The organism is Ketobacter alkanivorans (assembly GCF_002863865.1).
GTDB lineage: Bacteria > Pseudomonadota > Gammaproteobacteria > Pseudomonadales > Ketobacteraceae > Ketobacter > Ketobacter alkanivorans.
Window position 1 is genome coordinate 3478329 of record NZ_CP022684.1, and the last position, 115343, is coordinate 3593671.

General features: G+C 52.5%; 90 protein-coding genes, 1 tRNA gene and 1 pseudogene (2 of these 92 cut by a window edge). 60 read left to right on the forward strand and 32 right to left on the reverse strand.

Annotated features, from left to right (window positions below; genetic code table 11):
- A protein-coding gene (locus Kalk_RS14875; protein WP_101894997.1) for a hypothetical protein crosses the window boundary here: on the forward strand, nucleotides 1-512 show its end. The gene continues 562 nt to the left of window position 1, outside the view; the window shows 512 of its 1074 coding nt (coding positions 563-1074); the start codon falls outside the window, past its left edge; the stop codon is at nucleotides 510-512.
- 79 nt (nucleotides 513-591) lie between these two features.
- On the forward strand, nucleotides 592-903 hold the full coding sequence (locus Kalk_RS14880) for a hypothetical protein (protein ID WP_101894998.1): 312 nt from the start codon (nucleotides 592-594) through the stop codon (nucleotides 901-903).
- A 22-nt stretch (nucleotides 904-925) separates the two neighbouring features.
- Here the strand turns inward: Kalk_RS14880 and asd are convergent, their stop codons facing one another.
- The 3 genes and pseudogenes from asd to Kalk_RS14895 form a co-directional block, all read right to left on the reverse strand.
- Nucleotides 926-1786, reverse strand: coding sequence for an archaetidylserine decarboxylase (gene asd / locus Kalk_RS14885; RefSeq protein WP_101894999.1), 861 nt, complete (start codon nucleotides 1784-1786; stop codon nucleotides 926-928).
- A 48-nt stretch (nucleotides 1787-1834) separates the two neighbouring features.
- Nucleotides 1835-2670, reverse strand: a pseudogene (locus Kalk_RS14890) (sulfurtransferase).
- A gap of 64 nt (nucleotides 2671-2734) precedes the next feature.
- The gene (locus tag Kalk_RS14895; RefSeq protein ID WP_101895000.1) at nucleotides 2735-4486 is read right to left on the reverse strand and encodes an HDOD domain-containing protein; all 1752 of its coding nucleotides are present in this window, start codon (nucleotides 4484-4486) and stop codon (nucleotides 2735-2737) included.
- 86 nt (nucleotides 4487-4572) lie between these two features.
- Here Kalk_RS14895 and motA point away from each other — a divergent pair, with 86 nt between their 5' ends.
- Both motA and motB read left to right on the forward strand, forming a co-directional pair.
- Nucleotides 4573-5424 (forward strand): flagellar motor stator protein MotA, encoded by an 852-nt coding sequence (motA, locus tag Kalk_RS14900; RefSeq protein ID WP_101895001.1) that lies wholly within the window; start codon nucleotides 4573-4575, stop codon nucleotides 5422-5424.
- Complete coding sequence (gene motB, locus Kalk_RS14905; RefSeq protein ID WP_101895002.1) at nucleotides 5424-6461, forward strand: flagellar motor protein MotB; 1038 nt, start codon at nucleotides 5424-5426, stop codon at nucleotides 6459-6461. Before motA ends, motB begins: the two co-directional genes overlap by 1 nt.
- A 79-nt stretch (nucleotides 6462-6540) precedes the next feature.
- On the opposite strand, the gene Kalk_RS14910 is transcribed toward motB, so the two are convergent.
- On the reverse strand, nucleotides 6541-7137 hold the full coding sequence (locus Kalk_RS14910; protein ID WP_101895003.1) for a PEP-CTERM sorting domain-containing protein: 597 nt from the start codon (nucleotides 7135-7137) through the stop codon (nucleotides 6541-6543).
- Between the two features lie 114 nt (nucleotides 7138-7251).
- Nucleotides 7252-8265 (reverse strand): small ribosomal subunit biogenesis GTPase RsgA, encoded by a 1014-nt coding sequence (rsgA, locus tag Kalk_RS14915; protein WP_101895004.1) that lies wholly within the window; start codon nucleotides 8263-8265, stop codon nucleotides 7252-7254.
- Nucleotides 8266-8353: 88 nt separating this feature from the next.
- Here rsgA and orn point away from each other — a divergent pair, with 88 nt between their 5' ends.
- Nucleotides 8354-8902 (forward strand): oligoribonuclease, encoded by a 549-nt coding sequence (gene orn, locus Kalk_RS14920; protein ID WP_101895005.1) that lies wholly within the window; start codon nucleotides 8354-8356, stop codon nucleotides 8900-8902.
- On the opposite strand, the gene queG is transcribed toward orn, so the two are convergent.
- Nucleotides 8889-9947, reverse strand: a complete 1059-nt coding sequence (gene queG / locus Kalk_RS14925) for a tRNA epoxyqueuosine(34) reductase QueG (RefSeq protein WP_233716659.1) — start codon at nucleotides 9945-9947, stop codon at nucleotides 8889-8891. The genes orn and queG overlap by 14 nt on opposite strands.
- 88 nt (nucleotides 9948-10035) lie before the next feature.
- On the opposite strand from queG, the gene Kalk_RS14930 reads away from it, so the two are divergent.
- The 11 genes from Kalk_RS14930 to Kalk_RS14980 all read left to right on the forward strand — a co-directional run bounded on the left by Kalk_RS14930 (nucleotide 10036) and on the right by Kalk_RS14980 (nucleotide 23024).
- A complete protein-coding gene (locus Kalk_RS14930; RefSeq protein WP_101895007.1) occupies nucleotides 10036-11625 on the forward strand; it encodes an NAD(P)H-hydrate dehydratase in 1590 nt (529 codons plus the stop codon).
- Between the two features lie 31 nt (nucleotides 11626-11656).
- Complete coding sequence (gene tsaE / locus Kalk_RS14935) at nucleotides 11657-12118, forward strand: tRNA (adenosine(37)-N6)-threonylcarbamoyltransferase complex ATPase subunit type 1 TsaE (RefSeq protein ID WP_101895008.1); 462 nt, start codon at nucleotides 11657-11659, stop codon at nucleotides 12116-12118.
- Between the two features lie 52 nt (nucleotides 12119-12170).
- Nucleotides 12171-13568 carry an N-acetylmuramoyl-L-alanine amidase gene (locus Kalk_RS14940; RefSeq protein WP_101895009.1) on the forward strand — a complete coding sequence of 466 codons (1398 nt, stop codon included), beginning with the start codon at nucleotides 12171-12173 and terminating at the stop codon, nucleotides 13566-13568.
- Between the two features lie 69 nt (nucleotides 13569-13637).
- A complete protein-coding gene (gene mutL / locus Kalk_RS14945) occupies nucleotides 13638-15500 on the forward strand; it encodes a DNA mismatch repair endonuclease MutL (protein ID WP_101895010.1) in 1863 nt (620 codons plus the stop codon).
- Nucleotides 15501-16478 (forward strand): tRNA (adenosine(37)-N6)-dimethylallyltransferase MiaA, encoded by a 978-nt coding sequence (gene miaA, locus Kalk_RS14950; protein WP_101895011.1) that lies wholly within the window; start codon nucleotides 15501-15503, stop codon nucleotides 16476-16478.
- An 81-nt stretch (nucleotides 16479-16559) separates the two neighbouring features.
- Nucleotides 16560-16823, forward strand: a complete 264-nt coding sequence (gene hfq / locus Kalk_RS14955) for an RNA chaperone Hfq (protein WP_101895012.1) — start codon at nucleotides 16560-16562, stop codon at nucleotides 16821-16823.
- Nucleotides 16824-16927: 104 nt separating this feature from the next.
- Nucleotides 16928-18256 (forward strand): ribosome rescue GTPase HflX, encoded by a 1329-nt coding sequence (gene hflX / locus Kalk_RS14960; RefSeq protein ID WP_101895013.1) that lies wholly within the window; start codon nucleotides 16928-16930, stop codon nucleotides 18254-18256.
- A 68-nt stretch (nucleotides 18257-18324) separates the two neighbouring features.
- Nucleotides 18325-19473, forward strand: coding sequence for an FtsH protease activity modulator HflK (gene hflK / locus Kalk_RS14965; protein ID WP_101895014.1), 1149 nt, complete (start codon nucleotides 18325-18327; stop codon nucleotides 19471-19473).
- A complete protein-coding gene (hflC, locus tag Kalk_RS14970) occupies nucleotides 19473-20339 on the forward strand; it encodes a protease modulator HflC (protein ID WP_101895015.1) in 867 nt (288 codons plus the stop codon). Before hflK ends, hflC begins: the two co-directional genes overlap by 1 nt.
- A 163-nt stretch (nucleotides 20340-20502) precedes the next feature.
- Nucleotides 20503-21699: an ATP phosphoribosyltransferase regulatory subunit gene (locus Kalk_RS14975; RefSeq protein WP_101895016.1), complete on the forward strand. Its 1197-nt coding sequence runs from the start codon at nucleotides 20503-20505 to the stop codon at nucleotides 21697-21699.
- 26 nt (nucleotides 21700-21725) lie between these two features.
- Nucleotides 21726-23024 (forward strand): adenylosuccinate synthase, encoded by a 1299-nt coding sequence (locus Kalk_RS14980; protein WP_101895017.1) that lies wholly within the window; start codon nucleotides 21726-21728, stop codon nucleotides 23022-23024.
- A 43-nt stretch (nucleotides 23025-23067) separates the two neighbouring features.
- On the opposite strand, the gene Kalk_RS14985 is transcribed toward Kalk_RS14980, so the two are convergent.
- The gene (locus tag Kalk_RS14985) at nucleotides 23068-26739 is read right to left on the reverse strand and encodes a response regulator (RefSeq protein ID WP_158643515.1); all 3672 of its coding nucleotides are present in this window, start codon (nucleotides 26737-26739) and stop codon (nucleotides 23068-23070) included.
- A 183-nt stretch (nucleotides 26740-26922) separates the two neighbouring features.
- On the opposite strand from Kalk_RS14985, the gene Kalk_RS14990 reads away from it, so the two are divergent.
- A complete protein-coding gene (locus Kalk_RS14990) occupies nucleotides 26923-27903 on the forward strand; it encodes an oxygenase MpaB family protein (protein ID WP_101895019.1) in 981 nt (326 codons plus the stop codon).
- Between the two features lie 128 nt (nucleotides 27904-28031).
- Here the strand turns inward: Kalk_RS14990 and Kalk_RS14995 are convergent, their stop codons facing one another.
- Nucleotides 28032-28484, reverse strand: coding sequence for a beta-lactamase hydrolase domain-containing protein (locus Kalk_RS14995; protein WP_101895020.1), 453 nt, complete (start codon nucleotides 28482-28484; stop codon nucleotides 28032-28034).
- A gap of 9 nt (nucleotides 28485-28493) precedes the next feature.
- On the reverse strand, nucleotides 28494-28802 hold the full coding sequence (locus tag Kalk_RS15000) for an ArsR/SmtB family transcription factor (RefSeq protein ID WP_101895021.1): 309 nt from the start codon (nucleotides 28800-28802) through the stop codon (nucleotides 28494-28496).
- Nucleotides 28803-28886: 84 nt separating this feature from the next.
- On the opposite strand from Kalk_RS15000, the gene Kalk_RS15005 reads away from it, so the two are divergent.
- The gene (locus tag Kalk_RS15005; protein WP_101895022.1) at nucleotides 28887-29750 is read left to right on the forward strand and encodes an MBL fold metallo-hydrolase; all 864 of its coding nucleotides are present in this window, start codon (nucleotides 28887-28889) and stop codon (nucleotides 29748-29750) included.
- A 24-nt stretch (nucleotides 29751-29774) separates the two neighbouring features.
- Here Kalk_RS15005 and Kalk_RS15010 read toward each other — a convergent pair whose 3' ends face one another.
- The gene (locus Kalk_RS15010) at nucleotides 29775-31658 is read right to left on the reverse strand and encodes a PhoX family protein (RefSeq protein ID WP_101895023.1); all 1884 of its coding nucleotides are present in this window, start codon (nucleotides 31656-31658) and stop codon (nucleotides 29775-29777) included.
- A gap of 274 nt (nucleotides 31659-31932) precedes the next feature.
- Nucleotides 31933-32616 carry a hypothetical protein gene (locus tag Kalk_RS15015; protein WP_101895024.1) on the reverse strand — a complete coding sequence of 228 codons (684 nt, stop codon included), beginning with the start codon at nucleotides 32614-32616 and terminating at the stop codon, nucleotides 31933-31935.
- A 259-nt stretch (nucleotides 32617-32875) separates the two neighbouring features.
- Between Kalk_RS15015 and Kalk_RS15020 the strand changes: the two genes are divergently transcribed.
- Entirely contained in the window at nucleotides 32876-33286 is a 411-nt protein-coding gene (locus Kalk_RS15020; protein ID WP_158643516.1) for a winged helix-turn-helix domain-containing protein, read from the forward strand.
- 11 nt (nucleotides 33287-33297) lie between these two features.
- Here the strand turns inward: Kalk_RS15020 and Kalk_RS15025 are convergent, their stop codons facing one another.
- The 3 genes from Kalk_RS15025 to cysC all read right to left on the reverse strand — a co-directional run bounded on the left by Kalk_RS15025 (nucleotide 33298) and on the right by cysC (nucleotide 36790).
- On the reverse strand, nucleotides 33298-35052 hold the full coding sequence (locus tag Kalk_RS15025; protein ID WP_101895026.1) for a mechanosensitive ion channel family protein: 1755 nt from the start codon (nucleotides 35050-35052) through the stop codon (nucleotides 33298-33300).
- 76 nt (nucleotides 35053-35128) lie between these two features.
- Nucleotides 35129-35851: a YebC/PmpR family DNA-binding transcriptional regulator gene (locus tag Kalk_RS15030; protein WP_101895027.1), complete on the reverse strand. Its 723-nt coding sequence runs from the start codon at nucleotides 35849-35851 to the stop codon at nucleotides 35129-35131.
- A gap of 318 nt (nucleotides 35852-36169) precedes the next feature.
- Nucleotides 36170-36790: an adenylyl-sulfate kinase gene (gene cysC / locus Kalk_RS15035; protein WP_101895028.1), complete on the reverse strand. Its 621-nt coding sequence runs from the start codon at nucleotides 36788-36790 to the stop codon at nucleotides 36170-36172.
- Nucleotides 36791-36994: 204 nt separating this feature from the next.
- On the opposite strand from cysC, the gene Kalk_RS15040 reads away from it, so the two are divergent.
- The 3 genes from Kalk_RS15040 (at nucleotide 36995) to Kalk_RS15050 (ending at nucleotide 40897) form a co-directional block, all read left to right on the forward strand.
- Nucleotides 36995-37687 carry an SRPBCC family protein gene (locus Kalk_RS15040; protein ID WP_101895029.1) on the forward strand — a complete coding sequence of 231 codons (693 nt, stop codon included), beginning with the start codon at nucleotides 36995-36997 and terminating at the stop codon, nucleotides 37685-37687.
- 300 nt (nucleotides 37688-37987) lie between these two features.
- Nucleotides 37988-39148, forward strand: coding sequence for an acyltransferase family protein (locus Kalk_RS15045; protein ID WP_101895030.1), 1161 nt, complete (start codon nucleotides 37988-37990; stop codon nucleotides 39146-39148).
- Nucleotides 39149-39172: 24 nt separating this feature from the next.
- Nucleotides 39173-40897, forward strand: coding sequence for a hypothetical protein (locus Kalk_RS15050; protein WP_101895031.1), 1725 nt, complete (start codon nucleotides 39173-39175; stop codon nucleotides 40895-40897).
- A gap of 66 nt (nucleotides 40898-40963) precedes the next feature.
- Here the strand turns inward: Kalk_RS15050 and Kalk_RS15055 are convergent, their stop codons facing one another.
- Nucleotides 40964-41527, reverse strand: a complete 564-nt coding sequence (locus Kalk_RS15055; protein WP_101895032.1) for a porin family protein — start codon at nucleotides 41525-41527, stop codon at nucleotides 40964-40966.
- Nucleotides 41528-41688: 161 nt separating this feature from the next.
- Nucleotides 41689-41775, reverse strand: a tRNA-Leu gene (locus Kalk_RS15060).
- 154 nt (nucleotides 41776-41929) lie between these two features.
- Here Kalk_RS15060 and rnr point away from each other — a divergent pair.
- From rnr to radA, 11 genes are all read left to right on the forward strand, one after another.
- A complete protein-coding gene (gene rnr, locus Kalk_RS15065; RefSeq protein ID WP_101895033.1) occupies nucleotides 41930-44425 on the forward strand; it encodes a ribonuclease R in 2496 nt (831 codons plus the stop codon).
- 3 nt (nucleotides 44426-44428) lie between these two features.
- Complete coding sequence (rlmB, locus tag Kalk_RS15070) at nucleotides 44429-45178, forward strand: 23S rRNA (guanosine(2251)-2'-O)-methyltransferase RlmB (protein WP_101895034.1); 750 nt, start codon at nucleotides 44429-44431, stop codon at nucleotides 45176-45178.
- 160 nt (nucleotides 45179-45338) lie between these two features.
- Complete coding sequence (rpsF, locus tag Kalk_RS15075; protein ID WP_101895035.1) at nucleotides 45339-45782, forward strand: 30S ribosomal protein S6; 444 nt, start codon at nucleotides 45339-45341, stop codon at nucleotides 45780-45782.
- Nucleotides 45783-45804: 22 nt separating this feature from the next.
- Nucleotides 45805-46113: a primosomal replication protein N gene (gene priB / locus Kalk_RS15080; RefSeq protein WP_101895036.1), complete on the forward strand. Its 309-nt coding sequence runs from the start codon at nucleotides 45805-45807 to the stop codon at nucleotides 46111-46113.
- Between the two features lie 22 nt (nucleotides 46114-46135).
- The gene (rpsR, locus tag Kalk_RS15085) at nucleotides 46136-46363 is read left to right on the forward strand and encodes a 30S ribosomal protein S18 (protein ID WP_101895037.1); all 228 of its coding nucleotides are present in this window, start codon (nucleotides 46136-46138) and stop codon (nucleotides 46361-46363) included.
- 19 nt (nucleotides 46364-46382) lie between these two features.
- Nucleotides 46383-47252, forward strand: coding sequence for a hypothetical protein (locus tag Kalk_RS15090; RefSeq protein WP_158643517.1), 870 nt, complete (start codon nucleotides 46383-46385; stop codon nucleotides 47250-47252).
- Nucleotides 47252-47701: a 50S ribosomal protein L9 gene (gene rplI / locus Kalk_RS15095; protein ID WP_101895039.1), complete on the forward strand. Its 450-nt coding sequence runs from the start codon at nucleotides 47252-47254 to the stop codon at nucleotides 47699-47701. The genes Kalk_RS15090 and rplI overlap by 1 nt, the downstream gene beginning before the upstream one ends.
- A gap of 220 nt (nucleotides 47702-47921) precedes the next feature.
- A complete protein-coding gene (dnaB, locus tag Kalk_RS15100) occupies nucleotides 47922-49310 on the forward strand; it encodes a replicative DNA helicase (RefSeq protein WP_101895040.1) in 1389 nt (462 codons plus the stop codon).
- A 2-nt stretch (nucleotides 49311-49312) separates the two neighbouring features.
- Nucleotides 49313-50407 (forward strand): alanine racemase, encoded by a 1095-nt coding sequence (gene alr / locus Kalk_RS15105; RefSeq protein ID WP_199767927.1) that lies wholly within the window; start codon nucleotides 49313-49315, stop codon nucleotides 50405-50407.
- Nucleotides 50407-50790, forward strand: coding sequence for a hypothetical protein (locus Kalk_RS15110; protein WP_101895041.1), 384 nt, complete (start codon nucleotides 50407-50409; stop codon nucleotides 50788-50790). The genes alr and Kalk_RS15110 overlap by 1 nt, the downstream gene beginning before the upstream one ends.
- A complete protein-coding gene (radA, locus tag Kalk_RS15115) occupies nucleotides 50791-52155 on the forward strand; it encodes a DNA repair protein RadA (protein ID WP_101895042.1) in 1365 nt (454 codons plus the stop codon).
- A gap of 15 nt (nucleotides 52156-52170) precedes the next feature.
- Here radA and Kalk_RS15120 read toward each other — a convergent pair whose 3' ends face one another.
- Complete coding sequence (locus tag Kalk_RS15120) at nucleotides 52171-52539, reverse strand: PilZ domain-containing protein (RefSeq protein ID WP_101895043.1); 369 nt, start codon at nucleotides 52537-52539, stop codon at nucleotides 52171-52173.
- A gap of 334 nt (nucleotides 52540-52873) precedes the next feature.
- Here Kalk_RS15120 and Kalk_RS15125 point away from each other — a divergent pair, with 334 nt between their 5' ends.
- Complete coding sequence (locus Kalk_RS15125; protein WP_101895044.1) at nucleotides 52874-53089, forward strand: PA3496 family putative envelope integrity protein; 216 nt, start codon at nucleotides 52874-52876, stop codon at nucleotides 53087-53089.
- A gap of 79 nt (nucleotides 53090-53168) precedes the next feature.
- Here Kalk_RS15125 and ettA read toward each other — a convergent pair whose 3' ends face one another.
- Nucleotides 53169-54839 (reverse strand): energy-dependent translational throttle protein EttA, encoded by a 1671-nt coding sequence (gene ettA / locus Kalk_RS15130; protein WP_101896345.1) that lies wholly within the window; start codon nucleotides 54837-54839, stop codon nucleotides 53169-53171.
- 136 nt (nucleotides 54840-54975) lie between these two features.
- On the opposite strand from ettA, the gene Kalk_RS15135 reads away from it, so the two are divergent.
- From Kalk_RS15135 to Kalk_RS15145, 4 genes are all read left to right on the forward strand, one after another.
- Nucleotides 54976-58302, forward strand: coding sequence for a mechanosensitive ion channel domain-containing protein (locus Kalk_RS15135; RefSeq protein WP_101895045.1), 3327 nt, complete (start codon nucleotides 54976-54978; stop codon nucleotides 58300-58302).
- Between the two features lie 188 nt (nucleotides 58303-58490).
- Nucleotides 58491-59747 (forward strand): serine hydroxymethyltransferase, encoded by a 1257-nt coding sequence (gene glyA / locus Kalk_RS15140; protein WP_101895046.1) that lies wholly within the window; start codon nucleotides 58491-58493, stop codon nucleotides 59745-59747.
- A gap of 81 nt (nucleotides 59748-59828) precedes the next feature.
- On the forward strand, nucleotides 59829-59975 hold the full coding sequence (locus tag Kalk_RS21250; protein ID WP_158643518.1) for a hypothetical protein: 147 nt from the start codon (nucleotides 59829-59831) through the stop codon (nucleotides 59973-59975).
- Nucleotides 59976-60186: 211 nt separating this feature from the next.
- Nucleotides 60187-65838, forward strand: a complete 5652-nt coding sequence (locus tag Kalk_RS15145; RefSeq protein WP_101895047.1) for a thrombospondin type 3 repeat-containing protein — start codon at nucleotides 60187-60189, stop codon at nucleotides 65836-65838.
- Nucleotides 65839-65915: 77 nt separating this feature from the next.
- Here the strand turns inward: Kalk_RS15145 and leuA are convergent, their stop codons facing one another.
- Complete coding sequence (gene leuA / locus Kalk_RS15150) at nucleotides 65916-67580, reverse strand: 2-isopropylmalate synthase (RefSeq protein ID WP_101895048.1); 1665 nt, start codon at nucleotides 67578-67580, stop codon at nucleotides 65916-65918.
- A gap of 293 nt (nucleotides 67581-67873) precedes the next feature.
- On the opposite strand from leuA, the gene Kalk_RS15155 reads away from it, so the two are divergent.
- The 10 genes from Kalk_RS15155 (at nucleotide 67874) to Kalk_RS15200 (ending at nucleotide 75307) form a co-directional block, all read left to right on the forward strand.
- Nucleotides 67874-68329 (forward strand): Lrp/AsnC family transcriptional regulator, encoded by a 456-nt coding sequence (locus tag Kalk_RS15155; RefSeq protein ID WP_101895049.1) that lies wholly within the window; start codon nucleotides 67874-67876, stop codon nucleotides 68327-68329.
- 77 nt (nucleotides 68330-68406) lie between these two features.
- On the forward strand, nucleotides 68407-68880 hold the full coding sequence (nrdR, locus tag Kalk_RS15160; RefSeq protein WP_101895050.1) for a transcriptional regulator NrdR: 474 nt from the start codon (nucleotides 68407-68409) through the stop codon (nucleotides 68878-68880).
- A gap of 141 nt (nucleotides 68881-69021) precedes the next feature.
- Nucleotides 69022-70182: a bifunctional diaminohydroxyphosphoribosylaminopyrimidine deaminase/5-amino-6-(5-phosphoribosylamino)uracil reductase RibD gene (ribD, locus tag Kalk_RS15165; protein WP_101895051.1), complete on the forward strand. Its 1161-nt coding sequence runs from the start codon at nucleotides 69022-69024 to the stop codon at nucleotides 70180-70182.
- Between the two features lie 2 nt (nucleotides 70183-70184).
- Nucleotides 70185-70859, forward strand: coding sequence for a riboflavin synthase (locus Kalk_RS15170; RefSeq protein WP_101895052.1), 675 nt, complete (start codon nucleotides 70185-70187; stop codon nucleotides 70857-70859).
- Nucleotides 70860-70870: 11 nt separating this feature from the next.
- Complete coding sequence (ribBA, locus tag Kalk_RS15175) at nucleotides 70871-72001, forward strand: bifunctional 3,4-dihydroxy-2-butanone-4-phosphate synthase/GTP cyclohydrolase II (protein ID WP_101895053.1); 1131 nt, start codon at nucleotides 70871-70873, stop codon at nucleotides 71999-72001.
- 56 nt (nucleotides 72002-72057) lie between these two features.
- Nucleotides 72058-72528 (forward strand): 6,7-dimethyl-8-ribityllumazine synthase, encoded by a 471-nt coding sequence (gene ribH / locus Kalk_RS15180; RefSeq protein WP_101895054.1) that lies wholly within the window; start codon nucleotides 72058-72060, stop codon nucleotides 72526-72528.
- 19 nt (nucleotides 72529-72547) lie between these two features.
- Nucleotides 72548-73012 carry a transcription antitermination factor NusB gene (gene nusB, locus Kalk_RS15185; protein ID WP_101895055.1) on the forward strand — a complete coding sequence of 155 codons (465 nt, stop codon included), beginning with the start codon at nucleotides 72548-72550 and terminating at the stop codon, nucleotides 73010-73012.
- A 15-nt stretch (nucleotides 73013-73027) separates the two neighbouring features.
- On the forward strand, nucleotides 73028-73987 hold the full coding sequence (gene thiL, locus Kalk_RS15190; protein ID WP_199767928.1) for a thiamine-phosphate kinase: 960 nt from the start codon (nucleotides 73028-73030) through the stop codon (nucleotides 73985-73987).
- A gap of 18 nt (nucleotides 73988-74005) precedes the next feature.
- Nucleotides 74006-74479: a phosphatidylglycerophosphatase A family protein gene (locus Kalk_RS15195; protein ID WP_101895056.1), complete on the forward strand. Its 474-nt coding sequence runs from the start codon at nucleotides 74006-74008 to the stop codon at nucleotides 74477-74479.
- A gap of 129 nt (nucleotides 74480-74608) precedes the next feature.
- A complete protein-coding gene (locus Kalk_RS15200; RefSeq protein WP_101896347.1) occupies nucleotides 74609-75307 on the forward strand; it encodes a crotonase/enoyl-CoA hydratase family protein in 699 nt (232 codons plus the stop codon).
- Here Kalk_RS15200 and Kalk_RS15205 read toward each other — a convergent pair.
- A complete protein-coding gene (locus Kalk_RS15205) occupies nucleotides 75304-76194 on the reverse strand; it encodes an alpha/beta fold hydrolase (RefSeq protein ID WP_101895057.1) in 891 nt (296 codons plus the stop codon). The two genes, Kalk_RS15200 and Kalk_RS15205, sit on opposite strands and share 4 nt — an antisense overlap.
- An 88-nt stretch (nucleotides 76195-76282) precedes the next feature.
- Nucleotides 76283-77767 (reverse strand): RimK family protein, encoded by a 1485-nt coding sequence (locus Kalk_RS15210; RefSeq protein ID WP_101895058.1) that lies wholly within the window; start codon nucleotides 77765-77767, stop codon nucleotides 76283-76285.
- 201 nt (nucleotides 77768-77968) lie between these two features.
- On the opposite strand from Kalk_RS15210, the gene Kalk_RS15215 reads away from it, so the two are divergent.
- The 4 genes from Kalk_RS15215 to Kalk_RS15230 are packed head-to-tail and all read left to right on the forward strand — an operon-like array spanning nucleotide 77969 to nucleotide 82041.
- Nucleotides 77969-79114, forward strand: a complete 1146-nt coding sequence (locus Kalk_RS15215) for a DUF2817 domain-containing protein (RefSeq protein ID WP_101895059.1) — start codon at nucleotides 77969-77971, stop codon at nucleotides 79112-79114.
- A complete protein-coding gene (gene rimI / locus Kalk_RS15220) occupies nucleotides 79107-80243 on the forward strand; it encodes a ribosomal protein S18-alanine N-acetyltransferase (protein ID WP_101895060.1) in 1137 nt (378 codons plus the stop codon). Before Kalk_RS15215 ends, rimI begins: the two co-directional genes overlap by 8 nt.
- A 35-nt stretch (nucleotides 80244-80278) precedes the next feature.
- Complete coding sequence (locus Kalk_RS15225) at nucleotides 80279-81346, forward strand: amidohydrolase family protein (RefSeq protein ID WP_101895061.1); 1068 nt, start codon at nucleotides 80279-80281, stop codon at nucleotides 81344-81346.
- Nucleotides 81343-82041, forward strand: a complete 699-nt coding sequence (locus Kalk_RS15230; RefSeq protein WP_324772260.1) for a response regulator transcription factor — start codon at nucleotides 81343-81345, stop codon at nucleotides 82039-82041. The genes Kalk_RS15225 and Kalk_RS15230 overlap by 4 nt, the downstream gene beginning before the upstream one ends.
- Here Kalk_RS15230 and Kalk_RS15235 read toward each other — a convergent pair.
- Entirely contained in the window at nucleotides 82019-83338 is a 1320-nt protein-coding gene (locus Kalk_RS15235) for a sensor histidine kinase (RefSeq protein ID WP_101895062.1), read from the reverse strand. The two genes, Kalk_RS15230 and Kalk_RS15235, sit on opposite strands and share 23 nt — an antisense overlap.
- Before the next feature lie 160 nt (nucleotides 83339-83498).
- Here Kalk_RS15235 and Kalk_RS15240 point away from each other — a divergent pair, with 160 nt between their 5' ends.
- Together Kalk_RS15240 and Kalk_RS15245 are read left to right on the forward strand one after the other, a co-directional pair.
- Nucleotides 83499-84182, forward strand: coding sequence for a nitroreductase (locus Kalk_RS15240; protein ID WP_199767929.1), 684 nt, complete (start codon nucleotides 83499-83501; stop codon nucleotides 84180-84182).
- A 95-nt stretch (nucleotides 84183-84277) separates the two neighbouring features.
- Complete coding sequence (locus Kalk_RS15245) at nucleotides 84278-85279, forward strand: nucleoid-associated protein (protein ID WP_158643520.1); 1002 nt, start codon at nucleotides 84278-84280, stop codon at nucleotides 85277-85279.
- A gap of 46 nt (nucleotides 85280-85325) precedes the next feature.
- On the opposite strand, the gene Kalk_RS15250 is transcribed toward Kalk_RS15245, so the two are convergent.
- From Kalk_RS15250 to Kalk_RS15290, 9 genes are all read right to left on the reverse strand, one after another.
- Nucleotides 85326-86219: a sterol desaturase family protein gene (locus Kalk_RS15250; RefSeq protein ID WP_101895064.1), complete on the reverse strand. Its 894-nt coding sequence runs from the start codon at nucleotides 86217-86219 to the stop codon at nucleotides 85326-85328.
- Complete coding sequence (locus tag Kalk_RS15255) at nucleotides 86212-88554, reverse strand: efflux RND transporter permease subunit (protein ID WP_101895065.1); 2343 nt, start codon at nucleotides 88552-88554, stop codon at nucleotides 86212-86214. The genes Kalk_RS15250 and Kalk_RS15255 overlap by 8 nt, the downstream gene beginning before the upstream one ends.
- Before the next feature lie 8 nt (nucleotides 88555-88562).
- Complete coding sequence (locus tag Kalk_RS15260) at nucleotides 88563-89501, reverse strand: UbiA prenyltransferase family protein (protein ID WP_101895066.1); 939 nt, start codon at nucleotides 89499-89501, stop codon at nucleotides 88563-88565.
- Nucleotides 89498-92218 (reverse strand): PEP/pyruvate-binding domain-containing protein, encoded by a 2721-nt coding sequence (locus Kalk_RS15265; RefSeq protein WP_101895067.1) that lies wholly within the window; start codon nucleotides 92216-92218, stop codon nucleotides 89498-89500. Before Kalk_RS15265 ends, Kalk_RS15260 begins: the two co-directional genes overlap by 4 nt.
- Nucleotides 92209-93192, reverse strand: a complete 984-nt coding sequence (locus Kalk_RS15270; RefSeq protein ID WP_101895068.1) for an NAD-dependent epimerase/dehydratase family protein — start codon at nucleotides 93190-93192, stop codon at nucleotides 92209-92211. The genes Kalk_RS15265 and Kalk_RS15270 overlap by 10 nt, the downstream gene beginning before the upstream one ends.
- Nucleotides 93192-93839 (reverse strand): methyltransferase family protein, encoded by a 648-nt coding sequence (locus Kalk_RS15275; protein WP_101895069.1) that lies wholly within the window; start codon nucleotides 93837-93839, stop codon nucleotides 93192-93194. The genes Kalk_RS15270 and Kalk_RS15275 overlap by 1 nt, the downstream gene beginning before the upstream one ends.
- 17 nt (nucleotides 93840-93856) lie before the next feature.
- On the reverse strand, nucleotides 93857-101419 hold the full coding sequence (locus Kalk_RS15280; protein WP_101895070.1) for a type I polyketide synthase: 7563 nt from the start codon (nucleotides 101417-101419) through the stop codon (nucleotides 93857-93859).
- Nucleotides 101420-101451: 32 nt separating this feature from the next.
- Complete coding sequence (locus Kalk_RS15285) at nucleotides 101452-102786, reverse strand: cytochrome P450 (RefSeq protein ID WP_101895071.1); 1335 nt, start codon at nucleotides 102784-102786, stop codon at nucleotides 101452-101454.
- A 306-nt stretch (nucleotides 102787-103092) separates the two neighbouring features.
- Nucleotides 103093-104736: a methyl-accepting chemotaxis protein gene (locus tag Kalk_RS15290; protein WP_158643521.1), complete on the reverse strand. Its 1644-nt coding sequence runs from the start codon at nucleotides 104734-104736 to the stop codon at nucleotides 103093-103095.
- A 203-nt stretch (nucleotides 104737-104939) separates the two neighbouring features.
- Between Kalk_RS15290 and Kalk_RS15295 the strand changes: the two genes are divergently transcribed.
- Complete coding sequence (locus Kalk_RS15295) at nucleotides 104940-105590, forward strand: retropepsin-like aspartic protease family protein (protein WP_101896350.1); 651 nt, start codon at nucleotides 104940-104942, stop codon at nucleotides 105588-105590.
- 37 nt (nucleotides 105591-105627) lie between these two features.
- Nucleotides 105628-108918, forward strand: coding sequence for an acetyl-CoA carboxylase family protein (locus Kalk_RS15300; RefSeq protein ID WP_101895073.1), 3291 nt, complete (start codon nucleotides 105628-105630; stop codon nucleotides 108916-108918).
- A gap of 2 nt (nucleotides 108919-108920) precedes the next feature.
- On the opposite strand, the gene Kalk_RS15305 is transcribed toward Kalk_RS15300, so the two are convergent.
- Nucleotides 108921-109754, reverse strand: coding sequence for a DUF3014 domain-containing protein (locus tag Kalk_RS15305; protein WP_101895074.1), 834 nt, complete (start codon nucleotides 109752-109754; stop codon nucleotides 108921-108923).
- Nucleotides 109755-109939: 185 nt separating this feature from the next.
- Here Kalk_RS15305 and ahpC point away from each other — a divergent pair, with 185 nt between their 5' ends.
- From ahpC to Kalk_RS15325, 4 genes are all read left to right on the forward strand, one after another.
- Nucleotides 109940-110503, forward strand: coding sequence for an alkyl hydroperoxide reductase subunit C (gene ahpC / locus Kalk_RS15310; RefSeq protein ID WP_101895075.1), 564 nt, complete (start codon nucleotides 109940-109942; stop codon nucleotides 110501-110503).
- A gap of 99 nt (nucleotides 110504-110602) precedes the next feature.
- Nucleotides 110603-112165 carry an alkyl hydroperoxide reductase subunit F gene (ahpF, locus tag Kalk_RS15315; protein ID WP_101895076.1) on the forward strand — a complete coding sequence of 521 codons (1563 nt, stop codon included), beginning with the start codon at nucleotides 110603-110605 and terminating at the stop codon, nucleotides 112163-112165.
- Nucleotides 112166-112370: 205 nt separating this feature from the next.
- Nucleotides 112371-113327 (forward strand): diguanylate cyclase domain-containing protein, encoded by a 957-nt coding sequence (locus Kalk_RS15320; RefSeq protein ID WP_101895077.1) that lies wholly within the window; start codon nucleotides 112371-112373, stop codon nucleotides 113325-113327.
- A gap of 24 nt (nucleotides 113328-113351) precedes the next feature.
- A protein-coding gene (locus tag Kalk_RS15325) for a PAS domain S-box protein (RefSeq protein WP_158643522.1) crosses the window boundary here: on the forward strand, nucleotides 113352-115343 show its 5' portion. Its footprint extends 2283 nt past the window's final position; the window shows 1992 of its 4275 coding nt (coding positions 1-1992); the start codon lies at nucleotides 113352-113354; its stop codon lies beyond the right edge, outside the window.

Sequence of the window (115343 nt, forward strand, 5' to 3'; positions counted from 1 at the left end):
AAGAAACCGCAGATGTGGCCAACCAAATGGCATTGCTGATGGGAAAAATGAATCATTTGGTGGAAATTAGTGCACGTTTAGAGCCGTTGATGCGCATGGCGGTGGCCCTTAACAGCGCCATTGATCAATTGGTGCCTTCTATGGTGCTGCTGAAAAAACTCGGCAAGGCACTGGCTAACGTGCAAACCCGTTATGAACAGGAAGGCTCCCTGACCAGCAAAGTAGATGAAGCGCTGGCGGAGCTGGATCTGCCAATGGATGCATTGATCCAGCTTGAGTATCAGCTGCAGCAGGAAGTAGACAGCTATATTGATCCCATTCTTGAGCCTTTGCAGGAGCTGACTGCGCACATCAAGGGTACGATGCCGAATACCCACGAGTTAAACGGTCTTGAAAGTACCTTGTTGGCTCAGCACAACCGCTTTAATGTGGTGCTCAAGATGTCCCATGTGCTGTTCGATAACTTTGATCACCTGTTACAGGAATATCGCCTCATGTCTCACGTGGCTTAGTTCGAAGGTGGTTTGTGGGCTATGTTTGTAGACGTTGTGCGCTTACAATAGCCCCTCATTTCGAGCGCAGGGCCATCTCATGGAATTAACCGAACAACTTATTGGGGATTGTTCCCCTTATATCGGCAATCTGATTTACGACATCGACGTGCGGATGGTGTTTGTGGAGCTGATGGACGCGCCTGAAACCCAAAACCTGAAACGGCGTATCGTCTTCCCGGGGATTGTTTCGTACAACGAAACCAATCTGCTGAATGAGCCGGAAGACGATGATATTGATGATGTGGTCAGCATTCAGCGCATTGATGCCAAGCGAATCATACTGACCACCTACAAGAAAGAAATTCTGTTACATCTTTCAGAAGAGCCGTTTATAGAAGAAATCGAGTGATTGAGCGGGCGCTGGTATGGTGTTAGAGCAGAGTGCCTATCTGCTCACCCATGCACACCCGTGAACCGTTCTGCAGCGACTCATTCCATTTAACCTTGTCTTTACCAAACAGTACGATGGCGGTGGAGCCCAATTTGAAACGGCCCATTTCATCGCCTCGAGCCAGTTCCAGGCGCTTGTCCACCGGAGCGTAATCGAAGGTTTTCAATGTTCGTGTCGGGGGCGTCACCATGCCTTCCCACACGGTTTCTATACTGGCCACGATCATGGCACCCACCAACACCACAGCCATGGGGCCGATCTCAGTGTCAAAAAACGCCACCACCCGTTCGTTGCGGGCGAACAGCGCGGGCACCTGTCCGGCGGTGAGGTTGTTCACCGAAAACAGTTTTCCGGGTACGTACACCATTTCGGTCAGTTTGCCGCCAAAGGGCATGTGTACCCGGTGGTAATCACTGGGGGACAGGTAGACGGTGGCGAATTGACCGTTGCGGAAAGGCTCGGCGTGGCGGGCATCGCCCCCCAGTAGCTGACCCAACGTATAGTGATGCCCCTTGGCCTGGAAGATGCGGTCGTCATCAATGGGGCCGATCTGGCTGATGGCACCATCGGCGGGGCTGGCAATGCCTTCCCCGGTAATGGGGCGCACGCCGTCTTTCAGGGCGCGGGTAAAGAAATCGTTGAAGGTGGCGTAGGCCAGCGGGTTTTCTTCAGCCGCCAGGGTCATGTCGATGTTGTACTGACGTACAAAAAAATTGATGAAGCTGTTCTTGATCAGTGGCCAGCGGGTTTCTGCTAACAGGCCTGCGGCGCGGGACAGGAGGTGCTGCGGCACGCAATATTGGGGAAGCACTTTCAAGCGATTCAGTGCGGAATCAGTCATGTCATGGTTACCTGATTAAAAAATGGGGGCTGGTTCTGCCAGGCGCGATTATGAGCCGTTCGGGGCATCCGTTTCAACGGGTGTGTGCGGATCATTACCCCATTCGGACCAAGAGCCGGGGTAAGCCTGAATGTTTTCAAAGCCGAGGATCTTGCCCAGCAGGTAGGTAAAACCGGAGCGATGGTGGCTTTGACAGTGAGTGACAATATGTTTGTCTGCACGGATGCCCAGAGCGGCAAGTTCCTGGCGTACTTCGTTGAGGTCGCGGATGCGCAGGCCATTGTGGCGATCCATGGCGCGAATCCATTCATAGTTAACCGCGCCGGGGATGTGGCCATTCTTGGCTGCGCCCTGTCGTATACCCAGGTATTCCTCGGGGAGCGGGCATCCCAAATCACGAAGTTGGGCAGATCCAATCGTTGCAGGATCTCATCTTTGGTCAGGGTGGGGCGGGGATCGATGGATACGCTGTATTCGCTGGGAGAAGGCACGTTCACGCCTTCCTCCAGTGGCCGTTGCTCCCCGGCCCAGGCGTGCAGTCCGCCATTGAGGTAGGAGTAGTGCGTGTGGCCCAGCACATCCAGAGTCCAGATCAGGCGTCCGGCCCAACCGCCGCCTTCATCGTCGTAGGCGATAACATGGGTGTCCGGGGTGAGCCCCAAGGCAGAAAATACGCTGGCCAGAACGGAGGCGTCCGGCAGCTTGCCGGGGCCGGGGGTACGGCCGCTCATCAGTTGGTTAAAGGGCAGGTACACTGCGCCGGGAATGTGCGCGCTGGCGTATTGCTCAGGGCGGCACAAGTCCACGATCAGCAGGTTGGGGTGGTTCAATAACGGTTCCAGGTCTGCCGGTTCAATCAGCAGTGGTAGATTCAGAGGCGTCATACTGCGTCCTTCGCTCGGGTCTGCGCCATTGTAACACTTTTATGTCTGATCCCAAGGTTCGGGCTCAGCCGTTAGCGGGTTTGGCCGCCGCTCGTTTGCCGCGGGCAATCAGGTGTTTGCTGCAGGAGGTGCAGGCGACTTTGAACACTTTATATTCTGATTCAGACAGGCCGATGCGGTCGTTCAAGCCTCTGTCGGCGTAGAACAGGCCGTACGCCCCTTTGTGGTTGAAGACAGACATCACGAAAAAGGTGTCGCTTTGGGAGGCCTGTTTGAAGCTGCCTGGTACTAAGCCGGTGGCCGGTGCCGGGCGATCGGGGCTGAGCCACAGCGCAGCCGGTTGCTTCAGAAGCTTGCTGAACAGGTTGCTGGGCTGCAGGCCTACAGAGCATTTTCTGAGCAGTGGGTAGTCTTCGCAGCCGGTTGCATAATAGGCGTCCAGGCTGTGCTTGCCGCGATTGTAGATGGCCACCATGACCCGCTTCAGGGGGGTGGTTTCTGCCAGGATGTCCACCACATAGCGGATGGATTCGTATTCCGTCGAGAAGTAGTCGGGCTCCAGCAGCAGCTTCTGTAACCGGGCTTCGAATTCCTGCTTTTTCTCATAAGACACAAAGCCGGGATGCGGTGCCGCTACCGGTTGGCTGGCCAGAGGCCTGGGAGCATTGAGAATGGCGTCGCGATCCAGATCCGCAGGCAGATGTTCGCTGTGCATGCCGATAGGCTTCGCGGTCTGTTTTGCTGGCCTGGCTTTGTTTTCTGGTGTGGCTGGGTTGGCCTCCACCCCGTACAGTTTTGCTATGGTTGTAGGCAGTTCTGCGGGCTTTACTCGCCGTGGTTGTCTTGGTTGCAGTGGCCACAGCAGGCCATTGGCGGCGGCCTGAATGCCCGGTAGTCGCCAGCGGTGGGCCGTGCTTATGGCCACCTCTTTGGCCAGGGTTTCAATGTGCTCCAGGGGCTGTTCCAGATAGGCCGCGATGACATCCAGACAGCGGCGGCTTTGGGGTGAATACCAGTCCCGCGCCACTTCCAACGCCAGGTTGTTACTGAGGGCGATGGGCAGGGCGGGTGTGTTTACCAGGCGGCCATCGGCTGTGCGATTGGGGATGGTGTAATGGGGATCCTGTTGATGGCGGCGAGCACAGCGCAGCAAAAAACGGGAGGAGGGCAGGTTGGCGCTGGATAACGCCGCTGCGATGCCTTCCGGGATATGCCAGCGCTTGGCCAGCGTCGTGGCTATTTGCTCGCGCGTGCAGCCCAATACCGCCAGCTCTGCTTCTGCCAGCGGCACCTGTTCACGGCGGAACAGGGTATCAATGATGTTCATCTCCTTGTGGGCGAAACGCCACAGGCACCAGGTAGGCACCCCATACAGCAAGGCTCCGATAAACATGGCATCGGGGCTGGCCTGATTGCGGAACTGCGCCCAGCTGGCGGCTTGCTCTGCGGCGTGCAGGCTGGTGCTGATGGCTTGAAAGTAGTGGTAGTCTCGCGGGTCTTTGGCATCGCCTTTAGTGGCCTTGAACTGACGCACAAGGATGGTGAGCTTGTCCAGACCCAGCATCGAGACACAATGATGGGGGTTGGCCAGCGTGCCTGCTGCGCGGTCACCGAACTGGCGGTTGCACTCACGTACCACATGCACTCGCATCACCGGATCACTGGCAACCACATCACCAATGGCGTTGAGTGAAGTATCGGGATCTTTCAACAGACGCCCTATCTTGCGGGCGCTGGCGGGCAGCACCGGAAGCAGGTGGTCGTCCAGAATGGTGATCCAGTTTTCCAGCCCTTTGGGTTGAAATGCGCTCGACATAGCCCGTGAGGTATCCCGTCAGTTGTTAAATCCTGCAAGCTGTCCTTAACTTTAAACTATAGACGTTGAAATGCTCTGTAGGTCATATGATTAAACTAGTTGGATTTTTAATCGTCATTGGCAGCGTGCTGGGAGGCTATGTGCTGTCCCATGGCGAGCTGATGACATTGTGGCAGCCTTTTGAATTGCTGATTATTGCAGGGTCAGCATTTGGGGCGTTTATTGTGGCCAATCCACTGCATGTGGTGGTGGATGTGTTCAAAACCGTGTGGCGCTCACTGCTGGGACACCATTACGGCCAGGCTATGTACATGGATTTACTGTCGCTGCTGTATGAGCTGTTCAACAAGGCTCGTCGTAATGGCTTGATGTCCATAGAGGAGGACGTAGAAGAGCCTGATCAGAGCGACATATTCGAGCGCTACCCGCGCATCACCGAAGAGCACCTGTTGCTGGAATTCATTTGCGACTACCTACGCATTATATCCTCAGGCAACCTGTCGGCGTTTGAGTTGGAAACCCTGATGGATCAGGATATCGAAACCAGCCTGCTGGAAGCCGAGCATCCGGCCCATGCTTTGGGCAGGGTGTCGGATGCCTTGCCGGGCTTCGGTATTGTGGCAGCCGTTATGGGTATCGTTATTACCATGAAATCATTGGGTGGGCCGCCGGGCGAGCTGGGCCTGCACGTGGCTGCCGCACTGGTGGGTACTTTCCTGGGGGTGCTACTGGCTTATGGTTTTGTGGGCCCCCTCAGTAACGCGCTGGAGCATGAAGCCAAGGAGCGTATCCAGGCGCTGTCTTGTGTCAAAACTGCGATCCTGGCCATGGTCAACGGCATTCCCCCTCAATTGGCGGTGGAGTTCGGGCGTAAGACCATTTTTTCCAGCGATCGCCCCTCGTTCTCGGCGCTTGAGGATCACCTGCGGGGCCGCTGATGGAATTCGATAATGGTAACAAGCCCATCGTCGTCCGCCGTATACGCAAAGTTCAGGGTGGCCACCACGGTGGTGCCTGGAAAGTAGCCTTTGCCGATTTCGCCACGGCCATGATGGCCTTCTTTTTAGTGCTGTGGCTGATGGAGGCCACAACCGTAGAAGAAAAAGCCGCCATTTCCGGTTACTTTTCCGATCCCACCGCATTCAGCGAAGGCGGCTCTCCTTATGTTATTGATCTGGGCGGCGGCCTGAAAGACGACCAATACTCAGGCGAATCCAATGTAGAAACCCCGGACACTAAAATTCAGGACAAGGGCGTAGTGCTCACCGAAGAAACGGTGCAGGATCTGGCCGCGCAAATTGAAAGCCGTAAATTTCAGGAGCTGAAGAAAACCCTGGAAACCCGCATCCAGGAGGACGCAAACCTGCGCAAGTATCGGGATCAGATCATCATGGAAGTCACCAAAGATGGCCTGCAAATTCAGATCGTCGATGCCAAGTCCCGCCCCATGTTCGATAGCGGCAGCGATGAAATCAAACCCTACATGAATGAAATTCTGCAGGCCTTGGCGGGAACCATTGCCAATGTGCCCAATGGCCTCAGTATTACTGGCCACACCGACGCCCAGGCCTTTACCGACCGCAGCGATTATTCCAATTGGGAGCTGTCGGCGGATCGTGCCAACGCTGCACGGCGGGCGCTGCAGAAAAACGGTGTTGCAGAAAAGCAATTAACCCAGGTGGTGGGGCTGGCGTCCTCCATGCTGTACGACAAAACGGATCCGGAAAACCCCATTAACCGCCGCATCAGTTTACTGGTTATGAGCGAGCGTACCGAAGCAAAACTGAAAGCCCAGCAGCAGGGTAAGCCGTTGCCGGTGGATCAGGAGTTCCCATCACCCCAGCCGGAGGCAGCGGTGCCGGATGAGGCCACCGAATTTGAAGCCTTCGACCGCCTGCGCAAAACCATGTCCCGCAAATCGGCCCAAGGGGCAGAACCCGTTCGGGATGAACCGGTCCGTGATGAGTTGTTTTGAATAATAAAAAGCCCCTGCCGAGTATTGTGACCAACGGCAGAGGCTTTTTTAACCTACCGGCAATGAAACCATTAATCGTTTATTTGGCGCTACGCTTTCGTACCCATATACCGGCAATACCCAGCGCAGTCAAAAACACCGAAGCGGGTTCTGGTACAGGCACGCTTGCTGCCTCGATGCTGTCCAGTTGATAACGTATTTTTCGACCTATCCCGTCGGAGTTGGAAAACATGAATTCCATCAAATTGCTGCTGCCTGGCGCGCCCAAGGGGAGGTCGTCTTCTACAAACGAGTTGTAGCCATTAACAAACACAAAAGAGAACCCGGTGAGGCTCCAGTCGCCGATGGTCAGGCTGGATAAATTGGTAGCAGGGTTGCTGCCGGAGGAATAACCCAGCAATACATCCAGCAAAGCCGGCACGCCGGTGGGCGACACGTTGTTGCCAACCAAACCATAGCCGGAGTCGGCTGTTACGGAAGATCCGCCAACAACCATATCGATGTCAGAAAACGCGTCCTGGTAGGCAGTGAAAGATGCATTGTTGTAACCTGGCACTGGCACAGACCCTACTTCTGTCGCTTCGTTTTCGTAGGTGAAACTGCCACTCAGGGCCGTGCTGCCTGAAAAGATGGTTCCAGCGGAAACCCATGTGTTGTTATCGGTGTATTCCCCCAACCCGGCCCGTTACCGTGGCGAAGTCAGGCGGATAAACTCTACATTTTACTGCTGCCAAGATCAATATACGTACAGTAACGTAAGTAGCTCAGTCATGGCTTCTGCGCCAAACCATCATTGAGCGTTCAGCAAGGCTTCCCGAATGGCAAAATAGTTATTGAAGCGCTGTGGGTTAACGTCGCCCCGTTCCACCGCTGCCAGCAGGGCGCAGCCGGGTTCTTTTTGGTGTTTGCAATCACGGAACTTGCACTCAAAGCGCCAGGGCTCGAAATCCTGAAAGCCATCGATCACCTTGTCCGGGTCTAGGTGCCACAGGCCAAATTCACGGATGCCGGGGGAATCGATAAGATCGCCCCCCGTGGGGAAGTGAAACAGGCGGGCGTTGGTGGTGGTGTGTCGCCCCAGTTTGGAGTTTTCCGACAGTTCGCCCACTTTGGCGTTCACGCCGGGCATCAGGCCGTTTACCAGTGAGGATTTACCCACGCCGGACTGCCCCACGAACACCGAAGTGTGCTGATCCAGTTGTTCTTTCAGCTCCTCCAGTCCCTGCTCCGTTTTGGCCGAACACTCCCAAACGTCATAGCCAATGTCGCGGTAGACTTTGAGCAAATCGTCCAGCATGGCCTCGTTCATGTCGGTGATGAGGTCGGTTTTGTTGAGCAGTATTTTGATGTTGAGCTGTTGCAGTTCGGCAGCCACCAAATAGCGATCAATGAGGACGCCTGAGGGGGCTGGCTCGGGGGTGATGACCAGCACCATAAAATCGATGTTGGCCGCTACCGGTTTCAGGTTGCCGCGTGGGTCAGGGCGGGATAGCAGCGAACCGCGGGGGAGCACGGTTTCTATGACGCCATACCCGGATTTCCCCTGTCGCATGACAACCTTGTCGCCAGCCACGATAGCGCCGACATTGGCGCGGAAATGGCACTGGGCGGTTTGGTTAGGGCTGGAATGAGGCTCTACCTCCACGAAGGTGCCGAAGTGGCTTACCACCAGGCCTTCCTCCTCATCACCCAACTCGTCGGAATCGCCCACTTCGTTGACTTTTTTGGTCAAGCGGGCCGCTTTTTCTTCCTGCACTTTCTGGATGCGCCAGGATTGGCGACGGGTGAGTTTGCGTTTGCTCATTAGGGCCTTTGCGGTCAGAATTCGGTTCTTGCGCTATTCTACGTTAATACCCGTAGGGCACAACTTATTAGGTACTGAAGGATTATTCATGACCACTGATCGTAAAAACAATCTTATTTGGCTGGATCTCGAAATGACCGGGTTAGACCCCGATAGCGACGTCATCATCGAAATTGCCACCATTGTCACCGATGCTGACCTCAATATCCTGGCCGAGGGGCCGGTGTTTGCGGTGCACCAGAGTGATGGCACCCTGGCCAAAATGGATGAGTGGTGTACCAATCAGCATGGCAAGTCCGGTCTGACCGAGCGGGTGCGCGCCAGTGAGGTGAACGAGCAGCAGGCGGAGCAGGCCACCATCGAATTTCTGTCGCAATGGGTGGATGATCGTGCCTCCCCCATGTGTGGCAACAGCATCTGTCAGGATCGCCGCTTTTTGTACCGCTATATGCCCAAGCTGGAGGCGTTTTTCCACTATCGCAACCTGGATGTCAGTACCTTGAAAGAGCTGGCGCGGCGTTGGAAACCGGATGCGCTGGAGGGCTTCAAAAAGTCCGCCACCCATCTTGCGCTGGATGATATTCGAGAGTCCATCGCCGAACTGAAACATTACCGTCAGACGTTTATTCAGTCTTAGCCGCACCCGTGTGCTGGGTCAGTGCCCAGCACACATGCTCCCGCACCAGCTCCGATTCGTGATGGGCCCTTGCTTGCAGGGCCGCAATAACGTCCGGCGTGGAGGGTGCATTACCCAAACCCACCGCTAAATTGCGCAGCCAGCGTTGGTAGCCGATACGGCGAATCGCTGAACCTTCGGTATTGCGCAGATAAGTCTCCTCATCCCACATAAACAGCTCCACCAGCGTGCGATCCTGCAACTGATGGCGGGGTTTAAAGTCGTCTTCCTGGGTGAACTTGGCAAAGCGGTTCCAGGGGCATACCAATTGGCAGTCATCACAGCCGAATACCCGGTTGCCCATAGGCTTGCGCAGTGCTTCGGGGATGGGGCCATGCAGCTCAATGGTGAGATAGGATATGCATTTGCGGGAATCCAGCCGGTAAGGCGCGACAATGGCCTGGGTGGGGCAGATGTCGATGCAGGCGCTGCATTTTCCGCAATGGGCGGACACCGGTTCGTCCACCGGCAAGGGGATGTCCACGTAGATCTCCCCAAGAAAAAACCACGACCCGGCAGAGCGATCCAGTAGCAGTGTGTGTTTGCCGATCCAGCCCAGCCCGGCTTTTTCTGCCAAAGCCTTTTCCAGCACCGGGGCGCTGTCCACAAAGGCGCGATAGCCATAGTGGCCGATGGCGTCTTCCACCCGCTTGCCCAGCTGGGTCAAGCGCTTGCGAATCAGCTTGTGGTAGTCGCGGCCCAATGTGTAGCGGCTGATGAACGCCTTGGAGGCATCGTTCAGCACCTCAACTATTTGTGTATCCGGCGGCAAGTAATCCATGCGCGCACTGATCACACGCACCGTGCCCGGTTGCAGCTCGTCCGGGCGGCTGCGCTTGGTGCCGTGGCGGGCCATGTAATTCATCTCGCCGTGAAACCCGGCGGCCAACCAGTTTTGCAAGTGCTCTTCATGCTCATTCAGAGCGACATCGGCAATGGCAATCTGCTGGAACCCCAGTTCTTGTCCCCATTGCTTGATATTGTTGGCGAGTTCCTGGTAATTCAAATTACAGCCTGCGTCATAAGAAAGAGTGTGCGCTTGTGGTATAAGAAGGCTCTCAGACAGCACACAGAAATAATGCAGGGAGCCGCCCATGACCAGTGCAACATCGAAGCAGTATACCAGCGAATTGCCTTCTGCCCTGTATCGGGCGGATCAAGTGCGTGAATTGGATCGACTCGCCATTCAAGAGCACGGTATCCCCGGTTTTGATTTGATGAGTCGGGCCGGGCAGGCGGCGTTTGACTTGCTGCGGGATCGTTGGCCGCAGGCTCGTCGTGTGTGTATTTTTTGCGGCGTGGGCAATAACGGCGGCGATGGCTACGTGATCGCGGCGTTGGCAGAAAAGGCCGGCTTCGAGGCTCATGTGGTGCAGGTGGGTGATGTCACAAGAACCCAGGGCGATGCGCTGACCGCGCTGCAACGGGCAGAGGGCGAGGGTGCATCGTTTCAAGCCTTTGACCCGAATCTGTCGGATGGTGCGAATGGGGCCGATATCATTGTCGATGCTTTGTTGGGGACAGGTTTGAGTGGCGAGGTTCGGGGTGATTATGCCCAGGCCATCGACGTGATCAATAGGAGCGGTTGTCCGGTGCTGGCGGTGGATATCCCCTCCGGGCTTTGCTCTGATAGCGGAAGGGTGCTGGGGCATGCGGTAAAAGCGGATTGCAGCATCAGTTTTATCGGTCTTAAGCAGGGGTTGCTGACCGGGCAGGCGCCCGACTACGTGGGTGATTTATATTTTGCCGACTTGCAGGTGCCTGCTGCCGTGGTGGAGCCAATGCCCCCCAGCGCCATACTCATCAACAACGCCCGTATTCGAGAGTGGCTGCCGCCCCGTTCCCGTCTTTCCCACAAGGGAAATAATGGTCATGTATTGGTTATTGGCGGTGATCTGGGGATGGGGGGCGCTGCCGCCATGGCCGCCGAGGCGGCAGGGCGCTCCGGGGCTGGCTTGATTTCGGTGATCACGCGGCCGCAACACATTAGTGCAATCCTGTCACGTCGCCCCGAATGCATGGTGCTCGGGGTCGAAGTGGGGGAGGACATCAGCGCTCAGCTGAACAATGTCGACGTATTGGTGGTTGGCCCCGGTATAGGCCAGGGCGCCTGGGGTCAGTCTTTGTTGCGACAGGCACTGGCTACGGATCTGCCCATGGTGCTGGACGCGGATGCCCTTAACCTGCTGGCCAGCGGACAACCTTGTGATGACGCCACCGCCGCCAGGACAGGTCGTGGTAATTGGGTGCTAACCCCTCATCCGGGTGAAGCCGCTCGCCTGATGAGTGACACCATCGATGCGGTCCTGCGGGATCGGTACGCCGCTGTGCGGGGGCTGCAACAGCAATACGGTGGTGCGGTGGTACTTAAAGGCGCAGGCAGTCTGATTGCCAGCGATGCCGGGCGCACCTGGGTGTGTCGATCCGGGAACCCAGGCATGGCCACCGGGGGGATGGGGGATGTGCTCAGCGGCGTTATCGGTGGATTGTTGGCACAGGGCCTGAGTGTGGAGCAGGCGGCCGCTGCCGGGGTGCAGGTGCATGCCGCCGCTGGCGATCTTGCCACTGGTCAGACGGAGCACACTGACGAAGAATATTCGCAGGTTCACGCTCCTCTTGGGCAGCGGGGCTTGCTGGCCACCGACCTAATGCCCTATATTCGCCGCCTGGTGAATCCTTGCTGACTGGCACAGTCTTCTAACCACAGGCATGTTTATGGACACGACCTTCTCTCTATCTGACGAATCCGCCACCCTGAAACTGGGTCAACAGCTGGCCGTGCAGTTGCGGGCGGGTGGCGTGTTGTACTTGCAGGGGGATCTGGGCGCAGGCAAAACCACTCTCAGTCGAGGCATTATCCAATCTTTAGGGCATTCAGGCGCGGTTAAGAGTCCCACCTATACATTGGTTGAACCCTATGAATTGCCGGGGTTGCGGGTGTTTCACTTCGACCTGTATCGCCTGGCCGACCCGGAAGAGCTAGAATTTATCGGCATACGAGACTATTTCGACCCGGGCACAGTCTGCATCATTGAGTGGCCCGATCGCGGTGGGGACATGATTCCGCCACCGGACCTTGTTCTCAGGCTCGAAAAGCAAGGCAACGGGCGTCTGGCCAGCCTTGTTGCCAACTCAGCAGCAGGCCAAACAATGTTAGGTCGATTAACGAAAATTTGACCAAACGGCAAAAAAAGCCTAAAAAGTCAGATGGGGAAACTGTTTTGTGTTCATGAGGTTAGAGAAGGGTTTGAAAAAGTCATTGAAGAAACTGCTGCAAGCAACCGTAGTGCTTGGGATCATACTGGCGACACCCCTGTCGCTGGCAGCAGAGAAGATCAGCAGTGTGCGGGTGTGGAATGCCCCCGATAACACCCGGATCGTCTTCGATCTCACTGGGCCCGTCTCACATCACCTGTTTACTTTAGAGGCACCTAACCGGGTCGTCATTGATATTCCAAACGCCGATAAATCCAAAGCCCTGGATTTGGTGGATTTCAAGGGTGGGCCCCTGGTCAATGTGCGCAGTGCTGCCCAGTCCAATGGCGATCTGCGGGTGGTGCTGGATCTGGATCGCAAACTCAACCCCAAAAGTTTTTTGCTCAAGCCCAGTGAACAGTATGGTCACCGTCTGGTGATCGATCTGGAGAACACAGGTCCTGGCAATGCAGTGGCCGCGGTGTCCGCGCCAGCGGCGACCGCCAAGCCAGCCAGCGTGAGCCAGCCCAAATCCTACAGCAGCATCAAAGGCGGCCGCGATATCGTGGTGGCAATCGACGCCGGGCACGGTGGTGAAGATCCCGGTGCCATTGGTGCCAAAGGCACTCGTGAAAAAGACGTCGTACTGCAAATTGCCCGTCGTATCTATAACGTCTTACAGGTCGAAAAAGGCATCAAGCCAGTGTTGATTCGCACCGGTGATTATTTCATCCCGCTTGCAGCGCGCAGGGAAGCTGCCCGGCGCAAGCACAATGCCGATCTGTTTGTATCCATTCACGCCGATGCCTTTGATAACCGTAAAGCGCGTGGCGCTTCTGTGTTCGCATTGTCCCGTAGCGGTGCCACCAGTACCCTGGCGCGGGTGTTGGCGGAAAAAGAAAACCAGTCCGATGCCATAGGCGGTGTCAACATCAACAATGCCGACGAGATGGTGGCCTCGGTCATTTACGATTTGGCGATGGAAGGCAGTATGGAGCACAGCATCAAAGTGGGCTCCATCGTGTTGCGGGAGATGGGCGGGGTTACCCACCTGCACAAGAAACACCTGGAGCAGGCGGGGTTTGCGGTACTAAAGTCACCCGACATCCCTTCCATTCTGGTGGAAACCGGCTTCATCTCCAACCCAACGGAAGAGCGTAACCTGCGTTCCACCGATCATCAGGTCAAGCTGTCGCGGGCCATTGGTCGCGGCATCATCACTTACTTCGATCAGCACCCCCCGCCGGGCACCTACTTTGCTGCCCTTAAAGAGCAGCGCGATGCCCTGAAGCATCGCATTGCCAGTGGTGAGACACTGTCCGGTATTGCCCAACGTTACCGGGTGGATCTGGCGGCCCTGATGCAGCATAACCGCCTATCCAATACCGATGTGATCAGGGTAGGGCAGGTGTTGAGTATACCCAATACCTGAGCAGCTTTTTGCTGTACATTACGCAGCTACCGCTTTGTTCTATTTGTCTTATGATCTTAGGGTTTCTCATTGGCCAGAATTAATCGTCTCTCTACTCGGCTTTCCAACCAGATCGCTGCCGGTGAAGTGGTTGAGCGTCCTGCTTCCGTTGTAAAAGAGTTGTTGGAAAACAGTCTTGATGCGGGCTCCACCCGCCTGGATGTGGAGGTAGAGCAGGGCGGTGTAAAGCTCATCCGCGTGCGCGATAACGGAGTGGGGGTGGATAAGGACGATTTACCGCTCACCATTGCCCGTCATGCCACCAGTAAGATTCACGACCTTGATGACTTGGAGGGCGTTGCCACTTTAGGTTTTCGTGGCGAGGCCCTGGCCAGTATCAGCTCCGTAGCACGGCTGAACCTTACCTCCAGCCCTGATGAAACCGGTGCTGGCTGGTGCGTGCAGGCGGAAGGGCGCGACATGGAGGCCGTGTTGGTGCCCGCTGCTCATCCACAGGGCACCACCGTAGAAGTGCGGGATCTGTTCTTTAATACCCCCGCCCGGCGTAAGTTTCTGCGTACCGAGAAAACCGAATTCAGCCATCTGGAAGAGGTCATCAAGCGGCTGGCCCTTAGTCATTTCCAGGTAGGTTTTAATCTGCGCCACAATCAACGGGTGGTGCACGCCCTAAAACCCGCCTACACCGAGCCAGAGCAAGATCGCCGGGTGGCCAGTTTGTGCGGCCCCAGCTTTATTGAAAACGCGGTGCGCCTCGACACCCAGGTGGGGGAGCTGCGTCTATGGGGGTGGTTGGGGTTGCCCACCTTCTCACGCAGTCAGGCGGATCTGCAATATTTCTTTGTCAATGGTCGCAGCGTGAAAGATCGAGTGGTGAATCATGCAGTACGCCAAGCCTACAAAGATGTTATGTACCACGGTCGCCATGCCGCCTTTGTACTGTACCTTGAACTGGATCCAACCTGGGTCGACGTCAACGTGCACCCCACCAAGCATGAGGTGCGGTTTCGCGAGAGCCGTCAAGTACACGATTTTCTGTTCCGCTCCCTGCACCGAGCCATTGCCGAGTTAACCCCCGCTGACATGCAGCAGCCCGCCGTTCAGAGCAACCCTGTACCGGCGTCCGCCATTGGTTTTGGCGACATCACCCGTCCGGGCTTAACTGCGCCACCATCGGCACCCGTAACCGGTCAGCAGGCAGGGGAGTTTCGGGAGCAGGGCCGCCTGCATTTATTCAATCAACCTGCTGAGCGTCCTTCCATGGTGGCGGAAACCATGCAGGCCTACGCCGGTTTTCATCCGTCCGCTGCTGCACCTGATCCGGTCATGCCCGATCACAACCCCGAAGAGATGCCGCCGCTGGGGTTTGCGATTGCACAGCTTCACGGCATTTACATCCTGTCCCAGAATCAACATGGTTTGGTGGTGGTGGACATGCATGCCGCCCACGAGCGCATTACCTATGAACGCTTAAAAACCAGTTGGCAGGAAGAAAAAGTCCGCTCTCAGCCCCTGTTGGTGCCACTGAGCATGGCGGTCAGCAGCCGCGAGGCAGATTTTGCCGATGAGCACAGTATCGCCCTTGAAAAACTGGGCTTTGTGATTCAGCGTATGGGGCCGGAAACCTTGCTGGTGCGAGAAATCCCCATCCTGCTGCGCAGTGCCGATGTCGAAACCCTGATGCGAGATCTGTTGTCGGACATCATCACCCACGGCAGCAGTGATCGCATTGAGCATTCCATCAATGAACTGCTCTCTACCATGGCCTGTCATGGCTCGGTGCGCGCCAATCGAAAGCTCACCCTGCCAGAAATGAATGGCTTGCTGCGGGACATGGAAATCACCGAACGCAGCGGCCAGTGTAATCACGGTCGCCCAACCTGGACTCAAATGTCGCTGGCGGAATTGGATAAACTGTTCCTGCGGGGCCGTTAAATGAAGACTGTCAGCAAACCCTGGTGCATCTTTTTGATGGGCCCCACCGCCTCAGGTAAAACGGCGTTGGCGGTGGATCTGGTGCAACGCTTCCCCATGGACATCATCAGTGTTGATTCCGCGCTGATCTATAAAGGCATGAACATCGGCACCGCCAAACCGGACGCCGAAACCCTGGTCAAAGCCCCCCATCGCCTGATCGACTTTCTTGACCCGTCGGAGAGTTATTCTGCCGCCGATTTTCGCACCGATGCGCTCCGTGAAATGGCCGATATTACCGCCCGTGGGCGCATTCCGCTGCTGGTAGGGGGCACGATGCTCTACTTCAAGGTGCTGCGGGAAGGCATTGCCAGCCTGCCGTCTGCCGACGATGCAATCCGTCGGCAGCTATTGCAGGAGGCCGCCGAACAAGGCTGGCCCAGCTTGCACACAGAGTTGGCAAAGGTAGATCCAGACTCCGCAGCCCGCTTAAACCCCAATGATGCCCAGCGTATACAGCGGGCGCTTGAGGTGTTCCGCAGCACCGGCATCCCCCTCAGCGAATGGCATCGCCGCCAAAAACAAGGAGGGGACGGTACCTGGGGTGGCAACGCTGAAGATTTCCCTTATCAGTCTGTCAATCTGGCGGTTTGCCCCCAGGATCGAGCCGTGCTGCATCGGCGCATAGCCGATCGCTTTCATCAGATGTTAATCGAGGGCTTTTACGATGAAGTGAAAGCCCTGTATCATCGCGGCGACTTACATTCCGACATGCCATCCATGCGGGCTGTGGGGTATAGGCAGGTATGGGATTGTCTGGACGGCAAATTGAGCTACGCTGAAATGGAAGAGCGGGGGATCATCGCTACCCGTCAGCTGGCCAAGCGTCAGATAACATGGCTTCGCAGTTGGAAGGATCTGCATTGGTTGGATAGCCCTGATCCAAAATTGTTGGAAAAGGTCTTGAAAATTTTGCCTGCGGACGACATGCTATCGTAGCCGACGATCTCTCTATCTATGTGAATCGTGATTTATTTTTGATCTTTTAGCCCGATTTTGGGCCAACACAAGGAGACTTTTATGTCTAAAGGGCACTCTCTACAAGACCCTTTTTTGAACGCCCTGCGCAAGGAACGAATTCCAGTATCCATATTTCTGGTTAATGGTATCAAGCTGCAAGGTCAAGTCGAATCTTTTGACCAATATGTGGTTTTACTGCGTAACACCGTTAATCAAATGGTCTACAAACACGCCATTTCCACCGTTGTACCGGCCCGCAATCCTCGTGCTCATGGCACAAACGATCGCCCCGGCCAGGAAAACGGCGGCAATTCTGAGCAATAAACTGGCAGAGTGGCTTTGGCCTGCGTCGCAAGCGACAGCTGAATCGGCTACGCAGGCCCGTCTCACTGATTCCGGCTGTGTTTGAATTGGTAGCAATCCGCTAAATGGAATCGCTTTTTGACCGTCCCCAAAGTGGTGAACGGGCCGTCCTTGTTCACATCGAATTTCCCAAAGAATTCGATGGCGAAGACCTTCAGGAATTTGAAATGCTGGTGGATTCCGCCGGTGCCCAGCGTCTGGGGGTGCTTAAGGGGTCGCGTCCGGCACCGAATTCCCGATTATTTATTGGTACCGGTAAAGTAGAAGAGCTGGCCGGGTTGGTTGCTGAATTCGAAGCCGATCTGGTGATCTTCAACCATTCCTTGAATCCATCCCAAGAGCGCAATCTTGAACGCGAGCTCAAATGTCGCGTGCTGGATCGCACGGGGCTGATTCTCGATATTTTTGCGCAGCGTGCGCGCACCCACGAGGGTAAGTTGCAGGTTGAGCTGGCTCAGCTTGAGCACCTTTCCACCCGATTGGTGCGTGGCTGGACTCACCTGGAGCGCCAAAAGGGCGGTATCGGCTTGCGTGGCCCCGGCGAAACCCAGTTGGAAACGGATCGGCGCTTGTTGCGGGCCCGTGTAAAGTATATTCAGCAGCGTCTGCAGAAAGTGCGTAAGCAGCGGGATCAAGGACGCCGCGCCCGTAAGCGTGCGGACGTACCCACGGTATCCCTGGTGGGTTACACCAATGCCGGGAAATCCACACTGTTTAATCGCCTTACTGCATCTGATGTGTATGCAGCAGACCAGCTCTTTGCTACCCTCGACCCCACATTGCGGCGCATTGATGTGTCAGATCTTGGCCCGGTTATTCTGGCAGATACAGTGGGGTTTATTCGTCATCTTCCCCATAAACTGGTGGAGGCGTTTCGTGCCACGCTGGAAGAAAGCCGCGAGTCTGATTTTCTGTTGCATGTGGTTGATGCCTGCTCCGAAGAGCGGGAAGACAATATATTTCAGGTTAATGAAGTGCTGCATGAGATTGGTGCCGATACTGTGCCGTTTCTCATGGTCTATAACAAAATTGACCTGATGGGCGACTACGCTCCTCGCATTGAACGAGATGACGAGGGGGTGCCTGTGGCGGTTTGGTTGTCAGCGCGCACAGGTGCAGGGATGACAGAACTGTTACAAGCCTTGAATGAGCGGCTGGGTAAGCGCATGGTGGAGGGTACCTTGTGTTTGGCACCCGAGCTATCAGCAGTGCGGGCCCATTGTTACGGGTTAAAGGCTGTACAGGCAGAGTCGGCTGACGAGCAGGGCAACGCGTTGCTTGATATTCGTATGCCGCAAAAGGCATGGGAGCAGATGGTAAAACGCTTTGAGTTGAACCGTGAAAACCTGGAACAAAGCTTGTCGGGGTTGCGAAATTCGACCCATTCGGAATAATAACCCTATTATAACGTTTTGAGATGCAATAACATTTCCCCCCAGCATAGAAAACAGCGGAGCATAGTATGGCTTGGAATGAGCCCGGTGGCGGGCGTAATCAGGATCCATGGCGAGGCCGGGATGGCCGCGGCCAGTCGGAACTGGACGATGTGATCAAAAAACTGCAAGACCGATTCGGCGGTATGCTGGGTGGTGGTCAGAACAACGATAGCGGCGGTTTCGGCCTGTTATTGCTGATTCTGGGCGTTGTCTTCGTGTTGTGGCTGGTGGCCGGTTTGTATCGGGTCGAACAGGCCGAAGAAGCATTGGTGCTGCGTTTCGGCAAATACCATGATACCGTCAGTGCCGGTCTACACTGGAACCCATGGGGCATCGATACTGTACAGAAAGTGGACGTAAACCAGCGTGAAACCATGCCGGTGCGCGCCACGATGCTCACCGAAGACCAGAACATTGTGGATTTGGATCTGCAGGTTCAGTTCGTGGTCACGGATTCCAGAGCCTATTTCCTCGAATCCAGTGCGCCCATCGACACCTTGCGTAATGCGGTGGAATCCGCACTGCGTCACGTGGTGGGTGGCAGCGAAATGGATCGGGTGCTGACCGACGGCCGTGAAGCCATCGCCGTAGAAGTGCATCAGCGCCTGCAGGAATATCTGGATCGTTATAAAACCGGTCTCACCATTGATAAGCTGAACATCGAAGATGCACATCCTCCCAAGGAAGTGAAAGCCGCCTTCGATGATGTTATCAAAGCACGGGAAGACGAAGAGCGCGTTAAGAATGAAGCGGAAGCCTACGCCAACCAAATCGTGCCAGAGGCGCGTGGTGAAGCGCAGCGCATGATCGAGGAGGCCAACGCTTACAAGGCCGAGATCGTGGAGCGATCCAAAGGTCAGGCCAACCGCTTTGAAAGGCTTTATGCCGAGTACAAGCTGGCACCGGAAGTGACCCGTCGCCGTATGTACATCGACACCATGGAAAGCGTGCTCAGCAACACGTCCAAGGTTCTGGTGGACGTGGATGGGGGCAATAGCATGATGTACCTCCCTATCGATAAAATCCTGGAAGGTCGACGTACAGAAGCGAAGTCCATTGTTGTAGAAGCTGATTCTACTCAGCAAAGCAAGGGTGCGACCAAAAAAGCCTCCGACTCCGTTCGTGGCTTGGAGCGAATTCGTCAGGCCCGTGAAACACGCTGGGAGAATCGCTAATGAATAACAAAAGTATGACAGTCTTACTGCTGATCGCAGTGGTTGCCCTGGTTACCGGTAGCGCCATATTCACCGTGAAAGAAAGTGAGCGTGGCGTATTGCTGAAATTTGGTGAAGTGGTGAGAGATGATCTGCAGCCAGGGATCCAGTTCAAAATACCTTTTATACATGAGCCGCGCCTGTTTGATGGCCGTATTCGCGTACTGGAAATGCGTCAGGAAGAGTATCTGACCCAGGAGAAGAAGCGTCTGATCGTGGATTCATACGTGATGTGGCGTATCAAAGACATCAAGCAGTTTTATATTGCCACCGGCGGCGGCCTTGAGACTCGTGTGCGGCTGCTGTTGGCCCCCCGTGTGAACGAAGGCCTGCGTAATCAGTTTGGTGCGCGTACTGTGTATGAAGTTGTGGCCGGTGAGCGGGAAGAGCTGGTGGTGGATTTGGCCAAGGCCATTGACGACCAAGCTCAGGAAGCCCTGGGTATTGATGTGGTGGAGATTCGGGTCAAGCGTATCGAGCTGCCTTCCAGTGCCAGTGCCTCGGTATACGACCGGATGCGTGCCGAGCGTGAACGTGAAGCTCGTAGCCATCGTGCTCGCGGTGCCGAGCTGGCAGAAGGTATCAGTGCTGCTGCCGATCGTGAGCGTACCGAGATCCTGGCTGGTGCCTATCGTCAAGCGGAAGAGCTACGGGGTGCAGGCGATGCGGAAGCAGCGTCAATCTATGCCAGCGCCTATCAGAAAGATCCTGAATTCTATAGCTTTTATCGCAGCATGGATGCCTACAAAGATGTCTTTAACAGCAAGAACGACCTGATCGTCGTGCAGCCTGATGGAGAGTTCTTCCGATTTATGAAGAGCGAGTAGGTAAAAAGGGGCCGAAAGGTTTAACTCGGCCCCTCGATGCGTGTTATCATAAGGAAACCGGGGCGATCCCCCGGTTTTTTTGTGGGCTAAATCAGGCCCCAAAACCTAAATCATGACGTACAACGACTCAAACAGAGTAATAGAGGACAACGGCGAACGCTTTATGGCCACAGCAGATCGATGGTTGTTACCCGATGGGATCGATGAAATCCTGCCCCCACAGGCGGCGAAACTGGAACAGTTGCGTCGGGACTTGCTGGATCTTTATAAAAGCTGGGGTTACGAGCAGGTGTTTCCCCCTCTGGTTGAGTATCTCGAATCCCTACTGACAGGTGCGGGCAATGATCTGGCCCTGCAGACCTTCAAACTGACCGATCAGCTCACCGGCCGCCTAATGGGCGTGCGTGCTGATATGACCACCCAAGTGGCGCGCATTGATGCCCATACCCTCAATCGAGAAGGTGTGACTCGCCTGTGTTATGCAGGCCACGTGTTGCATGCCAAACCCGAAAGCCTGGCGGCCAGTCGCAGCCTGATCCAGATCGGTGCCGAAATCTATGGTCATGGTGGCATCGCCAGTGACATCGAAGTGATCGGTCTGATGCTGGAAACCCTGCGTCGCGGTGGTTGTTGCGAATTGCATCTGGATCTGGGGCATGTGGCCATTTATCGTGCGCTGGCGGCAGAAGCCGGTCTGAGTGGCGATCTGGAATGGCAGTTGTTTGAAATTTTCCAGCGTAAGGCGGTTCCCGAGCTGGAGGCCTTCTTGGCAAAACAGGTAAGTGATCCGGATCTGGCGGTTATGCTGCGCCAGTTGGTAACGTTGGCGGGCGATCGATCGGTATTGGCGAAAGCGGCCAGCGTATTGGCCAAGGCACCGCAGGCTGTGCAGTCAGCCCTGGCGGATCTGGAGCAGATCGCCGATCAGCTTGTTGCCAGTTATCCCGATGTGAAATTGTATTTTGATCTGGGCGAGTTGCGTGGTTATCACTACCATACTGGCCCGGTGTTCAGTGCCTATGTCCCTGATATGGGCCAGGCTATCGCCAATGGTGGTCGTTATGATCACATCGGTGAAGTGTTTGGGCGTGCGCGTCCGGCCACGGGCTTTAGTACCGATCTGGCGGCGTTGGTGCGTCGTGTGACCTCCTCCGTGGCCAGTAAGAAAATTTTTGCACCCGTTGCCGGTTCAGTTGCTGATCAGGCAAGTTTGCAGGAGGCAGTGCAGCAGTTGCGGGCTTCCGGCCAGGTGGTGATTCAGTCGTTAGGCGCCGGGCAAACCGCTCAGTCGCAAGGCTGTGATCAGCAGTTGAGCTTATCCAGCTCCGGTTGGGTCGCAGTAGCCGTTTCCGATTCTTAATCTGTTCTTGATAGAGACAAATAGTAATGGGCAAGAGTGTCGTTATTCTGGGTACCCAGTGGGGTGATGAAGGTAAGGGTAAAATCGTTGATCTGTTGACCGATCGCGTTGCCTGTGTCGTGCGTTTTCAAGGCGGTCACAATGCCGGTCACACTCTGGTGATTGATGGCGTAAAAACTGCGCTGCATTTGATTCCGTCTGGCATCCTGCGTGACAACGTAAAATGCCTGATTGGTAATGGTGTGGTGTTAGCGCCGGATGCCTTGTTGAAAGAAATGGCCATGCTGGAAGAGCGTGGAGTGCCAGTACGTGAACGTCTGCGTTTGAGCCCAGCCTGCCCGCTGATCCTGCCATATCACGTTGCTTTGGATAAAGCGCGGGAAGTGGCCCGTGGCAAAGCGGCCATCGGCACCACCGGGCGTGGCATAGGGCCAGCCTATGAGGATAAAGTTGCCCGTCGCGGCCTGCGTCTGGGTGATATTTTTCATCGTGAGCGTTTTGCGTCCAAGTTGGGTGAGGTGTTGGACTACCACAACTTCACGCTTAAGCATTACTACAAATCAGAGACACTGGATTTTCAAAAGCTGCTGGATGAAACCCTTGAAATGGGTGAGCAGTTGAAGCCCATGGTGGCCGATGTAACTGAAATTTTGCATCAACATCGCATCGCTGGTGACAACATCATGTTCGAAGGTGCCCAGGGCACGCTGCTGGACATTGATCACGGTACGTATCCGTTTGTTACCTCCTCCAATACCAGCGCCGGCGGCACGGCGACCGGTTCCGGCTATGGCCCGCTGTACCTGGATTACGTGTTGGGTATTACCAAGGCGTATACCACACGAGTAGGCTCAGGCCCGTTCCCCACAGAGTTGTTCGATGAAGTGGGCGATCATCTGCGTGAGAAAGGCCATGAGTTTGGCACTACCACCGGCCGCACTCGCCGTTGTGGCTGGTTCGATGCCGTTGCGCTGCGCCGGGCTATGCAGATCAACTCCGTTTCCGGGTTGTGCCTCACCAAACTGGATGTGCTGGATGGCTTGGATGTTATTCGTATCTGCGTTGGATACGAAGATGGAGCCGGTAACAAGATCGAAGCGTTCCCGGTAGATGCAGCCGACTATGATGGCATTCAGCCCATTTACGAAGACGTACCCGGTTGGAGTGAATCCACCTTCGGTATCAAAAACTATGATGAGCTGCCTGCCAATGCGATTGCCTATGTGAAGAAGCTGGAAGCCGCCGTCGGCGCCCCGATTGACATTGTTTCTACCGGGCCTGATCGTGTTGAGACCATCATTCTGCGCAATCCGTTTACTGATTAGTCAATACTAAACCGTTGAAGAAGCCCCGTTATCGGGGCTTTTTTTATGGGCTGGCGTGGCCTTGGTTAGGGCTGTGATCATCGCCCTGTACATGGGCCTGAAACACTACGCTGACTTTTGCATGTTGGCGAATAACTCTTTCCGTTAGCTCCGTCGCGTTGTCTGTTTCCCCTTCCCGTAACGCCTCTTCCAGCTGCCCTGCAGCCTTCATTAACCTCTGGGCGCTCAGGTTGCCAGCCACACTTTTCAATGTATGCGCTCCTTGGGATGCTGCGGCATAATCATTGTTGGCGAGGCCGGTACGGATCTGGGCAACCAGATCCTGGCTGTTGTTCAGAAACATGTCGATAAGCGTGTTAAGGCGTTCGGGCTTGTTGCGTACCCGTTTCAGGGCTTCGGCCTTATCCCAGAGAGCGTTCGAGCTTGTTGGCTGTGGTGCGCTGGTGGCCGACAGCGCACCCGGTGCGTCGCCGTTCAGCCAGATCGTGAGTTTTTTATACAGCTCGTCAATGTTGATGGGCTTGCTCATGTAGTCGCTCATGCCAGCTTCAAGACATTTTTCCCGGTCGCCTGCCATGGCATTGGCAGTCATGGCGACGATGGGGATCTGCTGATAACGCTTACCGGCAACCCCACTGCGAATTTGCCGACTGGCGTCATAGCCATCCAGTATCGGCATCTGACAGTCCATCAGGATCAGTGTGTAAGGGAATCGGCTTTCAGCGTTTTGCAGTAGCTCGATCGCTTCTTTGCCGTTGTTGGCCATTTCGCAATGCAGGTCAAACTCTTCCAACATGCCTTGCACCACGTTCTGATTGATGGGGTTGTCTTCTACCAGAAGCAGGCGACAGTGCTGGGGCCAGATGGTGTCCTGGCGTTGATCTGGACGTAGGCTTTTCAGGTAGTGCTGGGTAACCAGGGGCGTCGCCTGGGCTAAGGCTTCGCCATCTTCCAACAGCACCGCCAAAGCATGAAGCAGATCGGAAAGAGTGGTGGGTTTAGGGAAATAGCCGTTGAAACCGAGCTGGGCCAGTCGATGGGCATCACCCCGATTGCCGATAGACGTCATCATGATCAGTTTGGTTGGGTTGAATTTCGGGTTGCTGCGGATGCGTTGTCCCAGCTCGGTACCGGTCATATTGGGCATCAGCATATCGATAAAAACGACGGCATAGCCTGACTCATCCTGCTCCGCTTGCCTGGCCTCCATCAGTTCAAGTGCTTGCTCACCGTCGTTGGCCAGTTGTACCTGTGCGCCCCACAATTGCAGTTGCCGCTTCAGCACCTCGCGATTCGTGGCATTGTCGTCCACCACCAGCATGGGTACGTTCTGCACATTGATACTGGGTACGAGCGCCTGGGATAGCTGGCTGGGCTGCAGCATTACTTTGAAGTGGAATTGGCTGCCTTGGTGTTCTGTACTGTTTACTTGGATGGTGCCGTTCATTAGCTGACACAGTTGAGTGACGATGGCCAGCCCCAGCCCTGTGCCACCAAAGCGACGGGTGGTGGAAGCGTCCACTTGAGTAAAGGAGCCGAAAATATGCTCGATGCGATCCTGGGGAATGCCAATGCCGGTATCGCTCACGATGCATTCGAACTGGTATTGATAGTCGGGTGTGGTGTGCAGGGAGGCTTGGATAACAATTTCACCATGCTCGGTAAATTTGATGGAGTTGCTGACCAAGTTGGCGATGATCTGGCGCAGCCGCCCTGGGTCGCCTTTTACCATGCTGTGCTCTATACCGACTACATCGAGTATCAGCTCTAATCCCTTTTCATGGGCGCGAGGTGCCATGGATTCGGCAAACTCGCCCAGCATGGCGCCGAGATCAAAGTCGATGATATCAATCTCCAGACGGCCTGCCTCGATTTTGGAAAAATCCAGAATGTCGTTGATGATCACCAGTAAGGATTCGGCGCTGCTCATGGCCAGGCGCGCCTGATGCTGTTGATCGGCATCGAGTTTAGTACGCATTAACAGGCCCAGCATGCCCAGAACCCCATTCATGGGGGTGCGGATTTCGTGGCTCATGGTGGCCAGAAACTCGCTTTTGATTCTGGCGGCGCTTTCTGCCACATCTTTGGCTTGGCGTAATTCATGCTGTACGGCTTTTTGATCGGTAATATCCGTACGAATGGCCATATAGCGGTCGATATTGCCGGTGTCATCCCGCAATGGAGCAATGGTGGTGGCCACCCAATAAAGGTGGCCATTTTTGGCACGGTTACAGATCTCAGCGTTCCAGATATTGCCTTTGGATATGGTCAGATACATTTCACGAAAAAAGGATTGCGGGTGGAAGCCTGAATTCAAAATACGGTGATTGCTGCCGATCAGTTCTGCTGCGCTGTAACCGCTGACCTCCTCGAACTTGCTGTTAACATAAAGGATCGTGCCGCGAATATCGGTTATGGCAACAATGGCGTGGTGTGACACGGCACGCTGCTGCATGCTCAGCTCGGTCAATGCATTACGGGTTGCCGTTTCGCTGTCTTTTATGCGGCCTTCGTAACGCTCTCGGGCTTTTATCATTAAATTAAAATTGTCGGCGAGGTTGCCAATTTCGTTGCGGCTTTTTATGGCCACCGGGTTAACGTGGTTGTTGTGAGTAAAGGCTTCCACGGCATCATTGAGTTTGGCCAATGGAAGCGATATGTGGCCTGCCAGATAGGTTGCACAGAGGGTGATGGCCACAGTGGATAACAGCAGCAGTATGACATCCAATTGCGCCAGCCACGTGATTGAGGCGAATGCGGTATCGCGCTTTATTTCACTGATCAGTGCCCAGGTTACGTTGCCGATGTTGACGGTGTTGTATTGTCCGATGACCTCTTCACCTTTGGGGTTGAGGTAGCGGGACATTACCGGCGAAGACTGAAGTGCTTGGCTGTGTGATTCTCCATGAGCGTTCTGCCATGCGCTAAAGATATCTGTATGTATGGCCGTGTTTAATACTTCGGATTCGCGGTTGCCAAATTGCGAACGTAATAAGCCATCTTCCCCCACCAGGTAGTGGTTAATGTCGTATTCCCGTTGATGCAGTAGCAGCTGGTTAATTCTTTCCAGTCTGACTTGTAGCGCAAATGCACCTTTGGTGTGGCCTTCCTGGTCCAGCAGGGGGGTCACCAAAAAACCGCTCAACATATTGGCTGAAGGAGCGTAACGCTCGTAATCTGAAAAGATTGGTTCGTTGGTCTCGAGCGCCTGTATAAAGGCATGGGCGAAACGAGTGTCTTTATGCGGGCCGTTAATCAGGTTGGTGCCCAGATCTGTTTCCATCACCACGGTAAACAGAATATTGCCGTCGGTATCGATAAGAAATAGATCATACATATAGTCGTAGGCTGCCAGCAGGTTTATCAAATCGAGCCTGCGGGACTGGGCCAGCTGTTGCCATTCGTCACTCTTGATGAACTCTGCCAGGCTTTTGCCGCTGGAGCGGAAGCTGGTTTCCAGGGTATTGATCAGTGTGATGTTGGTGGGGTTGTTAGCCTGTAGATCCAGATCCATCCAGCGGTAATCGAACCAGGCGTTTATAAAGCGAATTTTCTCGGCAGCGGTTTGAGATAGCTCGGCATGGGCTGCCTCCTGTAAGCTGGATCTGGCCTGCTGATAGCTGATCACTGCCACCAGAATCAATGGCAGCAGGCCAACGGTAAGGAACCAGCCTACCAGCTGTTTGCGAATGGCGCCTGTGTTCCTGCCGCTCATGGTGTTACGGGAATCCTTGTCTGGGGCCTGTTGTGCGCGATCTGGGTGCTTACCTCTAAGAATAGTCCAGCTGGTGGGAGCTGTGGCAGATAGAAACATTGATACAAATAGTATGATTTGTATCAATGTTTCTATCTGCCATTCCCCTAGGATGGGTAGGGTATTAGCAACAGGAGACTATCCATGTCAGTCAGTAATTCTGTAGAAGTGGTTGTAAAACAGAAGGCGATCACCAGAGAAGACCTTCAAAGTCGCTTGGAAGATATGTCCAAACGTGTGCTGGATTCGAGGGTGGGATTGTATGGCCCTGAATCCATGTCTTGGCGGGTGAACCGTCATACCTCTGTCATGATGGGCGCGGGTTGCGCCAACCTGTTGCAATTGGCTCACCCCTGGGTATCCCAGGCTATTGATCAGCACTCCCAGACCCAGACAGATCCCCTGGGTCGTTTACGCCGCACGTTTTTGAACGTTCATGCCATGGTGTTTGGCAGCCTGGATCAGGTGCTGGATTCCGCCATCAAAGTGCATAACATTCACGCCAAAATCACCGGTCAGGTGAGTGAAAGCGCGGGTAAGACCAAAAAGGGCAGTGCTTATTTTGCCAATCAGGTAGGCGCGATGCTGTGGGTACACGCTACGTTGTGGGTGACCGGGTTGCGTGTGTATGAATTGTTTCACCAGCCGCTCACCGCTGACGAAAAAGAGCAGTACTATCAGGAATCCAAAATGTTTGCCTTTCTGTTTGGCATTCCTGAATCGGCTATGCCAGAAACCTGGGGTGATTTTTTGGCGTATTACAACGACGTAGTGAATTCCGATGAGCTGGCAGTAGGTGAGGTTGGCAGGCAATTGGTGGAATACATCTTCAGCATGAAGTGGTATCTGAAACCGTTGTTAAATCGCCACAAAATGCATACCGCAATGTTGTTGCCGGATCGGCTGCGTGAGGATTTTGGCTTTCCCGAGATAACAGTAAATATGCAACGAAGCTTCGACTTTGATATAACCTTTGCCCGCAGGTTCTTTAATGTCGCACCACAATCGGTTAAGTATTTGCCGCCTTATATTGAAGCAACCCAACGCATTCAGGGTGAAAAAGCGGGCCCAGTTACCCGTATGACGAACCGTGTGATTTATGGTCAGCCGTTGCTGGTGTCCTAGCGGCAGGTACTCTGATAGCTAAATTGATCGACTCTTGTGTGTGGCCGGCGGTGTATACCTCCGGCCTTTTTTGAGGTTGAATTTCGTGTAAGCCCTTAGGCCCGAAGGCCTGCCGCTACACACCGCATTCAGGCGGGTTGTTGACGCATAATTTCAATGACGCCTTGTTCCAGCATGGTGAGCCCCGAGCGACGGCCCACTGCGAGGGCTTCCTCCTGGCTTTTGCCTTCATGCCAATATTCTTTCAGTGTTATCAGTGCACCCACACGGTTGGCGCTACGGCAGTGGATCAGCACAGGGTGATTGCTGCAGTCGTCCATTATCTCTGCCAACTGTTTTGCTGCATCACGGGTGAGATCCTGTGGGCCACGAATGGGGATGTTTATATAGGTCATCCCCAATTGAGCGACGGCTTCCGGCTCGCTGGGTGGGGTTTCTTCCACAGGGCACAGATTGATAACGGTTTTGATGCCTTTTTGGGCGGCGTCCTTTAAATCCTGTTCGCTGGGCAAGCCACACGCCAGGGTATCGGGGTTGGGGCTGCATAAATTCGGGACGTTGATTGGGTGGTCGTTCAGCATGGGGAATCCTCAGGATTTTCCGCAGAAGTGTTGATGCAGTAGCGCGACGATATCCATGGCAGGACCCTCTGCCACCGAATAATAGATGGTCTGAGCTTGGCGTCGAGTGCTTACCAAGCCCTGCTTGCGCAGTACTGCCAAATGCTGTGACAGTGCCGACTGAGAAAGGGCCAGCTCCTCATTCAGCTCGCTTACGCAGTGTTCCCCTTGAGACAGGGCGCACATGATCATCAGCCGGTTAGGGTTGGACAGCGCCTGCATCAGCTTGGCGGCATCCTGTGCGTGGTGTCGTAATTCTTCTAGATTGGCAATAGTCATATCGGTATTTGCTATATTAGTTGTAGCTAATATACTATGTGTCTGAATGTTTGGCAATCATGAAGTGATTAAGGCGGATACATCATGAACTCCCCTATTATCAAGACATTTTTCGATCAGTCTACCTATACCTTCAGTTATGTGGTGCATGGAGCACCAGAGGGGCCATGTGCCATCATTGACCCGGTTCTGGATTTTGATGCAAAAGCCGCCCGAATATCCACAACCTCAGCGCAATTGATTCTTGATTATATTGCAGAACTAAATCTAAGCGTGGAGTGGATTTTAGAAACTCATGCCCATGCGGATCATCTGTCGGCAGCCCACTGGCTTAAGCAGCAGGCAGGTGGAAACATTGCCATTGGTGAAGGTATCACTGGAGTGCAGGCGCATTTCTCCAAGCTGTTTAACTTAGGGCCTGAGTTTGTAGCTGATGGCTCCCAGTTTGATTACCTGTTCCAGGCAGGTGAACGGCTTGCCATTGGGTCATTGGAGTGTGAAGTGTTGTTTACCCCAGGCCATACCCCTGCCTGCGTCAGTTATAAAATTGCAGACGCAGTGTTTGTGGGGGATACCCTGTTCACGCCTGACTACGGCACCGCTCGTGCAGACTTTCCCGGCGGTGATGCGCAGGCTCTTTATCGGTCCATTCAGCAGTTACTGTCTCTGCCTGCAGAAACCCGCTTGTTCATGTGCCACGATTATCTACCCAATGGTCGAGCCCCTAAATGGGAAACCACCGTTGCCGAGCAGCGAAAGCACAATCTGATGGTGCACCAGGGGGTGTCGGAAGCGGATTTTGTGGCGGCCCGTCACGCAAAGGATGCCAGTCTGGCGGCCCCGGTACTGATATTGCCTGCTTTGCAGGTAAATATCAGAGCCGGTCAGTTGCCGCCAGCAGAAAGCAACGGTACTCAGTATCTCAAATTGCCGATTAATCGGATTTGAGTTGCACAATGGTTACGCAAATGGCTAGGAGCCGATGATGCCGCCGTCTTTTTTGGTGATGACGATGGTGCAGTCGCGGGGCACCGTTACGCCATCCTGTGGTGCTGGAAAGTTGGTCACGGATGGATCACCGTTACCGGGGTGCTGCGTATTGACGAACATGGTGCAGCGATCCGGGGTGACGGCGATGCCAGTGATTTCGTCGCCGTAGACGCCAGTAAGCAGTCGGCTCAGTTTGCCGGTGGTTGTGTCTGCAACCAACATCTGATTATTCAGGCCGTTTTTTTGGCCACCGTCGGTTTGGATAAACAGGCGGCCATCGGGATCGGCCCACAAACCGTCTGGAGAGGCGAACGATTCTTCTGTGCCGTGTGTGGTCTCAGCGATCAGGAAGATGTCCCACTTAAACGTGGTGCCGGTGTGCTCATCGGCATCATGCCAACGGATGATGTGACCGTCGGGGTTCGGGGCCAACGGGTTGGCGGCATCGGCTTCGGTGCGACGGCTGTTGTTGGTCAGAGTGCAATAGACGTCACCGTTGGGTGCTACCGTAGTCCACTCAGGGCGATCCATGGGGGTTGCGCCCACGATGTCTGCGGCGATACGGGTGTTCACCAGCAACTCTCCCATGTCAGCAAAGCGTGCCGCGAGGTCAGCGTTATCCAAAGTCAAGGGCAGCCAGTCACCGCTGCCATCTTCGTTGAAGCGGGCAACGTACAGAACGCCTTCATCCAGCGGGCTTTTACCTGCTGCCAGCATTTTCTTGTAGTGATCCGCTGAAACGAACTTATAGATGTAATCGAAGCGCTGATCATCGCCCATATAAACCACCGCGCGACCATTGTGACCAATTACCGAAGTAGCGCCTTCGTGTTTGACCCGGCCCAGGGCCGTGCGCTTGACTGGGGTTTGGGTAGCGTCGAACGGATCAATTTCCACTACCCAGCCAAAGCGATTTTCTTCATTGCGATAATCGGGGTTGGACAGATCAAAGCGGGCGTCGAATTTCTCCCAGCCATAACCAAAGCCGCCCCTTGAGAAACCATAGCGATTGTGAGATTCAGTGGGTGACCAGGTCTGTTCTTTATTGGTCGCGCCGAAATAGCCGTTAAAATTCTCTTCACAGGTCAGGTAGGTGCCCCACGGGGTAGCGCCAGATGAACAATTGTTGACGGTGCCCAGTGGGATATTGCCTGCCGGTGTTTGCAGCAGTGCATGGCCTGCAGCCGGCCCGCTGAACGTGACCGGTGTATTTACATGGATACGGCGTGCATTTTTACTTTCAACTTGTCGCCACTTGTTGCGACCTTGTTTGATTTCCACAATGGAAACGCCGTGAGCGTGTTGTGATGTGCGTACTTCTTCCAGGCTCTCCGGTGCGCTTTTGCCCAGCACATGATGATTGCCGCCAAACTCATGGTTGATGGCCAGCATGCCGTGACGATTACCGCGGCGATGTTTATTGCCTCGGTTGAATTTGTTGCCAAATAACGCCCATTCTTTCTGATCGATGGGAAAGTAAGCCATGCCGTCATGACCAATACCGATTTGCTTAGCTTGGTCTGCCGCCTTGGGAGGCCAACTGAAAGCCGGGCCACTTGGTTCCAGTGGCTCACCCCAGGGGATCATGACATCGTATTCATAATCAGCGGAAATCGACGGCATAGCGCCGCTGCCATCTTCCAGCGCAACAGGCGTAAAACCAATCAGCGGTTTGCGTTCTGGCCAGTGGCGGTGGCCAGCACTGGCCAGGCTAGGAGCGGCCACAAAAGAGGCGGCTGCCAAACCCATGCCGCCCATCAATACCTTGCGGCGGCCAAGGCTAGCCTGCAGGATGTCCTCGAAAGGTCGATTATCGGTAGGGTTACTGATTTCATTGTCGTTGTCGTATTGCAATTCGTCTTTCATTTCTCTCTCCTGCTGCTTTGCGGTCAGAACCTGCAGTCTGGTGTCTAATGCGGTGGATCGTGGATGGATAATTCACGCACAAAGCTAACAGCGAATTGCTTCAAATATGTTACTTATTGAACAGTTTGTTCTATGAGCAGAATGGGTAGCAGGCAGGGCGACTGAGTGGGTGAATCGAGGTGAAAGCCAGTGGCAGTAATACGTAAAGAGGGAGCAACTGCGTGGTAGTTGCTCCCTCTTTTGTTAGGTTAACGGAGTGTGTTCTGATTGCGCTTTAATCATCCACTTTCAGTCGCTCCTGGCGGCAACCGTCTGCCAGTTGAATGGTAAAGCTCCAGTCGTCGAGCCAAAACTGAGGGGCAGCTCCGCCATCAAAATTGGTGACTTTCCATTGCACTTCCACAGGAACTGACTTCGCTACTTTGCTGTTACTGTTGATAACGCAATGGTGGCGATCCATGGCATGAGACTCCCAAGAGGAGATGCCCTCGCTGCCGCCATCGGTACTGTCGAAAGCATAGGTGTCCGGCCCAAAGCGGGAAGCTTGAGGCGAGGCTTCGACGCCATCAACCAATATGCGCACTTCGCACCAGTCCGGAGCCATGCTGCCTGGTTCATTGCAGCGTGATTCTGCGGTGAACGCCAGGTTAACCAAAGCATTTTTACCGGCGGGAATAACAACTTTGCTGCGCGACCCTGGCAGAGTAAGAAACTTCTCCGAACTTATGGTGCGTGGCAGGGTGCTGGTAATGGCCTGCTTGTAATAATGTGCACCGGAGGTGAATCGAATTGCATCGGGCTCCTCTGCGGTAGGCAGGGCTACCAGATCATCAAGGGCAAATTTGTACTCCAGGCTTGGTTGTGGGGTCAGGTCGCGGATCTCGTTGGGGGTTGCAGCCAATACCAAGGGGGCGGCCAGGGTTGAGGTAATGAATAGTGCGGTGGTCAGGGTTTTCATAATGTCGCTCCATGATCATAAAATTAGATGGAAACCATTGCTTTCGGTTTCACTGTCCACACTATGCTTCCGCTTGTGCCTGGGCTTGAACAAAAGCTGACGAATTCATGATGATTAGTTGATTTGCGTTTTAATGCGCAGATCTTTTGTCACATATTTAACAGTACAGGTGGTTATCCTTAACTGCGTCTTGATCAGCCGATGAATCATACTGGTGCGGAAATGATGAGGCTCGTACATCATTATGAAAGGAATCAGAATGATGAGAGGAATCGAATACCACTTTGAAGACTTCTGTCTTATGCCGGATCAAGCGCGTTTATTGAAAGGTGAGCGTGAAATTAAAATGGCGCCCAAGATATTTCAATTTCTGAGCATGCTGGTGCAAGCAGAAAATACCCTGGTAGAGCGCGAGGCCCTGTTTGAAACATTGTGGCAAGGGCGCGCTGTATCGGACGAATCCCTGGCTCAGGTCGTCGCACAGTGTCGTCGCGCTTTAGGCGACAGCGCCTCCCGACAGGCTTTGGTTCAAACCATACCCAAAAGAGGCTTCAGATTTGTGCCTGATATTCGGGTAATGCATTCCTCGGTACGAAAAAAGATGCCGTCGTTGATGGTTGCTCTGCAGGAGGGCGACCCGGAAGAAAGCCTGTATGTCAGAAGTCGATGATTGCAGGCGGATCAGCGTTCCTGATGCCCTCGCTCGGGATACTGAATTTGGCCGCGCAGGCTGGCTTTTTCTGCATCGGTGAAATCGGGAAACGCCAGCTGGTTGCTTTGCTCCAGCGCGAGGACCGACTCGGCCGCTTCCTCCTGTTTGGTGGTATCAGAGGGGGCGGTAGAGTCTCGTTTGATCAGCAAGCGTTGCTCGGGTATCGCAAGCAGCACACCGCATTCCTGCAGTATATTCAGTATGCGCAGATTCAGGTCCTCTGATACCGCCAGATACAGTTCAAAATCAGAACTGTCGATATAAGCATTCAGGCCAATAACGTAGGCATCCCGCTCTATGCTCTCAAAGCGTGCCCGTACAGCGATATCTAATAATCGAGGATGACTGTGGAGTAGCTCGCGCAATTTCTGCAGTGTTATGCGTAACTGATCGGGAGTCGCATCCAGTGCCAATCGAAGTTGACGGGTATAGCGGCGACGATCGTTTTCGCTGATATTTTCCAGACTAACGGACACCAGAGAAGAATTAGGTACATGAACTACAGAACGATCTAGCCTGCGTATGCGGGTGGAGCGCAAACCTATCTCTTCTACAATGCCGGTAATATCGCCTACTTTACAGAAGTCGCCTGGTCGGATCGGTTGTGCAATGTATAAAGTGATTGCTCCAATTACGTTTTCCAGTGTCTTCTGGGCCGCCAAAGCCAAGGCAAGAGAGCCGATGCCCAGTCCTGCCAGTACGGTATCGATTTCATAACCAGCATCCGATAGCCAGAGCAGGAAGATAATAATCACCCCGACAATTTTAATAATGGTGCGCACAGGGCGAATAATTCCAGACCAATACTGCTGGTTGGCGGCACGAGACAGGAAGAGGGCGGTGAAGAATTCAATGCTGGCCAGAAGTAGAAAAGTACCGGCGATGTAGCCCAGCGCGGCTTCGTTTAAATAAACGCGGGCTTTAATAGACAAACCCAATTCAGCTACGCCCATTTGCAGCAGTTTGAAAAACACAAACCCTGGCATAGGCACAGCCGCCAGCTGATGCATGGTGTCACGATAGCGATCAGACAGGGCGATAAGCTTTAATATTATCCAGCGCAGGCAGTATGCAATCAGCGCGGCTCCAACTGCGATCAGCATCAAGCCCACCACCTGCCAGTTCTGCAGGTGCAGAATATTGAAGTCAGGAAGATGGTCCTCGAGTTGTATAATGAACGGGTTATACCCATAGATTTCCCACAGGACGGGGATGTGGCGCGCAGTGGCATTGGAAATCTTCCAGACCCTGCCACCGTTGCCATCAGGAATCCGCTGTAAATAGACCGGTATGCTGTCGTTGCGGGTCAGCGGTAGATTGCCCAAGAAATCCCGATAGCTGGGTAGCTTGTCATCAAGGTGTCCTTCAGGCTTGTTGCTCAGTGCAGAGAAATCAATGATGCGATGCTGGTTCCAGACGATGGACAGCTGGCGTATCAGCTCCTTCGGGTCGCTGTCTTGCATTTCCTCGGGTAAATAGCGGGTGTCCAAATAGGTGGCGGCAGTGGCCCAGTCTTTGTTTGTGCCTGCATCTCGGATTGCGAGGATTGTGGAGAGTGGCGTTTCTCCTGGCTTGATCGCGGCTGCCTCGTCCCGCGCCTGCTCCAATACCTCTTCCGATCGCGAATCAGCCTCTAGAACATCGCGAATGGTAGGAGAGTCTTCGGCAAACGAAATAGCTGAAATCAGGGACGCTATTAGCAATAGGGCTAGACGCAGCATCATGCTGTTTCCTTCATGTAAACACAGGCAAAGCAGATGCCGGGTGAATCAGGTCGAGCACCCGGCATATTTGATCGGATCAGTCAGAGAATTCGCCGTTATGGTAGATTTCCTGCACATCATCCAAGTCGTTCAGTAGGCCAACAAAGCGTTCAAATTGTTCGGCGTCTTCCTCCGATATGGGGTGCGATGTCTGTGGAAGATAGGTGATTTCCTCCATCTCGAATTCAACACCTGGCACCGCCTCGGCTATCGACGTTTTGGCTTTGAAAAATTCCGTTGGTGGCACCAGCACGGTAATCATACCGTCTTCCTGCTCAATGTCGCTGACATCGACATCAGCGGTTAGTAGCGCTTCCAGCACCGCGTCTTCATCTTCCCCTGGGAACACAAACATGGCGCGATGATCAAACATATGGGAAACGGAGCCTTGAGTGCCCAGTTTTGCCTTGCACTTGGTGAACACGCCCCTTATTTCGCCGAACGTTCGATTGCCGTTATCGGTCAGTGCGCTTACCAGAACCATGCATCCTCCGGGGCCAATGCCCTCGTACAGTGCCGGCAGGAAATCTTCACCGGCGCCGCCACTGGCCTTCTCGATTGCCTTGTCGATTACGTGGGTGGGAACCTGATCTTTTTTGGCCCGATCAATCAAGCTGCGCAGCGTGATGTTGTTGTTGGGGTCAGTGCCGCTGTTCTTTGCGGCCACGTAAATCTCACGGCCGTATTTAGAGTACACCTTGGTCTTGGCGGCGGCCGTTTTGGCCATGGAATCTTTGCGGTTCTGATATGCTCGGCCCATACGAATGCTTCTTTGTCTGTTGTTAAAAGTGTTGGGATTTTACCTGCTGGCAAGGCTAATGGCCAAGGCCTAACGCTTTATTCGCAACTTTTGTAGATAAGGTCTGTTGCGTGGTGGCCGTTCAACTCTGGTTCTTGCCCGAATACGTGCCCAGGCGTTCAGAATGTGTATAACCAGTTGATATAAAAGCAATAATATTTGTGCCCACACAAAGTCAATAAGCTTTTCTTTTATTTGCTCTGGTGTTTAGAGGTGTGATCAACAGCCGCCGCTGCTCGGGCGTTAACAGCGGCGGCTTTTGTTGAGGGCGATAGGGTGTTACTGCTCGCCCAGGTATCCGTTGTCGCGCAGGTAGTTGATGATTAAGTCCGTTTCCTCTTCAACCGACATTTCGGCGGTACGTAAATGAATCTCAGGCTGGCCCGGTGCCTCGTAGGGGTCATCGATGCCGGTAAAGTTCTTTATTTCACCTGCCCGCGCTTTCTTGTAAAGGCCTTTTGGATCGCGTATCTCGGCTTCGGCCAAGGGGCAATCTACATACACTTCAATGAAAGGAAGCCCGGACGCCGCATGAATTTCCCGTACTCTATCGCGGTCTTCCTGATAAGGGCTGATAAAACTGGATAGGGTTATAACGCCGGTGTCGGCAAACAGTTTGGCAATTTCGCCAATGCGACGAATATTCTCGGTACGGTCTTCGGCAGAGAATCCCAGGTTCTTATTAATGCCCAGGCGGATGTTGTCACCATCCAGGCGATAACTTAAGTGCCCCAGCTCGAACAGTTTTTGCTCCAGGGCCACTGCGACGGTACTCTTGCCGCTACCGGACAGGCCAGTAAACCAGAGCGTGGCACCCCTTTGCTTAATAAGGCGAGCTCGGTCGTTGCGGGTGATTTCACCGTGGTGCCAATGTACGTTGGTTGCTACCTGTTTAGTCACGTTTGGTTCCTTATAGTTTCCAGCTTGGCTGTTTGCTGGAGTTCTAGGTTAATGCGATCCAATGCCTGATCATGCTCTTAAGAATAGAAAATGCAGGTTTCAATTACAATGGTTTAAATCTCCGTCATTGTTAAGGTGGCGACCAGCAGCGTTCTTCGATATGGTCGAGTATAGTAATGCTGCGTAGATCACAAGAGAGTTGATATGAGAACAATGGTAATTATCGTTGCTGCATGGTTTGCGGTGATGGGTGCGAATGCACAGGAGCAAGAAGACAACAGCCAACAACAATGGCACCCAGTGGTAGAGAGTCAAGATCCAGGTGACGTCAGAACCTGGGTAAAAGCGGTGCCGGGGGCATCAGTGAAAGCATTTCGAGGTGAGGTGGAGGTAGCCTCTTCTCCGCTACAAGTGCTGGCTGTTCTGGATGGAGTAGAGGCGTTTCCCCAATGGGTGTTTCAATGTAAGGCAGCAGAACGTGTTCCGGGGAAGGGGATTTACTTGCGCTTTAACGGCATTTGGCCGGTTGCGGATCGTGATGCGACTTTAAACAGCAAAGTGTCCGTTATGGCGTCCAGCGTAGTGATCGAAACCAACAATTTAGCAGGGATGCTGCCTGAGCGAGATGGGTACGTCAGGATCCCTGAGCTGAATAACCGTTTTGAGGTGGTACAGCTGCATAACGGCGGCAGCCGAATTATTTTTGAGACCTTTGTTGATCCAGGCGGAATGGTGCCAGGGTTTATCTCTAATATCGTTTCAAAAAAAGGCCCTTTGGTTACATTGAATGGTATTAAAATAATGCTGGCTGATCGTGAAAACACGCCGGTCTCGCTGGATCAGTTATCATCCATTTATCAGCCAGTGCGTAGCGATTTGGAGCAGCTACTAGAGTAGCTTTATCACAGTAAAATGACAGTTACGTTTCGGGTAAAGATTTCCTGAGAATGTAAGGGTGCGGTATACACCGCTCCGCATTCAGTTTCAGGTTGTTGGCGTGATGTTTTTTATCAATTGATAAGTAATAGTGCGCGTGCGGCTTGGGAGTTGTATTAGTCATACGCTAAGCATCATAATACGCAAACAGTGCGCAATGTTGCGGCTGTTTGCGAGGTTGGATTAGCTTCGTCGTTAGTTATTTTTAATAAAAAGCGTTAGCGAGATTGTTGTGAACTCGCTGTATCTAAAGGATTAGGCATGGATCGTCGAATTTATTTTCTTGATCAAGTGCGTTCCCACATGATGTTGCTGGGGATCGTGCTGCATGCTGCCGGTAGTTACAACAATTTGCCTGCTGGAGAGCTGTGGCCTTATAAATCCGTTGATGTCCACATTGGTTATTCTGTGCTCATTAATCTGATTCATAGTTTCCGTATGCAGGTGTTCTTTCTGGTGGCAGGGTTGTTTGCTGCCATGTTGCTTAGCAAACGCGGTAGTACAGGATTCTTAAAGCACAGAACCCAGCGCGTGTTGCTCCCGCTATTGATCTTTGCCGGGCCCTTGATGTTGTCTTGCAACTGGTTGTTTGCATATGGTGCAGAGTTAATGCATCGGCGTGGCACGATCATTGAGTTTAGTGACAGCGTCCACCTTTATCATCTTTGGTTTTTATACTACCTGTATATTTATGTGTTACTGGCCATCCCGTTGCAAGGGGTTTTGATTCGGTGCTTTTCTGAAGGGCGCAACCGTTATGTGGCGAAAGTATTGCCCTGGATGCTTGGCATACTCATAGCGTTAGTGCATTTTGCCGAGAACAGTTATCTTCTGGAAGTGCCTGTAGGATTGAATGTCTTTAAAGGTGTCTTCTTTCAGTATTTTCTTTTTTTTGCAGCAGGCATGATGGCTTTTCATCTGCGAGAGGAATTCTTTGCAAGTGTTGACCGTTGCTGGCGCCTGCTTGCATTTGCCGTTTTGTTTTTGATCATGTTTGTTGCCAGTGTTGCAATGAATGCCGCTCAGAATGAGGGAGACCCTAACGCAATAGTTTGGTATGGGGTGATATTTCTTGGTTTGTACTACGCATTTGCGTGTTGGTTTGTGCTGGCAATCTACAAGCGGTTATGCGATCACTTTAGCCCGGTGGCGCGCTATTTGTCTGAGGCATCTTATTGGGTGTATTTGGTTCATTTGCCGATGACGGTAGCACTGCCGATGCTGATAGATGATTGGCAGCTTCACCACGCTGTTAAATTTGGGGTGGTATTGTTGGTTACATTGTTTGTAAGTTTATTGACCTTTCATCTGTTCGCGCGATCAACCTGGATTGGTTGGTTGTTAAATGGCAAGCGGCGTCGTTTCAATCTGCCGTTTATTCACAAGCCAGAAAAATTCATGGAGTCAAAGCGCACCGCGTAGTGTTGCTGTGCGCGAGCCTGATATATGTGGTATTTGGGGAAACTAGAACATAAGCCCGCCTGGGTGTTGGCTATTACTGCCATACTTACTCTGCCAGCCCTGTTTTCGGGGTGGTTGGGTGATGATTATATTCACTATGCATTACTGCATCCCGACATCAATATACCTGCAACTCAGGATTGGTCGTTGTTCGGTTTGTTTTCTTGGGTGGATTCTGCTCCCGAGCGAACTCAGTTTCTGATTGATATGGGTGTTATTCCCTGGTGGACCTACGAAGGGTTTCGCTATCAGTTTTGGCGGCCGTTGGCAGAGTTGAGTCATTGGCTGGATCATGCCCTATGGCGTGATCTGGCGTTTATGATGCATATGCAAAGTTTGGCTTGGTATCTGGGGCTTGGGGCGTTGCTGTATCATCTGTATTGCCGGATGAGTATGCAGCCGATTGCTGCGATTGCAGGGCTTGCGCTGTTTTTGTGGGATAGCACCCACGGCTTGACACTTGGCTGGATTGCGAATCGTAACGCCATCATGGCATCGTTATTTGGCGTGTTGTGTTTACTGTCTTTTTTGAATTGGCGAATGTCTGGTTCGTATCGGGCTTTTATTTTCAGCCTGGTGTGGTTGTTGTGCAGTCTGCTTAGCGGTGAGATTGGCATAAGCACTTCAGCGTATCTGGGTGCATATGCGCTAATGCTCGACAAGGCTGGCCCCAAAAGGGCATTGATCGCATTATGGCCCTATGCGCTAATGTGTGTAGGGTGGTGGGTGCTTTATAAAATGGGCGGGTTTGGCGCGTACCATTCAGACACCACCTACATTGACCCCTCCGCGTCACCTCTAATATTTCTTGGTAGGCTCGGGGAGCGCATTCCGGTATTGTTATTTGCGCAATTTGGATTAGTGCCAGCGGATGTTTTTGGCTTCAATCCGGATGGCATGATGGTATTTTCAATTGTGTCTGTGCTGTTTTTGGCAGTCCTGCTTTTTATTCTTCTGCCGTTATTAAGGCAATCAGCTTTGGCGCGATTTTGGGCCTTGGGTTGTTTGTTTTCGGTGGTGCCGATAAGTGCTGCTATTCCCGCTGATCGAAATTTGTTGATGGTTGGTATCGGTGCATCCGCCTTGCTGGGCTTGTTATTCGAGTCCGTGGCAGCAAGGTTTGTTGATTCCCGCTTTGTTCGTATTGGCGCTTATGTCCTGTTTGTCGCGCATCTGGTGATATCGCCGCTGCTGATGCCTTTGCTCAGTTACAGTCCACAGATTTGGAGTAAGTTGATGGCGCTGGATATCAATCAGAGAATGCCCGTTGAGCGTGAAAGCGACCGAGTGCTGTTGTTTGGGCTAAGCATGCCTATCTCGTTGGCGACTACACCAATGCGATTCGCCCACAAGCGGACGATCCCCGAGCGTTTGTGGATGATATCATCAGATGCAATGGATTTTACCATCCGTCGTATCGGTGAGAATAAAGTCGAGATTCAGTCTGAGAAGGGCATGATCAATGAGTTTGAGCAGTCGGTTCGGGATCTGTCTCGCGAGCCCTTGAAAGTGGGGCAGGTTGTTGCTACGGATGGTATGCGTCTGGAAGTAAAAAAGCTGGATAGCAGTGGTCATCCGTTGCTTCTGGAATTGGAGTTTGATCAAGGGCATGCGTCCGATGTTGTAGCGGTGTACTGGAAAGGGAAGGAGTTCAAGCGGGCTCGTTTGCCGGAGGTAGGCTCAGCGATCGAGTTGAATTTAGCTGAATAACTGAGAGTGATGCACAGCGCAATGCGATTCGCCGTGCATCGGTGGAGGGTCTATCGGAATCTAAACTCAGAAGGTGAAAGAAGCGCCTACTGAGAAGTAGTCAATATCTATACCATCAAGGTCGAATAATTCGTATTCACCTCTGACCGCGATTGATCCTAGTTGGATTTTTGCGCCCAAGCCATAGGCTGGATCGGTGCCGGATTCTGATACGCTGCCTAAGGGGGTATCAAAATCTACATCCCAGGAAAACATTCCGGCTTTTGCAAATAATCCTATGGGCCCAAGATCGAACCCGACCAACCCAAAACCAGCCCAGGCGGTTGAATCGATTGAAAAGCCAGGGACGTTTGCGATCTCTCCTTCCTGTGACCCAAAGTCAGCATAGGCGCCTTCAACAGCAATGTTCAGGAAAGGAACCAGGCCAAAGTTATAACCAGCGAACACTTTGTAGGCGCTGTCGTCATCATCAAAATTGACTTCTCCGATATCTGGGTCGTTTTCAGAGTAATCCACGCTGGCGGTGCCTAATGAACCTCCAACATAGAACCCGCTATCGCTGCCTGCCACGGCCCAGCTTGAAGCACCCATCATCAGGGCGGACATTATTAGTGTTTTTGTCGTTGTCATGTGTTCTGCCTCCCGTTGCGTTAACACGAGGTAACAATAGGCTTGTTTGATGGGGGTGTCTACCCAATGGCAGGGTAGGGGTGGGAATCGCTCGGCAGCTGGCTTGCATGGGTGAAATTCAGGCATAAAAAAACCGAGTCAGAAACTCGGTTTTTTAAATTTGGTGCCCAGGAGAGGACTTGAACCTCCACGACCTTTCAGCCACTAGCACCTGAAGCTAGCGTGTCTACCAATTTCACCACCTGGGCAGAGGGGCGCTAATTTAAGGGCTTCGCGGGGTGCTGTCAACATCATTTTCCCAACAATTTCCAAAATTGTTGGGTTGGGCGCTGATCTTTCCTTGTAAAACGATCGCTAACTACCTAAAGTGCCGGTAAGCACACGACACTATAGGAAAAGTGCATGACAAATTGGTCCTGGTCGGATGACCCGAACCTCGACAACGAAGCCCAAAAATACGATAACCCGGTGCCTAGCCGCGACTACATTCTTAAGTTGCTCAACGACCGGGGTAAGCCTCTCACCCACCGCCAAATCTGTGCCGAACTCGATCTAACCGATGATGAAGCCGTAGAAGCAGTACGCCGCCGCCTCCGTGCCATGGAGCGTGATGGTCAGTTGCTGTCGAATCGGCGTGGTGCCTATGGGGTGGCTGAAAAGATGGATCTGATCCGCGGTGTGATCATTGGCCATCGGGATGGTTTCGGGTTTCTTAAGCCGGATGACGGCAGTGATGATCTCTATCTGAGTGCGCGCCAGATGCGCTGTGGCTTTGATGGAGACAAGGTATTGGCCCGCTCTGGCGGCGTGGATCAGCGTGGTCGTCGTGAAGCGACGATCGTGGAGGTGCTGGAGCGTAAAACCCAGCGCATTGTTGGTCGTTATTTCAAGGAAAGTAATATTGGGTTTGTGACGCCGGAAAACCGCCGCATCAGTCAGGATATTCTGATTCCCGAGAGTGATGCCCTTAAGGCTAAAAACGGTCAGTTTGTGCTGGTGGAAATCACCCAGCAGCCCAGTTACAGAGGGCAGGCAGAAGGCAGTATTGTCGAAATTATCGGCGACCATATGGCGCCGGGTATGGAAATCGATGTGGCCATTCGCAATCACGATATCCCCCATGTGTGGCCTGCCGAAGTGGAGGCAGCCGCCGAGCATTTCGGCAGCGGCCTGACTGAGGGTGACTATGAGCATCGCTTTGATCTGCGTAAAACCCCTTTTGTAACCATTGATGGGGAGGATGCCAAAGATTTTGATGATGCGGTCTTCTGTGAGAAGAAGCGCAGCGGTGGTTGGAAGCTGTATGTGGCCATCGCCGACGTGTCCCACTATGTTCACCCTGGGGATCCGCTGGATCAGGAGGCGCGTAAGCGCGGCAACTCCGTGTATTTCCCTGAGCATGTCGTGCCCATGTTGCCGGTTAACCTTTCCAATGGGCTGTGCTCATTGAACCCGCAGGTTGATCGTCTTGCTCTGGTGTGCGAGATGAGCGTCAGCGACTCGGGCAAGGTCAGTCGTTATGGGTTCTTCGAGGCGGTGATCTGCTCTCATGCCCGGCTTACCTATAATAAAGTCGGCGCTATGCTGCAAGAGCCTGAATCAATGGAAGGGCAGGACCTGCGAGAGCAATACAGCGCTGTGGTGCCTCATCTGGAGGATCTTTACGGTCTGTATCATGCCTTTCGTGGTCAGCGGCAGCAGCGGGGTGCCATCGATTTTGAAACCACCGAAACCAAAATCGAGTTCGGTGAAGATCGTAAGATCGAGCGCATCGTGCCCACGCAGCGCAATGATGCTCATCGCATCATCGAGGAGTGCATGTTGGCGGCCAATGTGTGCGCAGCCAAGTTTCTGCAAAAGTACAACCTGCCCGCACTTTATCGAGTTCACGAAGGCCCGAAAAATGAAAAGCTGGAAAACCTGCGTGCGTTTCTGAAAGAATTAAGTATCCCCTTTATGGTACGCACGGAGCCCAAGCCGTCTGATTACCAGGAGGTACTGGGTAGCATTAAGGACCGGCCGGACTTTGAGTTGATCCAGACGGTGATGTTGCGTTCTATGAACCAGGCGGTGTATTCCCCTGAGAACAAAGGGCATTTTGGCCTTTCTTACGGAGCTTACGCCCATTTCACGTCGCCTATTCGGCGCTATCCTGACCTGTTGGTGCATCGGGCAATCCGCTATTTTGTGCGCAGTGGCAAAGAGAGTACCAATGCCAAGCGTACGGCGGATGCGCCGCCGATACCGCAGCAAAAAATACTGCCATACGATGCCGCCGCCATGGTCGAGCTGGGCGAACAGTGTTCGATGACTGAGCGTCGTGCCGATGAGGCCACGTGGGATGTCATCGGCTGGCTCAAGTGTGAGTACATGAGCGACAAGATCGGTGATGTATTCAAGGGCATTATTACCGGCGTGACCGGCTTCGGCTTGTTTGTTGAGCTGAAGGACATTTATGTCGAAGGCTTGGTGCACGTCAGCTCCCTGAACAGTGATTATTATCATTTTGATGAAGTGCGGCATCGGCTGGTGGGTGAGCGCAGTGGATTGATGTTCGGGCTGGGCGAGGAAGTCACCGTCAGCGTGGCCAAGGTCAATTTGGATGATCGCAAGATCGACTTTGAGATGCTGGCTGGTGGTAAGCGCGTGCGTTGGAGCAAAGAAGACAGCGCTCGGCAAAATAAAGACAAGGCGCAGCGTAAAAGTAAAAAGGCTTCTGCCGGCAAGTCACAAGATGCGGGTTCGGTGAACGCTGCAGGTAAAGGTCGGGGGGCTGCCAAAAAAGCCGCGGCAGGTAAGGCAAAAGCCGGGACCTCTCGCCACGAAGTGGCCAAGGCTGCGGCAAAGAAGCAGGCGGGGAAAAAACCCAGACCCAAGAAGGCCAGGAAGAAACGGTAAATTATGTCAAAACCCGATTGGTTGTACGGTATTCATAGCGTCACAGCAGTATTAAAACGGCACCCGGAGCGCGTGCTGGAAGTTAAGGTTCAGGAGGGGCGCGAAGAGGGGCGTCTGGACGAAGTGCTTGGCATTATTCGTCAGTTGGGTATTGCCTGTCAGCATGTGAACAAAAAGTCGATGGATCACCAGTTTCCAGATGCCAACCACCAGGGGCTGGCGGCGCGTTGTCGTTTGGCGGCCCCTCTGGATGAGCATGGCCTGTTCGATTTGCTGGATAAGCTTCAGGTGCCCCCGTTTTTACTGATATTGGATTCGGTTACCGACCCGCACAACCTGGGTGCCGTGCTGCGCAGTGCAGATGCCGCCGGGGTGCACGCGGTGATGACTACTAAAGACAAGTCCGTTGGGTTAACGCCGGTGGTGCGTCGGGTGGCGGTGGGTGCGGCCGAAGTGGTGCCTTTTGTTCAGGTGACTAACCTGGCACGCCTCATTAAGCAGTTGCAGGATCGGCAGATATGGGTGGTGGGCACTGAGTTGGATGAAACCGCCAAGAGTCTTTATGAGGCTGATCTGAAAGGGCCGTTGGCCCTGATTATGGGGGCAGAAGGCCCCGGCTTGCGCAGACTTACCCGGGAAAACTGTGATCAGTTGGTCTACATCCCCATGCAGGGGGATGTTCAAAGCCTCAATGTATCCGTTGCTGCCGGGGTATGTCTATTTGAAGCCTTGCGACAAAGGTCGTCTTTCTAGTAAAGCTCCTGTTGTTTTTCTGAATAACCTCCTATAGAATTCGCGATCCCTCGCTCCCCGTGAATGAGGGGTATTTGGTTAGTAAGTATTAACTCCTTGCCTTACCTGCGCATTTCCTCAAGGAAAGCATAAGGGAGGCTATAATCCGTAAGGAGATGTCATGAGACATTACGAAATCGTTTTTCTGGTTCACCCTGATCAGAGTGAACAGGTTCCCGGTATGGTTGAGCGTTACAAAGGCCAGATCCAGGAAGGTGGTGGTGCTATCCACCGCTTGGAAGACTGGGGCCGCCGCCAACTGGCTTACCCAATTAACAAAATCCACAAGGCTCACTACGTTCTGCTGAACGTTGAGTGCTCTCAGGAAGTGCTGGACGAATTAACCAGCGCGTTCAAATTCAATGACGCTGTTCTGCGCAACATCGTTCTTCGTCGTGACGAAGCCGTTACTGAGCAATCTGTACTGGCCAAATCCAACGAGCGGGATCGCAGTGAGCAGTCTCCTCGTGGTGACCGTGGGGATCGTAATGATTACCGCGCCGAAGCCGCCAGTGATGACAGCAGCGATGATGAAGATGAGGACGAAACAGATTCCGAAGATTAATCGGATCTGCGTGAACCGCTGAGTGGAAATCAATCAACTGGTTCTAAGTGGTATCGTAACGGAAATCAAAGGTTTGCGTTACACCCCGGCAGGTGTTCCTCATTACAGCTTTATGTTGGAACACCGATCCCGTCAGGAAGAGGCGGGAGTCGCGCGGGAGGTGCTTTGCCGTATCAAGGTGGAGGCACGAGGGCAGGACATCACCTCACAGTGTGAAAACCTGTCCGCCAGCGATCGGGTGGTGGTTACCGGGTTTCTTTCCCGGGCCAGCTACAAAGATACTTCTGCAACCCAGCTTGTGTTGCACGCTCAGCAACTTGAATTGCGTTAATTGAATATAACAGGAGCCAACCATGGCACGTTTTTATCGCCGCAGAAAATTCTGCCGTTTTACTGCTGAAGGCGTAACCGAGATCGATTACAAAGATCTGGATACCCTGAAAAACTACATTACTGAAACTGGCAAAATCGTACCCAGCCGTATTACTGGCACCAGTGCGAAATACCAACGTCAGCTGGCCCGTGCTGTTAAGCGCGCGCGAGCCCTGGCTTTGTTGCCTTATTCTGACTCACACAAGTAAGCAACTTTAGGCCAGTATCATGAATTTACTGGCAAAGTGGGTCATGGGCGGGCCCTTACAGGCGCTCGCCGCAGCCGCACTTCTGGCCATGTTGCCAGGGTTAGGCTGGGCCTCCGCCGCCGTTGTGGCGCTGGTGGCTCTGAGGAAGAACGCAAGTGAGGCAGCAATCCCTTTTGGGGGGGCGCTGCTGGTAGCGGTGCTGGTGCATTGGGCCGCCGGGGACATTACCCAGGCTGGAACAGTCATGGCAGCGCTGCTGGCCGGGCTGGTGCTCGCCAATACGCGATCACTGTTTTGGGCTTTGCTGGCTGCCGGGGTGGGCTCAGTGCTGTATATGGTGCTGGTGCTGAGCCTGGCTCCAGACAAGATCACGGTCTTGGTGGAGTTGCTACAGCCTGCTTTTGACGATGTCATGGTGGAGCTGAAAAAGGCCAACCCCGAAGCGGATGCTATGTTTGAGCAGTATGATGCTCGGCAGGTGGTGCTGGAGATGATGGCTTGGGCTATCACCTTGGGAGCCACCGCTGCACTGTTGGTGGCACGTTGGCTGCAAGCACGGCTGTATAACCCCGGCGGATTTCGTCGCGAGTTTCACAGCTTGCGCATGGCTCCGATGGCTGCCGTGGGGATAGCGTTGGTTCTGTGGCTGTCACAGAACTACCCGCAAGCGCGGTTGGCGTTGCCCTGTGTAACAGTGCCTGCGCTGATGGCGGGTCTTGGCTTGATGCACGGTCTGTTGGGCTCTAAGCCTAATAATGGCCCATTGCTGACGTTCTTTTATGTGGGATTGGTGATTTTCTCCTGGTTGGGAGTGATGGTGCTGATCTCGGTGGCTGCAATAGACAGTTTTGTTGATTTTAGAAATCGAATTCAAAAGAGGTATGAGTGATGGAAATCATCTTATTGGAAAGAAACCGTAACCTGGGTGAACTGGGTGACAAGGTGAACGTACGCGCGGGTTTTGGCCGCAACTACCTGATCCCGCAAGGCAAGGCTGTGCCTGCTACTGAAGCCAATGTGAAGCACTTCGAAGAGCGTCGTGCTGAACTTGAAAAAGCCGCTGCAGACAAACTGGCAGCTGCCCAGGCGCGCGCTGACAAAGTAACTGAACTGGCCAGCGTAACCATTCCTGCCAAGTCCGGTGACGAAGGCAAGCTGTTCGGTTCTGTTGGTACCCGTGATATTGCTGAAGCAATCACAGCTGCCGGTGTTGAAGTGACCAAGGCAGAAGTGTTGATGCCCAACGGCGCTATCCGCAACGCTGGTGACTACGAGATCGACCTGCAGATTCACAGCGATATTACCGCTACTCTCAAGGTATCTGTTGTTCCCGAATAAGGTTTGATCTGGTTGCCTCCCACGGGGGGCAATCTGCTTAGACTTGGTGACATCAGTCATGCCTGAGACGAAACTCTGGTGCTGTTAAGGTGCCGGAGTTTTGTCGTTTCTGGATAGGCCGCAAGACATGGGCTTGTTCCCTTCCCAAGAGGTTTGCACAGCGTAGCGGCCAGCCGTTAAACTTGAGCAACCCGATGTTCCTGTAAGTACCCAATATCCCATGAGCGACTCACCGATCGAATTGACCCTGGATGAGGACATGCAGTCCGCGTCCATCAAAGTGCCGCCCCACTCCATTGAGGCAGAGCAATCCGTTATTGGTGGATTGATGCTGGATAATCGTGCCTTCGACGATGTCTCCGAAATCACCTCCGACGTGGATTTTTACCGCCGCGACCATCGCTTGATCTACCGTGCCATAGCGCAGCTGGCGGAGCTGGTTAAGCCCTTCGACGTTGTGACCTTGGGGGAGGCGCTGGATAACGCGGGTATTCTGGAAGATTGTGGTGGCATGGCTTATCTGGCCCAGCTTGCTAAAAACACGCCCAGTGCCAGCAACATCAAGGCTTATGCCGAGATCGTCCGTGAGCGCTCGGTACTGCGCCAGATGATTACCGTATCCAATGAAATTGCCGATGCTGCGTTTCATCCGGAAGGCCGCAGTTCAACAGATCTGTTGGACGAAGCCGAGCGTAAGGTGTTCGGCATTGCCGAGCAGGGTGCTAAACAGGGTGGCCCTCAGCCGATCAACCTGGTGTTGAAGGAAACGGTCGATAAGATCGATCAGCTGTTCAAATCTGACGAAGCCATTATCGGTATCCCCACGGGCTTTAAGCAGCTGGATGAGACCTTCTCCGGTCTGCGGCCCGGTGCGCTGGTGATCGTTGCGGCGCGTCCAGCCATGGGTAAAACCACCTTTTCAATGAACCTGGCCGAAAACGCCTTGATCCGCTCCGGTAAGCCGGTACTGGTGTTCAGTATGGAGATGCCCTCCGAGCAGATCGTTATGCGAATGCTGGCCTCGCTGGGCCGTATTGATCTGACTCGCGTAACGACCGGTAAGCTGGAAGAAGAGGACTGGCCGCGTTTCAGCTCTGCGGTCAGTATTCTCTCGGAACAAAAACTGTTTATTGATGACTCGGCGGGGCTAAGCCCAACGGAGGTGCGAGCCCGTGCCCGACGGGTGGCCCGTGAGCAGGGTGAGATTGGTCTGATTCTGGTGGATTATCTGCAGTTGATGCAGGTGCCGGGGGCAGAAAGCCGGGTTAACGAGATCTCGGAGATCTCCCGCAGCTTGAAGGGGCTGGCCAAGGAAATGAACTGTCCGGTTATAGCGCTCTCCCAGCTTAATCGGGGGTTGGAGCAGCGCCCCAACAAGCGTCCGGTTATGTCAGATTTGCGCGAATCGGGTGCCATCGAGCAGGACGCGGATATCATCATGTTTATCTATCGAGACGAAGTCTATAACGAGGATTCCGAAGATAAGGGCATTGCTGAGATCATCGTCGGCAAGAACCGAAACGGTCCGATCGACAAGGCGCGTCTTGCGTTCATAGGTAAATATTCCCGATTCGATGAATTGGCCCCTCAGGGTTACGGAGACTATTGATCTTGAGTCGAGGTACCCGTGCGGTCATCAGTCTGGCTGCGTTGCAGCATAATCTATCGATAGTACGGCGGGTTGCCCCCGCCAGCAGTGTGCTTGCCGTGGTGAAGGCCGATGCTTATGGCCACGGCTTGGTGCCGGTGGCGCGGGCTTTGGCTGTGGGCAGTGATGCGCTGGGTGTGGCCACCTTCGAAGAGGGCATGTCACTCAAGCTGGCGGGTATCGAGCGGCCGGTGTTATTGATGGAAGGTGTGCTCAGCACAGCCCAGCTTCAGCAGGCGGCGCAACAGGGGTTTCAGATCGTTGTGCATCAGCCATGGCAGTTGTCCATGTTGCTGGAGGCGCAACTTGCCAGCCCCCTTACGGTGTGGCTCAAGGTTGATACCGGTATGCATCGGCTGGGTATCGCGGCGAACGGTTGTGCGTTGTTTTGGCAGCAGTTGCAGAGCAGCGCTAATGTGAAGGCCGTTGTTTTGATGAGTCATCTGGCCTGCGCCGATGAACCAGAGCATCCGCTGAATCAGCAGCAGGGCGAATTGTTTTCCCGGCTCAGGCAATCGGTGGGTGCCACTGCGGCCAGCTTTGCGAATTCTGCCGCGACTCTGAACCGTCCCGACTTTCATTATCAATGGGTGCGCCCGGGTCTGATGTTGTATGGCGCTACCCCATTTGCGCCGTCTTCTGGTGCAGTGCAGAGCATGCAGCCAGTGATGCATCTGCAATCCCGTATTATCTCTCGTACGCGGGTTCCTGCGGGGGATTCTGTGGGTTACGGTGCCACTTGGCGCGCCGACCGGGATACGGATGTAGCGGTAGTGGCGATTGGCTACGGAGACGGTTATCCGCGCCATCTTTCAGCGGATGCAGAAGTGTTGATTGATGGTCAGCGCTGCGCAGTGCTTGGGCGGGTTTCCATGGACATGATTACGGTTGATGTGACGGCTCTGCCGGACGCAGGCCCCAATACCCAGGTGACGCTGTGGGGGCCGGGTTTGCCGGTGGAAGAGGTGGCAGTCTGGGCCAATACCATCAATTACGAATTGCTGTGTCAGGTCACCGGTCGTGTGGAACGCATATATGTGGATGGGGCGAATACGTAATGCCGATCTGGGTGACGCTCTACATCGGTTTAATGATGATTTCCCTCCCGGTTGGTGTAACGCTGCTGCGACGCATCGAGCGGGACTGGTTACACCCGGTGGGTGGGCTGGTGTCGACCCTTCTCAGTATCGCTTTTGTGTTCTCCTATTGGATGCCGGAGCTGGTGCCGTTTAAAGCACCGTCGGCCTATCTGTTGTTTGGCTTCGTGTTGTTTTGGGATCTGTACTCATTGCAACGCTTGAAGCAAAAACTACCTGAATATCTCCAAATGTCAGATGATTCCGAGTTGCAGCCTAACTCAGGTACTTGGCTGTTTGGCATATTAATGATGGTGCCGGCTTACTATTTCGGTGCTTTGGTGTGTTTGCGAGTGGTGGACTGAATGGCGAAGGCGAAAACCCAATTTGTCTGCAGCGATTGCGGCAGCGTGTTTCCCAAATGGGCGGGGCAGTGCGTGGATTGTGGTGCCTGGAACACCTTGACCGAATTCAACCCCGATCGCGGGATGTCGTCCAATCGTGGCGGCAAAACAGGGTGGGCAGGTGAAGCCCGCAAGGTCACCACCATGGCGGAAGTCGATCTGGTGGAAGACCCCCGTACAACCACCGGTACCGGGGAGCTGGACCGGGTGCTGGGTGGCGGTTTGGTGGAGGGCTCGGTGGTGCTGATCGGAGGCGACCCCGGCATTGGTAAATCCACCATCCTGTTGCAAACCATGACCTATCTGGCGTCACAGCAGGCCGCCGCGCTCTATATAACCGGTGAAGAATCGTTGCAGCAGGTGGCACTGCGTGCCCGACGGCTGGATTTGCCCATGGATCAGTTGCGGCTGATGTCGGAAACCAGTATCGAGAACATTCTGGCCACGGCGAATAAAGAGAAGCCAAGGGTTATGGTGGTGGACTCAATCCAGACCGTGTACTCCGAAGGCTTAAGTTCTGCCCCTGGCGGGGTTTCTCAGGTGCGGGAATGCGCCGCGGCTTTGGTGCGTTTTGCCAAGCAGACAGGGACAGCGCTGTTTCTGGTGGGGCATGTCACCAAGGAGGGTGCTTTGGCCGGGCCCCGGGTGCTGGAGCACATGGTAGACAGCGTGTTGTATTTTGAGGGGGAGCAGGATAACCGCTTTCGCATGATTCGGGCGGTTAAGAATCGCTTTGGTGCGGTTAATGAACTGGGCGTATTTGCCATGACCGATAAAGGGCTGCGGGAAGTCAGCAATCCTTCGGCTATTTTCTTGTCGCGCTATGATCAGCCGATTCCGGGCAGTATTGTTATGGTGACGCGGGAGGGAAGCCGTCCGTTACTGGTTGAAGTTCAGGCATTGGTGGATGACAGCCAGCTAGGTAACCCGCGGCGGGTGGCGGTGGGCCTGGATCAGAATAGATTATCAATGCTGTTGGCGGTGCTGCACCGGCACGGTGGGGTTGCTACCATGGGCATGGATGTATTTGTGAATGTGGTGGGTGGCGTCAAGGTGCTGGAAACCGGTTCTGATTTGGCGGTGTTGATCTCCGTTGTATCCAGTCTGCGGAGCATGGCGCTGGATAGCCAGCTGATTGTGTTCGGTGAGGTGGGGCTGTCCGGTGAGATTCGACCTGTGCCCAGCGGGCAGGAGCGTTTGCGGGAGGCGGCCAAGCATGGATTTACACGGGCAATCGTACCTAAGGGCAACCAGCCCAAGTCGCCCATAGAAGGGCTGGAAGTGGTGGCAGTCTCCCGCCTGGAGCAAGCGCTGGACGCTCTGTAGCGGGGGCGAGGCGTTTCAGTTCTGGGCGTAGGTGACCAGGGCTTCGATCTCACGTTCCAGCAGGGCTTCGTTGCCGGTGTTCAATTCTACAATGCGGCGCAGGTGCGAGGCGCTGTCCACATCCAGATGGTCACACACCATTCCCACGTGCTCTTGCTCCACATGGGCCACGTGGCCTTCCATTCTGATTTCGGTTTCTTCGTCGCTCAGCAACAAATACAAGGTGACGGGGTCATTGCTTTGCAGGTTGCTGTCATCTGGCAGCTTCACCAGCGCGCCTTTCAGGGATATGTCCAACAGTTGGGTCGACCAGTCGCTATCGCCCCGTATAAGGCGTGCGCTGGCATCGAAAGCGATGCGTGTAAAGTTGCGTTTCTCGATCATGGCCCTGAACTCATCTGGTTGAGATTGGTTGTTCTCTTTACAGCATAGTCAATCTTTAATAAAAAGCCGAAAATTCAATTATTTCAAGCTGATCCTGTAATGATTTTGTAACGGTGTGAAACGGATTGGTACTTGGTTGCTAAATGAATAACACCGTGACCGAGCATCGGAAAAACATCTAAAAATCACCAAAATTAACTACAAAAATATTTGATGCTGCGTTAATAATTAAAAGATGAAAGTTAGAGCGCTTTTAGGGATTATTCGCCGAACGGAACGGCAGCTTGCATGGTTTCACATCTCTGAAAATAATTTGCTGTAGAGGTATGGGGTTATGAGAACAACATCTTCATCTGAAGACACCCAGTACATTGATGATATTGATGACGAATTAATGGATGACATCGATGGTGATGTCGAGCGACGCCTGGAGGCAAAAAGCAAAAGCTCCGGTGATTATTTGCGCAAAATTGAAGAAATGATGGAGGCTCGCCGTCTTAAGCATGATCTTGATGATTACGACGATTGGGCAGATATCGACGACGAGTAAAAGCGTTTACAGTTAAAACGCCCTGGCGGTAAACCGGCAGGGCGTCGTTTGTAGCGGATCAGTCCGGGCGTGCCAGAGGTCAGACGATCTTCTTGTACTTGATGCGCTTTGGTTGTACGGACTCTTCACCGTACTTTTTCTTCTTATATGCTTCATATTCAGTGAAGTTGCCTTCAAAAAACTCCACGCCTTCCTCGCCTTCAAAGTCAAGAATGTGCGTTGCCACTCGATCCAGGAACCAGCGATCGTGAGAAATCACAATGGCGGTGCCTGCATAGGTGAGCAGCGCTTCTTCAAGGGCGCGTAAGGTTTCCACGTCCAGATCGTTGGTGGGCTCATCCAGCATCACTACGTTGCCGCCTTTGCGCAGCAGTTTGGCTAGGTGTAAGCGGTTACGCTCACCGCCAGACAGTTCACCGACCCGCTTCTGTTGATCAGAGCCTTTGAAGTTGAAGCGGCCGACATAGGAACGGGATGGCATTTCAAACGACCCCACCTTGATGATGTCCAGCCCTTCAGACACCTCTTCCCATACGGTTTTACTGTCATCGAGGTCGTCGCGGGACTGATCGACGTAGGCGAGATCGACGGTTTCACCAATGTGCACTTCGCCCTTGTCTGGCTGTTGTTGACCGACTATCAGGCGGAACAGAGTGGTTTTACCGGCACCGTTGGGGCCGATAATCCCAACAATGGCCCCTTTGGGGATCGTAAAGCTGAGATCATCGTAGAGATTGCGGTCGCCAAAAGACTTGGTGACGTGGCGAAATTCGATAACGTCGTCCCCCAGGCGTTCTGCTACGGGAATGTACAGCTCTTGAGTTTCGTTACGCTTTTGCGCTTCCTGGCTGGACAGCTCTTCAAAGCGGGCCAATCGAGCCTTGCTCTTGGCTTGGCGTCCTTTGGCGTTGGAGCGAACCCATTCCAGTTCTGCCTTGATGGCTTTTTGGCGGGAAGCTTCCTGTTTGGATTCCTGGGCCAGGCGCTCGTCTTTCTGTTCCAGCCACGAGGAATAGTTGCCTTTCCAGGGAATGCCGTGGCCGCGGTCCAGCTCCAGAATCCATTCCGCGGCGTTGTCGAGGAAATAGCGGTCGTGGGTAATCGCAACTACAGTGCCTTTGTATTCGTGCAGAAAGCGCTCCAGCCAGCCTACGGATTCAGCGTCCAGATGGTTGGTGGGTTCGTCCAGCAGCAGCATGTCTGGGCTGGAAAGTAACAGCCGGCACAGGGCAACCCGGCGCTTTTCACCGCCGGACAGCTTGCTGACGTCTGCATCCCATGGCGGCAGGCGCAGAGCATCAGCTGCGATCTCGAGGGTGCGGTCGATGTCCCAGCCATTACTGGCGTCGATCTTGTTTTGCAGCTCAGCCTGTTCTTCCAGCAGCGCGTTCATTTCGTCGTCGGACATCGGTTCGGCGAACTTCATACTGATTTCGTCAAAGCGGGCCAAAACGTCCTTGATTTCCCGAACGCCGTCTTCAACGTTGCCGCGCACGTCCTTGCTTTCATCCAACTGAGGTTCTTGGGGCAGATAACCGATATTGATTCCACTGGCGGGGCGCGCTTCCCCGTCGATCTCTGTATCCACTCCTGCCATAATGCGCAGCAGGGTAGACTTACCAGCACCGTTCAACCCCAGCACGCCGATTTTGGCACCCGGGAAGAATGAAAGGGAGATATCCTTAAGGATTTCGCGTTTGGGGGGTACCACCTTGGATACCCTGTGCATCGTGTATATATATTGCGCCATAACAGGAAAGTAGCTAGTCAATAGTGGGTGGAGTTTGTGGCGTACGCTAACCCAATTGGGGCGGCGATGCAAACCCGGCAGAATGCTGGTTCCGCCCCGGTTTGATGCATGAATTTCAGGCATTTTAGGAGATTGTGTGAGTATTCAAAAAAGTAACCCCTTGCGTCTGTGTTTTGGCATCCTGCTTTGCTTGTGTGCACTCTCTTTTGCAGGGCAAACGGCGCGGGCCGCCGGCAATCCGGAGGCGGCCTCCCAGGTGGATGCGGTAACCAAGGAGCTGGATCTGCTGAGCAAAGAGCTAAAGCAGCAAGAATCTGTTGCCCAGTCTCTGCGTGAGCAAATCCAGTCGGTGAATAACGAGATCCAATCTGCCCCGGAGCTGGCGGCCCAGTTTCGACAGGAAATACAGCGACTGGAGCAGAGCAAGTCCAAGGAAAAGCTACCCAGTAATCAGGACTCACTGGAAGGGGCAATTGATCTATTAGATGCTCAGGCCAAGGCGTTACAGCAGGGCCTTTCGTTTGTATTGGAGCGTATCGGCGAACAGCAATCCCTGCCCAGTAAGGCGCGTGAAGATGTGATGGCCGCACAGAAGCAGGCGCTGGAACTGCAAGAGAAAATTCGTCAGCAGGAAAATAGCGACAAGAATGCCTCGTTAAAGAACTTACAACTGAGCCTGTTAAAGCAGCAGCTTGCCAATGCCAATTTACGGAAAGAGCTGGCCCAGAACCGATTGGAGGGCTATCAGAAGCTGCTGGATCTCTACACAGTGAATCGTGATTTATTGTTCTTGCGTATGGAAATGTTGAAATCGGCGCTGACGTTGTTGCGACAAAAGCGCGATGACATGCGTTTGCAAACCGCCGGTGAGCACCAGGATGCCAGCGTGGAACTGCAGGGAGCCTATGATGAGATCCCTGAAGTATTGAAGCAGGAGCAAAAAGAAAATCAACGCCTCAAAGATCTGTTGTTGACCCGCACTGAACACCTGAATGCGACGGCGGATCTGCTGGTCGATGGCAAGCAAGAACTGCAGGACATTCGTTATCGGTTTGAAGTGGCTAAACAACAGTTGGAGCTTACCGACTCCTATCAGTTTGTGGATGATTATCTGTTGCGTCAGCGTCAATCGTTGCAGGCAAAGATGCGTGAACAAGAAACCCATTCCAGCCTCCAAACGTCGGTATCCAAGGCACGTCTGGAGCAATTCAAGTTTGATGAAGAATTGCATTATGTGCGTACGGAAACGTCCCGCAGTCTTTATATTGATGGCGTGTTGAAAAAGAGTGGTTCGGTTGACCCTTCGGTGAGGCAAGATCTGAATAACATTTATCAGGCGCGTGCAGAGCTGTTAGGCAAGTTGTTGCAGGTCAACGCGGACTATGTGGTGAACCTCACCAATCTAGAACTGCTGCATGGGGATCAGCAGGCTGAGCGGGCGAAATTTTATGAGCTTTTAAATAAGAAACTGTTCTGGCGGCGCAGTGCCGCACCGTTGGATTGGCAATGGTTTGTCGCTTTGCCTGGTAGCGTGAGCTGGTTTGTGATGTCCCATCAGTGGGGAGAGCCTTTCACCCTTTGGTGGCAGCAATTGGTGTCGCCGATATACCCAGTAGTTGGGTTGAGCTTATTGCTTGGGTTTTATGCGATCAGTCGTCGTAAAGTCCTGCAGCGGTTGGTGCGAGGCAGTCAGAAGGTTGGCAATGTCACCAAAGACCGGTTTCGGTACACGCTTGAGGCGTTGTTGGGAACGTTGATTCTTGCGCTGCCATGGCCTGTGCTTTTGGTTGTGCTGGCCTACCCGCTTGCCAACAGTGATGTCGCATCTCCATTCGCCGACGGATTTGCTTCCGCCTTGGTGGTGTTGGCGCGTTGGTTGTTTATGTTTGAGTTTATTCGTCATCTGTTGCGGCCCCACGGTTTGGCTGAGGGCCATTTTCGGTGGCGGCCCAGTGCCATTGCAGCGGTTAAGCGCTGGCTGCCGTTACTCTATCTGCAATTGCCAGGAGCATTTGTATTTATTGTGGTGTGGCGTGAGGGAGATGATTTCCATTCTGGGATCTTGGGTCGGGCAGCATATTTGATTGTGATGTCAGTGTTCCTGTTCTATTGCGCGCGAATGTTTAGCCCCAAATCGGGTGTAACCCAGCGTGAACTTTCTGTAGACGAGGGCGGTGGCATCATCTATTGGTATCAGAGCTGGAATAAAGCGTTGTTCTGGTTGGCTGTGTTGGTGCCATTGTCGTTAATTGTCTTGTCTGTACAAGGGTACAGCTTCAGCGCAATGGAAATCATGGTGCTGATGTATCAGACCATTATGTACGGGTTTTTTATCTTCATCTTGGATCAGGTTTTGGTGCGTTGGTTTGCTGTGTTGGAGCGCAAGCTTGCCTATGTTCGCGCCAAGGAAAAACGGGATGCCTTACGCAAGGTTAAGGAGCAGCAGGAGGGTGCCGTCGCGGGTGAGCCATTACCTGAAATCGAGATATCCAAGCTGGATGTGGCAACGGTCAGTGAACAAAACAGGGCTTTGTTGCGGGTGATGTCCTTTGCTCTGTTCGCAGTGGTATGTTACTTGAGTTGGCAAGATTTCTTCCAGGCCATTCAGATCTTTCAGGAGATCGAATTGTGGACCTATAACGTGACTACAGACACTGGGTTGGAAGCGCACACCGTCACTCTGGAAACGCTGTTGGCCACATTGCTGGCTTTAAGTCTGACCTATGCTGGCGTAAAAAACCTGCCGGGCTTGATTGAGGTAATGATTCTGCGTCGCCTTAAAGTGGATTCTGGTATTCGCTTTGCCATTACCACTTCCGCGCGTTATGCGGTGATCATGATCGGCGTCATGATTGTGTCTGGCATGATCGGGCTGGACTGGAGCAAGCTGGGCTGGTTGGTGGCCGCTTTGGGTGTAGGGCTGGGCTTCGGATTACAGGAGATATTTGCCAATTTCATATCCGGGTTGATTATTCTGTTTGAGCGGCCAATTCGAATTGGCGATACCGTTACCATTAACGAATTGAGTGGCACCGTATCCCAAATCCGAATGCGGGCCACCACGATGGTCGACTGGGATCAGAAAGAACTGATTATTCCCAACAAAACCTTTGTTACCAGCCAATTTATCAACTGGACCTTGAGCGACAGCACCACCAGGGTGGTTATCAAGGTAGGGGTGGCCTATGGTTCGGATACCGAGCTGGTCACCAAAACTCTGTTGAAGATCGCGAAGGCGAATGAAATTGTGCTGCGTGAGCCAGAGCCATCAGCTTTTTTCCTGGGATTCGGTGCCAGTTCGCTGGATTTTGAGTTACGCGCCTTTGTATCCAACTTCTCCAAGCGCTTGGTGCTGATACACGAGTTGCACACGGAAATTGATCGTCAATTTAAGGAGTTGGGCATTGAAATCGCTTTCCCGCAGCTGGATGTGCATGTGAAGCACCTGCCCAGCAAAGGTTAACAAGCTTAGGGCTATATGAAGAAAATTGATGATCCCGCGAGGGAGTTTCATGTGCCGTCGGGCGGTGTTTTATGTACAATACCGCCCTCATTTGACCCTGCTCCGGTGGTTTCATGCCAACGACAGCGGGCCAGAACCGAATTTTGTTAGTTTTGTTTGCAGCTATCCAGTGAAGAACGGGAGACACCATGTTTTCAGCCGATATGAATATTGCCGATTTTGATCCCCAGTTGTGGGAAGCCATGGAGGCTGAAAAACAGCGCCAGGAAGAGCACATTGAATTGATCGCCTCCGAGAACTACACCAGCCCTCGAGTGATGCAGGCGCAGGGCTCTGTTCTGACCAATAAATACGCAGAAGGTTATCCGCACAAGCGCTACTACGGTGGTTGTGAGTATGTGGACATCGCCGAGCAGTTGGCCATTGATCGCGTTAAAGAGCTGTTTGGTGCGGATTACGCCAACGTGCAGCCTCATTCTGGCTCTCAGGCCAATGCCGCCGTCTATATGGCGCTGCTGAATCCGGGTGATACGGTGCTGGGCATGAGCCTGGCGGAAGGTGGCCACCTGACTCACGGTGCCAAGGTTAACTTCTCAGGCAAAATGTACAACGCGGTGCAGTATGGCTTGAATCACGAAACCGGTGAGGTGGATTACGATCAGGTGGCTGAATTGGCCCGTGAGCACAAGCCCAAGATGATTCTGGCGGGCTTCTCAGCCTATTCGCGCACTATGGACTGGCAGCGATTCCGCGATATCGCCGACGAAGTGGGTGCCTACCTGATGGTGGACATGGCTCACGTGGCAGGTCTGGTGGCTGCGGGCGAATATCCTAACCCTGTCCAGATCGCCGACGTTACTACTTCGACCACTCATAAAACCCTGGGTGGTCCCCGTGGTGGCATTATTCTGGCCAAGAAAAACGAAGAGCTGGAAAAGAAATTGAACTCCGCTGTATTTCCTGGTGGTCAGGGCGGCCCTTTGATGCATGTAATTGCTGCCAAGGCAGTGTGCTTCAAAGAAGCCATGAGCGATGAATTCAAGGCCTACCAGAAGCAAGTTGTGGTGAATGCGCAGGCTATGGCCGGCGTGTTTATCGAGCGCGGTTATGATGTTATTTCCGGTGGTACTGATAATCACCTGTTCCTGCTGTCTTTGATCAAGCAGGACATCACCGGCAAGGATGCTGATGCCGCTCTGGGTAAAGCCTTTATTACAGTGAACAAGAACGCTGTGCCCAACGATCCCCGCTCCCCATTCGTGACCAGCGGCTTGCGTATTGGTACCCCGGCGGTAACCCGTCGCGGGTTTGGCGAAGCCGAAGTGAAGGAATTGGCGGGTTGGATGTGCGATATTCTGGAAGACCTGAACAATGAAGAGCTGATTGCCCAGGTGCGTGAAAAAGTGAAAGCCGTTTGTGCCAAGCATCCGGTGTACGGCAAATAACCGGCCTGTGAATCTAGAGCATTAGTTTTAGAGAGCAGCATCAGAAAGTATAAAGGCGCCCCTTATGGGGCGCCTTTTTTTATGCGTGAGGGATGGGTGCAGGTTAAGAGTTATAAGCGCGCCAATGGTTTGCTTTTCGATCATCGCCCCCGCTTGGTCATGTCTTATTATTTTATTAAGATGGATCGCCTTGCCGATGTGTCCATCGGAGTCATTGCATTTGTCTGATCTGAATTGCTGATTGAACAAAAAACGGCCGATCGATTCGGGTTGATGTGAATCAATGCCTGCTTTTTTAAATTAATAATTAAATTATCGGCATATTTTAGTTAGTCTTGAAAATGGATGGCTGACTACGTCTCGGCATTCTATTTGAAATGTACATTTTTCGATTGCGTCATTGCGCAATAGTTTTTCTTCGTTCTTGAGGTGTTTGTCCATGGGGTTCCAGTCAATGCTGGCAAGTATTAGTCGTGTAATTTATAAAAAATATGTATCGGCCATAGGGTTCATGTTGGTAGTTGTCGCTTCCATGGCCAATGCCGCCACTGTTTCGCACTTCGATGACTTCGAATTTAACTCAGGTAACTGGAGCAATGTCACCATTGGTGACAATAAAGATTGGACCCGAGATTCTGGAGGAACCCCGTCAGTTAGTACTGGGCCAGCGAGCGGTGCAAGCGGCAGCACCTATTACTATTATCTCGAGACGTCTTCCGGCTCAGCGTATATCGCTGGCGATAGCGCTATCCTGTTGGGCCCTACGCTTGCCGTTAGGACAGGCGTCACTTTGTCGTTTGCTTATCACATGTACGGTCAGAATATGGGGGCGCTGGCAGTGGATGTGCTCTCCAACGGTAGCTGGCTCAACGATGTGTGGTCGATCAGCGGACAGCAACAGATCGGCAATGCTGCTGCATACGCTCGGGTGACGGTAGATCTTGGTGCTTACAGTGTTGATCAGATTCGGTTCCGCGCGACGGCTGCAGGTGGTTACATGGGTGACATGGCAATCGACAATGTTGAGATTGCCTATCTGAATAGTGCGCCGGCGGCACCTCAGTTCGTGAATGACCCAATAGTAAAGGCCGGTGCTCGCGAAGGTGAGATCTATTCGGACAGTATCGCCGGGGAGGCAATTGACTCCAATGGAGATCAGCTTACCTACACATTGGTGTCTGCAGCTGGTTGGCTATCTGTGGCGGCTGATGGTGCTCTCAGCGGATTGCCTGGGCCTGGGGATGTCGGTCAGAACTCATTTGTTATTAGGGCTTCGGATGGAGGCTTGTCCACTACGGCGGAGCTTCTGATTGAGGTGGTCAGCGCTAATGCGCCGTCTGTCGTTAGCTTTACCGACTTTGAAAGCGGTTATGGAGATTGGCAGAACATCACGACCACAGAAGACAACAAAAACTGGACCAGAGACTCGGCAGGAACGCCGTCTTCCGGCACTGGCCCAGTTTCCGGTGCAGGTGATAGCGCCTATTATGCTTATCTTGAAACTTCCTCCGGGGGGGCTTACACCTCGGGTGACACTGCGATTTTGTTAGGGCCTGAACTTAGCGGTGCTAATGTACAGCTGAGCTTTAAATACCATATGTATGGTAGCAGCATGGGCTCGTTGGCGGTTGATGTATTGAGTGAAGGTAGCTGGATCAATTCTGTATGGTCCATTTCTGGCCAGCAACACACGTCCAACTCTGCTGCGTATTCTCAAGCTGATGTGGATTTAAGCGGCTATTCAGTGCAACAGATTCGTTTCCGTGCCACAGCAGCCGGTAGCTATACCGGTGATATGGCATTGGACGACATCGTCATTCTGGCGGCGCCGCATGGTGCTGCACCGTTGGCATTCCAATCTGATGAACTGCGTAAAAGCGATGGCCGGGTCGGTACAGTTTATAGTGACAGCATTGCAGCAGATGCCAGTGGCGGGAATGGCAGTGCTCTGAATTATTATCTTGTTTCCGGGCCGAGCTGGTTACAGATATCAGGTACCGGTGAATTGAGTGGTTTGCCTGGAGTAGGTGATGTCGGTGATAACAGATTTACTGTCGGTGTCTCTGATGGAGAGGTTGTTGCTTCGGCGTCGTTGTGGATCAATGTGGCCTACGCAAACACGCCTCTAGTGCTAAGCGATTCGGATTTCGAATCAGGTATGGATGACTGGAGCAATGTGACTGGCATCGATGACTACGATTGGATTCGAAATTCAGGCGGCACAACGTCAAGCAATACCGGGCCTAGTGGGGGTGCAGACGGCAGCCTCTTCTATATGTATCTTGAGACTTCATCTGGTAGTGCCTTCGCTGCGGGTGATACGGCTATTCTGCAAGGGCCAGTCGTTACCTCTGATAATGTTGTTTTTCGATTTAAATACCATATGTATGGCGTTGACATGGGTACGCTATCGGTTGATGTGCTAAACAACGGTGTCTGGATCAATGACATCTGGTTTATCAGCGGTCAGCAACACGCCAGCACTACTGCGGCCTACACGCAGGTAGAGCTGGATATGAGTGCATATAACCTGAGCCAGATTCGCTTCAGGGCCACGGCCGCTGGTAACTACATGGGCGACATGGCAATCGACGATATACAGATCCAGAGCGTTGACCCGCAGGGCCTCGATAGCGATGGTGATGGCGTGCAGAATGGTTCCGATTTGTGTGCCAACACGAGTGTTGGTGATCCTGTCGACGCAAATGGCTGCTCTGCCGCTCAGCGGGACAGCGATAGTGATGGTTACAGCGATCAGATTGATGCCTTTCCGAATGATCCTGCGGAATGGCTTGATACAGACGGCGATCTGATCGGCAACAACGCGGATCAGGACGACGATGGCGACGCGGTACTTGATGGCGATGATGTCTTTCCTCTCGATGCATTGGAGTGGCTGGATACGGATGGGGATGGTTTTGGCAATAACGCCGATTTGGACGATGACGGCGATGGCGTTGCGGATGTCTCAGATGTATATCCGCTCATCAGTCTGGGGGGGCTGGTCGATACAGATCGCGATGGTGTGCCCAATGACTGTGACAGTGCTTGTCAGGCGCTGGGTATGGTATCTGACACAGATGACGACAACGATGGGGTGGACGACTCGCTTGATGCCTTCCCGCAGGATGCCAGCGAAACAGAAGATACCGATAATGATGGCATGGGTAATAACGCCGACCTGGATGATGATAACGACGGTATTTTGGATGTCGTTGATGCGTTCCCCTTGATCAGTGTCGTTGGGTATTTGGATACTGACAGCGACGGTGCTCCGAACGATTGCGATGCGGCGTGTCTCGCGCTGGGAATGGGAGCCGATGGGGATGACGATAATGACGCGGTGCCAGACATTAGCGATGCGTTCCCTCTGGATGCAAGCGAATCTGCCGACACGGATGGTGATGGTGTAGGTGATAACGGCGACGCGTTCCCCGGCGACCCATCTGAATCAGTGGACACGGATGGTGATGGTGTAGGTGATAACGGCGATGTGTTCCCCAGCGATCCTTCTGAATCAGCAGATACAGATGGAGATGGTGTAGGTGATAACAGCGATGCGTTTCCCAGCGACCCATCTGAATCAGTGGATACAGATGGAGATGGTGTAGGTGATAACAGCGATGTGTTCCCCAACGATCCATCTGAATCAGCAGATACAGATGGTGATGGTGTGGGTGATAACAGCGATGCGTTCCCCAGCGACCCATCTGAGTCTGTGGATAGCGATGGCGATGGTGTAGGTGATAATAGCGATCAATACCCCACCTATTATAGCCCGTTGGCCAACGTGGATATTATGTCGCCTGCCGACGTGACCATTGTAGCAGGAACACCTTTATCATTTTTTGCTACAGCCTATGATGCATCGGTGGGAGATATCTCCAATACAGTGAAGTGGGAGTCGGATCTTTCCGGTGAGTTCACGCCAGACCCTATTTCAGGCGAATTTGTGTTGCCGCATGGTGAGCATGCCATCGTTGCTGTTGTAATCGACAGTCAAGGTAATATGGCATCAGAGTACGTTCGAGTGGTGGTCACCAATGAGCAGGCCAGCAAGTTACAACTCTATCCTGAATTGGAATCTGTCACAGATGTGTCTGAGAGTGGACAGTATTTTGCCGGGCACGTGGTGAGCTCTGGAGATAACCCGGTTGCGATCTGGAATGAAAGCACCGGCTTGTGGACCTCGTCCAATTATCTTGGAGTATATGATTTCAAAGTGTCCGACGCAGGTAGTGTGGTTGGTGCGATCAACAATGGCAGCAGTTACAGCGCTATGATCTTGCAGGGCAGTGGAAGCAATATTAGTAGTACCACATTGAATAACTTGTCCAGCTCCAATCCCAGCAGTTACGCCAGAGATATCTCGGCGGATGGCAACACGATAGTGGGTATGTCCAGAGGCCCGTCTGGCAGCTTTGATGCAGTGGTTTGGGATGCCAGCGGTAACGTCTACGGGTTGGGGTCTTTGGGTAATTACACGTCAGCCACAAGCACGTCCGCTACAGGTGATGTGATTGTGGGCTACGGTGGATCATCTCCTAACTTCATTACCTCAGGGCATTCGGGCTGGCGTTGGGATGCCCACTCCGGTATGCAACTGCTTGGGGATTTGGTTGGTGGCAGTGGTGCCAGCCACCCCGCCAACATGACTCCGGACGGCTCTGTTATTGTCGGCTATGCACGATCTGCTGCGGGTACGGAGGCATTTATCTGGAATCAAGATGAAGGCATGCGGGGTCTGGGTGCTGTGCTGGGCAGTACCCGTGTCGAGACCATCGACATTACCGCGAATGGCCGAATGGTGGTAGGTAACTCGGAGAATGGTCCGTTCATCTGGACCCAGGGTTTGGGTCTCCGCGATCTGCAAGCCTATATTGAGTCCATCTATGGCATTCAGTTTAATGATGCAGATGACCCATACCCCGGGCATATCAGCCGAGTTACTTATGTGTCTGATGACGGCAATGTAGTGGCGGGCCAGTTTGTAAGGCAAGTGCCGGGATATTCCAAGCAATACTCAGGTTTTGTGGTGAGGTTGACAGCACGGCCAGGCGAAATCTTTGAGTCGGCTACGCTGGATTTTGGCAATCGAATTCGAACTACGCCGGTTCAAGGCCAATCGGGGGAATTGATATTTGCAACGGATGCTGACGAGGTGATAGCCATTGACGAATTTGGTGAAGGACTGTGGCGGTTCGCCGTGGGTGCCCAAATTACTGATGCGGTGACAGACCCTCAAACCGGGGATCTCTATTTTGGTGCATTTGACGGTTCGCTTTACGCGTTGAAATCAAACGGCGTATTGAAATGGAGTTTGCAGCCCGTAACCACCCCTTATTCCAAGCCAGCGCTAGGCCCGGACGGTACGGTATATGTTTTATCTGCTGGTTTCAGGTTGCACGCCATTGCACCGGATGGAACTATCCTGTGGGTGAATTCCCTTTCCTTCAACGGCTATGATAATGCAGCTTATTACTATCCTGTGGTAGGAGGAGATGGGCAAATCTACGTTGCCACCTATGATGGCCTTCTATACGCAGTGAATCAGGAAGGGGAAGTTGAGTGGGTTTTTGATGTCTCGCCCTATACATCGTCGAGTCGACGCATGTTGCGCCCACCGGTGGTAACCAGCGCAGGGTTGGTCGTGTTGGGAGGAAGCTACGGATCACTGTTTGCATTGGATTCAGCTGGGGTATTGCAGTGGCAGCATTCATCTAATGATGGCCAGGCTTCGGCTGCTGCTTTGCCGCGTAGCCCTGTCGCTGGCCCGGATGGCACGGTCTATATTGCCGTGGATACTTACCCGGACTCTTCCGGTTACCTGCAAGCGGTAGACAGCAATGGCTCATTGTTGTGGCAGCATAACTTGACTGGTCGAGCCTATCATACGCCTACGATTACGCAGGATGGTCGTGTGTTGGTGCGTGATGGTAGTAGAGGGGTGCGCTCTATTTGGATGGATGGAGGCCTTGATTGGTATTCTTGGGTGGACAAGGGTCTTGTTACTGATATTGCCGTGACGGCTTTGGGGGCAGCAGTTGTCGGAGATAGTGCCGGGCTATTGCACTTCATTGATGAACCCTGACACTACTTAGAAAGGTGAAAGCTTCGAGACATAAATAAGGCGCCATTACGGCGCCTTATTTATGTGTGCTGAATTATTCACGCCACCTGCACCTGCTGTTGCTCCAATGCTTGATTCACCGCCGCCATAATGGCATTCATGGAGGCTAACAACGTGTCCTCATGAATGGCCGCACCCTGATGACGGTTGCCCAGGCAATGCACTTGCACGGTGGCCGCGGCCTGAGCGTCAGATGAGTGCTGCAAACTGTGCTCTTCATAATCCAGTACGTCCAGTTGCCAGCCGAAATGTTGGTTCAGTCCATTGCAAAATGCAGAGATCGCACCGTTACCAATGGCGTCGATAACGATCATGTCGCCATTTTGCTCAATAACAAAGCTGATTTGCTCATTCTCTATGTGCTCAAGGCGATAGGACTTCACCGACATGGGGCTCTGGTTCATAAAATGCTGTTGGAACAGCTCCCAAATGCGCGCCGACGAAATTTCCCCGGCACTGTGCTCGGCGTCCTCCTGCACCACCCTGCTCAAGGCAATCTGCATCCAGCGGGGCAATACGATGCCGTGATCCTTTTCCAGAATAAACGCCACGCCGCCTTTGCCTGACTGGCTATTGATGCGCACCACGGCTTCATAGTTGCGGCCGATATCCGCCGGGTCGATGGGTAAATACGCCACGTCCCAGGGAGCATTTGATTTGCGCTTGGACAGGCATTTGCGAATGGCGTCTTGATGGCTGCCAGAGAACGCAGTGTAAACCAAGTCACCCGCATAGGGGTGGCGTGGATGAACCGACAGCTTGGTGACATCCTGTACCACTGAGATGATTTCATCCATAGGGCTCAGATCCAACTGCGGATCGACGCCGCGGCTGTACAGATTCATGGCCATGGTGACGATGTCCATATTGCCAGTGCGCTCGCCGTTGCCCAGTAAGGTGCCTTCCACTCGATCTGCACCTGCCATTACACCCAATTCTGCCGCGGCCACGCCACAGCCTCGGTCGTTGTGGGTATGCAGAGAAATGATAACGTGCTCCCGCTGCTGCACGTGGCGGCAGAAATGCTCGATCTGATCCGCGTAGACGTTAGGGGTGGTCATCTCCACCGTGGCGGGCAGGTTGATGATCACTTTGTTGTCGGGGGCCGGTTTCCACACGTCTAAGACTGCGTTGCAGATCTCCACCGCAAACTCCGGTTCGGTACCGGTATAGCTTTCCGGGGAATACTGAAACTGCCAGTGGGTGTGAGGATGCTTTTCTGCCTCGGCTTTAACCTTGCGGGCCCCGTCAACGGCGATCTGTACGATGCCTGCCTTGTTCAGTCCAAATACCTGTTCCCGTTGCGCCGGAGAGGTGGAGTTGTATAAATGCACAATGGCGGTCTTGGTGCCTTTCAAGGCTTCAAATGAGCGCTCGATCAATTCTGGTCGTGATTGGGTCAGCACTTGGATGGTCACGTCGTCTGGCACCAAGCCTTCGTCGATAATGGCCCGTACAAAGTCAAAATCCGGTTGCGATGCAGCCGGAAACCCGACTTCGATTTGTTTGAAACCCACTTTCACCAACAGCGCGAACAGGCGCTTCTTTTCTGCCACCGTCATGGGCTCGATCAGCGCCTGATTGCCGTCCCGCAGATCCACGCTGCACCAGGCAGGGGCGCGGGTGATCACCTGATCCGGCCAGGTGCGGTCGGTCAATTGGATGGGCAAATAGGGCTGATATTTGCGGTGGTCGAAAGACATGGTTTGACTCCGTGGGATGCTTTCAGGGGATTAAAGAGGTCTGGCCCGGGCTCAGCGTGAATGGCTGATCCAATTTCCCCGCCTTATGGGCGGATCGTCCGCGGCTGGGGTGATGGCCTTGTGGGCCAACCTCTGGCGGCGGAGTCAGGCGGCGACCTGATGCAACACAGTTTATTGCACCTGTGGAGAAATTAGATTGCGAAAGTGGCGCTGTTACTTTGATTTTGGGCAATAATATTTCTAGAATTGTTAGTTTGTTGATATATTATTTTGATTCAAGGGGCGGGAGAGCAATGGATAAGTACGATCAGCGTATTTTGGAAGAATTACAGGCCGACGGCCGTATCAGCAATCAGGATCTGGCGGATCGCATTGGCTTGTCACCCTCACCCTGTCTGCGCCGGGTGCGTCAGCTGGAAGAAGATGGCTACATAGACCGTTATGTGGCGTTGCTGAACGCCGATAAGCTGGGCCTGAAAATGACCGCGCTGATCCATATCTCCATGGATAAGCACACGCCAGAGCGGTTCGAAAACTTCGAGCAGAAGGTCTCCAGCTTCCCGGAGGTGCAGTCCTGCTATTTGATTACAGGCCAGAGCGCCGACTACATACTGAAGGTGGTGGTGCGGGATATGGATCATTTCCAGAGCTTTCTGCTGGGCAAGCTCACCCGTATTGAGGGGGTGTCCGGGGTGCATTCCAGCTTTGTTATGCGCAAGGTTTTGGATAAAACCTCCGTGTCCATTTAGTTGTATTGCGGTATGATTCGCGCACTTTACTGCTTTAAAGCCCGGTTAACAGGAACAACCCATGCCAGGAAGAGCCTATGCATTGCCCCTTCTGTAACGCTGATGACACCAAGGTAATCGACTCCCGCCTCGTGGCAGAAGGCAATCAGGTGCGCCGCCGTCGCGAGTGCCTGGCCTGTAGCGAACGCTTTACCACCTATGAAAGCGCCGAACTGCTCATGCCTAAAGTGGTGAAATCCGATGGCACCCGGGAGCCATTCGACGAGAGCAAGTTACGCAGTGGCGTGCAGCGCGCGCTGGAGAAACGTCCGGTTTCGGTGGAGCAGGTGGAGGCCGCGATCAACAAGCTGTGCCACAAGTTGCGGGCCACCGGGGAGCGGGAACTGCCGTCCCGAGTGGTGGGGGAAGAGGTGATGGAGGCCCTGCGGGAGCTGGATCAGGTGGCCTATGTGCGGTTTGCCTCGGTGTATCGTGACTTTCAGGACATTAGCCAGTTTTCTGATGAAATTGCCCGATTGCAGAAAAACGGCGAGATCAACAGCATCAAGTAGCCCCTTAAAACACCCCTTTCACTGACAGCAGGTCCGGCCAAGCCGCAAATGGCCTGAAAATCGGCAATTCAGGCCCGCTTTGCACAGCCTCGCCCTGTGGTATACTCTGCGGCCGAATTTCCCAGGTAGTGGCCCTATTCCATGACCGCAGCGCTCTTTACCAAAGCAGATCACCAGCATATGGCCGAAGCAATCCGGCTGGCCTGGCGTGGTCTGTATACGACGCATCCCAACCCGCGGGTGGGCTGTGTTTTGGTGAAAGAGGGGCAAATCGTTGGTCGTGGCTGGCATCAAATCGCCGGAGAAGGCCATGCCGAAGTCAATGCTCTGCGCCAGGCCGGGCCAGCCGCCCAAGGCGCTACCGCCTATGTATCCCTGGAGCCCTGCAGTCATCATGGCAAAACCCCTCCCTGTGCTGAGGCCCTGATTCAGGCTGGTGTGGCGAAGGTTATCAGTGCCATGGAAGATCCCAACCCCCGCGTTTCCGGCCGTGGTCATCAGCTGTTGGAGAGCGCCGGTATTCAGACCGCCTGTGGTTTGATGCAAGCGCAGGCAGAGCAGATCAACCCTGGTTTCAACAAGCGGATGCGCACTGGTCTGCCCTGGGTGGTGGTGAAGTCCGCCATGAGTGTGGATGGCCGTACGGCCATGGCTAATGGTGAGAGCCAGTGGATTACCGACCCGGCGGCTCGCGCTGATGTCCAGCGCCTGCGGGCGCGGGTGGAAGCCATCATTACCGGCGTGGATACAGTGATTGCCGACGACCCCAGCCTCACGGTGCGCCCGGATATGTGGCCACAGGCTGTTGCGGGTGATGAGCCCTCAGCGGGATGGAGCTGGCCTCATGGCAGACAGCCGATACAGCCGCTGCGGGTGATCGTGGATTCCACCTTAAGAACGCCACGTGATGCTAAAATCCTTCAGCAACCGGGTAAAACCCTTATTGCACACACGTCAGGTGACATAGAAAAAGTGGCTGTTCTTGCGGCAGCAGGAGCCGAGTTGACGCAGTTGCCAGCAGTGAATGGCAAAGTGGATCTTAATGCCCTGTTGCTGGAGTTGGCCCGCCGAGAAGTCAATGAAGTGTTGGTGGAAGCAGGCGCCGTGCTGGCGGGGGCGTTTGTGCAACAACAGCTGGTGGATCAATGGGTGTGCTATCTGGCACCTAAGCTGATGGGCAGCAGTGCTCGCCCGGTACTGGATTTTGACCTGCGCACCATGAGCCAAGCGCAGGCGCTACACTTAACAGACCTGCGCCAGATCGGCCAGGATATTCGCATGACCTATGGTTGGAGTCGTTGATCATGTTTACCGGCATTATTGAAGCGGTAGGAAAGATCGCCAATATGGAAGCCAAAGGCGGAGACATGCGCTTGCGCATACAAACCGGCAAACTGGATCTGTCGGATGTAAAACTGGGGGACAGCATCGCAGTTAATGGCGTCTGTCTCACCGTGATCAACCTGCCCGGCGATGGGTTCTGGGCCGATGTATCCCTGGAGACCCTCAACCACACCAGTTTCAAGCAGTTGAAAACCGGTTCGCAGGTGAACCTGGAAAAGGCTCTGACCCCCAGCACGCGTCTGGGCGGGCATCTGGTGTCCGGTCATGTGGATGGCCTGGGTGAGATGGTTTCCCGCGAGGAAGACGCCCGCTCCATTCGCTTTAAAGTGAAAGCGCCAGATGAGCTGGCCAGATACATCTCCCACAAGGGCTCCATCTGTGTGGATGGGATCAGCCTGACTGTGAATGCGGTCAGCGGAGCCATATTCGATCTCAACATTGTCCCGCATACTGTGCTCGAAACCACAGTGGGGCAGTGGCAGCCAGGGGTGAAAGTGAACCTGGAAGTGGACGTGATTGCTCGTTATCTTGAACGATTGCTGCTGGGTGACAAGGCAGCCGATCCCAAGTACGACTCCAGTCAGGAAGGTAACATCACCATGGGCTTTTTAGCCGAAAACGGGTTTTTAAAGTAAGGCTTAATTCTATGCAATTGAATACAGTTGAAGAGCTGATCGAAGATATTCGTCACGGCAAAATGGTCATCCTGATGGATGATGAAGATCGCGAAAACGAAGGTGATCTGGTGATTGCATCCAGCATGGTGCGGCCGGAAGACATCAACTTTATGATCAAACATGCTCGTGGTTTGGTATGCCTCACCATGACTCGTGATCGCTGCCAGCAATTGAATCTGCCATTGATGGTGTCCGGCTCCAATGGGTCCCAGTTCGGAACCAACTTCACTCTGTCTATCGAGGCAGCAGAAGGTGTGTCCACCGGTATTTCGGCGGCCGATCGTGCTCGCACCGTGCAGGCAGCCGTGGCCCGTGATGCCAAGCCTGCGGACATTGTGCAGCCTGGGCATGTGTTTCCGATTATGGCGCAACCTGGCGGCGTGCTGCGCCGAGCCGGTCATACTGAAGCCGGTTGCGACCTGGCGCGCTTGGCGGGGCTGGAGCCATCCTCTGTGATCGTGGAAATCATCAATGAAGATGGCACCATGGCACGGCGTCCTGATCTGGAAAAGTTTGCCGAACAGCACGGTCTGAAGATTGGCACCATCGCTGACCTTATACACTACCGCACGGTAAACGAGCGCACAGTTGAACAAACGCGCAGGGAAAAGCTGCCTACTGAGTATGGCGATTTTGACGTAGTGTTGTTTCGCGATTTAATTGATGGCCAGAGCCATGTTGCACTGGTCAAAGGTGATGTCAGCAACGCCGATGCGCCTTTTGTGCGGGTGCATGTAGCGGATCCTCTGCGAGATCTGATGATGGCAGTAAAAGAAAAATCCAGCGGCTGGAACCTGTCAAAGTCTTTGAGCTTTCTCGGTAAGCACACCGAGCCAGGTGTAATCCTGTTGCTGGGTGATTCTTTCGAAAAACACAATATTGACGATCTGGTAGACAGCTTTTTCTCCGGCCGTCAGCCGCTGCGTCCCACCACCGGTGATGGCACCGGTATTTATCGCACCATTGGCACCGGATCGCAGATCCTGCGGGATCTGGGCCTAAGTAAAATGCGCCTGTTGAGTTCACCCATGCGCTTTAACGCCCTGTCCGGTTTTGATCTGGAAATCGTTGAATACATCGATGCAGATGCAGCTGAATAACGTTTTACGAAATCCGTTTAATCACGAATATATTGACATTGAATAAAGGTAAAGAAATGACAAACGTAACTGTAGTGGAAGGTGATTTTCGCGCAACCGATGCTAAGTTCTCTATCGTTGTGGCACGCTTCAATAGTTTTGTGGTGGAAAGTTTGCTGACTGGTGCCATTGATGCTTTGGTGCGTCACGGTGTGGCCGAGAGCAATATCGAAGTCATTCGTGTGCCCGGTGCTTTTGAATTGCCGCTGGCGGTGAAGCAAGTGGCCAACAAGCGCAAGCCAGATGCCATTATTGCGTTGGGCGCGGTGATTCGTGGTGGTACTCCCCATTTCGATTACGTTGCCGGCGAGTGCACCAAAGGCGTTGCCAGCGTTATGTTGGAAACCGATATCCCATGTTCCTTTGGCGTATTGACCACCGACAGCATCGAGCAGGCCATTGAGCGCTCCGGTACCAAAGCAGGCAATAAGGGTGCGGAAGCAGCCATTGGCGCTTTGGAAATGGTCAGCCTGATACGAAATCTTTAACTGAGGTCAGTGGTAACGAATGAATACCGCTTCGAAGAAACCATCCCCTTCGGCACGTCGCAAGGCGCGCCGATTCACAGTGCAGGCTCTGTATCAGTGGCAAATGACCGGCACCAATCTCGGGGAAATCGAAACGCAGTTTCGTGTTGATAATGATCTGCGTAAAACCGACGTAGAATACTTTCACGAGTTGTTGCACGGGATACCCAAGTGCATCAACGAGCTGGATGGATATTACGTACCGTTTCTGGATCGCGAGCTGAAAGATCTGGATAAGGTAGAACTGGCCATATTGCGTATTGGTGTGTATGAGCTGAGCAAACGCGTTGATGTGCCATACAAAGTAGCCATTAACGAAGGCATTGAATTGGCCAAGTATTTTGGGGCCACCGAAAGCCATAAATACATCAACGGCATTCTGGATAAGGTGGCGCAAAAGCTGCGTGTGCTGGAAATGAAAGCCAACGACAAACCCGCCGAGTGAACCTCAAGGCTCCCTGTGAACGAATTCGCGCTCATAGATGCCTACTTCAAACGCCTCAGTGATAACACTGGGGCGTTGCCTCATTCAGAAAATGTATTTCGCCCTCAGGCAGATCTGGGCATTGGTGATGATTGTGCGCTGGTGTCTGTGCCTGCGGGCATGCAGTTGGCGGTGTCGGCGGATACATTGGTGTGCGGTGTACATTTTCCCGAAAGCACCAGCCCGTTTGATATTGGCTACAAGGCACTGGCAGTGAACTTGAGCGATCTGGCTGCGATGGGCGCCACGCCTGCCTGGTTTACCCTTTGCGTTACACTACAGGATCAATCCGAGCAATGGGTTGAGGCATTCTGCGATGGTATGGCCAGTTTAACTCGCATTCACCCGATTTTATTGATTGGTGGCGACACCACTCGAGGCCCTTTGAGTGTTAGTGTGCAGGTCATGGGGTTGATACCTGTTGGCGAGGCGCTGACCCGTGCCGGTGCTCAGGATGGAGATGATATTTATGTCTCCGGCTGCATAGGGGAGGCTGCCCTCGGTTTGGCTCGGGTGCTGAAGGCTTCTGAGAACCAGTCGAGCAGCCAGTATGACCCAATGTTGGATCGATTGAATCGGCCGACACCCAGAGTAGCGTTGGGGCTCGCGCTGCGCTCCGTTGCCCATGCCTGCATTGATGTGTCGGATGGACTGCTGGCAGATCTGAATCATATTTTGCACAGTAGCGGCGCCGGTGCCCGCCTGGATCTTGATGCCATTCCTGTTGCAGATGGGGCATCAACTATGCAATCGATTACCGCTGGCGATGATTATGAGCTGTGTTTTGCAGCCCCAGCACACAGGCGAGACACCGTTAACGAGTTGGCGAGGGCATTATCATTGCCAATTACCCGCATTGGGGTGATTACCGCCCAGCCTGGTATGGTGGATCAGAATAATCACCCGCTGACCCCCACCGGATACACTCATTTCTGAATTAATGGAACCTCATACATGAACACCGTACCGTCCAGTGCGTTCAAACATCCCATTCATTTTCTGGCCATTGGTTTAGGCAGCGGCGCTGCACCTAAGGCACCCGGCACCTTTGGTACGGTGGCGGCGGTGTTGTTGTACATTCCTTTATCACAGCTGGGCACGTGGTGGTATTTGGCGGTGCTGGTGGTGGCTGCTCTGGTGGGTGTTTATCTATGCGGAAAAACCTCCCGCGATTGGGGGGTGCATGATCATGGGGCTATCGTGTGGGATGAATTTGTGGGCTATTGGATTACCATGTTTCTGGTGCCGGTAACCTGGTATTGGATACTGGCCGGGTTTATATTGTTTCGATTGTTCGATATATGGAAGCCGTGGCCTGTTCGGTATTTTGATAAGCATGTGCACGGTGGATTGGGCATCATGTTAGATGACGTAGTGGCGGGCATCATGGCCTGGATCGTTCTGTTTGGCTTGGTACAAGTTGTATAGGTCTAAAATGCAACAGTCCGCGTTGGGCGCAAGATGTGGCAGATTCAGCCATTGCTGGTGGAGCCCCGGTTATTATATGAATTCGGCACCAATGATAAAGATCCATGCGCAGACAGCGGGAGCAACATTATGGATAAATTGATCAATTTCCAACAGGAAGGCGCTGTGCTGACCATCCAATGGGATGATGGCAAGGCGAACGCTGTATCGCCGCAACTGCTGGTGGAGCTGAATGCGGCATTGGATCAAGCAGAGCGGGATCAGTTGATTGTGATTTTGGCAGGGCGACCTGGGCGCTTTTCTGCTGGTTTTGATTTGCAGGTAATGGGGCAGGGTGATGCCGCCATGGCGCAGCTGGTTGTCGGTGGGGCGAAGCTGGCCTTGCGCTTGTTGAACTTTCCTACTCCGGTGATCATGGCGTGTACCGGTCACGGTTTGGCCATGGGTGGGTTGCTGTTGTTGTCAGCGGATTATCGTATTGGTGTATCCGGTGATTATAAAATCGGATTGAACGAAGTCGCTATTGGTATGACCATGCCCTGGTTTGGAGTAGAACTGGCGCGGGGCCGATTGGCACCAGCACATTTTAATCGGGCGGTGAACAACGCAGAGATCTATTCATCAGAAGGTGCGGTGGCTGCGGGCTTTCTTGATCGCGTGTGCGATGCTCAGGATCTTATGGCCGAAGCAATGGCCGTTGCCACTGGATTCGAAAAGCTCAAGATGCGGGCCCACCACGCAACCAAACTCCGAACCCGTCAGCAATTGTTAGAGGCGGTGAGTCGAGGCGTTGAATTGGATTTCGGTAAAGGAGTTCTGCAATCCTAGTTGCAGGCAGCTTCAAGAAACTGCCCATAAGCCTTATGCACTAGATCGGGTGCTTCCCACTGCGGATAGTGGCCAATGTCAGCCAGTGAAATGATCATTAGCGGGCTGCCAACGGCTTCCTTATAGCGGGCAACCATATGCGCACCAGACACCGGATCTGCCGCTCCGTTGATTAGCCCGGTAGGAATCCTGTTTTGGGTAAGCGCACCTACCCAGCGCGCTCTGTGTTGGCGTCGTTGTTTCATGTAGTCGATCAGTTTGTGCAGTGTGCGGCGGCCGTTGTTGAAGTTTATCACCTCCCAATACCCTTCTATGAGTTCCTCATCCGGTTGGCTGTTTGGCCCGAACACTCTGCGCATGGATTTGTGGATGGATGCCTTGCCCATGTGGCGGGTTATAAAAGGCCCCAGCGGGCTGGCCAACAGCTTTTGAATTGGGCGCGCGTGGTGGGTTTCTGGGAAAAGGCCACCGTTCAACAGGCAAAGAGATAGCCATTGCGGGGATGCCAGCTCGTTTTGCCGCGCCAGTAGTTCCTGGGCGACGGTGTCACCATAGTCGTGAGCAAGTACGTGGAACTGCTCCAGGTGCAGGGTCTTGACCAGAGCTTCCACGATGTCGGCCTGCTCATCAATACGATAATGATAGGGGTAGGGCTTATCAGAAAAGCCAAAACCCAGCAGATCCAACGTTATCAGGCGGAAGTTGTTCACCAGCATGGGCCAGAGTGACTCCCAATCCCAGCTGGATGTGGGGTAGCCATGTAGCATCAGAATACAGGGCAAATGGGACTGATCGCTGTGGGCACCGCTATCGACAACAAATATAGAGTGGCCCTGCAGGCGTACAGTAGACCCCAAGGCTTTCCATTGGCGGGGAGTGTAGTTCATCGCAAGCCCTTATTGTTTTCTTGCCAGTTAACATGGCAATGCGCAGGCTTGTCAACCTGCGCTGGATAGCTTGTGTTTTTGAAGAGGATCAGTTTTTACTGGAGCGCCTGGATTCGATGCGAGTGACGAATTCCTGCATGATTTGGTCGTAAAGCTGGCCTTCCAGGAATTTGTCCTCAACGCCGCTTTCGAGGCTTGGGTTATCGTTCACCTCGATAACAACGGCACGATCTCCAGATTGTTTGATGTCCACACCGTACAGGCTGTTGCCAATCAGGCGGGTAGCCTTCAGGGCGGCATCCAGCACCGGCTTGGGTGCCTCGTAGGTGGGCATAGTGTCAAAACCACCACTGGTGAAGCGGGAATTCTTGCTCGCGTGGTTGTAAATTTGCCAGTGATCCTTAGCCATATAATAACGGCATGCGTACAACGGCTTGTTGTTGATCACGCCAATGCGCCAATCAAAATCGGTGTACATGAACTCCTGAGCCAGCACCAGAGCTGATTTTTGGAACAGCTTCTGGATCTTGGTTTCGAATTCTTCCGGTGTGCTGACCTTAAATACCCCTTGGGAGAACGCGCCATCGGGAATCTTCAGAACAATGGGAAAACCGATGTCGAGCATGGCCTTCTCAAGAGCAGGTTTATCCTGTTTACTCAGAATGTAAGTCTTGGGTGATGGCACCTTGTTCACATTAAACAGGTCAGTCAGATAGACCTTGTTGCAGCAGCGCAGAATCGATGTGGAATCGTCCATCACCACCATGCCTTCTGATTCGGCCTTTTTAGCGAAGCGGAAAGTGTGGTGGTCAATGGAGGTGGTTTCGCGAATAAACAGCGCATCGTATTCTGCCAGGCGCACATAATCCTTGCGGTCGATGATATCGACATCCACTCCCAGTTTGTTTCCAGCTTTAATAAAACGCTTAATGGCTGTTGCGTCGCTGGGTGGAAGCTTTTCATCTTTGTTTGTCAGTATCGCTAAATCGTAGCGATACTGTTTGCGCAATTTCGGGGTGCGCCAAATCTTATGACTGAAGCGATCCAGTCCATTGGCAAACTCAGTCTGCTGCTCATCGGTTTTCAGGTTGTGCGGCGACAAGGCTTGCAGCTCGCTGATTTGCCAGCGCCCCTGAAAGCGCAAACTGACTTCCAGTATAGGGCAGGGAAATTTCTCGAACAGATCCTTAGCCAAAGGCTTAAACTCTGCCTGAGAGGTGGAGCCAAAATAGGTGATGAACTTCAGATCCTGCTCGCTGTGGGTTTTTTGCATTTCCTTACTGCTGAGCTGCTGAATATCGTCCAGGTGCAAAGTGTACAGAGACTTCTGGTTGAGATCATTTATGACTCGCAGAGAAGGCAGGACGTGATGGTCCCTGGCTTCGCTCAACAACGAGCAATAGTAGCCTTTGGAAAGATATTTATAGCTGCGGCACAGATTGATCACGCGGGTACGGGTCTTTTTCTTACCATCCTGACGGCTTAGGTATTCATCAAAGGTAATGACGTCCTCGGCCGGAAAATAGGGTGCCCAGTCTTTGATAGAGTCAACGACTACTAGAAGTTCTGACATGTGTTCCTTATGGGTATGTGCGGTTAGAAGGCGGCTATCGACCACGAACACTGACAGATGCAGGAGGCAAGCCATGTCTGCAATACTGGATAGAACTGCTCTGAAATTCAAGTATCTCTGGAACTATATTTACAGTGGCGGCTGGTAAAAAAACAAGCACAGCGTTAGGCTTGATCAAATGAAAATCATAGAGGCAAATTGATGCTGTCGCCCCTGCTATCTCCCCGAGAATTATCTGTATTTTCAACATCCTACCAAAATGCGGATGACGCGTTCGTGGCGTCAGTAGCAGCCTTGGGGGGAAGCGTTGGAGCCACCGAGCTGCCCTATGACGGCGTTGGTCCTGCGGGTGAGAGCATGGCTACCCGGAAAGTCTGGATCGGCGATCCCGATGCTGCGCGGGTGTTGGTGCTGCTTTCGGCAGTGCACGGTGTGGAAGGGTTTTGTGGTTCCGCTATTCAACAGGATTTGCTGCAGCGTCTTGCCTCGGGGCAGGTGCGAGTGCCTAAGGGCTTGGCGGTGCTTGTTGTGCATGCCGTCAATCCTTGGGGCTTTGCCTGGTGTCGGCGGGTGGACGAGCAAGGCATTGACGTGAATCGCAACTTTATCGATTTTAGCCTCCCTTTGCCGATTAACGCTGGGTATCGCGAATTGGCGCATGCGTTGGTGCCGGGATCTTCTGGCTCAGGATCAGGGGCTGAAGTAGGGTCAGGGATGTTGCAGGCCGGTGATGAGCGTTTGACCGCCTATCTACAGCAACATGGTCAGTATGGTTACGAACTTGCAGTCAGCGGCGGCCAATATGAGTTTGCGGACGGCCTGTTCTATGGGGGTACAGCTAAGTGCCAGGCGCGCTTGAATCTGGAGGCCATAATACAAGAACTGGACTGTCCGAATCGAGATGTAGCCGTGGTGGATTTGCACACAGGGTTGGGGCCTTATGGCCATGGTGAGCTGATCTGTGATCATGCCTTGGAGAGCGAGGGTTTGGCGACAGCCAAGCGCTGGTATGGAGACGCTGTCACGATCCCGGAAGGGGGTGATTCATGCTCGGTGCCGAAAACCGGGCTGGTGGATTATGCCTTTCATGCGGCAATGGGTGCCCGCAGTTGTTATGTGACATTGGAATTTGGCACATACCCTATCGCTGAGTTGTTGCGTTGTTTGCGGGAGGATCATCTGATTCGTAAGCAGGGACAGCAACCTTTTACCCATTCAGATGCGGAGCGGGTTCGCTTGCAATTGTTGAAGCAGTTTTATCCGGCTGAGCCACAATGGCAGACAATGGTACTGCTGCGAGGGCGCCAGGTAATTCAAATGGCCAGTAAGGGCTTGTTGAATGACTAAACCAGCCGTTCTATATCGTAAAGCAACGTTGCAGGATCTTGATGCCTTGGTGCAGTTGGAGCAGCGCTGTTTTGATTCTGACCGTATGAGCAGGCGCAGCTTCAAGCATCAGTTGCACCACGACCACAACCTCTTGCTGGTGGCCGAACAGCAGCAACAGGTTATAGCGTATGTGTTGGTATTTCTGCGGCAGGGAACCAGTCTGGCGCGTCTATATTCTATTGCCGTATCGCCGGATGCCCATGGCATGGGGGTAGGGCTCGGGCTTCTTGTCGAGGCAGAGGAAGTGTCCGCAGAGCAGGGTCGTATGTTCATGCGTTTAGAAGTGCGCAAAGATAATGAACCCGCCATTCGATTGTATGAGCGGATGGGGTATCGTCAGTTTGGCCTGTATACTGACTACTATGAAGATCACGCCGATGCCTTGCGTTTTCAAAAGCGTATTATTCCGCATGAGCGGGTAGAAGAGCACAGAGCAGAGCCAAGTGAGCGGGTTGCTTATTATGCCCAAACTACGGATTTTACCTGTGGCGCGGCATCGCTGCTGATGGCAATGAAGGATCTGCGGGAAGATACCGTATGCGATCAGCGCAATGAACTGCAGATCTGGCGGGAAGCCACCACAATATTCATGACTTCCGGTCATGGCGGGTGCGGCCCCCACGGGCTTGCGTATGCAGCCAGCATCCGGGGGTTTGAGGTTGAGGTATTCGTCAGCCACACCGGCCCACTTTTTACCGAGGGGGTTCGTAATGAAAGCAAGAAGCAAGTGCTTGAAATGGTGCATGAAGATTTCAACGAGAAACTGAAAGAACGCAATGTTCCGGTTCATCGCGAGATTCTGCCACTGACGCGTTTACAGCAGATGCTGGACAGTAATGCCATGCCGCTGGTGTTGATCAGCACCTATCGTTTTGATCGCAAAAAGGCACCCCACTGGGTGTTGCTGGTAGATATGGATGAGGACTTTGTCTATATTAATGACCCTGATATAGACGAAAATGAGCAGAGTTCGCAGTTGGATAAGCACTATTTGCCGATTCCTCGCGCCAGTTTTGAGATGATGTTGCACTTTGGTCAAAATCGCCTGCGTTGCGCAGTGGTGGTAACTGCAAGCCGAAACCTATAATTTAAGTCATATAACAATAACCCAGGGCAAAGCGGTTGAATTTTTCTTTTCCGATCATCGATCCTCATATTCATCAGTGGGATCTGCTCAATACGCCACGCATATTGACCTGGCCCAAGCGCTTGTTGGGGTGGAACCGGCGAATATATGAGGCGGCCATCCATCTTGGGGCCAGTGAGGCTGACAAGCGTTACATTGGACGCCCCGAATTTGTTGCCCATAACTACTTGCCCGGCGATTACCGCAAGGATGCTGAGGGCTTGCCCGTAAGCCATATCGTTCATGTGGAGGCAGAATGGCGTGATCGGTCGGGCATGGGTGCAGTGGGCGAGACTCGCTGGTTGGCTGGTTTGTTCGAGCATAGCGTTATTCAGCTGGGCGGTGTCGTCGGTTATGTGCAATTACAACGTTCAGATGCGGCCCAAGTGATTGCCGCCCACAAACAGGCCAGTGAGCGTTTTTGCGGAGTCCGCCAGATGCTGGCCTTTGATCAGGATGAAGGCATTATGCGTTTTTGTCCTCGGCCTTATCTCTCGAAGGATGAAAGCTGGCGACGGGGCTTGTCGTTGCTGGAGCAGAATCAACTGAGCTTTGATGCCTGGCTTTTCCATCACCAGTTGGATGAACTTGTCGCACTGGCCAAATCCTATCCTGGAATTACCTTCGTACTTGATCACATGGGAACGCCGATTGGTGTCGGGGGACAGTTTTCATCTTATGGTCGCACAGCTGAGGCACGTCATGTCATTCTGAAAACCTGGGAAATGCACATGCTGGCGTTAGCCGAGCTGCCGAATGTGGTGGTAAAGCTTTCCGGGATGTTTATGCCTGTGGTGGGTTGGGGGTTTGAGCATCGGGATGTGCCGCCGAGTCAGCAGGAGCTATTGGAAAAAGCCGGGCCGCTGTTCGAATTTGTGCTTAAGTACTTTGGGGTGGATCGCTGTATGTTTGCTTCAAACTTCCCCATGGATAAGGTATCTCTCACGTTGCGGCAACTTTACGAGTTTTACAGCTCGTTGGCGGAGAGTTACCCCGAAGAAAGCAGAAAAAAATTGTTTCATGATAATGCTGCCCGTGTTTATCGAGTTGGAGTGTCGGTGTGAGCCTGGAAGTTAAAAATGCCTGTGTGCTGCTGGTGGAAGATCATCGTGATTTGGCAGAAACCACATTGGATTTCTTGAGCGGAGTCGGGTTTGAGACTGACTATGCCGGAGATGGCATCAGCGCCTTACAGCTGGCGTGTTCTAATCGCTATGACGCTATTATTCTGGATGTGATGCTGCCTGGGCTGGATGGGTTTGAGGTGTGTCAGCGGTTACGACACGAGCAAGGGAGTGATATTCCCATTTTAATGTTGACTGCACGGGATCAGTTACAGGATAAATTGGACGGATTTCGTGTTGGTGCCGATGATTATCTGGTGAAACCCTTTGATATGCCAGAGTTGGCTGCACGATTGGTGGCCATGATTCGGCGTCAGCGGGGCGAGTTGGCTGCAAACAAGCTGCAGGTGTCCGATCTTGTTTTGGATATGGGCACGTTTGAAGTAAGCCGAGCGAATCAGCCGATCCAGCTTTCACCCACTGCTTTTAGAATTCTAAAAATACTGATGCGGGAATCGCCACGCCTGGTGATGCGCGAGGCGCTGGAGCAGGAGCTGTGGGGTGATGCATTGCCAGATAGTGATGCGTTGCGCAGTCATTTATACAAATTACGCCAGGCTATCGATAAGCCGTTTACAACGCCGCTATTGCAGACCATTCCCGGTCAAGGCTTCAAGATCGCACCTTTACGTTAAAACGGGTGCCGCCTCCTGGCGTGCTTTCTACTGAAATTTTCCATCGTAGCTCCTTGCTGATTTTCTGCACGATGGCCAAACCCAGGCCAAAGCCCTTTTCTTTCCTCTGGTCGATACGAAAAAACGGGTCGAAGATACGCGCCAGCTGTTCAGGTTCCATGCCTATGCCGGTGTCCACTACACTAAAACCATCAGCTTCAATCACCATGTCCACACGGCCGCTGTCGGTGTAGGTGAGGGCATTTTTCAATAAGTTGTCCACTAGTATGCGAATCAGTTTGTGGGAGCCATTCAGTGACAGAAAGCTATTGTGGACAACATTGAGGCTTACGCCTTCTTTGGGGCAGGTTTCATTGAGTTGCTCCACCAGCATTTCTGCCAGGTCATTCAGTAGCAGTGCTTCGTGAGATGCCTCCTGACTGGATTCACGGGCCAGTTCCAACAAAGCTTCCAGCAGGGATTCCATATCGTTAACGGTGTTGTATATACGCGTGGCCTGGCGATCAGCACGTTCATTCAAAGGCTCCTGTCTTAGATTGGCCACGGAACCTTTGATAACGCTGAGCGGGGTGCGTAACTCATGACTGGCGTAGCGGGTGAAATTACGTTCCCGATTCACAAAGTCGTCCATGCGGGTAATAAAGGAATCTATCGCATCCACCAACACGAAGGTTTCTTCATCGGCGGCACTTTTGATGTCTGATAGGTCTGGTTTGCTCTCCCCGATTTCATTCAAGTCCAGAGTCTCAACTCTTTGCGCCAGTTTCATTATGGGGGAAAAGGCCCGCTTGGCTTGGGTATAGGTGATATACGCAAGCCCGTAGAGGACAAGCAACACCAATGCCAGAGGCATAATTCCGAAGAAGAAGGAAAGACGACTCACCTGCTTTTCATTGAAAACAAGATACAACGTGCGATCGCTGAATTTGGAGACATGCACAATGGGCCGGGTGTCGTTAAAGTCAACGCGAGACATGCCTTCTGGTAGCCCGATTAGCCAACTGGGCAGGTGTTGGGTATTGCCTCCTTCTGCAAGGTAGCCTTGTAGGTTCAATGTATCTGGGGCCGTTGCGCTCTCATCATTGCCAAATCGTTGCCAGAAGTAGTCGGCTTCGCCCTCCAGGGCCTGATTCACCAGAAACTCCTCGGTTATCAATGCCGCTGCCAACACTCCGATAATGGTCAATGTGCTGATAAGCAGAATCTGGGCGAAAAAAATCTTAAGCAGCTTTTTGCTTATACCGGTACGCTTCAAAGGGCTATCCAGGTGGTTATCGATGCTATCAGAATAAATCATAGAGCTATGTTAGAGCCAGCCCCGTGAGCGGGATGTGAACATTGCTTTGCTCTTTTGGTGGATTGAGCGGTCAAGTCATGAATTGTGAAATGGGTTATTATGGGGGCCGTATATGCCCACCATATTATCAGTCTAGTTATTGTAATTATTGAGGAAAAACATGTCATATCAACCGGAAACCATGTCCCTGGCGGATGCGATCGAGCAGCGTCGTTCTGTTCGAGGCTACTTGGATAAAGAAGTGCCGCAGGACACACTGGAATCAATATTCACTTTGGCCCAACGGGCTCCTTCTAATTGCAATATTCAGCCGTGGAAGGTCTATGTGGCATCAGGCCAGTTGAAAAACAGCATCCGCGCCAAGATGGTTGAGCAGGTCATGCAGGGTGTGCCTTTTAATTCGGATTATGATTACCCGGATACCTTTGCAGGCGAGTATCGTAAGCGGCAAGTGGATTGTGCGGTTGAACTGTACGGCAATATGGGCATTGAGCGCGGAGATAAAGAAGGCCGTATGCGAGCGCATCTGCGTAATTTCGAGATGTTCGACGCGCCCCATGTGGTTTTTGTTGGTATGGATAAAGTGTTTGGAGCTTCAGTCGCTATTGATGTCGGCATGTACATGCAGACACTGATGCTGTCTATGACTGCTCATGGAGTGGCCTGCTGTCCTCAGGGCACAATGCGCTACTATCCCGATATTGTGCGGGAAGCGTTCGATATTGGTGATGATATCAATATTCTGCTGGGGATCAGCTTTGGCTTTGAGGATGCATCGATTCCTGCGAACAAAACCTGGATCGATCGTGAGCCAATTGATCAGTCAGTGCAATTTCGTCGCTAGTACGTGGCATTTAGTAAATCAGCCTTATTAATGCCGAGGTGTTAAGGGGAGCGCCAGACCTTTATAATAGCGCTCCCCCGATGAGAGAGGTTGCCATGCCAGTTTCTGACTTTATAGCCCACCAGATTGATCGTCCAACGCCGGATCAGTCCGCACAGGTGAACTTTCGTGATGACAGTATAGTGGTGGATGATAACGCCAGTCAGTTGTTAAACGAAATCAAGCAGGCATTCAGCACCAAAACCTCAAAGCGGTACGGTCAATTTAATCCAGACTTGGGAGCAAACCCGGTGCCTGCCTGGTTGCGTGATTTTCTCAAGCAGCAAATGCCATTTTCAACCCTGAGTAAAAAGCTCACGGAGCATTTTGTCGTGATGCTCGAGCAGATGGAGGCCAGTTTTCAGGGGCACCTGTTATTCTGGCAGGAAAACAACGCCGATGCCGAATGGCTGTATGTGGCGCATTTGCAGCATCAGACAGGTTTGGTGATCAATAGTCATCTTGAAATATCTGAAACCGTTTACGCTGATTTATCCCATGTGGGCTTTTGCGCGCGTGTTAATCTTACTCACTGGTCTGATTCCATTTCTGAGAAATATCTGACGATTTCAAAAAATCGCGGAGATCGAGCCTTATTGGATTTATTCAATCAGTGGATTGGGTTTGCCGATACGGTGAACACCACAGCCGATACCAGTGAGTTTTTAAACATAGTGGAAGCCTATGCTGAGCAGCTGCCGGAAGAAGAAAGCAAGACGTATCGGGAGAAGGTGGTGGATTACTGTATGGATCAGGATAAGCAGGGAGAGCCTGTTTTATACAAAGAATTATCTTACTATCTGGATGAGGCAGAACCAGAACGGTTTGATCAGTTTGTGCGAGAGAAGCAAGAGCAGCCTCGGGAGGAATTGATTCCTGATAAAGCGCAATTGCGTAAGTATGTACGCTTCAGCGGCCGCAGTAAGGAGATGAGCATGCAATTTGCCTCCTCTCTGCTGGGTGAAGAAGTAGTGTATGACGCGGAAAATGAACGTCTGATCATCAATCGAATACCTAAATCCCTACTAAGCCAACTCAAAAAACACCGCCACAGTTGAATTGTGGCGGCTTGTCCCCAAGGTCAGGTTCGATCGTAAGTTAACGTTAATCCATCATTTGAGACTTCCAGCGGAACGGAATCAACAGCTGTTTCCAGTAGTTGTTCATCGGGTAGCGATCCTCTTTGTGGATTCCCAGCTCAGCAGGGCTATCATCTGGACGGTAGTATCGAGTACCGAATATCACGTCGTAAATGATCAGCACTGCACCATAATTATGGTTCGCTTCATCGATGCGCTTGGAGTGATGCCAGCGATGCAGTTCGTTTGTATTAAAAATATAATTGAGCCAGCCATAACGCAGCTTGATATTGCAGTGCTGAATCGAGCCCCCGATGGCCAGCAGAACACCGTTCAGTATTAATGCCTCCTCGCTTGCACCGATCAAATAGCAGGGCACTACGCCCAGCAGGAATGTGCACAGGTGATAAAGAGGGTGAATGCGAAAGCCATTCAACAAATGCATGCGCTTGACGCTGTGATGAACGGAATGTAATGGCCACCAGCGGGGATGCTCATGACTCAGACGATGGAACCAGTATTTCGCGAATTCAACAATTAACAGCACAACAATGGTTTCTGCCCATAACGGCATAGAGTCTGGAATCAGGCGGTAGCCCTGAGGTAGATTTAGCGCTAAAAATGCGTACAAGGCGATTAAAGGGCCAACTTTTTTTAAAATGCCTTCCAGTAACACTGCCACCAACAGAATCGAAGTGAAATCAGGTGCAAGATCGCCTTGGCTTAAGTTCCATTTTGGATTTAATGGGTGAAGCCGTTCAAACAGCATGGTAACTAACAGCACCGACAATGAAATAACGAATGAAGCCAGTTCAACGTGTTGCCCTGTGTGTAGAAACCAGGACATGCTTATGATGGCAGTGGTTGCTAATACCGGAAAGTACAGATACTCCAAAGCCAGAATTTTGAAACTACCCATGGGGTTGAGACTCCTTAAATGTTTGTTCTGAAGATGATCGATCAAAAAGAATGAGCAGGGCAGGAATAAAGAGTAGATCTATCAGCAATGCGATGGCGATGGTGATGGTGGTCAGAATGGATGTGTTGGCAGTGATGTTCATGGCCGAGAAGCCGAGCATTGCAAAGCCTGCGATTAGAATAATTGAAGTAACCAAAATAGCAGGGCCGACTCGTGAGAATGCAAACTGTACCGCCTGAGGTGCCGGGAACGATAAGACCTGTCGGGCATGCCGATATTTGCTTAGAAAATGGATGGTGTCATCCACGACGATACCGAACGCTATGCCCAGAGTGACCGTAAGCCCAACGTCGATATTGCCATTAATGATGCCCCATGCTGCGAACGCCAGTGCCACTGGGAGTACGTTGCAAATAACACTGATCAGGCCGAGCGTAACGGATCTGAACAACCACGTGAGCACGAACCCCATCACAAACAGTGAGCCGACTAATCCAGCCAGAATTCCCTGCATACTGCGTTCGCCGATGTGGGCAAACATGAGAGGCGCACTGGCAGAAGTGATGGCTAATGTGGGATCGACTTCATGGCTGAGCCACTGTCGTGCACGCTCATCCAGATCGATATGATAATCCCCGGCAGTATTGTTCATGGTGACCCGAACTCGGGAAGCATGCCGGTCTGCGGCGATCATTGTGCCCAGATCAGCACCAAAAGGCAGTGACATCTCATAAAGAAGAAGTAGCTGAGCGGAAGCGTCAGATTCGATGGGTAGAGTATAAAAGTCAGGGTTGTCATCGTTCCAGGACTGATTCAATCGCTTGATTATATCGGCAATGGAATCCACATGAACCACGTTGGGCTGTTGTGATATCCACTGGCTGAATCGATCCAGGAGATTCAGGTAGTCTGGATCTGTAACTGTCAGCCCTTGATGGGTGGGAATGGAATAATTCAAGGCACCAAGGCCGGTGATGTGATTGTTCACAAACTCCATATGCTGTCGCATGATCTGTGTAGAGCCGAAATACTTAACCGGGTCGTCGTTGATGCGGTTCAGGGGTAGGCACATAAGTCCGGCAATGATGACAATAGAACCAATAAGGGTAATGCTGCGATGATGCGCTACTATCCAATTGCTCCATCCTGCTAGGGGTGTTCTGGTTGTATCTGAAGGTGGCTTAAAACCACCTTTTACACTGTGCGGAATCAACATTATCAAAGCAGGTAGCAGCAACATCGAGTAGAGCCATGCCGCCAACACGCCAGCGCAAACGATATAACCCAAGGCCTGATAAGGTGGTGAATCATTGAAATGTAATGTAAGAAAGCCGGCTGCGGTAAATGCCGAGGTCAGCATGACCGGGCGTGTATTCTGCCGTAGGCTTTCGGTTAGCGCCTGTTGCTTGGTTTGATCTTGCTGCGTAAAAAAGCGATATCGCGATAAAATGTGTACGCTATCGGCAATAGCCAGAATCAGTATCATAATTGGCGCTACGGTAACCGCGGCATTAATTTTCATGCCGGTCCAGCCTAAGATGCCCATTCCGGTCGCTATTGAACATAGTGCAATAATCAGAGTAATAATGACAAAGCTCAGGCTGCGAAAGATTACGCCAAGAAGCACAAGAATAACGATAAAAAATGCCGGCCAAACGAAGGCTTGATCGCCCTGTGTAGATTCGGGGAAGGCCTGGTCTACGATGACCTGTCCAGAAAGATATGTTTTAAACTGCGGGTGATCCTGTTCAAATTGCGCCACCATGTTACGAACAAAATAGACGACTTCTGGTGTTTCCGCCGCACGATCGACACCGGGTAATTGGATCAGAATGCGCATGCCGCCGACTTTGCCATCTAGCGATATCAGTGCGTTCACTGTAGCTGGCTCATTGAGTGCAAATTGTCGGCGAAGCCGTAATTGGCTAGCGTCTAGATTGGCAGCACTGCTGTACAGGTCATCTACAATAAATTCATCTTCGCTGGCCTGTGTGTATGGGAAGTTGGTTAAGGAGTCGACCCTTAGTGAGTAAGGGGTCATCCAGGCCATAGCTGTTAGGGTCTCCAGTGATCTGAGGTTCGTGTCTGTAAACAGATCGCTGCCATCCACGCTTTCGATTGCAACGAAGATAAACTCCTCAGAACCATAAGTTGATTGGAGCTTGGTATAGGCAGCTAACTGAGGATTGTCATCGCTGAAGAAGAAACGAAAGTCGATTGTATTGTGATAACGTGTTATGCCCAGGCCGCATATAAGAGTGAGCAGCAGGCAAGCTGACAAAGTTAGCCATGGATGAGTAATTGGGTATCTAGTCCAGCCAGAATTGTTGTTCATACCGTTTCCTAGAAATGCCCAAAGGAATGCTGATTCCACGTGAGACCGTGAATTAGATTAAGAGAATAGAAGCAAACAATATAAGGCACCGAAAATTTTCTCGGGTTGAAGCGCTGGGATCGGTTGGTGACGAATAGTCGGAGGCTGAGCACGATAAAAATCAAGTTGATCAGAGGTAGCCACCCGGTAAAGGCAGCAAAGCCAGTCAGGTTCCATGGTTTGAACAGAAGAAGAATGCCAGCGACAGCCCCAGCCCCGAACAGTGACGCAACCAACAGAGCTTGCTTGCAACCTATTTCGCCTGAGTAGAGCTTTTCCTCAGGGTCGCTTAGATGTTCCCACATGCTTTTGCGGATGATCTCAAAATGCAGGAATGCGAGTACGTAACAACCGATGGTGAGTAGCATGCCTGTAGAGATTGTTGTGTGTTGCGAATGCTGAGTTTGTAGAAGCGTATAGAAGCTTAGAGCGATACTGACCGGATAAGTGATGATAAGATTGAAGAACAGGCTTTTGTCCATCAAAGGCATTGTTTTTTCCAGCCACATCAATAGCAGGCCGTAACCTACATTGACAGCGATGAACAACGATAGAGGTAAGGCGATGAAGCTGTTGGCGGTGGCGACTATCAATGTTCCAAAAAGAACATAGGAGCGAATGTCGGTAACGCTTACAACGCCTGAAACCAGGGGGCGATCTGGATTGTATTGTTGGTCGTATTCAAGATCCTTAACCTCATCAATTGCACGTAACACAAAGAGCACGCCAAACAAGGTCAGTATGGAGCCTACGGTGGATAGGCTCCAATGCCAGACAGCCGCTGTGCTCAGTAGTACAAATAGTCCTTGAAGGGATAAAAACCAAAGACCAGCAAACAGTAGGTGCTGTTTTGGTTCATAAATGATGTCTGAAAATCGTGACAAGCGTTGCCAATAGTTTAGGTTCATGCTGCGGCACCGCTGTCATTGCTAATGCTGTTTTCCGGCAACAAAGTAACAACGCCGGAGGAGCCATCTATTTCAATCAGCGCCCCGTCGGGGATGACCCTTGTTGCATCCGGGAGAGCGACGATAGTGGGTATTCCGAACTTGCGTCCGGTGATGGCGGTGTGAGACAGCATGCTGCCTCGCTCTACCACCATGCCTTTTGATGCCAACATCAAGAACAACCAGCCGGGATCGGTTTCCCTGGCTATTAATATCATGTTGTCCTCAAGGGTATCGATGGTATTTGGATCATGTACTACACAGGCAATGCCGCGGACTTTTCCTGCGCTTGACCCTAGCCCCACTAAAGCTCCACTACTCATGGTTGTGGTGTCTGCCCGGCAGATGTCGTTGTCACGAATAGCGCCCTGAGTTGTTATTTGCTCAGCTGGTTCTACGAGGCTAAATTGCTCTAGTTCACTGCGTCGTAGATCAGCCAGAGCTTGCAGGTTTTCAGTGACACCTGTTCCGTTAATATATCCAAAAACCTCATCCTGAGTTAGATGATATATATCGCTGGGCTCTCGTAATGCGCCGCGTTGAACTAAGTACTCTGCCAGGGCTTTAAAGATTTGCTTGCTGAAGCCAAATAGTTCGCTGCGGCAGTAGCGGGAATTTTCGCGATGGCGTATCAGTTTACGCAAACGAGGCAGAATAATGTTGTTGAGCAGCTTTAGCTTCCAGGGCGAATCTGTAAGCAGCTCTGCCAGCTTTTCGTCGGCGTTGGCGCGGACCCTTAGTTCATGCTCACGATAGCTCTGGACTGTAATATCTTGGGTTGCGTACTGGCGGATCATCTTCATCAAGACCCAAGGAGTATCGCGCAGGCTGGGTTGTTCGAGTTTAAGCTCCTGTAGGCCGCGATCGCCAAAAAGGTGCAGGTGTTTGCGAACCGCTTGAGTGAAAGCCGCTTGAAGTTGGTCTGACTCGAGCATTTTCCATAAGCTATGCTCGTCTTCTGTCGTAAAGGTTTGGTTTAGTGATTCGTCGTTACGAACCTTCTCTGCCAAGTCGACGGCAGATAGAATGATCTCTACGCTGAGTAGTTGTTCATCGCCGCATAGCAGGTCTGAGAGCAGGCCAGGGTTTGCATCATTCAGTCGCCATTTGCTGAACAGGGCTTCTGTCCATCCATAGATTGGAATCAAATAGGCATCGGTTGTGAGGGTGACTCCCCAATTGCGTCCCACATCAGTCCACACATCGTAGAATAGGTTCACAAGGCTGAGTGGATCCTCACCGCTGAAGGATTTTCCCCTCATGGGTGAGATCTTGTGCTCCCACCAACTATGATAATTGTACATTGCGCGATCGTGACCCAAATAGTCCTTCAGGGTAAGGGTCAGAGCTTTACCAAATCGAAGCCAGCCAACCAATTTTCTTACAGTTGCCTTTAGTGATGGCTCTTCATGGGTGTGGAACGAGGATCGTAGCCCGATCATGTTTTCCCAATGGGAGGCAAAAAGAGGGAACAAGGGGCTTTGTTTATGTAAAAGGTAGAAATGGGATAGACAATAGTAAATGCGTCCGTTCAGATAGCCGATCATATTATCCAGTGGCTGGAAGTTATTCCAGATTTCATCGTTGTTGACGCTAAGACGTTGATAGAGATCCCGAAAGATAACCCGGTAGAAATATTTAGCATGAGTAAAGGTGAGTGTGCTGCTGATGCCTGGGTAGCTCTCCGTAACATTGGTGTTACTCCAAACCAACTGCCTATTAAAATCAAGCGCAATGGGGCGAGTCTGTAATAGATGAAATTTACCGTCGTTTGTGAATGTGCCTTCAATATCCTGTGGCAGACCGTATAAAGATTCAACCTTCTTGCCAATGGCTACCAAAGTGGTAATTTCGTTATCGTTCAGACATGGAGTGTTATGCAGTTCAGGCGCAACGCTGGCTTCTTTCAATCCATATCCTGTCGCCTCATCGAATACCAGCTGGGTGCGTTTTTCGGCAATGCTAGGCGTGATGTGGCCGGACTTTCCGTTAATGAAATAATGGTCGACGGCTACCCTTTCTTGCACGACGCCTTCACCGATGCCATGGCCTGCGATAATGATCGTGTCACTGGCTGCGGTTTTAGGATCAGCAGTGAACATGACGAATGAGCGCGTGCCCAGCACCATTTCCTGAATGCCTACAGCAACGCTGAATCCCATTACGTCCATTCCCTGGGTGTGACGATATATCAATGACTCCTGTGAGAAGCCTGATGCCCAGCAGTGTTTGACCCGCTGTAATATTTGGTCGCGGCGTACGTAAAGAAAGGATTCGCTCATGCCCGCAAAAGGATTCGACACGGAATCCTCACTTTCTTCAAGTTTGTGGCCAACGGTGGAGGCGCGTACCGACACCAGCGTATCCATGCTAAACAGCACATCAAAACTGTTTAGGATGATGTTTTGATGCTTAGAACTTAACTGAACGTTAGCAATCATGTTCTGAACTTGTTCAGACACACGCAGAATGCTTTTGTGGTTGTCAAAATCTATTGATCCAAGTAGTGCCTTAAGCTGCCCATGGAGTGGGACAGTCACCTCATCATAGAAGCATTTTGTGAGGCAGGTGAATCGAGGTACTGGCAGGCCTGCATCGAGTAGGTCTGCCTGCTTGGAGAATTTTCCACCCACCATGTGTTCGGCCGGTTTTTGATGGTAGTCGATGGTCAGTTGCATGGTGAATCCTTGATGTTTTGTACTAAATCTCGAAAATATTGATGGCTGTCGCGACTAAGTAGATCCGTTTGAAGTCTTGCGGACGTTTGGCTGACATCGCCGTAGTGATCTAATCCGATGAGCTGTAGCTGGGTAGCTAATGATTGGAATTTTTCGAAGGGTAGATAACCCAATAGTTTGGCTGCAATGGCAGGGTGGCACAGCGTGTATTTTGATTGCAGCCCACCGCTAAACTCTAATAAGGTTTGATATATGGTCGAGAATGATAAAGGCTGATCATAACCAATGTTGAGGGCCATTTGCTCGGCGTGGTTTGAGCAGTCGATGTATGTCGATAGCTGGAGTATGAGGTTAGCGTAATCATTGACATCAATGACCGAAAATTTCTGGCTGCCATTGCCAATACGCAACCCTTTGGATGCGAGGCGCTGCAATGCCGGAAGCACAAAGGCATCGCCTTGACCCAGAATGAATCTCGGGCGCAGGCAATAAGCAGAGATACCTAGTTCCTTCGCCTTCTGTAGAACCAGAGTTTCGGCCTGAGCGCGTGAGCATGCCAGCGGAGTTTCTGGTGACTGTGTGGCATTGGCTGATACATCGCTTTGCTTGCCTTGGCCTAAAACGGACAGAGAGCTATGGTAGATTATACCGCGAGTATGAGTGTTGCAGTGTGCGAGCAGATTCGCAGTGCCCCTGACGTTTACATGCTCGTATCCTGTTCCATCCTTGTCTGTATTTTTGCCTGCCACGTGAATCAGAATGTGGGGGCTGCGAGGGAATAAGTCGGGGTGTATCTGTTCTAGGCTACCGCAAACCCTGACTATGTTGGCGCTCTTTAATATGCTTGCTTGGCTGCGCGCTTGCGCGCGCACCGAAATTTCAGGATGCGATGATGCCTCTTGCAGTAACGTTCCACCAACAAACCCATTGGCGCCCACTACGACGAGGGTCAAGGTTTTATTTGCTGTGGGCATTACCAGATACCTGGAATTAGCCGCTTGTGGCTTTCAGCGTAGTTTGCATAACCTGGTAGCTCCAACAGTGCCACCTCCTCTACCTTGATGCGTTGAACAATTGCAGGAAGAAGCACCAAAGCCAAAGCCAGAAATGCGTAGATGTTAAAGAATACCAGTACAAAGCCAAAATGAGATACCAGCATTCCAGTGTAGGCGGGGTGGCGTACCCACTGATAAGGGCCTGTGTCTATAACAGTGTGTTCGTCGATTAGGCGTACTCTGTGGGAGTAGAATTTGCCTAAAGTGTCAATGGCATTGAGTCGAAACGCAATTCCACCTGCGAACAGCGCCAGGCCGATTAACATGGTTACTGAAAATTGCTGCCACTGGGTTGTAAGTATGATGGCGCTGAACACTGTCAAAAATCGGCCAAATACATAAAGCTCACATGTGCCTCTATCCTTTTGGGTTTCGCCTTTACTTTGTTCTGTCACGGAGACGTTTGCTTCGGAGATCAGCCAGACTATGTAGCCCAGTCCGGCTACCATGCCTATTGCCCACATGGTTCCGTTCCAGTGCTGAAGTTTAAGTGTAGCGAAATGAGTAAAAAGTACGATGGCGCTTAGCATGGTATACAGCGGTACTTGGTTTCTAAAATTGTTCATTTTCTATAGCCTTTGAATTAACGTGATCGTTGATTTTGATATGTTTCATCGTGGGTGATCTGGGCTGTTATCTGACTAATAACAACGGTTCTTCCTGCCTGCACCCATAAAACGGAAATGGTTTGAAACGCGTCTTTTTCGACGAGGCCTGGTTGAGGGGTGAGGATCATTCTGACATCCTGATTAAAGTCGATGGTGTCATTGAACGTCAGCGCGATGTCTATAAGATTTACATGCGTTCCTATTTCGACCCCAAACTGGTCATGGGAAAGATAGGTTAGAAACTGTCGAGTTGCTTCCAACACATATATTGGATTCAAGCAACCGTATCCAAGCGTTGTATGGTACAGGTAGTGGCCTGGCTCTGGCATCTGAGGCTGACATTCCCAGCGGGTTTCGCTATGAACCGGTAGTTGGATAAGAACGTTTGACTCCAGTTGTTTATGTAATATCTCCAGGCCAGAAGACAGTATCTGTCTACTGGTAGGTAGTGCCATGACAGGCTTGCTGCGGGCATAGTCTAATTGCATGGCATAGGTGCCAATGCGCTGCTGCGCCTGGATGATGTGGCACTCAAGCTTAATGCTGTGAGTGTTTCCATCTGTGCATATGAGTTCGTACTGAAGCGGTGTGTCTTTCTCTGCGAAACGATCGAAAAGCAGGGAGCATTGGCCAACGCTGCGGCTTAGTATCGGGTTGAACGGATCGAACTCCAGTGTTGATCGACAGATTAGTTCCCATGCTCCGGCCATTATCAGGATGCCGGGTATATGATCCAGTTCATGGTCAAAAAAGTAGGGGTGATCCTCATCCAGTTTTAAGGTGGCTGTTGGATGATTGCTTTCATTCAACTCTGGCTTGCCAGCCAAAACTGAGTGGGCCAAACCACCTCGCTCTATAGAATCGCATAGGAATCGGTTGCTGATGGTGCCGCTGCTTCTTATCTGTCGACGCAGAAACGATGCAAGAGTTTCGACATTGCCTGATTTAAATAGGCTTATATGGTCACCCGGTATGGTTTGGCTGTGCATTCTGCGCGATGAAGCGCTAGCCCAATCCTGTGCTGTGGCCATGGGTATGGCATTTGATTGAACGCATTCCGATTGAAAATGCTTTAACTCGTAAGATGCCGTTGGGACAGCAATATGCAAGGTTTGTTCGTACAACAATCGAAGTTGAATTCGATATTGAGCGAGCTGATCACTGTTCATCGTCGCCAGGTTTTGGGTGATCTTGTTGATACAGCGTTGCAGTTCCTCCTGGCTAAAGTTTGTGCCGCAGATGCGGGGGGCGTCGATTAGGCTTACAAACCTGACCTCCTCGCCTTTCTGCGCAAGGTGGTTGGCCACGAGAATAGACAGGGTAGCGCCCAGCGACCAACCTGCCAGCATGTAGGGGCCGTGAGGTTGCTCTTCTTGAATGTCTGATACGAGCTGCTGTATGACGTGTTCCAGTTGCGCGGGTTGTTGATCTTCAGACGTGAGATTGGGCAACATTACGTAAAAAGGAATGTCATCCCCGAAGGCGTTGGCCATATCCAGATATTGCAGTGCACCATCATCACCTGCATGAATGAAAAACAGAGGCAACACACCCGGGAGCCCTTCCCGCAGTACTGCGCAGGTTCCTCGCATGGCTGTGGCGGCGGATTTGACCAGCTCGGCATCACCTAGCTTGGCCGCTAGCAGTGTGGTGAAATTTTCAACAGATCGAGCCTTGTGAATTTCGCCTACAGGTATATCAATGCTCAGTTCGTTTTTAAGTCGTGACAGCGTGGAAATAACAGTGATGGAGTCGACGCCAAGTTCAGCCAGTGAGCTGCTCATGTCGATGTCCATTGCCTGCCCTCCAAGGTTGGCTGCAAGGCTGTCGGCGATTATGCTAGCGATGATATCGATTCTCTCTTCCATGCCCACCGATCGAACCTTCTCCGCCAGCGTTAACCGGATTCGGATTCGCGACTTGAGCTGAATGCCGTCGATGCGCATAGTCATATGGCCAGCCTCATCAAAGACAAACAAATCCATTTCGGTATGCTCTGCTTCTTCTGACCAGGAAGAGACGTGTCGCATAAAGACGTGACCTCTCTCCGGTAGAGGCTCATTCCACACAATGCTGCGCACACAGTAAGGCGTAAACTCTACACCTGGGCGTATTTCTTCATTGCTGCGCAACGATTCACAGAAGAACCCGATTATTTGATAAAGGCCCTGTATGGCTTCTGGCTTAATCCATAGTCGAGTGGATCGGCTAGATTGCAGCCCCGAAAAGTCCACTTCGCAAAGGAGGCTGTTATCCAAAAGCTGCGTTGCGGTTACCACGTTCTTATCATTCGAGCAATATTGAGTCCGCGCTCGCCTGTTGGCGTCAAAAAAGTTGGCCATGTCGGATGCTTGGTTGGCAGCGGGTGCTGTGGTATTGATTTCTGTCAGCGTTTGAAGGCGTGAGTTGAACTTGGATGATATGCTGGCCGAACACAGCAATACCCACTGATCACTATTAAGGTCATCGGGCTGAGGTTGAGTATAGAACTGGATACGTAATTCGTTACTGGCGCGCCGTTCTGCAATGGTATGGATGCTTTGTTGTTGCCCTTGTACGGTGCTCATTCTTTGATGCAGTTCAAGATCCAGAATGTGTAGTTTTCGGGTTTGCAGCGCTTCATGCCCAATCTCAATCGCCATCTCCAGAAAGTGATTAAGATGGTAGTGGATGGTATTGCTTTGTTTGAAGGTGCCAGCCCAACTGTTTGTTTCCACGCCTGGATAGGTAATAAAGTGCAGCTCACCATTTTTTAGATAAGGTGAATGCTGTTGCTGACCAAGAAGCGGATGGACTGCGTTGTTATTGCTATGGCTGGTAGGTTCGCAGGCTTTCGATAGCGTACCGGTAAGCCAATAGTATTTGCGCTGAAACGGATACAGGGGCAGGTCAGCCTTTGGCGAATTTGCTGCATCCATTAGGTTCGCCCAATTTATATTGATGCCAGAGGTATAGCACTGTGCGACAGCGTCGAGCAGAGATTCCTGCTCGTGATCAGGATCCTGCACTAGCGGAATGATACGTACGCTGTCACGGCCTAAGCCTCTTTTTGCAATAGCACTTAGGGTTGGCTTGGGGCCCACTTCTATGAATATTGCCTGCTTTTCACCGGCGACGTTTTGCAGGCCGCCTTGGAAGTTGACGGTGGCTACTACATGTTTGCACCAATAGTCTATGGTGGTCATCTCCATCCCGGCTGACGCAGCGGTGACATTAGAGACCACATTATATTTTGGCGGGTTTAGCTGTATTGTCTTCAGTACGTTTCTGAAATCGTCAAGTATGGGCTCCATTAACGGCGAATGAAATCCGTGCGAAACCTTTAGCTTACGGGTTTCGATATCCCGTTCTTCAAATAGGAGGGCCAAGCCATCCAGGCTTTGTTCGCATCCCGATAGCACTACTTGGCCGTGCCCATTTAGAGCCCCTATTGATACCAGTGGATACGGGTCGAGAAGGGCAACTACATCCTCCTTGTGGGCGAACACCGCCATCATGCCACCTTTGGTTGGTAGCTCCTGCATCAACGATCCGCGTATGCAGGCAATACGAATTCCGTCCTGCAGTGAAAATACGCCAGCAATTGTCGCTGCGACAATTTCGCCCAGGCTGTGCCCAATTAATGAGTCAGGCTGTATGCCTGCCCGAACCAATATTTTTGCAAGAGCGTACTCATAGCAGAATAGTATCGGCTGAGTGTAGTCGGTTCGGTCTATGAGTTTGGAATTCTGTTGGTTGTCCTTGTCTAGAATGAATGACTTTAGATTAATGTCGGAAAGTGTAAGCAGAATTGCGTGACACTGTTCGATAGCATCGCGAAATGCGTGCTGTGTGTGGTAAAGCTCATGCCCCATTCCCAGGTGCTGTGAACCTTGTCCGGTAAACATCCAGATGATCTTTGCGCGCTGGGTTGAGGTTCTTCTACGGCTGGAGAAGATATTGCTTTTCGGTTTGGCCCAATTGATAGAATTTAGATCTTCACGGAGCCCTGCCACGCTATCGCACTTAATAACCAAGCGCTCATCAAAGTGGGTTCGTGAGCAGTTTTGGCTGGCCACTAGCGTATTGAAATCCATATCAGTATTAGATAGGAATTTCTGATACTGTCTTATGTTGGTTTGCAGAGCGCTTCGATCTTTTGCCGACAGGCAGAATAGGGTGTTTGCGTTATTCTGGATCGATGGGTGTTCGTCCTGATCAAGTCTTGGTGGTTCCTCCAGTATTACATGTGCATTGGTTCCGCCGAAGCCAAAAGAGCTGACGCCAGCTCTTCTTTTATTGCCGTCGGATAATTGCCATGGGGTATTGTCGTTTACTACCTCTATCGAATTGTTTTGCCAGTCAAATTGCCTGTTTGGCGTATCTAGGTGTAGATTGCGAGGTAACAGTTTTTGCTGAATGCAGAGAGCAGTTTTTATCACACCGGCAATACCAGATGCCGACTCCAGGTGACCAATATTGGTTTTAACCGATCCTATCATTAGATTGTCATGGCGCTTTTGCCCATAGGCTTGAGCTAATGCATGCAGTTCAACAGGGTCACCCAGCGCGGTGCCGGTACCGTGACTTTCTACATATTGAATATCATTTGCGGTGAGGCTTGCGCGTTGCAGTGCATCGCGTATGGTTTTTATCTGTGCTGGCCCGTTAGGTGCGGTTATGCCGTTAGAACGTCCATCCTGAGTGATGGCGGAACCCTTAACGACCGCGATAATGTTATCCCGATCTTGTTGTGCCTTCTCCAGGTTCTTAAGAATCAGGACGCCGCAGCCTTCAGACCGCACATAGCCATCGGCGCTGTCATCAAATGCCTTACAGCGACCGTCGGCCGCCATCATTCCACTTTTTGAGAAAGTTATGCTCAGCTCTGGTGAGAGAATTAAGTTCACTGCAGCGGTAATCGCAAGCTCACACTCGCCATTTTTCAGGCTTTGACAGGCCTGGTGTAGTGCAACGAGGGACGATGAACAGGCTGTATCTACAGCGACACTGGGGCCACGCCAATCGTAAAAGTAAGACAGGCGGTTGGCGGCGATTGAGGTGGCGTTGCCTGTGCCTGCGTATGGGTCTGTGCAGGCGCCTAATTTGCTGCAGTGGCGATCGTAATCTACATTGGATATGCCCACGAATACACCCACATTACCCCCAGCTGTGGATTCAGGGGGGATGCCTGCGTGTTCAAAAGCATGCCAACTTGTTTCGAGCAGAATGCGTTGTTGCGGATCCAATAAAGTGGCTTCGTTATCTTTTATTCCAAAGAATGCCGCGTCGAAGTCCTTCTCGCGATGTAGATAGCCGCCCCAGCGTGTCGACATTTTTCCTGGTGCAAGGATATCAGGATCATAATATTCCTTATTGTCCCAGCGCGAACTGGGCGTTTCCACGATGGCGTCTTGACCCTCTACAAGCAGTTGCCAAAATTCCTCGGGTGAATTGGCGTGGCCGGGAAAGCGGCAGCCAATGCCAATGATGGCTACATCGCCCTTGAATGAGGGCTTCGCGTTTTCAGTGATCACCTCGCGAATGTCGTCGTTGAGGTATTTGGCCAGCTTGGAGATGCTGGGATAGTCGAAGAACAGGTTGGTCGGGATGCTTCGACCCAGTCGTTCTTCTATAGTGCCGGTTAAACCCACTAATGTCTTTGAGTCCAGCCCGAAGTCTGAAAAGCTCGCCTGGGGATTCAGGCTGTCGGGGTTAATGCCCAGCGCTTCTGCTATTGCTTCCAGTATGATTGTTTCGTAATGGGAATATGAGTGTGAAGGTGAAGAACCTGAATCAGGTTGGTTGCAGGCACTATGAAGCTGAAGGAAGTCTTTGGGTGAATGCTCAGATATTGTTTTCAGCTTGCTCTGGCTGTGCAATTGAGCCATTGCAGTACGGCGTATTTTCCCGCTGGATGTTTTCAGAAGGCTACCTTGCTCAATCAGAATCACTGCTTCCAGCGCCAATTGATGTTGCTCGTTGACGTTCCGTAGAGCTGTTTGTACCAAATGTGTGATTTCGTCAGGTGAGAGTTCGGTGTGATCAGACAGTTCCTGGACGGCAAAGACCGCTTCATCATCATTGCTGAACACGGCACCGCAACCTACACGAAATATAGGGCTTACGGCCTGTATTGTTTCTTCAATGTCTTGGGGGTAGAGGTTGCGGCCATCGACTATCATCATTTCTTTAAGCCGTCCGGTAATGAATAGCGATTCACCCTGTAAAAATCCAAGATCCCCAGTACGAAGGAACGGCCCTTCCTTCGAGCTGTCAATGAAAGCGTTGAACGTTGCTTCTGTTGCTTCCGGATTTTTCCAGTAACCGCTCGATACGCTGGCACCCTGAATCCAGATTTCACCCACTTCGTTATCGGCACAGAGGTTCAGGGTATCTGGATTAACGATTCTTAGGGTCTGATCGATAACTTCACCGCTGCTCACCAGTATTTTTCCCGCAGAATGATCAGCTGCGGGTGTAGCCTTGCCCTTGGACAGGCTGTCCAAGTCTGCTTTCAGCGTAACGATTGGGGTATTGTATGGATGATGAGTTACCAGCAGTGATGATTCAGCCAAACCATACAGTGGCGTGAACGCCTGTCGGTTAAAACCACAGGGGGCGAACTTCTTGGAGAATTTGTCGAGAGTGCTCATGCGGATGGGTTCTGCGCCGTTGTATGCTATGGCCCAACTGCTCAGATCCAGTTCTGCAAGTTTCTCGTCAGCAATTTTTTTAGTACAGAGTTCATAGGCAAAGTTGGGGCCTCCACTGATGGTGGCGCGATAGTCGGAAATGGCTTTTAACCAACGGTAGGGCTGTTTTAAATAGGTGATGGGTGACATCAACGTTGAGCTTATGCCATTGAACAGCACGCCTAAAATATTGCCGATCAGCCCCATGTCGTGGTATTGCGGCAGCCAACATACTGCCACGCTATCAACATCAATTTGGAGCGCTTCTTTAATCAGGCATTCGTTGTGATACAGGTTGCCATGGGTCAGCATTACGCCCTTCGGATTACCCGTTGAGCCTGACGTATATTGCAGAAAGGCGACCGTGTCCTGCGTTGCACCGCAGCATAGATACTCGTTTTTGTCATGATCCAAGGTATCTGTTGCTATGACGTTCAGGCCTGCCAATGGTGGCGTCATTGCGATTCCGGCCTGAGAGAGTTGTGCTAAGTTCTGTGTGGTACATATATGTTGTGCGTCGCTGTTTATGACAATTTTAACGAAGCGAGGCCAATCTTTTGGCGACGTTGGCGGATAAACCGGTACAGCAATAAGGCCAGCCTGGACGCAGCCCAGGAATGCGACGATGAATTCCAGTCCAGGCTGGTAGGTTAAAATAACTCTGTCGCCTGGCTGCGCTGTTGTTAGCAATGCAGCGGCTATTGCTTGTGAGCGCTGCAGTAGCTCAGCATAGGTGATGGAGTGAAGCGCAAGTGGGTCCTCCTCAAGAAAGGTGAATGCCACTTTCTCTGGGTGCAGGTCGGCCCAGTGCTCTATCCAGGCACCGATATTATTAAATTGTGAAAGCGAATTCCGCGTTTTCATTGTTCAATCAGTTCCAGATATACGTTCGGCACTTAATTCTTGGTTAAAATCACGGGCAAGCCGTTTCGAGGCTTGGTGATAGGCAGTATTCGGTAGCGTGCTTGCTCAGTGGCGAATACGCTGTAATCACGCAGCAAATGATAAAGAGCTATTTTTGCCGTCATGATGGCAAAGCGAAGCCCTATGCAGGTGTGTGATCCACCACCAAAGGGAAACCAGTTATAGGGATGTGCTTTGTGTTCGTTTCTTGCAGGTGAAAATCGCTCTGGATCAAACTTTGTGGGTTCGTTCCAATAATGTTCGGAGCGATGTATGTACCCGCAATCGACCATAACCTGGGTGTTGGCCGGAATAATGTGATTGCCAAATTGGCATTCTTTAATGGAGCGCCTGAATAGTTGTGGCGCTGGTGGAAACAGGCGCAGGGCTTCGCGGAACACCCATTCTATTTCCTCCAGGGATTCTAGGTTGTCGTAGGTTATGTCCTGTGGGTCGATGCGCAGGCACTGTTCACGCAAGCGTTGTTGCCATTCAGGATGCTGACACAGCAAGTCCAGTGTTATGGTAAGGGATGTAGTGCTGGTGTCGTGGGCCGCTGCCAGTACATTGCTCAGGTGAAATAGTATGGCCTGATCACTAAAGTCCGCGCCATTTTCATCCTGGGCCTGACAAAGGCGGCTGAAGATATCTTGCCCTTCCGACCTGCGCTTTTGTGGAATCAGCGGTGAAAAGTAGTTGAAAATATTGCTGCGGGCTTTGAGCGCCTGATGTAGAGCGGTGCCTGGTAGTGGCCAGGGAATAATGGCAGCCAGTCCGTTGTTCAGTTTAATGAAGTTCTGATTGATAAAGTGAGTATCTTGTTTCAGTTCTAGCCCAAGGAATGCTTTGGCTGCTATGTCCAGAGTCAGAGCTTTAATAGCAGGGTAAGCGGGCATCGCCTGGTGGGTTGGCCAGGTGCGCAGGTTGCCTATCACGACCTGATCAATCAAAGGAACATAGCCAACCAAGGCTTGTTTTTTGAATACAGACTGCATGATCCTGCGGTGGTGACGATGCTCACTGAAATCCATGGTAGGCAATGAATGGGGAAACAATCGGCCTAGGAATGCCTCCCAGCCCAGTTTGCTGGAAAACTGGCTGGCTTCATCTTTAAGAACAAATTCGGCGCCATCGGGGCTATTGAAGACGATGAAATTTTGCAGGAATGCACTGCAACGATAGACGTCGCCGTAGCGGGCCCGCATTGTGCGGCCAAAAGCATAGGTATCTGAAAGATAGTCAAAGGTATGGCCGATTACGGGCCAGCCGTAGCTGCCGTCAATGCCATTGATTGCAAGGTTTTCACCAAAGCGTCCTGTTCGGCTCATTTCAGCCAAGCTCCTGTTCGTGTGGATGTTTCTGTTCACGATCAGGTGCTATTGAGCCGCTGCCCTCTTGGATTCTACGGGGCGAGCGATAGGCACTTGTGATTTTTGTTATGCGTTGTTCTAGTACTTCGTAGACTTATAAGTCCACCAGATCGATTGTTCGGAATTATAATTATTTTGCGCGCAAATGAAAGTAACTAAATGTATATGAGGGATTAATGAAAAAAAACGAAGGGCTATTGAGTCTTTTCGGCAATTCGACTCTAAAATAGACATAATTTATAGTTGTGTCAAAAGGCTTTTTGCTTAGCTGACTTTAAAGCTGCGTACAGACTTTCTCAGGGTTTCGGTGCGTTCGTACAGGTTGTTGCTGGTCGTCAGGGTCTTTTCTGCAATTTGGGTGTTGGTTTCTGCATACCCTTGAATTTGCGTAAGATTGCGATTGATGTCTTCGGTCACTTCGCTTTGTTCTTCGGCGGCAGCGGCTATCTGGATAACCATCCGGGTGATATTGGTAACGGCGTCTTTGACCTCGTCTAACGTTTTACCTGCGCCTTCTGTGGTCTTGACGGTCTCTTGGGCGGAATCGCGGCTGGTGTCCATGGCGCTTACTGCGTCTTTCACGCCTTGCTGCAATTTCTGCAACATGCGCTGAATATCCTGTGTTGATTCCTGTGTTCTGCTTGCCAGGGTGCGAACCTCATCGGCTACAACTGCAAAGCCGCGGCCTTGCTCGCCCGCTCTGGCAGCCTCGATAGCGGCGTTTAAGGCAAGCAGATTGGTCTGCTCAGCTATGCCGCCGATAACGTCGATTACCGAATTCACTTTGTTGGCTTCCTCCTCCACGTGGGCAATCAGGCCTGCCGCCGATTGAACTTGCTCGGACAGTAGCTGGATCTGTGCGATGGTTTCGTACACGGTACGCTGACCGTGCTCAGATTGGCTGCTGGCGGTTTTGGCTTCATCGGCTGCGTCGGCGGTGTTGCGGGCCACTTCCTGAATGGCCGACGCCATCTCGTTTACGGCTGTGGCTACCAGCGTCAGTGCTTCAAGCTGGTGCTCGTTGGCGTCTTTGTTGGCACTGGCGTCTTTGCCCAGAGCTTGGGTTTGCTGGGCCACAGTGTCGGTGATTTGCTGTGTTTGCCCAATAAGGGTCTGTAACTTTTCCATAAAGTGATTGAAGTGTTTTACGATGCTGCCAATCTCATCTTTCTGATTCAGTGTAATGCGGGCGGTCAAGTCGCCTTCCCCTGTTGCGATGTTTTTCAGGCGATCACGTAACTGTAACATTGGCTTCACCACCATCGGCGGAATCAGCAAAGCACAGCAGGCGCATATCAATAAGCCAGCGGCCAGTACAATCAGCAGTAAGCTCTGTGAGCTGTCGGCTTTATCGCTGGTTTGTTTGGAGTACGCTTTGGCTGCGTTGATGCGCAGTTCACCCACTTCGTCAATCACGGTGCGCATGGCCTGGAATGACTTCTCGCTGGTCTCCATAAACTGGATAACATCACTCACGGCGGCTCGGCCTGCTGCTTTGTCTTCAACCACTTTTTTGGTCTGGTTGACCCATATGTTGTAGTTGTCGTTGAACGTATTGGCGTAATTCTTCAGGCTTGGCTCGTTGGCCGATTGAAAGAATTTGGCCACGCGGTCTTTTGCCTGCCCAATGTTCTCCAAATATTGATCTTTGTATTGACCGATGTGTTTGTCGCCATCAGGAAGAAACAGTATGGTGCGCTCTGCAATTTGGGCCTGATACAGGTCTCTGTCAGCTTGAAGCAAGTAATTGATTTCTGGAAGAAAACCATCTGAAATTTTGAGGGTGTTGGCGGTCAAGGATTTGCTGACGAAGTAGCCTATCAGGGATGACGTAAGAAACAGCGCTGCCAGCAGCAGTATAGGCGTCACTAACTTGACTTTAAATGGAAGATTTTTGAACGAATTCATGACCATGTTTCCTGCAGATTTAAATTTCCCTCTGTTAAGTTATAGCTTAATAACCATATTTGTTCAGGGCGCAGGATGAAGTTAGGTAGCTTTTTTAATACTGTTCGTTACATGAGGTTGGAGCATGAGCGTGTAGAATTGGGGCCTTGCTGCATCGAGCAGCGTTATTACGAGTAGCCAGGGAAGTTGTTGGGGGTAGGATGATGAAAATAAGGACATATATAGCAGCGTTTTTTTTGCTGGGGGGGCTGGGAGCTCAGGTTCAGGCAGCGCCGCAAGTCAAAGTGGAAGGACTGTTTAAAGGGGCGGCGGTGCTGGACATTAATGGCCAGCAGGTGATGTTGAAAAAAGGCCGCAGCCATGAAAGTGGCGTTACGTTGATTGATGCGAGTGCCAGGAGCGCAGTGTTAGAGATTGCGGGTCAGCGTCACGAATTGGGCCTGCATATGGCAATCGGTGGCAGTTACCAGCAGGCTGATCTGACACAGGTGGTCATTCGTAAAAATGATTACAACCAATATAAAGTCAATGGCAGCATAAACGGGGCCTCGGTTGGCTTTCTTGTGGATACCGGAGCCACCACGGTGGCCATGAATGAGATCCAGGCCCGCAGCCTTGGCTTGCAGTATAAATTGAACGGAACGGAATCTCGGGTGGTTACTGCCAGTGGCGTGGCCACCAGTTGGGTTATTACGCTGAACAGCGTCAAGGTAGGCGAGATCAGCGTTCCAAACGTCAAGGCAGTTGTTATTGAGGGGGGCTATCCTCAGGATGTGCTACTTGGAATGTCCTATTTAGAGTACGTAAAGATCCAAGAGCACAACAGTGTTTTGATGTTAGAGAAGAAATTCTGATTTAATAGCGGCTTCCATACGATCGCGGGAGCCGTCAATGAGTCATTCCTCCAAAACTATCCTGATCGCCAATCGGGGCGAAATCGCCGTTCGCATTATCCGTACCCTGTCCGAATTGGGTTGGCGCTCGGTGGCGGTGTTTGCCGAGGATGACGCTCACTCGCTTCATGTCTTAAAGGCTGATGTAGCTATCCCTCTTACTGGGATGGGTGCGTCGGCCTATCTTGATCAAGCCGAGCTTTTAAGTATTGCGCAGCAGCACAAGTGTGACGGTATTCATCCTGGCTATGGTTTTTTGAGTGAAAACCGTGAATTTGCGTTGGCCTGTGCCGCAGCGGGTTTGACCTTTGTCGGCCCCGATGCGGATACTCTTGGCTTGTTTGGCGATAAGGCCCGCGCCAGAGCATTAGCTGTGGAATGCAATGTTCCGGTTTTGAAGGGGTTGGATCACAGCGTTTCTCTGGATGAGGCCACCGCCTTTTTTGATGCACTGCCTGCAGGGGCGGCGATGGTTATTAAGGCGGTGTCCGGCGGTGGTGGGCGCGGTTTGCGCGTTGTAAAAGACAAAGCGGATATCGCAGAAGCCTACACTCGCTGCCGGTCAGAAGCGCAGGCAGCCTTCGGAGATGGGTCGGTGTATGTTGAGCAATGGGCACCGGCTGCGCGCCATATTGAAGTGCAGATTTTGGGTGACGGCAGCGAGTGTGCACATCTGTTTGAGCGTGAATGCACTCTGCAGCGGCGCCATCAAAAGGTGCTGGAGGTAGCGCCCAGTCCGAGTTTGTCACCTCAGCTTAAGCAGGCGCTGTATAGCGCTTCGTTGGCGATGGCCCGTCGGGCACATTACTGTGGTTTGGGCACTTTTGAGTTTCTGGTTTTCGAGGCGGGGAGTCAGGATCATCAATCCACCCAGTTTGCTTTTATTGAGGCTAATCCCCGCATTCAGGTTGAACACACCGTTACGGAAACCATTCTTGGTCTGGATTTGGTGGCACTCCAATTGGCGGTTGTGTTTGGTGCGCCGTTGTCGGATCTCGGGCTTACCGGTCTGGTACCGGTTGGGTTCGCTATCCAGGCTCGTATTAATCTTGAATCGTTGCAGCCCGATGGCCAGGTTAGGCCCTCTGCAGGGGTAATCGAAGGCTGGGATTCGCCCGGTGGTCAGGGTGTGCGATTGGACAGCTATGTCTACAGCGGATATCAGACCAGCCCCCGTTATGACTCTATGGTGGCCAAGCTGATCGTGCACAGCCCCTGGGGGGATTTTGGTGCGGTGTTGCGTAAGCTGGCTTTGGCGTTAAATGAGTTCCGTATAAGCGGGGTGGCGTCCAACCTGTCCGTGCTGCGGCAGCTGGTTAGGCATCCATTGGTGCAGAATAATCAGATCGATACCGGGTTTATTGACCGGCATCTCGTGGACTTATTAACAGCAGATGATGACGCGCTGCTGCCGAAGCACACAGTGCACAGCTCCCAGCCTCAAGCGCAGTGGGCCTTGGCAGACAACGGCATCGCTGCACCTATGCAGGGTTCGGTGGTGAGCCTGGATGTTCAAGAAGGGCAGGCCGTACGGAAGGGTGACACGTTGCTGGTAATGGATGCCATGAAAATGGAGCACGTGATTCAGGCGCCGGCTGCCGGTGCGGTGGAATCGCTGCTGGTGAATCAAGGTGATGCGGTTATGGAAGGGCAGCCGCTGCTGAATTTTCGTGCCGTAGAGGATGAGGAGCAGGTTGACCAGCAGGTGGCGAGTGTCGACCCCAACTATATTCGCCCTGATTTGCAGGAAAGCTACGATCGTCATGGTTATGGCCTGGATGCCAACCGCCCTGATGCGGTGGCCAAGCGCAGAGCCAAAAAACAGCGTACCGCGCGGGAAAACATAGCGGATCTGTGTGATGAGCAGAGCTTTATCGAATACGGCCCCTTGGTGATAGCTGCTCAGCGGCGACGGCGCTCATTGCAGGATTTGATGGAGAAAACGCCGGGCGACGGGATGGTGACCGGGGTCGGCCGGGTCAATGGTGACTTATTTGGGGAGGACGCTTCCCAGTGTGTGGTGATGACCTATGACTACACGGTGTTGGCAGGTACCCAAGGTATTCAGAACCACCATAAAAAGGATCGCATGTTCGAGTTAGCCGAGCGCATGCGACTGCCGGTGGTGCTGTTCAGTGAAGGTGGCGGCGGTCGCCCCGGGGATACCGACGGTTTGGGGTCGTCCGCCAGTCTGGATTGCTTGGCGTTTCTATATTTTGCGCGCTTATCGGCTTTGGTTCCTTTGGTGGGGATTGCATCCGGGCGCAATTTCGCCGGTAACGCTGCCTTGCTGGGGTGTTGCGATGTGGTGATCGCTACCCGTAACGCCAATATCGGTATGGGTGGCCCGGCCATGATCGAAGGCGGTGGTTTGGGTGTCTATAGCCCCGAGCAAGTGGGCCCGGTTTCGGTGCAGGCCGCCAATGGAGTGGTAGACATTCTGGTGGAAGACGAGGCGGAAGCGACCCAGGTTGCCAAGCAATACCTTTCTTATTTCCAGGGCCGACTTTCCCATTGGGAGGCACCGGATCAGCGTTTGCTGCGCACAGTCATCCCTGAGAACCGCTTGCGGGTTTATGACGTGCGCAAGGTGCTGCAGGGTTTGTTTGATGTGAATTCAGTGCTGGAACTAAGGGCCGGTTTTGGCAAAGGCATGATCACCGCGTTAGCCCGCATTGAAGGGCGAGCGGTCGGTGTTGTGGCCAATAACCCCCAGTATCTGGCGGGGGCGGTGGACAGCAACGGGGCCGATAAAGCCAGCCGCTTTATGCAGTTGTGTGATGCTTTTGATATTCCTTTGGTGTTTTTGTGTGACACGCCAGGGATTATGGTTGGGCCGGAAGTGGAAAAGACCGCTCTGGTGCGCCACGCTGCACGCATGTTCGTGACGGCGGCCAGCCTCAGTGTCCCTTTCTTTACGGTGGTGCTGCGCAAGGCATACGGGCTGGGGGCCATGACCATGGCCGGTGGCTCCATGAAGGCGCCATTGTTTACGGTTGCCTGGCCTACCGGTGAATTTGGGGCCATGGGTTTGGAGGGCGCGGTCAAACTGGGGTTCCGCAAAGAGCTGGAAGCCATCACTGATCCGCAAGAGCAGAAGGCTCGCTTTGATGAAATGGTGGCGGAGATGTATGAGCGGGGCAAAGCTGTTAACAACGCCACTTTCTTTGAATTTGATGACGTGATTGACCCGGCGGACACCCGGCGCTGGATCACAACCGGCCTGTTATCGGCACCGGCCGCGAGCCCGCGCAGTGGTAAGAAGCGCCCTTGCGTAGATACCTGGTAAGGCTAGTTGTTTGGGCTGCGCGCCAATGCCAGTTTGATCTCGCGCAGATGGCTTTGTATGCGTACTGTGTTTTGCGGGCCCATACGCCATAGCAGTTTCTCCAGATCGCTGGCCTGCTCCCGCTCGGGGTCGGCGAACGTATAGTAGACCGCGGGCTGTTTCAGGTTGATGATGGAGTCATTCAATGGCTGCACTTCCAATACGCGATCTATGGCTTCTATCAGTCGGTCGGAAAACTCCCCAGGTTGGCCCAGCTCGGCATAGGCCTCATTCAGCAAAGGGCTCCAGGCGCGGAAGTAGCGCACCAGCACGGTGGGCTCTAACTTCACAAAAGCGTTCACCATGGGTGTGGTGCGGGCGAAGTTCTCCTGCGCCAGGACAGGCTGCTGCTCGGAGCCTGTTACCTTGAACGCGGGTATGGAAACATTGAAAGGCCTGCTTTTGACGGGGACTTTACCCATCGCCAGGTTGTCTACCAAAATCACCCATTTGCGCAACTGCTCAGAGGGCGTTAGCCATTGCAGCAGGGTGTCGGAAAGATCCCTGACAGCTTTCTGGGTTTGCTCGTCACTACCGTCCAGTGCCGGAGGGGCCGAAACCAGAGCGGGAGGAGCTGGTGGCTGGGGCTGTTTGGTTGCGGGCTCCTGTGGCAGAGCCGCCGTGGGGGGTAGATCCCGGATCACCTGATGCACTTCCCGTTGCGTGGGCGCAGGCGCTACTGCGGTGGTTTCAGGTGCGGTTACCACTGCCTGGGAAGACTGGTTTGTTTGCCATAACCAGGCCAGGCCAAGGCAGGCCAGCAACGTCATGATGGTGCCAAATATTACTGGTTTCATGTTCAAACTCCCCCGAGTTGTTATACTGTCGCCACCTCTTCACCTGAGTTGTTTATTCAATAGTCAGGTGAATATGGTTATTTGGAAATCCTATCAATCATATAGTAACAATCAATTTTATATATGAGCGATCTGATCCTATTATACCACCATCAGTTTTTAAACAGCCTAAACCAGGAGGAAATATGTCGCTGATCAATACTGAAATCAAACCTTTCCAGGCCACTGCATTCAAACAGGGCGAGTTCGTACAAGTTACTGATGCCGATGTAAAAGGCAAATGGGCAATCTTCTTTTTCTATCCTGCTGACTTCACCTTTGTATGCCCAACCGAGCTGGGTGATGTTGCAGATCATTACGAAGAGCTGCAGAAGCTGGGTGTTGAAGTTTACTCAGTATCTACAGATACCCATTTTGTTCACAAAGCCTGGCATGACGCTTCTGAAACAATTGCCAAGATCAACTATTACATGCTTGGCGACCAGAACGGCACCATCACCAATAACTTTGGTGTAATGCGCGAAGGTCAAGGCCTGGCAGACCGTGCCACTTTCCTGGTTGATCCAGAAGGTATCATCCAAGCCATGGAAGTAACTGCTGAAGGCATCGGCCGTGATGCAGACGACCTGCTGCGTAAAGTGAAAGCTGCTCAGTACGTTGCTGCTCATCCGGGCGAAGTGTGCCCTGCTAAATGGAAAGAAGGTGAAGCGACTCTGGCGCCATCTTTGGACCTGGTTGGTAAAATCTAAACCGGATTTTACTGACTCAGAAACCGGAAGGGGGCTTGGCCTCCTTCTGGGATCTTAAAAATATCCCTCCCTTGTTCGGTCAGTATTCAGGTGTACCTCATGTTAGATGACAATTTAAAGAGCCAATTAAAAACCTATTTAACCAATGTGAAGAAAGATATCGAGCTGGTGGCTTCGGTTGACGATTCCGCCAAGTCTAAGGAAATGCTCGATCTGCTGACTGGCATTGTGGCGCTGACTGACAAGATTACACTGAAAGAAGTGCGTGACGACGCTGAGCGTAAGCCTTCGTTCCGTGTGAATCGTCCGGGTGAAGACATCAATGTGCGCTTTGCCGGTTTGCCCATGGGGCACGAATTTACATCGCTGGTGCTGGCGTTATTGCACGTTGGCGGACACCCGCCCAAAGAAGAAGCTCGCTTGCTTGAACAGATCGTTCAGTTAGAAGGTGAGTATGAATTTGAAACCTATATATCGTTGTCTTGCCACAACTGCCCGGTGGTGGTTCAGGCGCTTAACCTGATGGCTGCCCTGAACCCCAATGTTAAGCACACCATGATTGATGGTGCGCTGTTTCAGGATGAGGTAGACAGTCGTCAGGTCATGGCGGTACCGACGGTCTATCTGAATGGCCAGGAATTTGGCGCCGGTCGTATGACCCTGGAAGAAATCCTCACCAAGGCAGACACCAAAGCCAGTGAGCGACAGGCCAAAGAACTGAGTGAGAAAGCCCCCTATGATCTGTTGGTGGTGGGAGGCGGCCCGGCGGGTGCTTCTGCAGCCATCTATGCAGCGCGTAAAGGTATTCGCACGGGTATTGTGGCCGATCGGTTTGGTGGACAAGTGATGGATACGGTATCCATCGAAAACTTTATTTCGGTACAAGAAACCGAAGGGCCAAAACTGGTGGCACAGCTTGAACAGCATGTGCGTCAGTACGAAGTGGATATCATGACCAATCAAAAAGCGGTTGGTATGGTGCCCGGCTCCAGTACCGAGGTGCAGTTGGAAAACGGCGCCACGTTGAAAAGCAAGGCGGTTTTGATTGCCACAGGTGCCAGCTGGCGGGAGATGAACGTACCCGGTGAGCAAGAGTACCGAGGTAAAGGTGTTGCCTATTGCCCGCACTGCGATGGCCCACTGTTTAAGGGTAAGCGAGTGGCGGTTATTGGTGGCGGTAACTCCGGTGTGGAGGCTGCAATTGATCTGGCCGGAATCGTTGCCCATGTGACCTTGATTGAATTTGATGACAAGCTGCGTGCGGATGCGGTTTTACAGAAAAAGCTTAACAGCTTGCCGAACGTAACCATTGTTGTGTCTGCGCTGACCAAAGAAGTGTTGGGAGATGGCAACAAGGTGGTTGGGCTTAACTACGAAGATCGAACCAACGGCGAAATGCACAAAGTTGATCTGGAAGGTATCTTTGTACAGATTGGGCTGTTGCCGAATACTGCCTGGGCCAAGGGGGTGATCGAGCTGTCACCTCGAGGTGAGATTGTGGTGGATGAACGTGGCCAGACCTCAGTGCCTGGTATATTCGCAGCCGGTGATGTTACAACGGTTCCGTATAAGCAGATCATCATTGCCATGGGTGAAGGTGCAAAGGCCTCTCTGGGTGCTTTTGATTATCTGATCCGATCCTCGGTACAAGCCGACAGCTAGCGCGGTGTTGTTCAGTTTCAGCTAGTTCTTACCTCGGCGGCTGGTCAGTTTGAACAGCCGCCGGGGCTATCTCTTCTATCATAGGGTGCTCCCCCGGCCTTATTCCTTATAGAATTCGTTGGTTTTGGGTTCGTTTGCTATTCTTAAGCCTGACATCGGATGTTAGCATCCCTTATTCCTATTTGGATTAGGAAAAAACAGCAGCATGCAGGCAGATATTCTCATTGGATCACCCGCAGAAGCGCTCGTATCGAACGACAGCGTTATTTTGATCATTGATGATAATCCTCGCAGTATCAAGGCGTTAAGTCTGCTTATTCGTGATTTTGGTCAGGTGATCTTTGCCACCTCCGGCGAGGCCGGCATCGCCATGACCATGAAAACCAAGCCTGACCTTATTCTGCTGGATGTAGAAATGCCTGGAATGAACGGTTACGAGGTGTGTCGACAATTAAAGGGTGATGTGGCGACGCGCAGCAGCGGCATTATTATTGTCACCTCCCATGATTCGGTTGAGCATGAGGTGGCGGCGCTGGAGGCAGGGGCTGCCGACTTTATAACCAAACCGTTGAATGCTCCCGTGGTGCGGGCCCGGGTGAAAACACAGCTGCTGGTAAAAAAGCAGGCCGACGAGCTGCATCGACAGGCCGAGCAGGATGGTCTCACGGGTATCTATAATCGTCGTTATTTCGATTCTTATTTTGAGCAGGAGTGGCGTCGTCATCAACGTCAGCGCAGTTCGCTTGGGTTGGCGTTGGTCGATGTTGATCATTTCAAAGCTTATAACGATTCCTATGGGCATCAGCAGGGTGATGAGTGTTTGCGCTGCGTTGCTTTGGGCTTAAAGGCCGCGCTGCGTCGCCCTGGGGAGTTTGTGGCCCGTTATGGCGGTGAAGAATTCGCGGTGGTGTTGCCCTATACGGATGATGAAGAGCTACATCGCTTCGGGCCCTGGTTGTGTGAGCAGGTGCGTGCTCTTAAGATACCCCATGGCTGGTCCGAGGCCTCGGACTTCGTTTCGGTAAGCGTTGGCTTGGTGAGTTGCGTGGCAGGTAAGATCTGCAGCCATACCCAGATGCTGGGGCAGGCCGATGAGGCGCTGTACCAAGCCAAAGCGAATGGCCGCGATAGGGCGGTGATTGCGACCAAGTCGTCATCATAACAATGAACAGGATTGGCTGGCGCAGTGAGCCTAAATAGATCCTCCCAAGTATTATTGAATGCGTTGCTTCTGGGGGCAGTGTATGTGCTCCTGGCTGCCTTTTCCTATGGTGTTTCCGATCACGGACACCGCATTGCCTTGGTATGGCTGCCTGCCAGCATCGCTACAGCCTGGATAATAGGTAACCGTCAGCACTCCGATATTCCTTTGTATATCTCTGCTTTGCTCGCCAATTGCGCGGTCTCTGGGCTCTATGGCGATAGCTTGCTGTTTGCAATGGGAGGCTCTGCCGCCAAAGTTCTGGGCATCTATCTGGCGGTGATTTTGCTGAAGCCCCGTTGTAGAGATCAGCTTACGGTCAGAGATGCTGCTGTGATTCTTGCGGTCTACGTCTTGTTGGCGGTTCCTGTTGCTGCAGCGCTTGGGGCGTCGGTGATCTGGTACGAGCAGGCGGTGGCGTGGGGCGAGACCTTCTTTAATTGGTGGCTGGGTGAGGCCATCGGCGCGGTTCTGTTGTTATTGCCTGCGCTCGTTTTCGCCAACTTGGGGTATCGGCGGCTGGTTGCATCGCATCAGCTTTCCACCAGCACCCTGTTGTTGATCGGACTGTTTACGGTCAGTTTTGTGGTGCTGAAATTCGTCGAGTTCCCGTTTGCCTATTTGACACTTCCTTTGATGGCGATTGCTCTGCTCTACGGCATGGTAACGGTTGCTGTTCTGGCCAATCTGACTTTCCTGATTCTGGGGGCCGGTGTCGCCTGGGGGTGGTGGCAGTTCCCTATTTTGCAGGTGGATTCTGATATTCGCGAGGTGTGGGCGGCCAGTGCCGCTGTGGTGTTTGGGCCGATGATGCTGGGATTGGCGGTGGATGAGATTCGTCGTCGTCAGCATCAGCTCTCTACATTGGAGGAGCGCCTGGAACTGGCTTCTCAATCGGTGGAATTGGCATTATGGGATTGGGATCTGCCTAACGACGATGTGTTTTGGGATGATCGTATGCGTCGGCTTTATGATATCGGCCCCTGCGATGACCCGTTGAGCGTGGATTTGTGGCGCACCCGATTGCATCCGGATGATGTGCACATGGCTGAGCAATCGTTGAACGATGCCTTGGCGGGTAAAGCGGATTATCGAACCCAGTTCAGGTTGCGTAAGGAAGACGGCAGCTATCGTTCGATACAAGCTGCGGGCATTGTTATTCGGAACGCGGCCGGTGAAGCGGTGCGCATGGTGGGCATGAACTGGGATGTCAGTGAGCTGGTTTCGGCACAAAAAGCGGTCAAAAGTGCAGAAGAAAAACTCAATGCAGTGATCGAGGCGGCCAGCGAGTTTTCTATTATTACCACCTCGACGGAGGGCGTCATCGAGTTGTTCAGTGCCGGAGCAGAACGGCTATTGGGTTACACCCGCGAGGAATTGGTGGGTAAGGCAAGTCCGGCGTTGTTCCACGATCTGCAGGAGGTGGCGGCAGAAGGTGCCCGGTTGACTGCAGAGCTGGGTTATCCGGTTGAAGGGTTTGAAGTGTTTGTGGCCAAAGCCAGATTAGGTGAGGCAACCTCACAGGAATGGACCTACGTGCGCAAGGATGGTCAGCGAATACCGGTTAACCTCACGGTGACGGTTGTGCGTGATCAGGTCGGAGCCATTACCGGTTATCTGGGGGTGGCCCGTGATATTGCGTTGCAGAAAACCGCCGAGAAAGAGATCCGTGCAGCGCATAACGTGCTGGAGCAGCAGATCAAATTGGCGCGGCAGATGCGTGATGAATTCGAATCACTATTCGAGTTGGCTCCGGGTGCGATGCTGGTGCTGGATGCGCAAGGTAGAATCGTGAATGCCAATGGTCGGGCCCATCAGTTATTTGCATTCGATCAAAATATGCAGGGCACTAATATTTCAGCGCTGTTACCGCAATTTAACGCCTGGCGGCAGACCGGAGCGCAATCTGTGCGTGAAACCCAGGAGGAAACCGATTGGGCAGCCTTGCGAGCGGATGGCGTAACCCTGACGGTGTCC

Bases quoted from the DNA above. Each gene is read 5' to 3' on its own strand.
- Kalk_RS14880 (WP_101894998.1), top strand. From the start codon at position 592: ATGGAATTAACCGAACAACTTATTGGGGATTGTTCCCCTTATATCGGC.
- asd (WP_101894999.1), bottom strand. From the start codon at position 1,786: ATGACTGATTCCGCACTGAATCGCTTGAAAGTGCTTCCCCAATATTGC.
- Kalk_RS14895 (WP_101895000.1), bottom strand. From the start codon at position 4,486: ATGTCGAGCGCATTTCAACCCAAAGGGCTGGAAAACTGGATCACCATT.
- motA (WP_101895001.1), top strand. From the start codon at position 4,573: ATGATTAAACTAGTTGGATTTTTAATCGTCATTGGCAGCGTGCTGGGA.
- motB (WP_101895002.1), top strand. From the start codon at position 5,424: ATGGAATTCGATAATGGTAACAAGCCCATCGTCGTCCGCCGTATACGC.
- rsgA (WP_101895004.1), bottom strand. From the start codon at position 8,265: ATGAGCAAACGCAAACTCACCCGTCGCCAATCCTGGCGCATCCAGAAA.
- orn (WP_101895005.1), top strand. From the start codon at position 8,354: ATGACCACTGATCGTAAAAACAATCTTATTTGGCTGGATCTCGAAATG.
- Kalk_RS14930 (WP_101895007.1), top strand. From the start codon at position 10,036: ATGACCAGTGCAACATCGAAGCAGTATACCAGCGAATTGCCTTCTGCC.
- tsaE (WP_101895008.1), top strand. From the start codon at position 11,657: ATGGACACGACCTTCTCTCTATCTGACGAATCCGCCACCCTGAAACTG.
- Kalk_RS14940 (WP_101895009.1), top strand. From the start codon at position 12,171: ATGAGGTTAGAGAAGGGTTTGAAAAAGTCATTGAAGAAACTGCTGCAA.
- miaA (WP_101895011.1), top strand. From the start codon at position 15,501: ATGAAGACTGTCAGCAAACCCTGGTGCATCTTTTTGATGGGCCCCACC.
- hfq (WP_101895012.1), top strand. From the start codon at position 16,560: ATGTCTAAAGGGCACTCTCTACAAGACCCTTTTTTGAACGCCCTGCGC.
- hflX (WP_101895013.1), top strand. From the start codon at position 16,928: ATGGAATCGCTTTTTGACCGTCCCCAAAGTGGTGAACGGGCCGTCCTT.
- hflK (WP_101895014.1), top strand. From the start codon at position 18,325: ATGGCTTGGAATGAGCCCGGTGGCGGGCGTAATCAGGATCCATGGCGA.
- hflC (WP_101895015.1), top strand. From the start codon at position 19,473: ATGAATAACAAAAGTATGACAGTCTTACTGCTGATCGCAGTGGTTGCC.
- Kalk_RS14975 (WP_101895016.1), top strand. From the start codon at position 20,503: ATGGCCACAGCAGATCGATGGTTGTTACCCGATGGGATCGATGAAATC.
- Kalk_RS14980 (WP_101895017.1), top strand. From the start codon at position 21,726: ATGGGCAAGAGTGTCGTTATTCTGGGTACCCAGTGGGGTGATGAAGGT.
- Kalk_RS14985 (WP_158643515.1), bottom strand. From the start codon at position 26,739: ATGAGCGGCAGGAACACAGGCGCCATTCGCAAACAGCTGGTAGGCTGG.
- Kalk_RS14990 (WP_101895019.1), top strand. From the start codon at position 26,923: ATGTCAGTCAGTAATTCTGTAGAAGTGGTTGTAAAACAGAAGGCGATC.
- Kalk_RS14995 (WP_101895020.1), bottom strand. From the start codon at position 28,484: ATGCTGAACGACCACCCAATCAACGTCCCGAATTTATGCAGCCCCAAC.
- Kalk_RS15000 (WP_101895021.1), bottom strand. From the start codon at position 28,802: ATGACTATTGCCAATCTAGAAGAATTACGACACCACGCACAGGATGCC.
- Kalk_RS15005 (WP_101895022.1), top strand. From the start codon at position 28,887: ATGAACTCCCCTATTATCAAGACATTTTTCGATCAGTCTACCTATACC.
- Kalk_RS15010 (WP_101895023.1), bottom strand. From the start codon at position 31,658: ATGAAAGACGAATTGCAATACGACAACGACAATGAAATCAGTAACCCT.
- Kalk_RS15015 (WP_101895024.1), bottom strand. From the start codon at position 32,616: ATGAAAACCCTGACCACCGCACTATTCATTACCTCAACCCTGGCCGCC.
- Kalk_RS15020 (WP_158643516.1), top strand. From the start codon at position 32,876: ATGATGAGAGGAATCGAATACCACTTTGAAGACTTCTGTCTTATGCCG.
- Kalk_RS15025 (WP_101895026.1), bottom strand. From the start codon at position 35,052: ATGATGCTGCGTCTAGCCCTATTGCTAATAGCGTCCCTGATTTCAGCT.
- Kalk_RS15030 (WP_101895027.1), bottom strand. From the start codon at position 35,851: ATGGGCCGAGCATATCAGAACCGCAAAGATTCCATGGCCAAAACGGCC.
- Kalk_RS15040 (WP_101895029.1), top strand. From the start codon at position 36,995: ATGAGAACAATGGTAATTATCGTTGCTGCATGGTTTGCGGTGATGGGT.
- Kalk_RS15045 (WP_101895030.1), top strand. From the start codon at position 37,988: ATGGATCGTCGAATTTATTTTCTTGATCAAGTGCGTTCCCACATGATG.
- Kalk_RS15050 (WP_101895031.1), top strand. From the start codon at position 39,173: ATGTGGTATTTGGGGAAACTAGAACATAAGCCCGCCTGGGTGTTGGCT.
- Kalk_RS15055 (WP_101895032.1), bottom strand. From the start codon at position 41,527: ATGACAACGACAAAAACACTAATAATGTCCGCCCTGATGATGGGTGCT.
- rnr (WP_101895033.1), top strand. From the start codon at position 41,930: ATGACAAATTGGTCCTGGTCGGATGACCCGAACCTCGACAACGAAGCC.
- rlmB (WP_101895034.1), top strand. From the start codon at position 44,429: ATGTCAAAACCCGATTGGTTGTACGGTATTCATAGCGTCACAGCAGTA.
- rpsF (WP_101895035.1), top strand. From the start codon at position 45,339: ATGAGACATTACGAAATCGTTTTTCTGGTTCACCCTGATCAGAGTGAA.
- rpsR (WP_101895037.1), top strand. From the start codon at position 46,136: ATGGCACGTTTTTATCGCCGCAGAAAATTCTGCCGTTTTACTGCTGAA.
- Kalk_RS15090 (WP_158643517.1), top strand. From the start codon at position 46,383: ATGAATTTACTGGCAAAGTGGGTCATGGGCGGGCCCTTACAGGCGCTC.
- rplI (WP_101895039.1), top strand. From the start codon at position 47,252: ATGGAAATCATCTTATTGGAAAGAAACCGTAACCTGGGTGAACTGGGT.
- dnaB (WP_101895040.1), top strand. From the start codon at position 47,922: ATGAGCGACTCACCGATCGAATTGACCCTGGATGAGGACATGCAGTCC.
- Kalk_RS15110 (WP_101895041.1), top strand. From the start codon at position 50,407: ATGCCGATCTGGGTGACGCTCTACATCGGTTTAATGATGATTTCCCTC.
- radA (WP_101895042.1), top strand. From the start codon at position 50,791: ATGGCGAAGGCGAAAACCCAATTTGTCTGCAGCGATTGCGGCAGCGTG.
- Kalk_RS15120 (WP_101895043.1), bottom strand. From the start codon at position 52,539: ATGATCGAGAAACGCAACTTTACACGCATCGCTTTCGATGCCAGCGCA.
- Kalk_RS15125 (WP_101895044.1), top strand. From the start codon at position 52,874: ATGAGAACAACATCTTCATCTGAAGACACCCAGTACATTGATGATATT.
- ettA (WP_101896345.1), bottom strand. From the start codon at position 54,839: ATGGCGCAATATATATACACGATGCACAGGGTATCCAAGGTGGTACCC.
- glyA (WP_101895046.1), top strand. From the start codon at position 58,491: ATGTTTTCAGCCGATATGAATATTGCCGATTTTGATCCCCAGTTGTGG.
- Kalk_RS21250 (WP_158643518.1), top strand. From the start codon at position 59,829: ATGCGTGAGGGATGGGTGCAGGTTAAGAGTTATAAGCGCGCCAATGGT.
- Kalk_RS15145 (WP_101895047.1), top strand. From the start codon at position 60,187: ATGGGGTTCCAGTCAATGCTGGCAAGTATTAGTCGTGTAATTTATAAA.
- leuA (WP_101895048.1), bottom strand. From the start codon at position 67,580: ATGTCTTTCGACCACCGCAAATATCAGCCCTATTTGCCCATCCAATTG.
- Kalk_RS15155 (WP_101895049.1), top strand. From the start codon at position 67,874: ATGGATAAGTACGATCAGCGTATTTTGGAAGAATTACAGGCCGACGGC.
- nrdR (WP_101895050.1), top strand. From the start codon at position 68,407: ATGCATTGCCCCTTCTGTAACGCTGATGACACCAAGGTAATCGACTCC.
- ribD (WP_101895051.1), top strand. From the start codon at position 69,022: ATGACCGCAGCGCTCTTTACCAAAGCAGATCACCAGCATATGGCCGAA.
- Kalk_RS15170 (WP_101895052.1), top strand. From the start codon at position 70,185: ATGTTTACCGGCATTATTGAAGCGGTAGGAAAGATCGCCAATATGGAA.
- ribBA (WP_101895053.1), top strand. From the start codon at position 70,871: ATGCAATTGAATACAGTTGAAGAGCTGATCGAAGATATTCGTCACGGC.
- ribH (WP_101895054.1), top strand. From the start codon at position 72,058: ATGACAAACGTAACTGTAGTGGAAGGTGATTTTCGCGCAACCGATGCT.
- nusB (WP_101895055.1), top strand. From the start codon at position 72,548: ATGAATACCGCTTCGAAGAAACCATCCCCTTCGGCACGTCGCAAGGCG.
- Kalk_RS15195 (WP_101895056.1), top strand. From the start codon at position 74,006: ATGAACACCGTACCGTCCAGTGCGTTCAAACATCCCATTCATTTTCTG.
- Kalk_RS15200 (WP_101896347.1), top strand. From the start codon at position 74,609: ATGGATAAATTGATCAATTTCCAACAGGAAGGCGCTGTGCTGACCATC.
- Kalk_RS15205 (WP_101895057.1), bottom strand. From the start codon at position 76,194: ATGAACTACACTCCCCGCCAATGGAAAGCCTTGGGGTCTACTGTACGC.
- Kalk_RS15210 (WP_101895058.1), bottom strand. From the start codon at position 77,767: ATGTCAGAACTTCTAGTAGTCGTTGACTCTATCAAAGACTGGGCACCC.
- Kalk_RS15215 (WP_101895059.1), top strand. From the start codon at position 77,969: ATGCTGTCGCCCCTGCTATCTCCCCGAGAATTATCTGTATTTTCAACA.
- rimI (WP_101895060.1), top strand. From the start codon at position 79,107: ATGACTAAACCAGCCGTTCTATATCGTAAAGCAACGTTGCAGGATCTT.
- Kalk_RS15235 (WP_101895062.1), bottom strand. From the start codon at position 83,338: ATGATTTATTCTGATAGCATCGATAACCACCTGGATAGCCCTTTGAAG.
- Kalk_RS15240 (WP_199767929.1), top strand. From the start codon at position 83,499: ATGTCATATCAACCGGAAACCATGTCCCTGGCGGATGCGATCGAGCAG.
- Kalk_RS15245 (WP_158643520.1), top strand. From the start codon at position 84,278: ATGCCAGTTTCTGACTTTATAGCCCACCAGATTGATCGTCCAACGCCG.
- Kalk_RS15250 (WP_101895064.1), bottom strand. From the start codon at position 86,219: ATGGGTAGTTTCAAAATTCTGGCTTTGGAGTATCTGTACTTTCCGGTA.
- Kalk_RS15255 (WP_101895065.1), bottom strand. From the start codon at position 88,554: ATGAACAACAATTCTGGCTGGACTAGATACCCAATTACTCATCCATGG.
- Kalk_RS15260 (WP_101895066.1), bottom strand. From the start codon at position 89,501: ATGAACCTAAACTATTGGCAACGCTTGTCACGATTTTCAGACATCATT.
- Kalk_RS15265 (WP_101895067.1), bottom strand. From the start codon at position 92,218: ATGCAACTGACCATCGACTACCATCAAAAACCGGCCGAACACATGGTG.
- Kalk_RS15270 (WP_101895068.1), bottom strand. From the start codon at position 93,192: ATGCCCACAGCAAATAAAACCTTGACCCTCGTCGTAGTGGGCGCCAAT.
- Kalk_RS15275 (WP_101895069.1), bottom strand. From the start codon at position 93,839: ATGAACAATTTTAGAAACCAAGTACCGCTGTATACCATGCTAAGCGCC.
- Kalk_RS15280 (WP_101895070.1), bottom strand. From the start codon at position 101,419: ATGAAAACGCGGAATTCGCTTTCACAATTTAATAATATCGGTGCCTGG.
- Kalk_RS15285 (WP_101895071.1), bottom strand. From the start codon at position 102,786: ATGAGCCGAACAGGACGCTTTGGTGAAAACCTTGCAATCAATGGCATT.
- Kalk_RS15290 (WP_158643521.1), bottom strand. From the start codon at position 104,736: ATGAATTCGTTCAAAAATCTTCCATTTAAAGTCAAGTTAGTGACGCCT.
- Kalk_RS15295 (WP_101896350.1), top strand. From the start codon at position 104,940: ATGAAAATAAGGACATATATAGCAGCGTTTTTTTTGCTGGGGGGGCTG.
- Kalk_RS15300 (WP_101895073.1), top strand. From the start codon at position 105,628: ATGAGTCATTCCTCCAAAACTATCCTGATCGCCAATCGGGGCGAAATC.
- Kalk_RS15305 (WP_101895074.1), bottom strand. From the start codon at position 109,754: ATGAAACCAGTAATATTTGGCACCATCATGACGTTGCTGGCCTGCCTT.
- ahpC (WP_101895075.1), top strand. From the start codon at position 109,940: ATGTCGCTGATCAATACTGAAATCAAACCTTTCCAGGCCACTGCATTC.
- ahpF (WP_101895076.1), top strand. From the start codon at position 110,603: ATGTTAGATGACAATTTAAAGAGCCAATTAAAAACCTATTTAACCAAT.
- Kalk_RS15320 (WP_101895077.1), top strand. From the start codon at position 112,371: ATGCAGGCAGATATTCTCATTGGATCACCCGCAGAAGCGCTCGTATCG.